At 56.4% G+C, this 110471-nt stretch carries 117 protein-coding genes, 1 pseudogene and 1 other annotated feature (2 of these 119 running past the window's edge); of the genes and pseudogenes, 62 read left to right on the forward strand and 56 right to left on the reverse strand.

Annotated elements, in window-relative coordinates; genetic code table 11:
• Positions 1-1439, forward strand: partial view of an efflux RND transporter permease subunit gene (locus MKleb_RS12805; protein WP_025105741.1) — the final stretch only. It extends 1675 nt beyond the left edge of the window; the window shows 1439 of its 3114 coding nt (coding positions 1676-3114); its start codon lies off the left edge, out of view; its stop codon occupies positions 1437-1439.
• Positions 1440-1474: 35 nt separating this feature from the next.
• Here MKleb_RS12805 and MKleb_RS12810 read toward each other — a convergent pair whose 3' ends face one another.
• Both MKleb_RS12810 and MKleb_RS12815 read right to left on the reverse strand, forming a co-directional pair.
• Positions 1475-1765, reverse strand: a complete 291-nt coding sequence (locus MKleb_RS12810; protein ID WP_025105740.1) for a hypothetical protein — start codon at positions 1763-1765, stop codon at positions 1475-1477.
• Positions 1766-1957: 192 nt separating this feature from the next.
• A complete protein-coding gene (locus MKleb_RS12815; RefSeq protein WP_025105739.1) occupies positions 1958-3148 on the reverse strand; it encodes an MFS transporter in 1191 nt (396 codons plus the stop codon).
• A gap of 195 nt (positions 3149-3343) precedes the next feature.
• On the opposite strand from MKleb_RS12815, the gene MKleb_RS12820 reads away from it, so the two are divergent.
• On the forward strand, positions 3344-3790 hold the full coding sequence (locus MKleb_RS12820) for a VOC family protein (protein WP_009654757.1): 447 nt from the start codon (positions 3344-3346) through the stop codon (positions 3788-3790).
• Positions 3791-3839: 49 nt separating this feature from the next.
• Positions 3840-4058, forward strand: a complete 219-nt coding sequence (locus MKleb_RS12825; RefSeq protein ID WP_025105738.1) for a DUF7661 family protein — start codon at positions 3840-3842, stop codon at positions 4056-4058.
• A gap of 3 nt (positions 4059-4061) precedes the next feature.
• Here the strand turns inward: MKleb_RS12825 and MKleb_RS12830 are convergent, their stop codons facing one another.
• The gene (locus MKleb_RS12830; RefSeq protein ID WP_025105737.1) at positions 4062-4451 is read right to left on the reverse strand and encodes a VOC family protein; all 390 of its coding nucleotides are present in this window, start codon (positions 4449-4451) and stop codon (positions 4062-4064) included.
• 156 nt (positions 4452-4607) lie between these two features.
• Here MKleb_RS12830 and MKleb_RS12835 point away from each other — a divergent pair, with 156 nt between their 5' ends.
• On the forward strand, positions 4608-5228 hold the full coding sequence (locus MKleb_RS12835; RefSeq protein ID WP_025105736.1) for a LysE family translocator: 621 nt from the start codon (positions 4608-4610) through the stop codon (positions 5226-5228).
• A gap of 207 nt (positions 5229-5435) precedes the next feature.
• Positions 5436-6623: a YbfB/YjiJ family MFS transporter gene (locus MKleb_RS12840; protein WP_025105735.1), complete on the forward strand. Its 1188-nt coding sequence runs from the start codon at positions 5436-5438 to the stop codon at positions 6621-6623.
• On the opposite strand, the gene MKleb_RS12845 is transcribed toward MKleb_RS12840, so the two are convergent.
• Complete coding sequence (locus MKleb_RS12845) at positions 6606-7442, reverse strand: LysR family transcriptional regulator (RefSeq protein ID WP_025105734.1); 837 nt, start codon at positions 7440-7442, stop codon at positions 6606-6608. The genes MKleb_RS12840 and MKleb_RS12845 overlap by 18 nt on opposite strands.
• A gap of 92 nt (positions 7443-7534) precedes the next feature.
• Here MKleb_RS12845 and MKleb_RS12850 point away from each other — a divergent pair, with 92 nt between their 5' ends.
• Positions 7535-8581 carry an NAD(P)H-dependent flavin oxidoreductase gene (locus MKleb_RS12850; protein ID WP_217076721.1) on the forward strand — a complete coding sequence of 349 codons (1047 nt, stop codon included), beginning with the start codon at positions 7535-7537 and terminating at the stop codon, positions 8579-8581.
• Between the two features lie 31 nt (positions 8582-8612).
• On the opposite strand, the gene MKleb_RS12855 is transcribed toward MKleb_RS12850, so the two are convergent.
• The 4 genes from MKleb_RS12855 to MKleb_RS12870 form a co-directional block, all read right to left on the reverse strand.
• Positions 8613-9272 (reverse strand): methionine ABC transporter permease, encoded by a 660-nt coding sequence (locus tag MKleb_RS12855; protein WP_014229468.1) that lies wholly within the window; start codon positions 9270-9272, stop codon positions 8613-8615.
• Positions 9269-10060 carry a methionine ABC transporter ATP-binding protein gene (locus tag MKleb_RS12860; RefSeq protein WP_077254590.1) on the reverse strand — a complete coding sequence of 264 codons (792 nt, stop codon included), beginning with the start codon at positions 10058-10060 and terminating at the stop codon, positions 9269-9271. Before MKleb_RS12860 ends, MKleb_RS12855 begins: the two co-directional genes overlap by 4 nt.
• A complete protein-coding gene (locus tag MKleb_RS12865) occupies positions 10057-10863 on the reverse strand; it encodes a MetQ/NlpA family ABC transporter substrate-binding protein (protein WP_025105729.1) in 807 nt (268 codons plus the stop codon). The genes MKleb_RS12860 and MKleb_RS12865 overlap by 4 nt, the downstream gene beginning before the upstream one ends.
• 153 nt (positions 10864-11016) lie before the next feature.
• On the reverse strand, positions 11017-12045 hold the full coding sequence (locus MKleb_RS12870; RefSeq protein WP_004851112.1) for an isopenicillin N synthase family dioxygenase: 1029 nt from the start codon (positions 12043-12045) through the stop codon (positions 11017-11019).
• 271 nt (positions 12046-12316) lie between these two features.
• Between MKleb_RS12870 and MKleb_RS12875 the strand changes: the two genes are divergently transcribed.
• On the forward strand, positions 12317-12592 hold the full coding sequence (locus MKleb_RS12875; RefSeq protein ID WP_025105728.1) for a VF530 family protein: 276 nt from the start codon (positions 12317-12319) through the stop codon (positions 12590-12592).
• Positions 12593-12633: 41 nt separating this feature from the next.
• On the opposite strand, the gene MKleb_RS12880 is transcribed toward MKleb_RS12875, so the two are convergent.
• Positions 12634-12822, reverse strand: a complete 189-nt coding sequence (locus MKleb_RS12880; protein ID WP_004134116.1) for a hypothetical protein — start codon at positions 12820-12822, stop codon at positions 12634-12636.
• A 71-nt stretch (positions 12823-12893) separates the two neighbouring features.
• Positions 12894-13103: a YdgH/BhsA/McbA-like domain containing protein gene (locus MKleb_RS12885; protein WP_004102265.1), complete on the reverse strand. Its 210-nt coding sequence runs from the start codon at positions 13101-13103 to the stop codon at positions 12894-12896.
• 332 nt (positions 13104-13435) lie between these two features.
• Here MKleb_RS12885 and MKleb_RS12890 point away from each other — a divergent pair, with 332 nt between their 5' ends.
• The 7 genes from MKleb_RS12890 to MKleb_RS12920 are packed head-to-tail and all read left to right on the forward strand — an operon-like array spanning position 13436 to position 18565.
• Positions 13436-14176: an amino acid ABC transporter ATP-binding protein gene (locus MKleb_RS12890; protein ID WP_014229462.1), complete on the forward strand. Its 741-nt coding sequence runs from the start codon at positions 13436-13438 to the stop codon at positions 14174-14176.
• Between the two features lie 8 nt (positions 14177-14184).
• Entirely contained in the window at positions 14185-14883 is a 699-nt protein-coding gene (locus MKleb_RS12895; protein ID WP_014229461.1) for an ABC transporter permease subunit, read from the forward strand.
• Positions 14884-14892: 9 nt separating this feature from the next.
• Positions 14893-15645: an amino acid ABC transporter permease gene (locus tag MKleb_RS12900; RefSeq protein WP_025105727.1), complete on the forward strand. Its 753-nt coding sequence runs from the start codon at positions 14893-14895 to the stop codon at positions 15643-15645.
• A complete protein-coding gene (locus tag MKleb_RS12905; RefSeq protein WP_014229459.1) occupies positions 15635-16477 on the forward strand; it encodes a transporter substrate-binding domain-containing protein in 843 nt (280 codons plus the stop codon). The genes MKleb_RS12900 and MKleb_RS12905 overlap by 11 nt, the downstream gene beginning before the upstream one ends.
• A 4-nt stretch (positions 16478-16481) precedes the next feature.
• Positions 16482-17021 carry an L-2-amino-thiazoline-4-carboxylic acid hydrolase gene (locus MKleb_RS12910; protein WP_025105726.1) on the forward strand — a complete coding sequence of 180 codons (540 nt, stop codon included), beginning with the start codon at positions 16482-16484 and terminating at the stop codon, positions 17019-17021.
• Positions 17009-17764, forward strand: a complete 756-nt coding sequence (locus tag MKleb_RS12915) for a VOC family protein (protein WP_025105725.1) — start codon at positions 17009-17011, stop codon at positions 17762-17764. The genes MKleb_RS12910 and MKleb_RS12915 overlap by 13 nt, the downstream gene beginning before the upstream one ends.
• 12 nt (positions 17765-17776) lie before the next feature.
• Positions 17777-18565: a pyrroline-5-carboxylate reductase family protein gene (locus MKleb_RS12920; protein ID WP_025105724.1), complete on the forward strand. Its 789-nt coding sequence runs from the start codon at positions 17777-17779 to the stop codon at positions 18563-18565.
• On the opposite strand, the gene MKleb_RS12925 is transcribed toward MKleb_RS12920, so the two are convergent.
• On the reverse strand, positions 18562-19518 hold the full coding sequence (locus MKleb_RS12925) for an AraC family transcriptional regulator (RefSeq protein ID WP_014229455.1): 957 nt from the start codon (positions 19516-19518) through the stop codon (positions 18562-18564). The genes MKleb_RS12920 and MKleb_RS12925 overlap by 4 nt on opposite strands.
• Before the next feature lie 108 nt (positions 19519-19626).
• On the opposite strand from MKleb_RS12925, the gene MKleb_RS12930 reads away from it, so the two are divergent.
• Entirely contained in the window at positions 19627-20826 is a 1200-nt protein-coding gene (locus MKleb_RS12930; RefSeq protein ID WP_014229454.1) for an MFS transporter, read from the forward strand.
• Between the two features lie 1398 nt (positions 20827-22224).
• Here MKleb_RS12930 and MKleb_RS12935 read toward each other — a convergent pair.
• From MKleb_RS12935 to celB, 4 genes are all read right to left on the reverse strand, one after another.
• Positions 22225-23205 (reverse strand): IS110 family RNA-guided transposase, encoded by a 981-nt coding sequence (locus tag MKleb_RS12935; RefSeq protein WP_108703487.1) that lies wholly within the window; start codon positions 23203-23205, stop codon positions 22225-22227.
• A 233-nt stretch (positions 23206-23438) separates the two neighbouring features.
• The gene (locus MKleb_RS12940) at positions 23439-24896 is read right to left on the reverse strand and encodes a leucyl aminopeptidase family protein (RefSeq protein ID WP_217076723.1); all 1458 of its coding nucleotides are present in this window, start codon (positions 24894-24896) and stop codon (positions 23439-23441) included.
• A gap of 3 nt (positions 24897-24899) precedes the next feature.
• Complete coding sequence (locus MKleb_RS12945) at positions 24900-25853, reverse strand: N(4)-(beta-N-acetylglucosaminyl)-L-asparaginase (RefSeq protein WP_009652191.1); 954 nt, start codon at positions 25851-25853, stop codon at positions 24900-24902.
• A 4-nt stretch (positions 25854-25857) separates the two neighbouring features.
• Entirely contained in the window at positions 25858-27177 is a 1320-nt protein-coding gene (celB, locus tag MKleb_RS12950) for a PTS cellobiose transporter subunit IIC (RefSeq protein ID WP_025106262.1), read from the reverse strand.
• A 153-nt stretch (positions 27178-27330) separates the two neighbouring features.
• On the opposite strand from celB, the gene MKleb_RS12955 reads away from it, so the two are divergent.
• Positions 27331-28152 carry a hypothetical protein gene (locus MKleb_RS12955; protein WP_025106263.1) on the forward strand — a complete coding sequence of 274 codons (822 nt, stop codon included), beginning with the start codon at positions 27331-27333 and terminating at the stop codon, positions 28150-28152.
• Between the two features lie 111 nt (positions 28153-28263).
• Here MKleb_RS12955 and MKleb_RS12960 read toward each other — a convergent pair whose 3' ends face one another.
• Positions 28264-28593 carry an NIPSNAP family protein gene (locus tag MKleb_RS12960; RefSeq protein WP_025106264.1) on the reverse strand — a complete coding sequence of 110 codons (330 nt, stop codon included), beginning with the start codon at positions 28591-28593 and terminating at the stop codon, positions 28264-28266.
• Positions 28594-28882: 289 nt separating this feature from the next.
• On the opposite strand from MKleb_RS12960, the gene MKleb_RS12965 reads away from it, so the two are divergent.
• The 4 genes from MKleb_RS12965 (at position 28883) to MKleb_RS12980 (ending at position 32638) form a co-directional block, all read left to right on the forward strand.
• Positions 28883-29692 (forward strand): ABC transporter ATP-binding protein, encoded by an 810-nt coding sequence (locus MKleb_RS12965; RefSeq protein ID WP_025106265.1) that lies wholly within the window; start codon positions 28883-28885, stop codon positions 29690-29692.
• Positions 29693-29716: 24 nt separating this feature from the next.
• The gene (locus tag MKleb_RS12970; protein WP_025106266.1) at positions 29717-30673 is read left to right on the forward strand and encodes an ABC transporter substrate-binding protein; all 957 of its coding nucleotides are present in this window, start codon (positions 29717-29719) and stop codon (positions 30671-30673) included.
• A complete protein-coding gene (locus MKleb_RS12975; protein ID WP_217076725.1) occupies positions 30670-31677 on the forward strand; it encodes a FecCD family ABC transporter permease in 1008 nt (335 codons plus the stop codon). Before MKleb_RS12970 ends, MKleb_RS12975 begins: the two co-directional genes overlap by 4 nt.
• 430 nt (positions 31678-32107) lie before the next feature.
• On the forward strand, positions 32108-32638 hold the full coding sequence (locus MKleb_RS12980; protein ID WP_228740797.1) for a hypothetical protein: 531 nt from the start codon (positions 32108-32110) through the stop codon (positions 32636-32638).
• Here MKleb_RS12980 and MKleb_RS12985 read toward each other — a convergent pair.
• Positions 32573-33270 (reverse strand): IS1 family transposase gene (locus MKleb_RS12985; RefSeq protein WP_223274117.1). Its coding sequence is split into 2 segments (ribosomal slippage): positions 32573-33021 and positions 33021-33270, totalling 699 coding nucleotides; the frame shifts between segments, so codons are not numbered across the junction. The two genes, MKleb_RS12980 and MKleb_RS12985, sit on opposite strands and share 66 nt — an antisense overlap.
• 450 nt (positions 33271-33720) lie before the next feature.
• Between MKleb_RS12985 and MKleb_RS12990 the strand changes: the two genes are divergently transcribed.
• Together MKleb_RS12990 and ompC are read left to right on the forward strand one after the other, a co-directional pair.
• A complete protein-coding gene (locus MKleb_RS12990) occupies positions 33721-34197 on the forward strand; it encodes a WbuC family cupin fold metalloprotein (RefSeq protein WP_025106267.1) in 477 nt (158 codons plus the stop codon).
• A gap of 698 nt (positions 34198-34895) precedes the next feature.
• Positions 34896-35981, forward strand: a complete 1086-nt coding sequence (gene ompC / locus MKleb_RS12995) for a porin OmpC (protein ID WP_025106268.1) — start codon at positions 34896-34898, stop codon at positions 35979-35981.
• Positions 35982-36112: 131 nt separating this feature from the next.
• On the opposite strand, the gene MKleb_RS13000 is transcribed toward ompC, so the two are convergent.
• The 13 genes from MKleb_RS13000 to MKleb_RS13060 all read right to left on the reverse strand — a co-directional run bounded on the left by MKleb_RS13000 (position 36113) and on the right by MKleb_RS13060 (position 50089).
• Positions 36113-37375 carry a PTS galactitol transporter subunit IIC gene (locus MKleb_RS13000; RefSeq protein ID WP_004851075.1) on the reverse strand — a complete coding sequence of 421 codons (1263 nt, stop codon included), beginning with the start codon at positions 37373-37375 and terminating at the stop codon, positions 36113-36115.
• 89 nt (positions 37376-37464) lie between these two features.
• Positions 37465-38460, reverse strand: coding sequence for a 2-hydroxyacid dehydrogenase (locus MKleb_RS13005; protein WP_025106269.1), 996 nt, complete (start codon positions 38458-38460; stop codon positions 37465-37467).
• A gap of 16 nt (positions 38461-38476) precedes the next feature.
• Entirely contained in the window at positions 38477-39238 is a 762-nt protein-coding gene (locus MKleb_RS13010) for an SDR family NAD(P)-dependent oxidoreductase (RefSeq protein WP_025106270.1), read from the reverse strand.
• 11 nt (positions 39239-39249) lie between these two features.
• Complete coding sequence (locus MKleb_RS13015) at positions 39250-40788, reverse strand: FGGY-family carbohydrate kinase (RefSeq protein ID WP_025106271.1); 1539 nt, start codon at positions 40786-40788, stop codon at positions 39250-39252.
• A gap of 20 nt (positions 40789-40808) precedes the next feature.
• Positions 40809-41360: a glycerol-3-phosphate responsive antiterminator gene (locus MKleb_RS13020; protein WP_004851068.1), complete on the reverse strand. Its 552-nt coding sequence runs from the start codon at positions 41358-41360 to the stop codon at positions 40809-40811.
• Positions 41361-41374: 14 nt separating this feature from the next.
• A complete protein-coding gene (locus tag MKleb_RS13025; protein WP_004851066.1) occupies positions 41375-42166 on the reverse strand; it encodes a class I fructose-bisphosphate aldolase in 792 nt (263 codons plus the stop codon).
• A 314-nt stretch (positions 42167-42480) separates the two neighbouring features.
• Positions 42481-42621: a hypothetical protein gene (locus tag MKleb_RS13030; protein ID WP_004851064.1), complete on the reverse strand. Its 141-nt coding sequence runs from the start codon at positions 42619-42621 to the stop codon at positions 42481-42483.
• Between the two features lie 239 nt (positions 42622-42860).
• Positions 42861-43781, reverse strand: a complete 921-nt coding sequence (locus MKleb_RS13035) for a carbohydrate kinase family protein (protein ID WP_217076726.1) — start codon at positions 43779-43781, stop codon at positions 42861-42863.
• Positions 43778-45148 carry a hypothetical protein gene (locus MKleb_RS13040; RefSeq protein WP_025106273.1) on the reverse strand — a complete coding sequence of 457 codons (1371 nt, stop codon included), beginning with the start codon at positions 45146-45148 and terminating at the stop codon, positions 43778-43780. Before MKleb_RS13040 ends, MKleb_RS13035 begins: the two co-directional genes overlap by 4 nt.
• Positions 45149-45225: 77 nt before the next feature.
• Complete coding sequence (locus MKleb_RS13045) at positions 45226-46245, reverse strand: ABC transporter permease subunit (RefSeq protein WP_025106274.1); 1020 nt, start codon at positions 46243-46245, stop codon at positions 45226-45228.
• Positions 46232-47764 (reverse strand): sugar ABC transporter ATP-binding protein, encoded by a 1533-nt coding sequence (locus MKleb_RS13050; protein WP_025106275.1) that lies wholly within the window; start codon positions 47762-47764, stop codon positions 46232-46234. Before MKleb_RS13050 ends, MKleb_RS13045 begins: the two co-directional genes overlap by 14 nt.
• A gap of 65 nt (positions 47765-47829) precedes the next feature.
• Positions 47830-48783 (reverse strand): ABC transporter substrate-binding protein, encoded by a 954-nt coding sequence (locus tag MKleb_RS13055; protein WP_014229437.1) that lies wholly within the window; start codon positions 48781-48783, stop codon positions 47830-47832.
• A 286-nt stretch (positions 48784-49069) separates the two neighbouring features.
• Entirely contained in the window at positions 49070-50089 is a 1020-nt protein-coding gene (locus tag MKleb_RS13060) for a LacI family DNA-binding transcriptional regulator (protein WP_025106276.1), read from the reverse strand.
• 366 nt (positions 50090-50455) lie between these two features.
• Between MKleb_RS13060 and MKleb_RS13065 the strand changes: the two genes are divergently transcribed.
• The gene (locus tag MKleb_RS13065; RefSeq protein WP_014229435.1) at positions 50456-51082 is read left to right on the forward strand and encodes a DUF1062 domain-containing protein; all 627 of its coding nucleotides are present in this window, start codon (positions 50456-50458) and stop codon (positions 51080-51082) included.
• Positions 51083-51271: 189 nt separating this feature from the next.
• On the forward strand, positions 51272-51880 hold the full coding sequence (locus tag MKleb_RS13070; RefSeq protein ID WP_025106277.1) for a DJ-1/PfpI family protein: 609 nt from the start codon (positions 51272-51274) through the stop codon (positions 51878-51880).
• Between the two features lie 133 nt (positions 51881-52013).
• On the opposite strand, the gene MKleb_RS13075 is transcribed toward MKleb_RS13070, so the two are convergent.
• From MKleb_RS13075 to trpB, 5 genes and pseudogenes are all read right to left on the reverse strand, one after another.
• Positions 52014-52406 carry a VOC family protein gene (locus MKleb_RS13075; RefSeq protein ID WP_025106278.1) on the reverse strand — a complete coding sequence of 131 codons (393 nt, stop codon included), beginning with the start codon at positions 52404-52406 and terminating at the stop codon, positions 52014-52016.
• A gap of 137 nt (positions 52407-52543) precedes the next feature.
• Positions 52544-53116, reverse strand: a complete 573-nt coding sequence (locus tag MKleb_RS13080) for a DUF1349 domain-containing protein (protein WP_004851043.1) — start codon at positions 53114-53116, stop codon at positions 52544-52546.
• Positions 53116-53715: a dienelactone hydrolase family protein gene (locus MKleb_RS13085; protein WP_025106279.1), complete on the reverse strand. Its 600-nt coding sequence runs from the start codon at positions 53713-53715 to the stop codon at positions 53116-53118. Before MKleb_RS13085 ends, MKleb_RS13080 begins: the two co-directional genes overlap by 1 nt.
• Before the next feature lie 201 nt (positions 53716-53916).
• Positions 53917-54729 carry a tryptophan synthase subunit alpha gene (gene trpA, locus MKleb_RS13090; protein WP_217076727.1) on the reverse strand — a complete coding sequence of 271 codons (813 nt, stop codon included), beginning with the start codon at positions 54727-54729 and terminating at the stop codon, positions 53917-53919.
• Positions 54729-55921: pseudogene (gene trpB / locus MKleb_RS13095) on the reverse strand (tryptophan synthase subunit beta). The gene trpA and the pseudogene trpB overlap by 1 nt, the downstream one beginning before the upstream one ends.
• A 149-nt stretch (positions 55922-56070) precedes the next feature.
• Positions 56071-56165 (reverse strand) — a sequence feature (Trp leader region).
• 226 nt (positions 56166-56391) lie between these two features.
• On the opposite strand from trpB, the gene MKleb_RS13100 reads away from it, so the two are divergent.
• From MKleb_RS13100 to MKleb_RS13120, 5 genes are all read left to right on the forward strand, one after another.
• Positions 56392-57300, forward strand: a complete 909-nt coding sequence (locus MKleb_RS13100; RefSeq protein ID WP_025106282.1) for a LysR family transcriptional regulator — start codon at positions 56392-56394, stop codon at positions 57298-57300.
• Between the two features lie 98 nt (positions 57301-57398).
• Positions 57399-57995, forward strand: coding sequence for an NAD(P)H-dependent oxidoreductase (locus tag MKleb_RS13105; RefSeq protein ID WP_025106283.1), 597 nt, complete (start codon positions 57399-57401; stop codon positions 57993-57995).
• A 21-nt stretch (positions 57996-58016) separates the two neighbouring features.
• Positions 58017-58817, forward strand: coding sequence for a carboxymuconolactone decarboxylase family protein (locus tag MKleb_RS13110; protein WP_025106284.1), 801 nt, complete (start codon positions 58017-58019; stop codon positions 58815-58817).
• 4 nt (positions 58818-58821) lie between these two features.
• Positions 58822-59250 carry a cyclophilin-like fold protein gene (locus MKleb_RS13115; RefSeq protein WP_025106285.1) on the forward strand — a complete coding sequence of 143 codons (429 nt, stop codon included), beginning with the start codon at positions 58822-58824 and terminating at the stop codon, positions 59248-59250.
• A gap of 234 nt (positions 59251-59484) precedes the next feature.
• Positions 59485-60321, forward strand: a complete 837-nt coding sequence (locus MKleb_RS13120) for an alpha/beta fold hydrolase (RefSeq protein WP_025106286.1) — start codon at positions 59485-59487, stop codon at positions 60319-60321.
• A gap of 41 nt (positions 60322-60362) precedes the next feature.
• Here MKleb_RS13120 and MKleb_RS13125 read toward each other — a convergent pair whose 3' ends face one another.
• Positions 60363-60581 carry a YdcH family protein gene (locus MKleb_RS13125; protein ID WP_004102179.1) on the reverse strand — a complete coding sequence of 73 codons (219 nt, stop codon included), beginning with the start codon at positions 60579-60581 and terminating at the stop codon, positions 60363-60365.
• Positions 60582-60727: 146 nt separating this feature from the next.
• Between MKleb_RS13125 and MKleb_RS13130 the strand changes: the two genes are divergently transcribed.
• Entirely contained in the window at positions 60728-61621 is an 894-nt protein-coding gene (locus tag MKleb_RS13130; protein WP_025106287.1) for an oxidoreductase, read from the forward strand.
• 36 nt (positions 61622-61657) lie between these two features.
• Here MKleb_RS13130 and MKleb_RS13135 read toward each other — a convergent pair whose 3' ends face one another.
• Complete coding sequence (locus tag MKleb_RS13135; RefSeq protein ID WP_004120166.1) at positions 61658-61906, reverse strand: hypothetical protein; 249 nt, start codon at positions 61904-61906, stop codon at positions 61658-61660.
• 360 nt (positions 61907-62266) lie between these two features.
• On the opposite strand from MKleb_RS13135, the gene MKleb_RS13140 reads away from it, so the two are divergent.
• The 7 genes from MKleb_RS13140 to MKleb_RS13170 are packed head-to-tail and all read left to right on the forward strand — an operon-like array spanning position 62267 to position 67571.
• Positions 62267-63238 (forward strand): phosphotriesterase family protein, encoded by a 972-nt coding sequence (locus MKleb_RS13140; protein ID WP_025106288.1) that lies wholly within the window; start codon positions 62267-62269, stop codon positions 63236-63238.
• A gap of 9 nt (positions 63239-63247) precedes the next feature.
• Entirely contained in the window at positions 63248-63988 is a 741-nt protein-coding gene (locus tag MKleb_RS13145; RefSeq protein ID WP_025106289.1) for a creatininase family protein, read from the forward strand.
• Positions 63981-64424 carry a PTS sugar transporter subunit IIA gene (locus tag MKleb_RS13150; protein ID WP_025106290.1) on the forward strand — a complete coding sequence of 148 codons (444 nt, stop codon included), beginning with the start codon at positions 63981-63983 and terminating at the stop codon, positions 64422-64424. Before MKleb_RS13145 ends, MKleb_RS13150 begins: the two co-directional genes overlap by 8 nt.
• 25 nt (positions 64425-64449) lie before the next feature.
• Entirely contained in the window at positions 64450-64737 is a 288-nt protein-coding gene (locus MKleb_RS13155) for a PTS sugar transporter subunit IIB (protein WP_004851015.1), read from the forward strand.
• Positions 64734-66044 (forward strand): PTS ascorbate transporter subunit IIC, encoded by a 1311-nt coding sequence (locus tag MKleb_RS13160; RefSeq protein ID WP_004851013.1) that lies wholly within the window; start codon positions 64734-64736, stop codon positions 66042-66044. The genes MKleb_RS13155 and MKleb_RS13160 overlap by 4 nt, the downstream gene beginning before the upstream one ends.
• A gap of 16 nt (positions 66045-66060) precedes the next feature.
• On the forward strand, positions 66061-66801 hold the full coding sequence (locus MKleb_RS13165) for a sugar isomerase domain-containing protein (RefSeq protein WP_025106291.1): 741 nt from the start codon (positions 66061-66063) through the stop codon (positions 66799-66801).
• 14 nt (positions 66802-66815) lie between these two features.
• Positions 66816-67571 (forward strand): GntR family transcriptional regulator, encoded by a 756-nt coding sequence (locus tag MKleb_RS13170; RefSeq protein WP_004851009.1) that lies wholly within the window; start codon positions 66816-66818, stop codon positions 67569-67571.
• Here MKleb_RS13170 and MKleb_RS13175 read toward each other — a convergent pair.
• The 5 genes from MKleb_RS13175 to MKleb_RS13195 all read right to left on the reverse strand — a co-directional run bounded on the left by MKleb_RS13175 (position 67568) and on the right by MKleb_RS13195 (position 71239).
• Positions 67568-67774, reverse strand: a complete 207-nt coding sequence (locus MKleb_RS13175; protein WP_004120193.1) for a helix-turn-helix domain-containing protein — start codon at positions 67772-67774, stop codon at positions 67568-67570. The genes MKleb_RS13170 and MKleb_RS13175 overlap by 4 nt on opposite strands.
• A gap of 2 nt (positions 67775-67776) precedes the next feature.
• Entirely contained in the window at positions 67777-68310 is a 534-nt protein-coding gene (locus MKleb_RS13180) for a DUF2975 domain-containing protein (RefSeq protein WP_025106292.1), read from the reverse strand.
• 27 nt (positions 68311-68337) lie between these two features.
• The gene (locus MKleb_RS13185; RefSeq protein WP_217076728.1) at positions 68338-68682 is read right to left on the reverse strand and encodes a hypothetical protein; all 345 of its coding nucleotides are present in this window, start codon (positions 68680-68682) and stop codon (positions 68338-68340) included.
• Complete coding sequence (locus MKleb_RS13190; RefSeq protein ID WP_025106294.1) at positions 68679-69791, reverse strand: serine hydrolase domain-containing protein; 1113 nt, start codon at positions 69789-69791, stop codon at positions 68679-68681. Before MKleb_RS13190 ends, MKleb_RS13185 begins: the two co-directional genes overlap by 4 nt.
• Positions 69792-70183: 392 nt before the next feature.
• On the reverse strand, positions 70184-71239 hold the full coding sequence (locus tag MKleb_RS13195; RefSeq protein ID WP_025106295.1) for an SDR family oxidoreductase: 1056 nt from the start codon (positions 71237-71239) through the stop codon (positions 70184-70186).
• A 97-nt stretch (positions 71240-71336) separates the two neighbouring features.
• On the opposite strand from MKleb_RS13195, the gene MKleb_RS13200 reads away from it, so the two are divergent.
• Together MKleb_RS13200 and MKleb_RS13205 are read left to right on the forward strand one after the other, a co-directional pair.
• Complete coding sequence (locus tag MKleb_RS13200) at positions 71337-72224, forward strand: LysR family transcriptional regulator (protein WP_025106296.1); 888 nt, start codon at positions 71337-71339, stop codon at positions 72222-72224.
• 71 nt (positions 72225-72295) lie between these two features.
• On the forward strand, positions 72296-72964 hold the full coding sequence (locus MKleb_RS13205) for a class I SAM-dependent methyltransferase (protein ID WP_025106297.1): 669 nt from the start codon (positions 72296-72298) through the stop codon (positions 72962-72964).
• Between the two features lie 53 nt (positions 72965-73017).
• Here the strand turns inward: MKleb_RS13205 and MKleb_RS13210 are convergent, their stop codons facing one another.
• Positions 73018-74325, reverse strand: coding sequence for a serine hydrolase domain-containing protein (locus tag MKleb_RS13210; RefSeq protein WP_217076729.1), 1308 nt, complete (start codon positions 74323-74325; stop codon positions 73018-73020).
• Between the two features lie 108 nt (positions 74326-74433).
• Here MKleb_RS13210 and MKleb_RS13215 point away from each other — a divergent pair, with 108 nt between their 5' ends.
• Positions 74434-75312, forward strand: coding sequence for a LysR family transcriptional regulator (locus tag MKleb_RS13215; protein WP_025106299.1), 879 nt, complete (start codon positions 74434-74436; stop codon positions 75310-75312).
• Positions 75313-75384: 72 nt separating this feature from the next.
• Here MKleb_RS13215 and MKleb_RS13220 read toward each other — a convergent pair whose 3' ends face one another.
• Positions 75385-75615, reverse strand: coding sequence for a tautomerase family protein (locus tag MKleb_RS13220; RefSeq protein WP_014229413.1), 231 nt, complete (start codon positions 75613-75615; stop codon positions 75385-75387).
• 61 nt (positions 75616-75676) lie between these two features.
• Between MKleb_RS13220 and MKleb_RS13225 the strand changes: the two genes are divergently transcribed.
• From MKleb_RS13225 to map, 3 genes are all read left to right on the forward strand, one after another.
• Positions 75677-76144 (forward strand): winged helix-turn-helix transcriptional regulator, encoded by a 468-nt coding sequence (locus MKleb_RS13225; RefSeq protein WP_014229412.1) that lies wholly within the window; start codon positions 75677-75679, stop codon positions 76142-76144.
• 113 nt (positions 76145-76257) lie between these two features.
• On the forward strand, positions 76258-76476 hold the full coding sequence (locus tag MKleb_RS13230; RefSeq protein WP_014838522.1) for a ParD-like family protein: 219 nt from the start codon (positions 76258-76260) through the stop codon (positions 76474-76476).
• Positions 76457-77233, forward strand: coding sequence for a type I methionyl aminopeptidase (gene map, locus MKleb_RS13235; protein ID WP_025106300.1), 777 nt, complete (start codon positions 76457-76459; stop codon positions 77231-77233). Before MKleb_RS13230 ends, map begins: the two co-directional genes overlap by 20 nt.
• A gap of 52 nt (positions 77234-77285) precedes the next feature.
• On the opposite strand, the gene MKleb_RS13240 is transcribed toward map, so the two are convergent.
• A complete protein-coding gene (locus MKleb_RS13240; RefSeq protein WP_025106301.1) occupies positions 77286-78608 on the reverse strand; it encodes an NAD(P)/FAD-dependent oxidoreductase in 1323 nt (440 codons plus the stop codon).
• Between the two features lie 892 nt (positions 78609-79500).
• On the opposite strand from MKleb_RS13240, the gene MKleb_RS13245 reads away from it, so the two are divergent.
• From MKleb_RS13245 to MKleb_RS13310, 14 genes are all read left to right on the forward strand, one after another.
• The gene (locus MKleb_RS13245; protein WP_025106302.1) at positions 79501-80046 is read left to right on the forward strand and encodes a fimbrial protein; all 546 of its coding nucleotides are present in this window, start codon (positions 79501-79503) and stop codon (positions 80044-80046) included.
• A 67-nt stretch (positions 80047-80113) separates the two neighbouring features.
• Positions 80114-80647, forward strand: coding sequence for a fimbrial protein (locus tag MKleb_RS13250; protein WP_025106303.1), 534 nt, complete (start codon positions 80114-80116; stop codon positions 80645-80647).
• A gap of 106 nt (positions 80648-80753) precedes the next feature.
• On the forward strand, positions 80754-83255 hold the full coding sequence (locus MKleb_RS13255; protein ID WP_025106304.1) for a fimbria/pilus outer membrane usher protein: 2502 nt from the start codon (positions 80754-80756) through the stop codon (positions 83253-83255).
• 19 nt (positions 83256-83274) lie between these two features.
• Positions 83275-84009, forward strand: coding sequence for a fimbria/pilus periplasmic chaperone (locus MKleb_RS13260; protein WP_025106305.1), 735 nt, complete (start codon positions 83275-83277; stop codon positions 84007-84009).
• Between the two features lie 32 nt (positions 84010-84041).
• Complete coding sequence (locus MKleb_RS13265) at positions 84042-84635, forward strand: fimbrial protein (RefSeq protein WP_025106306.1); 594 nt, start codon at positions 84042-84044, stop codon at positions 84633-84635.
• Positions 84635-85162, forward strand: coding sequence for a fimbrial protein (locus tag MKleb_RS13270; protein WP_025106307.1), 528 nt, complete (start codon positions 84635-84637; stop codon positions 85160-85162). The genes MKleb_RS13265 and MKleb_RS13270 overlap by 1 nt, the downstream gene beginning before the upstream one ends.
• A gap of 184 nt (positions 85163-85346) precedes the next feature.
• Positions 85347-85736 (forward strand): hypothetical protein, encoded by a 390-nt coding sequence (locus tag MKleb_RS13275; RefSeq protein ID WP_025106308.1) that lies wholly within the window; start codon positions 85347-85349, stop codon positions 85734-85736.
• Between the two features lie 32 nt (positions 85737-85768).
• Entirely contained in the window at positions 85769-87091 is a 1323-nt protein-coding gene (locus MKleb_RS13280) for an FKBP-type peptidyl-prolyl cis-trans isomerase N-terminal domain-containing protein (protein ID WP_224226507.1), read from the forward strand.
• A 136-nt stretch (positions 87092-87227) separates the two neighbouring features.
• Positions 87228-88202, forward strand: coding sequence for a LuxR C-terminal-related transcriptional regulator (locus MKleb_RS13285; protein WP_025106310.1), 975 nt, complete (start codon positions 87228-87230; stop codon positions 88200-88202).
• 209 nt (positions 88203-88411) lie between these two features.
• Positions 88412-89167, forward strand: a complete 756-nt coding sequence (locus tag MKleb_RS13290; protein WP_025106311.1) for a fimbrial biogenesis chaperone — start codon at positions 88412-88414, stop codon at positions 89165-89167.
• Position 89168: 1 nt separating this feature from the next.
• Positions 89169-89696, forward strand: coding sequence for a fimbrial protein (locus MKleb_RS13295; protein WP_025106312.1), 528 nt, complete (start codon positions 89169-89171; stop codon positions 89694-89696).
• Between the two features lie 20 nt (positions 89697-89716).
• On the forward strand, positions 89717-90202 hold the full coding sequence (locus MKleb_RS13300) for a fimbrial protein (protein ID WP_025106313.1): 486 nt from the start codon (positions 89717-89719) through the stop codon (positions 90200-90202).
• 18 nt (positions 90203-90220) lie between these two features.
• A complete protein-coding gene (locus tag MKleb_RS13305; protein ID WP_025106314.1) occupies positions 90221-90721 on the forward strand; it encodes a fimbrial protein in 501 nt (166 codons plus the stop codon).
• A 27-nt stretch (positions 90722-90748) separates the two neighbouring features.
• The gene (locus MKleb_RS13310) at positions 90749-91603 is read left to right on the forward strand and encodes a hypothetical protein (protein WP_025106315.1); all 855 of its coding nucleotides are present in this window, start codon (positions 90749-90751) and stop codon (positions 91601-91603) included.
• Between the two features lie 59 nt (positions 91604-91662).
• On the opposite strand, the gene ttrA is transcribed toward MKleb_RS13310, so the two are convergent.
• The 3 genes from ttrA to ttrB are packed head-to-tail and all read right to left on the reverse strand — an operon-like array spanning position 91663 to position 96478.
• Positions 91663-94734, reverse strand: coding sequence for a tetrathionate reductase subunit TtrA (gene ttrA / locus MKleb_RS13315; protein WP_217076730.1), 3072 nt, complete (start codon positions 94732-94734; stop codon positions 91663-91665).
• Positions 94727-95749: a tetrathionate reductase subunit TtrC gene (gene ttrC / locus MKleb_RS13320; RefSeq protein WP_025106317.1), complete on the reverse strand. Its 1023-nt coding sequence runs from the start codon at positions 95747-95749 to the stop codon at positions 94727-94729. Before ttrC ends, ttrA begins: the two co-directional genes overlap by 8 nt.
• Positions 95750-96478: a tetrathionate reductase subunit TtrB gene (ttrB, locus tag MKleb_RS13325; protein ID WP_025106318.1), complete on the reverse strand. Its 729-nt coding sequence runs from the start codon at positions 96476-96478 to the stop codon at positions 95750-95752. It abuts the gene before it with no gap.
• Positions 96479-96655: 177 nt separating this feature from the next.
• Between ttrB and ttrS the strand changes: the two genes are divergently transcribed.
• The 4 genes from ttrS to MKleb_RS13345 all read left to right on the forward strand — a co-directional run bounded on the left by ttrS (position 96656) and on the right by MKleb_RS13345 (position 102226).
• A complete protein-coding gene (ttrS, locus tag MKleb_RS13330; RefSeq protein ID WP_108703464.1) occupies positions 96656-98428 on the forward strand; it encodes a tetrathionate respiration histidine kinase TtrS in 1773 nt (590 codons plus the stop codon).
• A complete protein-coding gene (ttrR, locus tag MKleb_RS13335) occupies positions 98403-98990 on the forward strand; it encodes a tetrathionate respiration response regulator TtrR (protein WP_025106320.1) in 588 nt (195 codons plus the stop codon). The genes ttrS and ttrR overlap by 26 nt, the downstream gene beginning before the upstream one ends.
• A 170-nt stretch (positions 98991-99160) precedes the next feature.
• Positions 99161-100219: a 7-bladed beta-propeller protein YncE gene (locus tag MKleb_RS13340; protein ID WP_025106321.1), complete on the forward strand. Its 1059-nt coding sequence runs from the start codon at positions 99161-99163 to the stop codon at positions 100217-100219.
• Between the two features lie 15 nt (positions 100220-100234).
• Positions 100235-102226, forward strand: a complete 1992-nt coding sequence (locus MKleb_RS13345) for a TonB-dependent receptor domain-containing protein (RefSeq protein WP_029946888.1) — start codon at positions 100235-100237, stop codon at positions 102224-102226.
• A 50-nt stretch (positions 102227-102276) separates the two neighbouring features.
• On the opposite strand, the gene tolA is transcribed toward MKleb_RS13345, so the two are convergent.
• The 7 genes from tolA to MKleb_RS13380 all read right to left on the reverse strand — a co-directional run bounded on the left by tolA (position 102277) and on the right by MKleb_RS13380 (position 108983).
• Complete coding sequence (tolA, locus tag MKleb_RS13350) at positions 102277-102705, reverse strand: cell envelope integrity protein TolA (protein WP_014838514.1); 429 nt, start codon at positions 102703-102705, stop codon at positions 102277-102279.
• Positions 102706-102849: 144 nt separating this feature from the next.
• Positions 102850-103962 carry a M20 family metallopeptidase gene (locus MKleb_RS13355; RefSeq protein ID WP_025106323.1) on the reverse strand — a complete coding sequence of 371 codons (1113 nt, stop codon included), beginning with the start codon at positions 103960-103962 and terminating at the stop codon, positions 102850-102852.
• Positions 103962-104717 (reverse strand): glutamine amidotransferase, encoded by a 756-nt coding sequence (locus tag MKleb_RS13360; RefSeq protein ID WP_014838512.1) that lies wholly within the window; start codon positions 104715-104717, stop codon positions 103962-103964. The genes MKleb_RS13355 and MKleb_RS13360 overlap by 1 nt, the downstream gene beginning before the upstream one ends.
• Before the next feature lie 13 nt (positions 104718-104730).
• Entirely contained in the window at positions 104731-105810 is a 1080-nt protein-coding gene (locus tag MKleb_RS13365) for a phosphotriesterase family protein (protein WP_025106324.1), read from the reverse strand.
• 3 nt (positions 105811-105813) lie between these two features.
• Positions 105814-106815: an ABC transporter permease gene (locus MKleb_RS13370; protein WP_014229399.1), complete on the reverse strand. Its 1002-nt coding sequence runs from the start codon at positions 106813-106815 to the stop codon at positions 105814-105816.
• Positions 106816-106833: 18 nt separating this feature from the next.
• Positions 106834-107580, reverse strand: coding sequence for an ATP-binding cassette domain-containing protein (locus tag MKleb_RS13375; protein ID WP_025106325.1), 747 nt, complete (start codon positions 107578-107580; stop codon positions 106834-106836).
• 380 nt (positions 107581-107960) lie between these two features.
• A complete protein-coding gene (locus MKleb_RS13380; RefSeq protein ID WP_025106326.1) occupies positions 107961-108983 on the reverse strand; it encodes a LacI family DNA-binding transcriptional regulator in 1023 nt (340 codons plus the stop codon).
• 344 nt (positions 108984-109327) lie between these two features.
• On the opposite strand from MKleb_RS13380, the gene MKleb_RS13385 reads away from it, so the two are divergent.
• The gene (locus MKleb_RS13385) at positions 109328-110281 is read left to right on the forward strand and encodes an ABC transporter substrate-binding protein (protein WP_025106327.1); all 954 of its coding nucleotides are present in this window, start codon (positions 109328-109330) and stop codon (positions 110279-110281) included.
• Between the two features lies 1 nt (position 110282).
• Here MKleb_RS13385 and MKleb_RS13390 read toward each other — a convergent pair whose 3' ends face one another.
• Positions 110283-110471, reverse strand: partial view of a PfkB family carbohydrate kinase gene (locus tag MKleb_RS13390; protein ID WP_025106328.1) — the final stretch only. The gene runs 684 nt beyond the window's last position; 189 of the gene's 873 nt are visible here — the last part of the coding sequence; its start codon lies off the right edge, out of view; the stop codon is at positions 110283-110285.

Below are 110471 nucleotides of genomic sequence, written 5' to 3' on the forward strand. Positions count from 1 at the left end.
AATTTCTGCCGCAAATTGACGAGGGCGACCTGTTGTATATGCCCTCCACGCTGCCGGGGATCTCCAGCCGCGAAGCGGGACGCTTGCTGCAGCAGACCGACCGTCTGATCAAGACCATTCCTGAAGTGCAAAGCGTATTCGGCAAGGCCGGGCGGGCGGACAGCGCTACCGACCCGGCGCCGCTGACCATGCTGGAAACCACGATTCAGTTCAAGCCGAAAAGCGAATGGCGGCCCGGCATGACCATGGATAAGCTGATCGAGGAGCTCGACAATACGGTGAAGGTACCGGGGATAGCCAACGTCTGGGTACCGCCGATCCGTAATCGCCTGGACATGCTGGCGACCGGCATCAAAAGCCCGGTCGGCATCAAAGTGAACGGTAACAATCTGGCGGAGATCGAAAAGACCGCCGAAGAGATTGAGCGCATCGTGCGTAGCGTACCGGGGGTGACGTCGGCGCTGGCGGAACGCCTCGACGGCGGCCGCTATATCGATATCGCTATCGACCGGGTGAAAGCCGCCCGCTACGGCGTGTCGGTGAAGGAGCTGCAGTCAATCGTCGCCAGCGTCGTCGGCGGCGATAACATCGGCGAAACCATCGAGGGGCGAGAACGTTACCCGATCGGCGTCCGCTACCCGCGCGAAATGCGCGACTCGCTGCAAAAGCTGCGCGATCTGCCGGTAGTGACCAGCGGCGGGGCGCAGGTAGCGCTCTCGGAACTGGCGGACATCACCATTACCGACGGCCCGCCGATGCTGAAAAGCGAAAACGCCCGCCTGTCGGACTGGATCTACGTGGATATTCGCGGGCGCGACTTAAAATCCGCAGTTGATGAAATGCAGAGCGAGGTCGGCAAACGGGTCAGGCTGCCGGAAGGCATCTCGCTGACCTGGTCCGGGCAGTATGAGTACCTTGAGCGCGCCACCGCGAAGCTGAAAATCGTGCTGCCGTTTACCCTGATGATTATCTTTATCCTGCTTTACGTCACTTTCAGTCGCGTTAAAGACGCTCTGCTGATTATGGGAACTTTGCCGTTTTCGCTGATCGGCGGCGTCTGGCTGCTCTGGCTGCTGGGCTACAACCTGTCGGTAGCCGCCGCCGTGGGCTTTATTGCGCTTGCCGGCGTGGCGGCGGAGTTCGGGGTGATTATGGTGCTCTATTTGAACCAGGCGATCGCGAAACGCCGCCCCGAGCTGAACGATCGCGCGCTCAACGAGGCGATTCATGAAGGGGCCGTGCTGCGCGTGCGCCCGAAAGTGATGACCGTGGCGACAATCATGGCCGGACTGCTGCCGATTATGTGGGGAGGGGGCACCGGATCGGAGGTGATGCAGCGTATCGCCGCGCCGATGATCGGCGGGATGATCACCGCGCCGCTGCTCTCGATGCTGGTGATCCCGGCAGTCTATCTCCTGACGCACCGTAACAAACGCTAAAGTACAACGCCCGGGCCAGGCGGCTCGGGCGTGAATCAGTCGGCGTTCTTAAGATCTTCCGCGCGTTTGGCGGTGGCGTAGACAAAATCGAGCATGGGTTCAAGGTCGGTATCGTAGCCGGCCTGAATGATTTTGCCGCGCAGCCATTCGATCTCGCTGGTAATATCCGGGTGGAATATATTGTTGTCCTGCGCTTTGCGCAGCCACTTGAGCAGGAAATTATTTTTCCCGCGGACACCGCCTGATTTCTTCGATTTTGCGTGTATTTTCAGCGCCACCAGAATGCAGTAATAGAAATGAACGCGCTGATTAAAACTTTGGTGCATGTCTTTGTTCCCGCCAGAATCAGGTTGCGGACGGGCATGGACCTTAAACATGCGGTCTCTGATATTCACCCGTACCACCATCGCGCCGCTTGCCGGACGCTGAGGCGATGGTGGCACGGAAGCCGAATTGCCGTCAATTATTGATTAATTTTTTACCCATATTTGCGCCGGTTATCTTTCGACGATGCCTCCTCAGGTTCGCGGTAAAGCAGCGCGTTGTTGCAGGTAAATGCGCAAAATCAAGATAAATGCCAGCGCGACCACCGCCGCCGCCAACAAATAAATAGTCTCCAGATCGTAATAACCGGCCACCCAGCCGGCGACCGGGCCGGTTAATCCCAACGCCAGATCGAGAAAGGCCGAATAGGTACCCAGCGCGGTGCCCTGATTCTGTTCTTCAACCTGTTTCACCGCTTCCACGCCAAGCGCCGGGAAGACCAGCGAAAAGCCCGAGCCGGTGAGAAAGGCGCCCATTCCGGCCATCCACGCCGAGGAGGCCGACCAGATGATCAGCAGGCCGATACATTCGATCGCAAAACAGATTAACGATACCCGCACGCCGCCGTAGCGGGTAATGGTGTTGCCCAGGATCAGGCGGATGCAGATAAAACCGATGCTGAACAGGGAGAGGGTAAACGCCGCGCCTTGCCAGCTATGGGCGGAGAAGTAGAGGGTAATAAAGGTTGCGATAACCCCAAAACCGACGGTACCCAGCGCCAGCCCCAGCCCGTAGGGCCAGATTTTGCGCGCCACCACATGAAACGGCGCTCTGATCCCCGCCGTCACGCTGACGTCCTGCCGCGTACGGGCATAGAGCAGGCCAACCGCCGCCGCCAGGATCACCACGGCGGCAAATCCGCTGATGCCAAAATAGCCGTTAAGCACGACACCCAGCGGAGCGCCGACCGCCATGGCGACATAGGTCGCCACGCCGTTCCACGAGATCACCCGCGAAGTGTGAATCGCACCGACGGTTTTGATCCCCCAAAGGGTCGCGCCGGTGGCGGTAAAACTTTCCCCGACGCCGAGGAAAATGCGCCCCACCAACAGCGCGGCAACGGCCAGCGGCGGCGAGGATTGCAGCAAGACCGCGAGCAGCGTGAAGAGACCGCTGAGCAGGCAGCAAACAATCCCCCGACTGACGACTTTTTTCGGCCCCCAGATGTCGGTGTAGCGGCCCGCATGCGGGCGGCTGATCAGGGTTGAGATGTACTGAAGGCTGATGACCACGCCGGCGATAAAGGGGCTATAGCCCAGCTGATAGTGGATATAGCCCGGCAGTACGGCGAGCGGCAGGCCAATAGAGAGATAGCAGATACAGGTAAAAACAACGATAGAAATAATACGCAGATTAAGCTGAGTGGTGCAGGCGGAAGTGGTCATAACACGAAGTATTGAAAACCAAAGGGAAGCTAAGCATAGCGCAGCGCCGTCGGGCGCAACGAGCAGAGCATGCGTTTTCTCAATGATTCAGGCAAACGCACTAAAAATAGTCATGAGAAAAGAGGATTCTGGGCAAGTCGTGCGCGGCAGAGTATAAAATCTGTTAACGCATCACGGATAATGACAGGAGAGAGTATGGAATACGATTTAGACGGTATGGATGTGCTTTTTGTCGCCGGCTTTGGGCCGATAACGCAATCGACGCCGGCCAGCAGGGAGTTTTATGTGGCTGCGCTGGGCCTGCCGCTAAAACCGATGCCCGGTAACGAAGAGTATCTGCTGACCGAACATGACGCCATCGGCGGGGTAAAACATTTTGCCCTGTGGCCGCTGGCGCAGGCGGCGCGCTCCTGCTTTGACGCCGATCTCTGGCCTGACTATCTGCCGGTGCCGCAGGCGTGGGTCGAGTTTGAAGTGCGCGATATCAACACCGCCACCGACGCGCTGAAGGCCAGAGGCTATCGTCTGCTGGTGGACAACCGCATTGAGCCGTGGGGGCAAACCGTCACGCGGCTGCTGAGCCCGGAAGGGCTGCTGACAGGGATTACCGTCACCCCGTGGCTGCGCGAGGGCAAAGCCTAATGGCATGCATGAGCCGCCCATCATCCCCTGCGATCGGCAGGGTGATGGAATGCTGATTTATGACGTATTCGGGCGCCATATTGGCGTCCAGCGCCAGGGCGAACGCTGGCTACTTTTCCGCGTCGATCTGAACGAGCAGAAATGTTCGCCGCTGCGTGGGATCATCATCCCGGACGATCTCCCGGAGGCGGAAATTCCCGGCTGGCTGGGCGATATTTTTCACGAAGCGGCAAGCCCGCGCCATCCTGACGTCCGGCTTATGGAGTAGCGTCTATGGCCAGCTTCTGTTTTGCAGCACCACGCGATAACCGTCGCCGTCGACAAAGGTTTTACCGTTCACATTCCAGTACGGATTGAACGCGCTGACCGGCGCAAAACCGGCGGTCAGCATTTTCGCACACTGTTCCCGCCATTCCGCGGCTTCCGGGTAATAAAGCACCAGCAAATCTTCCTCGCCCGGAGAGGGCTTCACCGGATGATGATGGCAGAGGGTGAATTCAAGATGCCAGCCGAGATCGCGGCGTCCGACCATCACGCCGCTAAAGCCGGCATGATCGGCAAACTGCGCGATCTGCTCCAGCCCAAGGCCCGTGCAGTACATGTGGCAACTGAGTGAAAGGTCGGTGACCGGCCTGGCGATGCGGATAGCGTTAAGCGTCATAACAGCCTGTATCGATAAAGGTTTGGTCGATTGACTGTATCCGCTTTTGCGGCGGCCATTTGTCACAAAGAGCTTTTAACGCGCCCGGCAAAGCGAATTTATTCGATTGTCTCTGCGGCGCGTTTTATCTAGAATCTTCGCTTTCGGAGAGAGAAAATGTCCGTTGCTGATTCCCTTCTTGCTTACTCTTTTGCTGCCCTGTTGCTCACCCTTACCCCAGGCCTGGATACCGCTTTAATTCTGCGAACCGCGACCGTTGAAGGCGGAAAAAAAGCCTTTCAGGCGGCGCTGGGCATTGATACGGGATGTTTTATCTGGGGGGCGGCGGTCGCCTTCGGTCTTGGGGCGCTGCTGGCGGCATCGGAGCTGGCGTATGACCTGCTCAAATGGTGCGGGGCCGCCTATTTATGCTGGCTGGGCATTCAGTTAATTCTCAAGCCGCGCGGTCATTTTGTTCATCAGGACAGGGCGGCGGTGCCGGCAAGTAACTGGTTTTTAAAAGGGATGATGGGTAATGTGCTCAATCCGAAAATGGGGATCTTTTACGTCTCTTTCCTGCCGCAGTTTATTCCGGCCGGCCACTCGCCCATCGTCTGGACGTTCCTGCTGGTCGCCATCCATGTGGCGATCGGGACGCTCTGGTCGTTAACGTTAATCCTGACCAGCCGTTCTGCCGCTCGGCTATTAAAGACGCCGCTATTTATTCGGTGGATGGACCGCGCAACCGGCGGCCTCTTTATGTTATTTGCTGCCAAACTGGCTTTTAGCCACCGTTAAATCCCTCTGGACAAGGATGTCCAGCGCCTCACTCCACATTTCGTTACTCGCCGAAGCATCCCCCGGCCGTTGCCGTAAAGTTTCTCCCCGCAGGCCGGGCGCTGCCGCATGGCGCTGCTTGCGCATCGTGGTAAGCGAAATCATAATAAATAGAGAATTATTGTTAGTTATAATTCTTTATTTGAGAATAATAATGGAGGGGAGTGGGTGAACGTTTTTGCAACCAAGCCGGAATGGAAGGCCTTTCTGCTGGCGCTGGCCGGTTCGGTCGTGCTGATCGTTGGCATGGGCTATGGCCGGTTTGCCTATACCGGGATCCTGCCGCTGATGCTCAATGAGCAGCTGCTGACGCTGCGTGAAGGTAATCTTGCCGCTTCGGCGAACTATGCCGGCTATCTGGCCGGCGCGCTGCTGCTGGCGAAAGCCAGGCCCGCGGACGCCAGGTGGCTAAGCCTGCTTTCCGCACTGTTGACGCTGGTGTGCCTGGCCTTACTGGCGTTCCTGGTTTCCCCCCTGGCGATTATTGTGGTGCGCGGAATTGCCGGATTACTCAGCGCGGTGACGCTGATCGCCGCCTCCCTCTGGCTACTGCAGCATATGAAGCACCCTAACGGCGCGCCGGTGCTTTTTTCTGGCGTCGGAATGGGGATATTCTTGTCGGCGGAATTTATCTCCCTGGGGAAGGCGCTGGCGCTCTCCAGCCAGCAGATATGGCTGATATGCGCGATAAGCTCTGGCGTGCTTTTTGTTCTCGCGCTGCGTCTGCTGCTGAGCCCCGCCGACTACCTTATCGCTTATCAACCCGCCGCGACCGCACACCGCGAGGAGGGCGAGGGGCGGGTGCGGGAGGCGTGGAAACTGCTGCTGATTTATGGCCTGGCCGGCTTCGGCTACATTATTACCGCCACCTATCTTCCGCTGTTTCTCAGCGGTTCGCTGAACGTTATCGATCCGGTGCAGATCTGGGCCATTTTCGGCCTCGCCGCCGTACCCTCCTGCTTTATCTGGCACCGGCTGGTCATCAAGCTCGGCTACCGACGCGCGTTTACCCTTAATTTGCTGATTCAGGCAATCGGCGTCATTCTCCCGGCGTGGAGCCATGCGTTACCGTTTTGCATATTGAGCGCGCTGCTGGTGGGTTGCACCTTTTTGGGCACCGTGACCATCGCGCTGTCCGAGGGGCGGCGGCTTAATCATCTGGTTTCGTTCAATATGATTGCCGCCATGACCGCGACCTACGGCATCGGGCAAATCGTCGGCCCGCTGGTTGCCGGAACGCTGTATGACCGCAGCGGGTCGTTTAATCCTTCGCTGAGCGCGGCCGCCATTGCGCTGCTGGCTGCCGCCGCGCTGGTGGCGGCAGGGGCGGGGCGAGCGTCAAAGGTCGGAGGCTGACTCCAGAAGCTGGCGCATTTTCTCGAGAGCGGGGGACGCGTAGCCTTTGCGCCAGATAAGCTGGGTGATCGCCTGGCCAACCGGCCGCAGCTGGCTGGCTTCGGGCAGCGTCAGGGTATCGAGCACGCTCTGCGGCACGATACCGGCATAGCCGCCGGAGGCGACGCAGGCGAGCATCGCGTGATAGGAGCCGACGTCCTGGATCTCGCTCTCCACCTCCTCTGAATGCGCCAGAAACGCTTCGCCCATCGCCCGGTAGGTACAGCCCTCCGCAAAGGCGGCAAAGCGAAAGCGCTGTGGGCTGGCGGGAAGCACCAGCAACAGCTGTTCTTTAAAGATGGATACGTACTCCAGATCATCGGGCGGAGGCGTTCCCTGCGGCAGGCTCACCAGCGCGCAATCCAGCGCGGCGTCCAGCACCTGTTGGGTCAGCTGACGGGTGGGCTGGGTTTTGAGGGTGAGCGTCACCTCCGGGCACAGCGCGCGAAACCGGGGAAGCAGCGGCGGCAGGCGGCTGGCGGCGGTGGCGTCCATCGCCCCCATGCGTAAATTGCCGCCCGGCGTCGCCGGATGCAGCGCCTGTCTGGCCTCTTCGGCCAGGCTGAGGATCTTCAGCGCGTAGCCCAAAAAATGTTCACCGGCGGGGGACAGCAGCATCCTTTTATTGCCGCGGGCAAACAGCTCCACGCCCAGCTCCTCTTCCAGCTGGTGAATGCGGGTGGTGATATTGGACTGGGCGCGCCCCAGCCGCTTTGCCGCGCGGGTGACGCTGCGCTCTTGCGCCACCGTTTTAAAAATCTCTAATGTGGTGTGGTTCATATTTTTATTCTTAATTTGAAAATAATGTTGATCTTATCATCTCTAAAAGAGATTTTAATGGCCCGAACGCACAAATTTCAACAGGGCAAACCATGAGCAACAGGCTTACGCAGCAGCTTGATATTGATTACCCCATTATTCAGGCGCCGATGGCCGGCGTGTCGACGCCGGAACTGGCGGCAGCGGTCAGCGGGGCCGGCGCGCTCGGCTCGCTGGGACTGGGCTCGTCAACCGTAGAGCAGGCTGAAACGCTGATTAACCGGACCCGGCGCTTAACCACCCGTCCGTTTAACGTCAATCTGTTTTGCCACGCCCCGGCGGTAAGGGATCCGCAGCGTGAAGCCCGGTGGCTGGCGCGGTTGCGCCCGGAATTTGCGCGCTTTGGCAGCTTGCCGCCGGAGACGCTGGCGGAAATTTATCTGAGTTTTCAGCAGCAGCCGCGGATGGCTGAGCTGCTGCTCGACCTGACTCCGGCGGCGGTGAGCTTTCATTTTGGCGTGCCGGATCGTGAAACCCTTCGCCGACTGCGGGAAAAGGGGATCGTCACCCTGGCGAGCGCGACCAGCGTGGCAGAGGCGCTGCTGGCCGTAGAGCAGGGAATCGATATGGTGGTGGCGCAGGGCTACGAGGCCGGCGGCCATCGCGGCATCTTTGATCCGCTGGCGCCCGACGGGCAGATGAGCACCTTTACTCTGGTTCAGACGATAAGACGGCATACCGATATTCCGCTTATCGCCGCTGGCGGCGTGATGGACGGCGCGGGAATTAACAGCGTAATGAACCTGGGCGCAGACGGGGCGCAGCTAGGGACGGCGTTTCTGCTGTGCCCGGAATCGTCCACGGATGGCGGATACCGTGAGGCCCTTAAAAGCGCATCTGACGGGCAAACGGTTTTAACCTCAGCCATTTCCGGACGCCCGACGAGATGTCTGGTTAACGGTTGGCGTGAAATAAACGATCCGCCGCTGATTCCGGCTTATCCCGTGGCTTACGACGCCGGGAAGGCGCTGGCATCGGCGGCGAAAGCGCAGGGAGATCGTCAGTACGGTGCGCACTGGGCCGGGCAGGGAGTGAGCCTGATTCGCGAGCTGCCGGCAGCGGAGCTGATACGCACCCTGGTGCGCGAAAGCGGGTTTTAATCGCGGATGGCGCGCGGCCATCCGCTTATTGTTAACGACGGTGGGCGAGGCCGCGGACCAGACGGTCGCCGGCCATCTGCACGCCCTGCACCAGCGCGACCAGAATGAGCACGGTACCGAACATCACCTCGTTATTGAAGCGCTGATAGCCGTAGCGAATGGCCAGATCGCCCAGTCCGCCGCCGCCAATCACGCCCGCCATCGAAGAGAAGCCGATCAGCATAACGATGGTCAGCGTGATGCCTGCCACCAGCGTTGGCAGCGCTTCCGGCAGCAGCGATTTAAAGATCACGTGCCAGATATTACCGCCCATCGATAAAATCGCTTCGATACGCCCGTAATCCACTTCATCCAGCGCGTTCTCCGTCAGCCGCGCAAAGAACGGAAAGGCGCCAATGGTGACCGGAACCACCGCGGCGGTACTGCCGAGGGTGGTGCCAATAATCAGCCGGGTGAATGGGATCAGCGCGATCAGCAGCACGATAAACGGCAGCGAACGACCAAAGTTGATAATCGCGCCCAGCACGGCGTTGAGCTTCGGCATCGGCGCCAGGCCGTTGCGGCGTGAAACAAACAGCAGCACGCCGGTCGGCAGCCCGAGCAGCACGGTAAACAGCGCCGCCAGGCCGACCATATAAACGGTATCTACCGTGCCCTGAAGCAGCAGCGGCCAGAGATCTTCCCAACTCATGCTACTCCGCATAATGGCCTCCCGTGAAAACCGTGGCGAGCGAGGAAATCCTGCTCTGCCTGAGGATCGTGCAGCAGCGACTGCCGTAGCCGCGACCATGGCGCCACCAGCAAATCGGCAATTCTGCCGCTTTCAATAATCTCCCCGTGCTCCAGCAGCGCCGCGTGGTCGCAGAGGGTTTTCACCACTTCCAGCTCATGGGTGATCAGCACGATGGTGAGGTTCAGCTTTTGGTTGATATCCGCCAGCAGGCTGAGCACCGAGGCCGTGGTCTCGGGGTCGAGGGCGCTGGTGGCCTCATCGCACAGCAGCACATCCGGCCGCGCGGCCAGCGCGCGGGCGATCCCCACGCGCTGTTTTTGCCCGCCGGAAAGCTGTGACGGAAAGGCGGCGGCTTTATCCGCCAGCCCGACCAGTTCCAGCAGCTCCGCCACCCGCGCCTGGCGGGCGGCTTTCGGCACTTTGGCTATCTCCAGCGGCACCGCGACATTGTCGGCGACGCTGCGGGCGTGAAGTAAATTAAAGTGCTGGAAGATCATGCCGGTACGCAGCCGGTACTCGCGCAGCGCGGTTTTATCCATCCGGGTAATATCGTTCCCGTTCACAATAATGCGGCCCGACGTGGGCCGCTCCAGCAGATTCAGGCAGCGTATCAGCGTACTTTTGCCTGCACCGCTGCGGCCGAGGATGCCGTAAACGGCTCCTCTCGGCACCTGCAGAGAGACATCGTTTAGCGCCGGTCGGCCTGTTCCGGCATAGGTTTTACTCAGCCCGACAATCTCAATCATGACTGAGGAGCAACCGGGATCACCGAGCCGTTATACTGCTTACGAATAAATTCGGCGACCTGCGGCGAGGTGAGGTCTTTGGCCAGCGCCTTGATGCGCGGATCGTTCGCCAGCGCCGGCGTTGTCACCAGAATGTTGGCGTACGGGTTGTTGGTCGCGCTCTCCAGACCCAGCGCGTCTTTGGCCGGCACCAGCCCGGCTTCCAGCGCGTAGTTGCCGTTTATCACCGCCAGGTCAACGTCATCCAGCGACCGCGGGATCTGCGGTGATTCAATCTCAAGGATTTTCAGGTGCTTCGGGTTTTCCACGATATCTTTCGGCGTCGCCAGGGTGGTCGCCGGGTCGGTAAATTTTGCCGCCAGCTTAATCAAACCCTGATTTTGCAGCAGGAACAGCGCGCGGCTCAGGTTGGTGGTGTTATTCGGTACCGCCACGGTGGCGTTCTCGGGCAGCGATTTAAAATCTTTATGCTTGCGCGAATAGATCCCCAGCGGCTCAATATGGACGGTCGCCGCGACGGCGAAGGTTTTGCCCAGCGCTTTCTCCTGATCTTTCAGATAGGGGACGTGCTGGAAGTAGTTGGCATCGACATCGCCGTTGGCCAGCAGTTCGTTGGCGTTAACGCCGCTGGTGAGTTCGACGATTTTCAGGTCGAGGCTGGGATCGATCTTCTTAATGTAGTTAAGGATCTCGGCGTGCGGCACCGGGTCCGCGGCGACGCGCAGCGCGGCGGCCTGGGCGGAACTCCATGACAGAGAGAGAGACAGTGCAACCCCTGCCAGTTTAAATGCGGCATATTTCATCATCTTATTCCTTGTGTTGTTGTTATGTTTATACCCGTCATACTTCAAATTGCATGTGCGTTGGCTGCGCGCGCTCACCCGAATCACTTACCAGAGTAAGCTCATCAGGATTCACTGACTTGCCGCCTGCCTGCAACCCGAATTATTTAGGGTCTACACGATCAATTGCTCGGCGCGTTCGCGAAAAACATCCTGGTAGTAGCGCTCGGCGACATCAGGATGCGAACGCAGACGCCCTTTCAGGTAATTCCAGCCCACCTCGCGCAGCAGCGGGTTTTGCGGGTCGCTATCCGGTCCGAGGGCTTCGCGGGCCAGCTCGTCGGGCAGCGTGTAGACGGGGACCACGGCATCCAGCTGGGCGCCGAGGAAGAAAGCGATCGACAGCCGCTGCTGGTCGGCAGGCGGCGAAACGACCCGGTGCACCGTTGCCCGCAGATAGCCGTTGGTTGCCAGCTCCAGCAGCTCGCCGATATTCACCACAAAGCTGCCCGCCAGCGGGGTCGCGTCAATCCAGCGGTCAGGGGAGACTTCGACCTGCAATCCTTTCTGCTCATCCTGCAGCAGGAAGCTGAGGAAGCCGGAGTCCTTATGCGCGCCAACGCCCTGGGCGCTCTGGGTCTCCTGCTGGCCGGGATAGCGGATCAGCTTGATATGTTCATTGGGCTTATCGCCATACAGGCCATCGAAGGCATCCAGCGGCAGGCGCAGCGCTTCGGCGAAGGCGCGCAGCAGGGTGATCCCAACCTGGGTCATTTCCCGTTGCCAGGTCAGTAATGTGGGTTTGAGCGAGGGCAACGCCTCTGGCCAGAGATTCGGCCCCTGCAGGCGCTGCCAGCGCGGCGCGCGTTCGCTAAGCTGCAAGGCCGGGCGCTCGGCGCCGATATCGAACTGCTCGCGCCAGTCGGGTTGACCGCGGGTTAACTCAGAAGCGGCGCGGTTGTAGCCGCGAAAATGCGGAGAGTGAATCATTGCCACCCTCTGCTTTTGATCGTCGGGCAGGGCAAAAAAGGCGCGGGATTGCTGCTGCACGGCCTGCTGCAGCGACTCATCGACGCCGTGGTTGATCAGATAAAAGAAACCGATATCGCGGGCGGCATGGCGCAGGTCGGCGAGAAACGCCGCTTTTTCAGCGGGGTCCGCGTAGCGGGCCAGATCCAGTATCGGTAAGGTTGTCGCGTTCATTGTGTTCTCCGAAGGCGGTATTCAGGTGTTTTCGTCGATTCAGATTCAGGGTTCGGGGACAACAACAGCGCATGATCGATTCCTCAGTCGGGTGGTTGAAGCCAGCTTGCCTTAAGCGAAAATAATCAACCAATAACGTTCTTTTCTAATTTATGACCGTGGAGGGTTCTGTGCTTTTGCGAATTTTGGATAAGGGGGAGGCGGGGCTGTTGCGATTGGCGTCGGGAGCCAGTATGGTGAGCGAAATTTTTAATTCAGGTAAAGAGACGCAATGCAGCACCCAAACGATCCTCTGCACGGCATCACGCTGGAAGCGCTGTTAAACGCGCTGGTCGCGCAATATGGCTGGGCCGAACTGGCGAAACGCATCAACATCAACTGCTTTAAAAGCGAGCCGAGTATTAAGTCGAGCCTGAAGTTTTTACGCCGCACGCCGTGGGCGCGTAAAGAAGTGGAAGCGTTGTATATCGATTCGTTGTCCGATACCGATACGGCAAAAGCGGAAGCGCCGGCGGATAATCCGTGGGCACACTGGCAGAAAAAGTAAGGCGCGCAGCGGATAATTCCGCGCGCGCCCTGTGCTGTGTGTTACTGAAGATTGCCTGCAGTCAGGCTCTCTTTATCAAAGGCATGGCTGACATCAATATGATTCTGATGCACGGACGTGTCGATATTTGAACCTGCCTCCGGACGCGCAAAGCTATTCTCTGCGGCCATCGCCCCGGACGAAAGTGTAGCGGCTAACAGCAGTGCGGTGACTACGCCGATATTTTTCATATTCTGTTCCTTATTTCATCGTGTTGTCGCTGTCGCCTGTGTCTTCCGGCGGCCCGGCAATGTTGTCGATTTTATTTAGTCAGCTCAGCGGTCATATGCACGCGGTTATTGAACTGAGCGCTGGTGATTTTGTAAGAGGCGCCTTGCTCTGCGGCCTGAGCGGCAATTTTGGCTTCTGCGCGGTCCAGTGTGGAAGCGCTGGCGCTGATGCTCTGCGCAAAAGTACCGAAAGAGATCATAGAGAGTGCGGCAACTGCAACGAAAGTTTTGATGGATTTCATGGTCGTATTCCTTAAGCGTTTTGTCAGTGTTGGAGCGTTGTTGCCCCGATGTGATAAATAATAGTCCGACGAAGCGATGATTAAAATCGAAACAATTTGCTCTCATTGTTCAATAAATTTGAATGAAAATATCGGTTACCGCAATCCTGTTTTGCAAATAAGGTTTGATTACAATCAAGCCTCATTGTCATAACAAATATATAAAAAGTTATTTTTTGACTTTCGATAGATGATTTTCTTGTTTGCTATCATCTGAACGGCGGCAATATAGTTTTTGTACAGCAATAAATGCCGATGTGCGGCAAATAAACATTATTCACGAATATCTCATTATGATAACGCTCAATAAGATCAGTAAAAGCTTCTCCGGTGAAAGAGTGCTAAAAGAGGTATCTCTCAGCATTCATTCCGGCGAGATTATTTGCATTATTGGCCCCAGCGGCTCGGGGAAAACCACGCTATTACGTACGCTTAATTTCTTAGAGCCTGCCGATAGCGGGCAAATAAGAATAGATGATGTGGCGCTGGATTGCGCAAAAGCGGGAAAAAAGGAGATTGAAAAACTACGGTCAAAAACCGCTATGGTTTTTCAATCGTGGAATCTTTTTCATAACCTCACCGCACTGCAAAATATTACCGAAGGACTGATATACGCTAAAAAACGCCCGCGGCAGGAGGCACTGGCTATTGCTGAACGACTCTTAAAGCAGGTGGGGTTGCTGCATAAAAAAGACCACTATCCGCACAGTCTCTCCGGCGGCCAAAAGCAGCGTATCGGTATTGCGCGTGCGCTGGCCATTGACCCCGCCGTTCTGCTGCTGGATGAGCCGACCTCAGCCCTGGATCCGGAAAAAGTCGGTGAAGTGCTGGAGCTTATTCAGACCATTGCCGCCGCGGGCCAGACGATGATCATCGTGACCCACGAAATGGCGTTCGCCCGTCAGGTCGCTTCCCGGGTGGTATTTATGGAAAACGGCGAAATCGTTGAACAGGGCCCGGCGGAACAGATATTTGGCGCGGCGCAGCAGGGCCGAACCCGGGCGTTTCTTGCGCAACTGCACTATCATGCCTGAGGCTGATGATGAACAATAACCCGCTGTTTAGCTGGCAGGATATCGCCGGAATAGTGCCGAAGCTGCTGGAAAATTTACCCGTGACTCTCGGCATAACGCTGGCATCGCTGCTGCTTGGTTTAACGATCGCGCTGCTGATTGTGCTGCTGCAGTTTAGCCGCTTTACGCCGCTCAGCGCGGCGGCAAATGGGTATACCGACATTCTGCGCGGCGCGCCTCTGGCGCTGCTTATCCTGCTGTTTTTCTTCGGCGGCAAATTAATTTTGACCGCGCTGGCGCTGCCGCCGCTGTGGATTAGCGATACCACCTTTGCGGTGCTGTCTATTTCGGTCAGCATCAGTCCCTACTTTGCAGAAATGATGCGTTCAGCGTGGCGCGCGGTGGATAGCGGCCAGAAAGAGGCCATTATCAGCCTGAATATTCCCTGGCATCATGGAATACGGCGGATTATTTTCCCCCAGGGGCTTATTATTGCTATTCCCGTCTTTGGCAATCTTTTAATTAATCTCGTGAAAATGACCTCGCTGGTCAATATTATTGGTATTGTGGATGTTTTTGGGCGGGCACAAAAGATTTCGCAAAATAGCTACGGGGCTAAACAAGTCGCGGCATTTATTAGCGTTATTATCGTCTACTGGGTGCTGAATAGTATTATTCTCTATTTTACCACTCGTATTGAAAAGAAATATCAGTTCCTGCTGGAGTGATAAATTAACATGTTTAGCCTGGCGTTCATTCGCGACAATTTTACGTTTATTTTAAGCGCGCTGCCGGTCACCCTGACGATAACGTTATTATCCTTACTGTTTTCCACTTTGCTGGGCGCAGCGCTGGCGTGGGCGATTATTCGTCAGGTACCCGGCGTTCAATGGCTGGCGAGGGTATTCCTCTCCTTTGGCCGTTCGGTCCCGGTCCTGGTGATGCTGTATTTCTTTTTTTACGTCTGGCCGTGGATTGCCGCTGGACTGTTCGGCGGCCCGCAGGACACGATGTACCGCTATAAACTCTCGCCGCTGGCGGCGGCGGTCACCGCGCTGTCGCTGATCTTCAGCGCTTATTTCGCCGAAACCTTTCGCGCGGGATGGAATGCGGTTGATAAGGGGCAGCGCGAGGCCGCATGGTCAATCGGGCTAAGCGGATTCACGCAGTTCCGACGCATTATTTTTCCACAGGCGGCGGTATCCGCGCTGCCGAACTTTACCAGCGTGCTGATCGATCTGATTAAAGACACCTCGCTGGTTTACACCATCACCGTTGTTGATCTGATGGCGAAAGCCAATATCGCCGCCGCGCGCGGGTTTCATTTTGTCGAAGCCTACTGCGTCGTGCTGGTGATTTATATCGTGCTGTGCCTGGCGATTGCCAGAGCATTGCGCAGTGCAGAAAGGTTTCTGAGCGCCCGCTGGCAAGGAAACGCAGAAAAGAGTGTTCCACGGTTATCATTTTGGGGAAGGTATTTTGAAAAATAAAATTTTACTGGTGAGTGCGCTGGCGTTGGCAATGGGAATGAACGCCGCGCAGGCGGTTGAAAAAAGCGCAAACGCGAAAACGGTTGAGGTTGTCGTCAATGCTAACGGTTTTCCCTTTAGCTTTGTTGACGATAACAACAATATTACCGGTTACGATGGCGACCTGTTAAAGGTGCTGGACCAGCGTTTAACCGACTATACGTTTCATTTTAATGCGGTCTCGCGCGATGCGATGATCGTCGGCCTATCGACCGGCGCCTATACCCTCGCGGCGGATCACTTTTATCTCACCAAAGAGCGGGCGGAAAAATACGACCACTCCGGCGAGCCGACCGGGATCAGCGATTTGCGCCTGATTGTGCGTAACGATGAGAACGATATACATAATCTCGGCGATCTCGCCAGCGGGAAGAAAAAGCTGGTGCCGATTCATACCTCCGACGCCCGTTATACGGTGATTGAAAACTACAATAAAAAACATCCAGGCCAACAAATTAACCTGCAGCCCAACGGCGAGCAGTCCGCCGCCGATATCTTTAAAGCGGTAGCCTCCGGGGAGTACGATGCGGCGATTTACCCCATTGGCGCGCTGCTGGCGTTAAATAAGGCGCTAAATCTTAATCTGAAAGCGTCGGATTCCGTCGGCCTGTTTCCTAACGTCTATTTGTATAAAAAAAATACCGATCCGCAGCTAATCAAAGCGATTGACGCGCAGCTGGTTGCCCTGAAAAAGGACGGCACGCTCGCTGAGCTCTCGCGGAAATGGTACGCCGAAGATGTGTATGCCCTGCCGGGCGCCAGCGACGTGAAAGTGAATACCGACTGGGAATAAGCGCATGACGCAAATAAGCTCGGAACCGGCGCATAACGCCGCCACCTTAAACGATGAGGTGACCCTGGCGCTGCGCGCCATTACTGAAAAACGCGCGGCAACGATCGGTTACCTGTTGGACGAAAGCCGACAACGCCATATCGCGGATGATTCTGTCCGTGAAGCAATACGCCGCTATGGCCGCGATATCGGACATCAGCTGCGCGCGCAAATGCGCGATCGAAAAGATTTGCAGGAGTTTGCCGGGCTGTTTACCCGCGGTCTGGAATCTCAGGTTTATGAGATGGAGCCCGTTAGCGCCAGCCGGGACGAATTTATCGTCCTGTTTCACTACTGTCCCTATGTCAACTGCTGGCGGCAGCAGGGGCGAGGCGCCAGCGAAATTGAGACGCTGTGCGATATCTGCATGGAAGGCGATCGTGCGCTAACCGACGCGTTTCCGGGGCTGCATTTAGAGGTGCAGACCGCGCTGGCTCGCGGCGATGCCGCCTGTCGGCTGCGTTTTTATCAGGCAGAGGAGCGGGAGGGCGAATGGCAATCTTAACGTGGGACCACGCGGTCCAGTTTGTTAATCAGCCGGAAGCGGCGATTCAGGCGCTGAGCGGGCAACAGCTCAACGCGGTGGCCGGTGGACACCACCCGGGCTGGGGGACCAGGAATGCGCTGAGCTATTTCGGCCTGACCTATATCGAATTTCTGGCGATTGCCGATGATGCAGAGCTGCTTTCCGCCGCGGAGAAGTTTTTACTCTCCCGGGATGCGTCGCGGCTGCTGCCGGATAATGAAGCGCTGTATCGGGTGGCGCTGCGTAGCGACGATATTGAGCGCACGCATGCGGAGTTGCACGAGCAGGGCCTGCGGGTTTCGCCGATCGTCAACGGCCAGCGCGACGATCCGCAGGGCAACGTTATCCGCTGGCGGATCTTCACCATTGACGGCGATTTTGACGGCCTGGTCTATCCCTTCATTCTGCAATGGGGGGAAGAGGATGACGCCCGGTTGAGCCGCCTGCAGGCACAGGGTCTCGCTGCGCCGCATCCGCTGGGAGAGATTGAACTGCAGCGCGCGGTTTTCACGGTACAGCATCCTCAGGCGGTGCGCGACCGCTGGCAGCTGCTGTTTGGCTTTGCCCCGCAAGGCGAGCAGGGGCTGGCGGTGGGCGGTCGAGAGTTTCTTTTCCGTCAGGGCGCGGCGAACCAACTGACTGAACTGGTGCTTCGCGTTGCTGACCCGGCGCTCAAAGGCCGACGCTTTCGCGTTGGCAACGGCGAATATCTTTTTGAATAAGGAGTAAGACTCATGACCAGGGTCCATTTTATTGGCGCCGGACAGATGGCGGAGGCGATTATTCGCGCGTCATTAAGCCACGGTGCGCTGCGGGCGGACGCGATCTCGCTGGAGGATATCGACAGCGCGCGAGTCGAGGCTCTGCGCGCCCGTTATCGGCTGTCGGGCGACGGTGGCGTAAACGAGGCCTCTTTGCTGGTGCTGGGGATCCGTCCGCAGGACGATCTGGCGGGGGTGGCGAACCGCGTGCGCCCGCAGCTAAACGGCTCGACGACGGTGGTTTCTCTGATCGCGGGGGTGACCCTGGAAAAGCTGGCCTCCCTGTTTGGTGCGGCAACGCCGATTGCCAGGGCGATCCCCAATACCCTGACCGATACCGGATTTGGCTATAGCGGCGTAACCTTAAACCCCCACGCCAGCGCGGCTGAGATCGAGCCGTTTCTGCGCGGCTTTGGCAAAGTGCTGTATCTGCCTGAGCGGTTGATCGATATCTTTACCGGCTTTGGCGTCGCGGGCCCTAACTATATTTACTACTTTATTGAGTCCCTTACTGATGCCGGCGTGCTGGCGGGGCTGCCGCGGCCCCAGGCAACGGAGGTGGTGCTGGAAAACCTGCTCGGCGCGGTCGAGATGCTGCGCCAAAGCCAGAAGCATCCGCGCCAGCTTCTGGATATCAACAATTCCCCGGGGGGCGTCGGGATCCACGGTCTGTATGAGCTGAACAACAGCGATTTTGCCGCTGGGCTTCAGCGCAGCGTACTGGCGGCGGTCAGGCGCACCCGTGAACTGGGACAGCGCTAAAATCCTTCTTCCCGCGACAGATCGCGCAGCGCGCCCGGCGCCTTTCCGATAATGCGTTTAAAGGCGCGGCTGAAGGCGGCATGAGAACTGTACCCCAGCCTGAAGGCCACTTTTTCCAGCGCCTGACCCTCATGGGAAATGTACTGCACCGCGAGGCGCATACGCAGCTCGGTGAGATAGCGGGCGGGCGTGGTGCCGGTGGCGGAGAGGAAGCGTTCAGCAAATACCGAACGCGAGATTCCCGCCTCGCGGGCCAGATCCTCGACTTTCCAGTTAATGCCCGGCTGCTGATGCATCACGTAAATGGCTTTAGCCAGCTTAGGATCGCGCAGCACCTGTACCCAGCCGGTGGCGTTGCCGCAGCCGCACTCCACCCAGCCGCGGACAATCAGCGCGGCGACCACATCGGCCAGCCGCGCCAGAATGCCGGCGTAGCCCGCCTGTCGAGTGAGGCTTTCGCGTTCCATGGCCGCCAGCATCGGCGGGATCTCCGGACGGCTGGTCAGCAGGCTGCTGACCAGCATCACTTCGGGCATCGCTTTGACCAGCGGCTGCATACCGCCCAGCTCAAAGTCCATACAGGCGCTGAAGATAATGGCGCTGTCGCTTTTCGCGTCGTCGCAGGCGTTTTTGACGCAGCTTACCGAGCCGCAAACCGGTTCGCTGGGCAGTCTGGACACGTTAACCACCGTTGCCTGGTCATCGGAGAGCAGCACGTGACCATCGCCGTTCGGAATAAACAGCGCATCGCCGCTCTGCAGCATCAGGCGCTGACCGCTGACCATGCGCAGCAGTACCGGTCCCCGGCTGATAAAGTGGAACTGCGCTTTACCAGGTACGAAGCCGAATTCGACGCCAAAAGGACGGGAGGTTTCGATGCGGCGGTAGTTGACGCCGGAAAGGCGCATGCCGCGCAGAAGTTCGCTGGTGAGATCGAGGGCGTGCTGAGTCATAACATCATTCCCGGACGAATTATCAATAATCAAGGAGTATGCATCATAGATCGTCCGAACAGAACCGCCTAACCTTAACGAAATGTTAATTGTTCTGGAGAGATGTTTATGAGTTCCTGCATTGCAGCTGAAGAGAGCCAGACCAACGCCAGGCCCGCGTGGCGCGCCGTCTATGCGCTGGCGCTGGGGGTGTTTGGCCTGATTGTCGCCGAGTTTCTTCCTGCCAGTTTGTTAACGCCGATGGCGGCAAGCCTGGGCGTTAGCGAAGGTATGGCGGGGCAGGCGGTGACCGCGACGGCGCTGGTGGCGTTAGTTACCGGGCTGCTGATCACCACCGCGACGCGAAATATTGACCGCCGCTGGGTGCTGATGTTCTTCTCCGTTTTGCAAATTATCTCCAGCATGATGGTGGCCTTCGCCGGTTCGCTGGAGTTTTTGCTGCTTGGGCGCCTGCTGCTGGGGATCGCCATCGGCGGCTTCTGGTCGATGTCGACCGCGACCACCATGCGTCTGGTTCCGGCGGCGATGGTGCCGAAAGCGCTGGCGATTATCTTTTCCGCCGTTTCCATCGCGACGGTGGTTGCCGCGCCGCTGGGCAGCTATTTCGGCGCGCTGATCGGCTGGCGCAACGTATTTCTTATCTGTGCGCTGCCGAGTGTGGTTGCGCTGCTCTGGCAGCTGTGGGTTCTGCCTTCCATGCGTCCGGAGAGCGTCGGCAGCTTCGCTACCCTGTTTAAGGTGCTGCGTCGGCCAGGTATGATTGGCGGCATGCTCGCGACAATTCTGATTTTCAGCGGCCACTTCGCCTTCTTTACCTATCTGCGTCCGTTCCTCGAAACCGTGGCGCAGGCCAGCGTCGAAGGGGTTTCTCTGATCCTGCTCGGTTTTGGGGTAGCGAACTTTATCGGCACCTCGATTGCCGGACATCTGTTGGCCCGAAGCCTGCGCCTGACGCTGGCGCTGGTGCCGCTGGCAATGAGCGTGCTGGCGCTGATGATGGTAACGTTCGGCCACGTCGCGCTGCTGGACGGTCTGCTGGTGGCGATGTGGGGCTTTGCTTTTGGTCTGGTGCCGGTGGGCTGGTCGACCTGGCTTGCCACTACGGTGCCGGATGAAGCTGAAAGCGCGGGCGGCCTGCTGGTGGCGTCTATTCAGCTGGCGATTAGCGCCGGTGCGGCTGGCGGCGGTGCGGTATTCGATCTCAACGGCGCGAGCGGCGTTTTTGTCGGCAGCGGCGTGCTGCTGGTCAGCGCCATGGTGATAGTGCTGTTTGCGGTAAGAGTCAAGCCAGTCGTGAGCGAGGAGTAGGGCCTTTCAGGGCTACAGCACCGCAGATTGCTGTCAACCCGTAGCCCGGGTAAGGCGTTTACGCCGCAACCCGGGGAATATGCCGTGACGGGGTATTGTTGCGGCTTCTTCCCGGCTTGCGCTGCGCTTAGCCGGGCTACAGGGCCGCAGATTGCTGGTAACCCGTAGCCCGGGTAAGGCGTTTACGCCGCAACCCGGGGAATATGCCGTGACGTGGCATTGCTGCGGCTTCTTCCCGGCTCGCGCTGCGCTTAGCCGGGCTACCGGGCCGCAGATTGCTGGTAACCCGTAGCCCGGGTAAGGCGTTTACGCTGCAACCCGGGGAATATGCCGTGACGTGGTATTGCTGCGGTTTTTTCCCGGCTTGCGCTGCGCTTAGCCGGGCTACAAGGCCGCAGATTGTCGGTAACCCGTAGCCCGGGTAAGGCGTTTACGCCGCAACCCGGGGAATATGCCGTGACGGGGTATTGCTGTGGCTTCTTCCCGGCTTGCGCTGCGCTTAGCCGGGCTACCGGGCCGCAGATTGCTGGTAACCCGTAGCCCGGGTAAGGCGTTTACGCCGCAACCCGGGGAATATGCCGTGACGTGGTATTGCTGTGGCTTCTTCCCGGCTTGCGCTGCGCTTAGCCGGGCTACAAGGCCGCAGATTGCTGGTAACCCGTAGCCCGGGTAAGGCGTTTACGCCGCAACCCGGGGAATATTCCGCGACGTGGCATTGCTGCGGCTTCTTCCCGGCTTGCGCTGCGCCTGCCCGGGCTACAAGGCCGCAGATTGTCGGTAACCCGTAGCCCGGGTAAGGCGTTTACGCCGCAACCCGGGGAATATGCCGTGACGGGGTATTGCTGTGGCTTCTTCCCGGCTTGCGCTGCGCTTAGCCGGGCTACCGGGCCGCAGATTGCTGGTAACCCGTAGCCCGGGTAAGGCGTTTACGCCGCAACCCGGGGAATATGCCGTGACGTGGTATTGCTGTGGCTTCTTCCCGGCTTGCGCTGCGCCTGCCCGGGCTACCGGGCCGCAGATTGTCGGGAACCCGTAGCCCGGGTAAGGCGTTTACGCAGCAACCCGGGGAATATGCCGTGACGGGGTATTGCTGTGGCTTCTTCCCGGCTCGCGCTGCGCTTAGCCGGGCTACAAGGCCGCAGATTGCTGGTAACCCGTAGCCCGGGTAAGGCGTTTACGCCGCAACCCGGGGAATATGCCGTGACGTGGTATTGCTGCGGCTTCTTCCCGGCTTGCGCTGCGCTTAGCCGGGCTACAAGGCCGCAGATTGCTGGTAACCGTAGATACTGTGAACGCCTGCAACCATTTTTAGTTGCCGATACTTTCTCCGGCTCCCGGATGACAGGCACACCAACGACAGCACTCTCTGGTGCTGTCGTTTTTTCTCAGGGAACGTTGTTACGCTATCAACAGCTCATGCTGTGAGGCATCGAACGCCTTTCCTGACTTCAGTACTCCATAAGCCACCTGCGCCAGCTTTCGCATCATCGCCCCTATGATGACTTTTGCCCCCTTTCCGCTCTCTTCCAGCCTTTTCCTGAACGCTTTTCCCCACGCCGTATGGTACAGCGCCGATAACGCTGGCATGTATAACGCCTTGCGCAGTTGAACCGGCCCCGCTTTGCTCATCCGGCTCGCCCGCATCACGCTGCTGCCCGACTCATGCTGCACCGGCGTCAGTCCTGCATACGCCGCGAACTGCCGCGCTGTACCGAACTTCAGCCTCAGGCCCGTATACGCCAGCAGAACAGCCGCTGTTTTCTCCCCGATGCCCGGGATACTGTTCAGCAGCTTCCGCCGTCGTTTCATATCCGGGTCGTTATCCGTCAGGTCTTTTATCTGTTTTTCGATACGCGCCAGCTCCGCGCTCAGACATCCCAGCAGGATGTCAATGCTGGCCAGCTGAACCTCCGGCGCGGTTTCCCGCCGGTTTTTCTCCTGCGTCTGCATCTCTGTCAGCGCCTGATGCCTTAACACCAGGGCTTTCAGTGCCCGCTCTGTCGGATGAGGGGCCTCCCAGGCTGACGGGCGTTTTTCCCGGCAGAAGTGAGCCAGCATACGGGCGTCCACTTTGTCAGTTTTACTGCGCAACCCCTCACTCTGTGCGAAAGCTTTACTGAGGGCGGGGTTGATGATGGACACGGTATACCCGGCATCACTCAGATGCGCGGCCGCGTCTTCCATGTAGGTGCTGGTGGACTCCATGCAGACATGGGCACGGTTCACGTCATGGCCGCGAAGCCAGCGGACCAGCGCTTCGTGTCCGGAGAGGGTATTGTCAAATTTTTTACAGCGATGCCGGCCATCAGGGCGAAGAATATCGACATCCAGTTTAGCTTTGGCGACATCAATACCGATGAAGTGGAGTTCATTTTCCATAGTGAAACCAACCTTGCAAATACGGGTTACCGGTGAAAGCCGGTCCATGATACTGTCCGGTTTATCACATGAGAAAGAACGGCGGTCCGGTGCAAAGGATCTACGGAACAGGCGCGAAAGCCTAAGCCCGGACACGGCATCCGGACCGCCATCAGAGAGAACTGGCCGGTTCTTTCTGACGGAGTAATCATACAAGCCCGGACAGATGCGCAGCATCGCCTCCGGGGAGGGTGTTAACTCTCTTCGATATCGTCGAGCAGATGCTGAATCAGTAGCGGAATCGGCCGGCCGGAAGCGACGCTTTTACCGCCTTCGCGCCACAGCGCCGTGCCGCTGACGTCGAGATGGGCCCAGGGGATCTCCGGCGGGCAAAAATGGTGCAAAAGCCAGGCGGCGGAGGCGCTGATGGCCGCATTATTGCCGGGCGTATTGCACAGGTCGGCGATTGCGCTTTCGGTCTGCTTCTTCAGCCTGCTATCCAGCGGCAGCGACCAGACCTCATCCCCGCTTTTTATTCCTGCCCGGGTTAACCCCGCCCGCAGCGCGTCGCTTTGCGTCATCAAGCCGCTCAAGTCGTAACCCAGCGCCTTAACTACCGCGCCGGTAAGGGTCGCAATATCAATAATATAGTGCGCCTGCGGATGCCGCTGGCTCGCCCAGGCAATGGCATCGGAAAGCACCAGGCGGCCTTCAGCGTCGGTATTATTGATCTCTACCGTCAGGCCATTACAGGCCCGGGCGACGCTGCCCGGCTGCATAGCGGCGGGGCCAATCGCGTTTTCCGCCAGCGCCAGTACGCCCATTACCCGCACCGGTAGCGCCAGCTCGGCGATGCTCAGCATCAGGCCAAGGACGTTGGCCGCGCCGCACATATCGTACTTCATGGTGTACATCCCGGCGCCTTCCTTGAGCCACAGTCCGCCGGTATCAAAGGTGACGCCTTTACCGACGTAGCAGCGAACCGGGCCCTCGCTGACGCCATCATAATGAATCGCCAGCAGGCGCGGCGGGCGTTCAGCGCCTTTACCCACCGCATGCAGCAGGCCGAGCCCTTGTTCGACGATCGCTTTTTCATCCAGAACTTCGCAGCGCAGCGTGGGGATATCCGCGCACAGACGCCGGGCTTCTTCCACCACGTACTGCGGGGTACACTGCTCCGCAGGCAGATCCGCCAGCCGCCGCGCGGCGAGCATGCCGTGCGCCTTGGCCCGTTGACGATGGGCGAGGGTGTCCAGCGCCGACCGCTGTTCGGGTAAGGCATAGAGGGCGAGCTGGCGCAGGCGTGGCCTGGCGGCTTTCACCTGATGCAGGCCCAAATCATCAAGCTGCCAGTCGAGGTTAAACAGTTCGCGCAGCGCTTTGGTTAAAGCGCCGCTGCTCTCTTCCAGCGAAGCGTCGAGGATAAGCGTTTCGCTCACCGGCTTTTTGCATAGCGGCCGCAGCGCCTCGGCCAGGCCATCGTTCAGCATATCCCTCCACAGGGGGAGCGGAATGAGGGTGATGCGGGCGAAGGGGGAGCAGCCGAAGCGGGTATCCGCCACCTCGCCGCGGGCGGCCTGTTCCACCATTTCCGCGAGCAGGGGAACGGCATTGAGCGGGGCCTGGGCCAGCAGCGTACTGCCGGGCCAGGTCACCAGATGCGCGCCGGTGCAGGCGCTATCCAGTTGATTAATCAGACGATAATCTAGCATGGCTTACTCCTCGATGGGGGCGCGAATGCGTGCGGCATAGGCCTGCATCCATTCGTCGTCCACCGGCCGGTAATGGGTTTTCTCCCGAACGCGCTCGGCGCAGAACACGGTCAGCGGCTGCGTCGCGCTGGCGACGACAAAGGAGAAGGTTTTGATATTGGTGGCGGCGCCGAATTCGCCGCGCCGGTTCATGCACACCACCGAAAGGTCGCCCGCGCGGCCAAAGCGCGACATCAGTTTGTCTTCCAGCTCGCAGACCACCGAGTCCGCCGCCTGCTGCGGCGTCATTCCCTGGGCCATTCGCCGGACGATTTCGTAGCTGGTGCAGCCTTTCATCAGATCTTCACCGACGCCGGTCGCCGTGGCGGCGCCGGTCTCGCTATCGCAGTAGAAACCGGAGCCGATAATCGGCGAATCGCCCAGCCGCCCGCGCTTTTTCATAAACAGGCCGCTGGTGGAGGTGGCAACGCTCATGGAACCCTGTTTATCAAGGCCAATAATGCCCACGGTATCGTGGCCGTCGTAAGGACTGAGGCCCTTATCCAGCGTTTCGCGACAGCGCTTCCGGTAATGCTGCATCGCGCGTTCGGTCAGCATCGCTTTGGCGGCGAATCCCTGGCTTATGGCCCACTCTCTGGCGCCCTGGCCGACCAGCAGACTGTTGTAGCGCTGACGGCTCAGGGCGTGGGCGACTTTCACCGGGTTGGCAATATCCACCAGATTACCCACCGCGCCGAAGGCCAGGGTATCGCCATGCATAAAGGCGGCATCCAGTTCGACCTCGCCGTTTTCCGTCGGCAGGCCGCCGTAGCCCACCGATTTGTACAGCGGAAAATCTTCTACCGCCGCCACCGCATTGACCACGGCGCTGGCGGTATCAGCGCCGGATGCCAGCGCCGCCGCGGCTTCGGTTACGCCTTCCAGCGCCATTCGCCAGGTGGCAATCATTCCCCACATTGGTTTACTCCTGTTTTGCAAGCGTGTTGTCCGTTTCAGCACGGGCGGTGACTTCCGCCGCGCGATACTGCTTATCGACGATGCGCATGAAGGGCAGGTACAGCATGGCGCCAATCAGCAAATTGAGGATCTGCATCACGCTGCCGCTAAGATGCCCGGTGACGATAAAACCGCTGATCACCGGCGGCAGCGTCCAGGGGATAAAGACGCCGGTGGTGACGGCCACCGCGCCGATCTTCATCGCCGCGTACTGCACCGTGACCAGCACCAGCGGCACGAGGTTAAACGGAATCAGCATAATCGGGTTCATGATCACCGGCAGGCCGAAGAGGATGGGTTCGTTGATATTAAAAATGGAGGCGCCGGCGCCGAGGCGGGCAACTTCGCGCATATTTTTGCTGCGGGCGAAAATCAGCATCGCTATCACCAGCGACAGCGTTGCGCCCGCGCCGCCCATCCAGATCATATCGAAGAACTGCTCGGTGATAATGTGCGGCGGGGTGACGCCGGCCTGGATAGCGGCGATGTTGTCGGTCTGATTTTCCATCCACAGCGGACGAATGATGCCGTTGATCATCGAACCGGAGTTAATGCCGACCGACCACAGAATGGTAATGCTGAAAACGGTCATCAGCGCGCCGAAGTAGGAGGTACCGTAATGGCGTACCGGCGAGGCGACGACCTCATAAATAAACTGGTGGATGGTGGCGTAGTGCGTGTGCGCAAACCCGATGCGAACCGCCAGGATCAGAATCATCACCAGCAGCGCCGGGATCAGCGCGGCGAAAGACTCCTGCACGGCGGGCGGAACGCCGTCCGGCATCTTAATCACCAGCTTTTTGCGTTTTAGCCAGCAGAAGAGTTCGGTCCACAGCAGCGAACCGATCATCGCGACGAATAAACCTTTGGTGCCGATCCACTCCACGGGGATCACCGTGATGCCGCCGTTTTCTGCGACCTTAATGAACGGCGTGAGGATCAGAAACCCCACCAGCGAGAGGATGCCGCAGGAGATGCGGTCATCGCCGTAGTGCTCCGCCAGACGGTAGGCCACCAGGAAGCTGATAAACAGCGACATTGTGGAAAATACCGCGTTGAACGGGATTTCGATAATTGCGCTCCAGCTCGCGCCGAAGGTGCTGGCCATAAACTGCTGGTAGCTCTGATTGGGGAACGACGAAATCACCAGCAGAATGGAACCGACAATAATAAAAGGCATGAATGAAACGTAGGCGCCGCGAATAGCGCCGAGGTGACGCTGCTGAGCGGTTTTCGCCGCCAGAGGCATCAGTTTGGCTTCAAGAAATCCCAGAACATTGTTCATTGTGAACTCCGTACAAGATCGACAGGGCTGTGTGTGTTATCTATGGCGGATTATGAGAGAAAGCGGTGGGCTGAAAGGTGAAGCGGTTCACATTGTATTCTCTGCAATAATATATATCTCATATGATTAGTTATATTTCCTGTAGAGGATCGTATGGAAATTAAGCTGCACGCTAATGCCACCACCACCCCCAGAACCCGTAAATATCTTCAGGAATCGACGAAAAGCGACCGGGAACTGGCGCAGGAACTGGGGATTTCCATTACTACGGTTCGCCGCTGGCGCAACCGCAGCCAGATTTCCGATAACCACACCACGCCGCATTTGATACACAAAGTACTGAGACAAGAGCAGGAGATCCTCATTAACGCCCTCCGCGATGCGCTGCGCGCCCCGCTGGACGAACTGCTGTTTATGGTGAATGAGGGTCTGGGCATCGCTATTTCCCGCGCCACGCTAAACCGCTATCTGCGTCCGGCCCATGAAGGACGGAAAAATGCCGCGCTGCAGGGGAAAAAAGCGTTAAAGGCGGGAATGCGCGCGGATACCCTGACGCTGCACTATCGCCAGCTGGCGCTGTCGATGGACGACGGCGGTGAACATCATCTGCTCTGGGCGCAGGAGCCGATCAGCGGCTGGTGCTTTGGCCGCATCTATAGCGGGATCTCTCCCGCGCTGGTCGATAGCTGGCTGACCGAGGCGCTGAACGCCTGTCCGGCGCGTATACAATGTCTTGAGATTTATGTTCATAAAGGCTTTCAGCCCGCGCGCGCGGATCTCTCTTGCCGGACGGTGGCGATGGCGGAGCGCGGAGCGGTACAGCTCAGCGAACGATTAGCCGACGTTATTCCGGCGCTGGATGAACCGGACGCGACGCTGCAGCGGCTGTGCGCGCTGTGGAACCGGGGACGGGCGCAAAAAAAGCTGGGCGACACGACGCCCCAGGGCTTTCTTGAGTCGTTGAATCAGAACTAACGGTGGCGTCGGAGGCAGGCACGGCAGCCGCGTTTTGCCCGGGCCCCAGAATCTCTGCGACAGCAAAAGAGAGCGCGTTTTTTGTTGGGCCACGCCAGCGGCCCTGGAGGGTCAACCGTTTCGCAGGCCATCAATCGCGCTGTCGCTCAGCAGCATAACCGTTTTTACGCTGACGCTGATCCTGTCGATAATGGCCTGTCGCGGGCCTTCGCGCCAGGCGGGGCTGCTGTAGAAGCGCGCCTGGGATGCGTTTAAATGCGTCAGGTCCTCATAGGCCCGGATCAGGTAATAAGCGTCGTTGTCATCAACTGAATTGCCGAAGGAGACGATATCCATTCCGGCGGCGCGATGACAGGGGGCGCTTTGTTCCTTCATTATCCGGTGAAACTCGTTCCCGGTCCCCGGTTTAAGGGTGTAAAGCAAAAACTCTACCGTTTTCATCCTGACGTTTCCTGTTCACATTCACTGAGTTTGCTGCAAGAGAGCACTGTCCGGCTATTAGAACAACTCCCCGTGGTTTTGTCGCTTCTCTTTGCCATGACGGCAGCGCGGGTTGCATTTCTTATCTCTTTTTTGATATGTTATATCATAACATTTATGGCATTATAAAATATGTGACTATTTACCTTTCTTTTTAAATGATAATGATTATCATCACTACCTGCCGATCAAAATTCAAAAGAGCGCGTGTTTCGCTCATCCACGCTGAAGAGAGAGGGAGAGGCGGCTAATGGAGGAGAGTTTGACAAAGAGTGGAAAAGCCGATGATCCCGTGCTTAGCGTCAATATCGCATCATTACCGCGGCCCGGCGGCGGGGAAATGCTCTCCGGCATTCATTTCAGCGCCGGTAAAGGAGAGTGTCTGGCCGTCATTGGACCCAACGGCAGCGGGAAAACCACTTTATTACGCGCGATAGATTGCCAACTGCCGTCGCGGGAGGGCGACGTTCGGTTATATGGCCGCTCCATTGCCGCATTAACCCGGCAGCAGCGAGCCCGGCAGATCGCGGTGCTTGCGCAGAATGATACCCCCGACCTGCGTCTGGCGCTTGAGGATTATGTCGCCCTCGGGCGGATTCCCCACGCCCGGGATATGTCGCGTCGCGAACACGACATCATCGTAACCCGCGCGATTAACGATACGGGATTGCAGAGGCTGCGCAAGCGACCGCTCTCCGCGTTATCCGGTGGTGAGAGACAACGGGCGGCGCTGGCGCGGGTACTGGCCCAGGCGCCAAAACTGCTGCTGCTGGATGAGCCCACCAACCACCTTGATCCCCACGGCAGAGTGGAGCTGCTGTCATTAGTGAAAAGCCAGGGAATCACGGTCGTTGCGGTATTGCACGATCTTTCCCTGATTGACGCCTTTGCCGATCGGGTTTTGCTTTTATCGCAAGGGCGCGCCGTGGCCTGGGATGTGCCGGAGCGCGTGCTTGTTTCACAACGGCTTTACCCGGTCTTCGGCTTGACCAGCTTTACCGTACCGCATCCCATGACCGGGAAGGCGCTGCGGATTTTTGAGGTGCCAGGCTATGCCTGATAAATTACCGGAGGATAACGCAGCATGAATAAATGGTTTGCAGGGTCGATAGCGTTTCTTTTTATTTCAGCGGCGAACGCGGCGGATTTTCCCGTCACGATTGACAGCTGCGGAACGCCGGTGACCTTCACTCAGGCGCCGAAAAGGGCGGTCATCCACGACCTTAATATGTCTGAAATGGCTTTTGCTCTCGGGTTGCAGGACCGCATCGTTGGCTTAACCGGCATTACCGGATGGTACAAAATGACCCCGGAATTTAAACATCAGATGGGATCAATTCCCGAGCTGGCGCCGAAATATCCCTCTCTGGAGACGCTGCTGGCGGCAAATCCTGATTTCTTTTTCGCCGGCTGGAATTACGGCATGAAGGTCGGCGGGGAGGTCACGCCTTCCGTGCTCGAAACATACGGCATCAAAACCTTTGTGCTGAGCGAGAGCTGCGTCTTTACCGCCTCTCAGAAACAAAAAGCGAGTATGGACCTGCTGTATAACGATGAGCTGACGCTGGGTAAGATTTTTGGCAAGCAGCCCGAGGCCCGTACGCTGGTCGACGGCTGGAAAAAAACGCTGAATGCGCTGCCTAAGCCGCCTCAGGGCGTGCAGCCATTAAAGGTGTTTGTCTATGATTCCGGCGAAGATAAGCCCTTTACCAGCGGACGGTACGCCATGCCGACCGCGATTATCGAAGCGGCGGGAGGGAAAAACGTGATGGACGACCTGGAGATGAGCTGGGGGACCACCTCCTGGGAGAGCGTGGCGACGGCGGAACCCGATTTTATTATTCTTCTCGATTATCAGAGCGGCAGCGGCGCTGATTCGCTGCGCCGTTTCCTCGAAAATCATCCGTTAATGAAACAGACGCCGGCGGTGAAGCAGCAGCGTTATTTGAAGCTGCAATATGCTGAGTTGACGCCCGGCCCGGCGAATATCAACGCGGCCGAAAAGCTGGCTCATGCGATGTATCCTGCGGCCCACCAATGAGCGGGACTCACTGTCGCTACTACTGGGCCGCGTGGGGGGCGCTGCCGTTATTAGCCGGCTTGATGCTGCTCAGCGTGGCTAAAGGCAGCGTGCCGCTGTCGCTTACCCAGGTTCTCGGCGCCTTGCGGCTGCTGGATGTGCCGGTTTCGGAGATGATCGGACGTATTGTCATTGATTTGCGCGTGCCAAGAACGCTGCTGGCGGTGCTGGCGGGCGCGGTGCTGGCCATCGTGGGCGGTCTACTACAGACCACCACGCGCAACGATCTGGCCGATCCTTTTTTATTCGGGCTTTCCTCCGGCGCATCGGCGGGAGCGGTACTGGTAATCACCCGATTCGGTGAGCGGCTTGGCGCGCTGACGCTGCCGGTGTCGGCATTCGTTGGCGGCATCTGCTCGGCGGTGGCGGTGATGCTGCTGTTTCATTTTAAAAAGCAGCGTGGCGCAGAGCACCTGGTGATCTGCGGGTTGGCGATCTCCTTTTTATTCGGCGCGCTGACCAGCTATCTGATTTTCTCGGGCGACCAGCGGGCCGCCAGCTCGGTGCTGTTCTGGTCGCTGGGTGGGCTCGGTCTGGCGCGCTGGGATAATTTGCTCTACGCCCTGTTCAGTCTGCTGCTTCTCGGCGCATTCATACTCCTGCGCTGGCGCTCCCTGGATGGCTTACTGGCAGGTGAGCAGACCGCGCAGTCGCTGGGCATTAACGTTACCCGCCTGCGAATGGAGGTGTTTTTCTGCTGCGCGTTAGCAACGTCGCTGCTGGTGGCCCTGACCGGGGTGATTGGCTTTATCGGCCTGATGGTGCCGCATATGTGCCGCTATTTTTCTGGCGTAAAACATCTGCTGCTGCTTCCTTTATGCGGCCTGTGGGGCGCGGTGCTACTGTGCGGCGGCGATATCGTCAGCAGGACGCTGCTGGCTCCGCAGGAGCTGCCTATCGGGATCATTACGGCCGGCATCGGCGGACTCTTCATTATTATTCTGCTGGCCAGAAACCGTTCATAAACTGAGTCGCGCCGGGTCGCTGCCTGGCGCAGACTTAAACGAAGGGCAAACAAATGCCCGGAAGTCAGCGCGCGCATGCGCTTCGGTTCATGCGCAATTTCCTCATTGGTAGTTTTATCTTTTGATAAATTAATTTTTTCAATGTTATTCGTTAAGTATCATCTTTGTCGTAGAGTGATATGCTGCTGATTTCTCTTTAACCGATGTCTCGTAAGAAAAATCCTAAAGTAAGCTTGGGGATGAGTGCTGCCTCCGGGCCAGTGAAAACCCCATGGTTTACATTTCGCAGGGATTTTTCTGAAATTCACTCGTCTGGACAATAAATATTAAACAAACTTATAATTCACCCACTTCACTCATGGGTATATCCCCATGGCGCCTATTATACGCATTTCTATAAAGGATGATTGCACTTTCATGAGGGAAAGGAATGTTAACTATTTTCAGCCATAATCATTTTTTTAAGAAAGCCATACGTCTGAAAATAAACGACATAAAAGCGGTCAGAAAGGCGAATCTGGTCGATTTGTGCTTAACAAAGTACGCATCCAGCAGCTGCGCGCAGTTCCATTTTTTGATAAACAGCTTTGAAATGAAAAAGAATTTTGTTTGTTTCCGGGTTGAAGGTAATATTATTTGTTTGATAAACAAAAGGCGCACCGCACATATCGCCAGTATTATCGCCAGAGTGACTGATGGCATCCCCGTGGGAGAGGACATCACGTTAACAGAGAGAGAATTTCAGTATATTTTTATTATGAAATTTACCGTACTGGCAAAAGATTACCCGGAGCTGCTCGGCATTTCGCCCAAGGCCTACAGCAGCTATAAAAGAAGATTAATTGAGAAGTTCGGCTTTAACTCATTTCATGCGCTACTGGGTAATGACTCCAACTTACTGATAGTGTTTTATGTTCAGATAATGCCCGATGACTTTGTCATGCAGCTCCACCGATTTTGAGAACGACAGTGACTTCCTGCCCAGCCTTGCCAGATGCTGCCTCAGATTCAGGTTATGCCGCTCAATGCGCTGCGTATATCGCTTGCTGATAACGTGCAGTTCTCCCTTCAGGCGTGATTCATAAAGCGGCCAGCCATCCGTCATCCATACCACGACCTCAAAGGCCGACAGCAGGCCAAGAAGACGCTCCAGCGTGGCCAACGTGCGTTCACCGAATACGTGCGCCACAACCGTCCTCCGTATCCTGTCATACGCGTAAAACAACCAGCGCTGGCGTGATTTAGCGCCGACGTAACCCCACTGTTCGTCCATTTCCGCGCAAACAATGACGTCACTGCCCGGTTGTATGCGTGAGTTTACCGACTGCGGCCTGAGTTTTTTAAGTGTCGTAAAATCGTGTTGAGGCCAACGCCCATAATGCGTGCACTGGCGCGACATCCGACGCCATTCATGGCCATATCAATAATTTTCTGGTGTGTACCGGGCTGAGAGGCGGTGTAAGTGAACTGTAGCTGCCATGTTTTACGGCAGTGAGAGCAGAGATAGCGCTGATGTCCGGCAGTGCTTTTACCGTTACGCACCACGCCTTCAGTAGCTGAACAGGAGGGACAGCTGATAGAAACAGAAGCCACTGGAGCACCTCAAAAACACCATCATACACTAAATCAGTAAGTTGGCACCATTACCCGCTACTGGCGCTGTCTAATTATTTACACGCTTTTTCGCTGCTCGATAAATTTACGCCGGATTAATTGCTGCACCTGCATGCGTGACTATACCTTTATCTTCGCACTCTCATCTTATTTTTCCGCCTGCCACGACTGTTAAGGAGCGCACTCACAAAGTGTCTCTTTTTCATGTCATCTATCCCATGTCTTGCCTCAAAGGGCGAGCGGGGGACAAAGGAACCCCACCACGATCTGTTCTCGTCATTTCTGGCGCTTTGGGACCGCGGCATCAGCGTCTATAATCCGCACAGCGATGTGTTCCGCGAGCGGCGAAGCTAATCGTCTGTTGAAAATAGCATTAAGCCTTACGACAACCTGATTGCCGTAAGCTGCCCAACTACAATAAAGGCTTATATGAAACAAATGACGTTGAGTGACCTTCGGCAACAAAGCGAACAGGCTGTAGCTTCGCCTCGCTTGCGTGCCCATCGTAATTTCCACCCTGACTTAAGCGATCCGGTGCAACGCCTGGCCGTCGCTATGGAGCCGGGTACCTATGTTCGGCCTCACCGCCACCCGCACACTTTTGAACTGCTGACATCCCTTAGCGGACGTTTTGTGGTGTTGACCTTTGATGATGCTGGCAACGTGACCGAGCGCGTGGTGTTAGGCGAAGAGTGTAAGGTGCTGGAGATGGCGGCGGGTACCTGGCATGCCGTGCTGTCGATGGATAAAGGCGGCGTAATTTTTGAGGTTAAATACGGTGGTTACCAGCCGGTTTCTGAGCAAGACGCGGCCCCGTGGGCGCCAGCTGAAAACGCGCCGGGAACCGCCGAGCTAATGAAGTGGTACGCCCGGGCGCAAGTGGGTGATGGCGGTTTTACCCTGTAATCCAGGCATTGCGCGGGGAGCAGCCCCGCGCCAGCTTCCTTTACCCCCGATACGGATAAGCCGTTCCCGGCGCGTCAGCGGCTTATCAAACTGGTGACAAGCTCCTGGCTCTATTTATTCATAGTATTTATTCATAGTTAAATTTATCCCCTGAAATAGGGCTGGCGATATCCCTTTCACGAAAGTGTTAAACACATCTTAAACCACTATGCTATAATTTTTACGGTCTTTGTAAAGAATCTTCAATAAAGAAATGTGGTCATTTCGGCACTATAATTTATCTGCGGGGAAGGATCGGAATATACTTGTTAATAGCCGATCAGGGGAATCAGTGGCTTTATGAATAAACATTAATGATTGCTTGTATAAATTATAAGCTATTGATTTTTATTGTTTTTAACAAATTGCAATCTTTAATTTATCTAATCATTAGAATTTCCTTATGATAATTTATCTATTTTAGTCAAACCTTCTGCATCTCTGGGTTGCGTAAGGCGTGATTCAGAATATTTGCCAACGCAATCAGTGAATGATTGATGTACATCAATTAACAACCGCTGTTGTCGTCACAGTTATGGTATTTGGTCTAAAAAACTGGAACTTTTAATTTCAAGTCTCTTTGCGAATTATCGCATAATAGCCTCACTCAGAAGGCATCTGAGATTTGATATTTTATTAATAGTTAGGGACGAAATAATATGAAATTAAAATTACTAACAGTGGCCGTCTCTACACTTCTTGCTGCAGGAACCGTGCAGGCAGCTGAAGTGTATAACAAGGACGGAAACAAACTCGACCTCTACGGGAAAGTGACCGGCCTGCATTATTTCTCCAGCGATAAGTCAGAAGATGGCGATCAGACCTATGCCCGTCTGGGCTTCAAGGGTGAAACCCAGATCAACGACCAGCTGATCGGCTACGGCCAGTGGGAATATAACTTCAGCGCCAATAACGTTGAAGGCGACAACTCCGGCGACAAAACGCGTCTCGCGTTTGCAGGCCTCAAGTTTGGCGAATTTGGCTCTCTGGACTACGGCCGTAACTACGGCGTCGCCTATGATATCGGCGCCTGGACCGATATGCTGCCGGAGTTCGGCGGCGATACCTGGACCCAGACCGATGTCTTCGCCACCGCGCGTACCACCGGCGTTGCCACCTACCGTAACAGCGGTTTCTTCGGCCTGGTTGACGGCCTGAACGTCGCCGTACAGTACCAGGGCAAAGAAGAGGGCAACGGTCGCGATCTGGCGAAACAGCATGGCGACGGCTGGGGTCTGGCCTCGACCTATGAGTACGAAGGATTTGGCGTAGGCGCGGCCTACGCGGCATCCGATCGCACCGATGCGCAGGTCAGGGAAGGTCGCGTGAATCCTGACTTCTACGCCCGTGGCGAAAAAGCGGAAGTGTGGGCGGCCGGTCTGAAGTACGATGCTAATAACATCTATCTGGCAACCACCTATGCTGAAACCCGCAACATGACGAAGTTTGGTAAAGGCTATATCGCCAATACCGCGCAGAACTTTGAAGTGGTTGCTCAGTATCAGTTCGATTTCGGCCTGCGTCCGTCCATCGCCTACCTGAAATCAAAAGGCAAAGATCTGGGCCGCTACGGCGACCAGGATCTGGTTGAATACGTTGATGTCGGCGCGACTTACTACTTCAATAAAAACATGTCTACCTATGTGGACTATAAAATCAACCTGCTGGATGACACCAGGTTCACCAAAGATGCCAGCATCAGCACCGATAACATCGTTGCCGTGGGCATAACCTACCAGTTCTAAAACAACGCCTTTTATTGAACCATGCCTGCCAGCTTACCCTCCTGGCAGGCATTTTTTATACTTGAACGCAGGGCGAGACGAAAAAGCCCGACGCCGTTTCCCGCGCCGGGCTGAGTGAGAAAAGAGGGAGTTTACGGCGCGGTACTGAAAAACTCGCCGAATTTCACCGCCAGCCAGCCCACCGGGGTGGTGGCTCCGCCCACGATATTAGTGATTTCCGCCATCCCTTCCGGCACCGGAATGTTAGAGTTGACCGCCGCCTGGGTGTATTCCCGCGAAATATCCGTCCCGACGTACAAAATACAGGTGACCACCAGCGTGCCGGTGATAAACATGCGGAACATATTGCGTTTGCAGAACGGCGTCACCATCGCCAGCAGGAACATCAGCGAGGCCAGATCGACAAACGGCAGCACGCGGTTGCCCGGCAAAATAATCGCCAGCACCACCGCCATGGGGATCAGCAGCAGCCCGGTCGCCAGCACCGAGGGTTCGCCAATAAGCAGCGCGGTATCCATGCCGATATAGAAGTCGCGGTTGGGAAATTTCGCTTTCAGCTTCGCTTCCGCGGCATCGCGCACGATAAGCAGACCCTGCACTAAAATTTCGATCATTTTCGGCAGCAGCAGCATGGCGGCGGAAACTTTAATCGCCAGCGACACCGCGGCTGCAACATCGTATCCGGCAAGGAAGGCCAGCAGCAGCCCCAGCACGAAGCCCAGGGTCAGCGGTTCACCGAAGACGCCGAATTTTTTATTAATACTTTCTGGGTCGAAATTAATTTTATTAATCAGCGGGATCTTATCAATAATATAGTTACAGGCAATACCAAACGGCACGTAGGTTATACAGGTAAGATGGGGGAATGATATCCCTTTAAGATTATAGTTTTTTTGCAAATACGGTGCGGTTAAATCCGCCGCCAGCAGGGTTAAGATAAATATGCCGAAGGTAATGCCAACGGAGAGCCAGTAGTTACCGGTGCCGGCATACACGACCGACCCCATAATCAGGAAAATCCAGTAGTTGAATATATCGATATTTACCGTCTTGGTTAATTTAAGCAGCAGCATGGCGATATTGATAACAATAAATCCCACGACCACTGGCAGCATCAGCGGCGAGCCCCAGCCGATAGTGGAGGCGGTCGGCCAGCCGGTATCGACCACCGTCAGGTGCAGACCGATGCGTTCAACCATGGCCTGCGACGCCGGGCCGAGGTTGGTCAACAGCAGGCCGATCACCAGACCCACCCCTTCAAAACCGATACCGACCAGCATCCCGGCTTTAAATGCGGTGCCAATTTTAACGCCGAAGCACAGGGCGATAATAAAGAATATTACTGGCATCATCACTGATGCCCCCAGACTAATAATGCTGTTGATAATATCCATAATATTTCCTTAAAAGGCGGCCGAATTGGGCGCGAGCGAACCCGTGCCCAATGGGCCGTAGCAAAAACCTTACGCGGCTCTTTTAATATTTAACCGAGTTGCTTCAGCAAGATCTCAGAAAAAATCTTCGGCGAATTGCTGAAGGCATCAATAGTACTGCCGGCAATATGCGGCGTTATCGTGACGTTATTCAGCGAATAAAACGCGCTATCGTCCGGCAGCGGCTCATCATCAAAAGTGTCGAGGGCGGCGCCCATGATTTTACCGTCCTGCAGCGCGGCGATCAGATCGCCTTCATTAATTAAGCCGGAGCGTGCGGTATTGACGATAATGGCGCTCTCCTTCATTAATTCAAAATGATGTGCGTTAATCAGGTTTTCCGTTTCCGGGGTCATGCGGGCATGCAGCGAAATCACATCCGCACGGCGAACCAGCTCATCGAGAGAGTCCACCTTTTCATAGCTGTCATGGCCGGGGACGTACTTATCGTAAAAGATAATCTCGCTGCCGAAACCGCGCAGGAAGCCGGCCACCAGCTGAGCGATATGCCCCAGCCCGACCAGACCCACCACTTTGCCGCCCAGTTCAGGAATGGCCCGGTGGTTAGGACTCTCTTTGCGCCAGAACTTATCGCGCAGCGCATCGTGCGAGCGGGCGATGTTGCGCATTTCCGCCAGAATCATGCCGACGGTAAACTCCGCCACGCTGCGGGCATTACGCCCCGGCGTGTTCATTACCTCAACTCCGCGCGCTTTGGCCTCCGCCTGATTAACGTTTTCAATGCCGCCGCGCAGCACGCCAACGTATTTAAGCTTTGGCAGCTTGTCGAATACCGCCGCGTTAACCGGGGCGAACTGGACGATCAGGATCTCAACCTCCTCAGCGCCCTGAAGCAGGGCGGCAGGCAGCGCCACCGCTTCGGAGCCTTGCTGTTCAACCAGTAAATTATCCTCCTGCAGTTTTTCAATCGACTCGTGCGACCATTCGCGCACTTCCACTGTAATACCTTTATCTTTCAGCGCTTTCAGCCCCGCGTCCATCATCGCTGCATTGATAAACAGATCGGCAATTGCCAGACATTTCATAATGATTCTCCATAAATTAACGCATCAACATACCGCCGGTGACATCCAGAGTCGCTCCCGTCATATAGCTGGTTTTCGGAGAGACCATGAAGACGCCGATGTCGGCAATTTCGTGCGGCTGGGCTACCCGGCCCACCGGAATACGGCTGACGTAATAGTCAGGATTCTGCTCAATGTTTTTACGGATCATCGCGGTATCCATAATGCCGACGGCGATGTTGTTGACATTGATTTTCTGTTTCGCCACCTCGCGCGCCAGCGAGATAGAAAATGCCACCAGGCCCGCTTTACTGGCCGCGTAATGTGCATGACCGGTGGTCGAACCGTGGAAGGCCGCCTGAGAAGTGATATTCAGAATGCTGCCGGCCCGATCTTTCGCCAGGCAGTGGTTGACAAACATCTGGCTCAGGTGGAAAACCGCCTTCAGGTTGACGTTCATCACGCTGTCCCACTCCTGCTGGGTGATTTCAGTGACGTAGCCGCTTAGCCAGATCCCGGCGTTGTTGACCAGAATATCGGCGTTCCCCAGCCGCTCAATGCAGGTCGCGAACAGATTCTCCCGGCTTTGCTCATCGGAAAGATCGGTTTTCACCGCAATAATCTCGACGCTGGCGCTATTTTTTACCGTATCGATCAGCTGCTCCGGGCGCTCCTCATCACGCATATAGGTGAAGCAGATGTTGACTCCTTCTCTAGCGAGGGAAAGGACAAACTCTTTGCCCAGTCCCGTTGCGCCGCCGGTGACGATAGCCGTGCGGTGGTGTAAATTCAGATCCATACTTTCCTCGCTTAATGCGTGATGTAGTTACTGCAGCTTTTCCACGGAGACTGCATTTCCGATAGCAGATTTTTGTAGAGCTGATACTTATCCTGATAGACCTTGTTATTGTCCGGGTTTGGCGTGACCGTTCGCGAAACGTGAACCATCTCATTTGAGGCGGCAAAGACGTCATCAAACCAGCTAACCATGACCGCGGCGGTCATCGCGGTGCCCAGGGTGCCGTGCTCTTTCACGTCGACAATCTCCAGAGTGGACTGGAAAATATCGGCGAATATCTGCAGCCAGACCGCAGAGTTAGTGACACCGCCCGCAATCCGAATGGTGCGGCTTAGATCAGGGTTGATGTTGCGCAGACGTTCGGTGTGATAAAGGTGGCTGAAGGCGACCCCCTCGTAGATAGCGCGCAGAAAATGCGCTTTTTTATGGAAGCTATTCAGGCCGATAAACCCCGCGGAGGCGTCCGGGATGGTGTTGGAGCCGAAGACAAACGGGAAGAACAGCAGGTGGCTCTCGGCGGGCGTTGTCGTGGAGACCAGCTCATTGCACAGATCGTAGACTGACGATCCCTGCGCTGCCGCGGCGGTGCGATCGCCTTCCATAAAGTTATTGATAAACCACTCCAGATTACTGGCGGATGTGGGGCTGGCCTCGGTAATTAACCATTTGCCCTCAATCGGATAAATCGAGGTCATAAAGAGATCCCGGTCGATAACCGGATGGTCGGTCACGTATTCATTGATGCTCCAGGTGCCGGTAATAATCGCCAGCTTATCCAGCGTATTGATGCCGGAAGCGATGGATGACGCCGAGATATCAAACACGCCGCCCGAGACAGGCGTGCCGGCAGACAAACCGGTTAGCTGCGCGACGTCGTCGGTAATGTAGCCGCAGCAATCGGTGGAGCGTTTAATGGGCGGAAGCTTGTCGCGCAGATCGCCGAGCCCCCACCAGGCCAGCAGCGAGGCATCATAGTCACGGTCGCGAACGTTGATCAGGTTAGTCCCTGAGATATCGGTAAGTTCGAGAAAGGCTTCGCCGGTCAGATAAAAACGAATCAGATCTTTGACCATGAATATGTAGCGCGCGTTGTTCAGCGCTTCAGGCTCGTTCTCTTTCAGCCAGGCGAGGAGGGCGACGGGCTGGCCTGCCCAGATGGACTGCATGGTTTTGGGCAAAATGTCGCTGACAAACGTCGGGTCGCGGTACCACTTTTCAACCCAGCCCTTAGCCCGGCTATCGGTGGAAATGATCCCGTTGCGCACCGGGGCGCCCGTTTCATCCACCATATACAGCCCGTTGCCGTGGCCGGTGACCGCCACGCCTTTGATCTGGCTGGCGTCGATCCCCGACTGCGCGAGGGCCGTTTTAATGACTTCAACGTTGGCCGCCCAGAGTTCGTTGATATCTCGCTCGGTGTGAAATTCCTTCGGGGTCAGCATTTGCGTAGACTTCGACGCGCTGGCCACCACGTTGCCGGCGCGATCGTAAATCGCCGCTTTTGTGACGGTGCCGCCGTTATCAATGCCCATGACGTAGTGTTGTTTCATTGACGTGGACTCCTTATGCGTTACCATAAACCGGGTTCGCTGGTAGTAATGCCTTTAAATCCGGCATGGAAAATTTTATCTACAAGGTATTTCCGCTTTACAAAGCCTCCGGCGATGAATATCACGTCAAAGCCTTTTAAATTCCGGCTAATCAATTCCAGACACTGGCAGGCATATTCAGCAGGTAGGATTTCAATAGCATCTGGCGGGTTATGCTTAACAATATCGATGGAGTGATCCAGCGAACGCGAGTCGATGAGCAATACCCGGAAGATAGTTAACAATCCCTCTTTTTTGGCATAGCGTAGGGCCGAGAGATTGGACGAAATAACACCATCAACCTTGTAGTAATTTTTGAGCAGACTGATCCCCGCCTGGTCGGGTTTAAAACCGCCCAGTAGCTCCAGGTGAATAAGCACTTTTTTGCCGCGCTGATGGCATTTGCCAATCAGCGATTGCAGGTTGCCGATATTTGCTTCGGACAGCAGTACGTATTCTGATGCGCAGGCCAACGCCTGTTCAAAATGTTTATATTTTCTGACGGAAGGAATGATGGTGTTATTTAAGAACATATTAATATCCGATGTTATTTAGCCATGTAGAGGCTGTAGGCATCTTCCGCTGTGGCATTTTCATGGATGATGGCGTTCAGACCTGCTACTACTTTTGCCGGCTGTGGGTCCTGAGTAATATTGCGGCCCACCGCCACGCCTTTTGCACCCACCTGCATACAGTGCTGCACAAATTTAAAATAACCGTCGATGCCGGTTTTCGGGCCGCCCAGCGCGAGTACCGGCACGCCGGCCGCTTCGACGATAAGCCGATCATCTTCGGTACCGGTAAAGCGGGTTTTGATCACGTCAGCCCCCAGCTCTACGGCGATGCGGGCCGAGGCGGCGATAACGGCCGGGTTGTTGGAGTCGTCGCTGGTCACGGGATAGCCGTACGGCAGGGATTCCACGATCAGCGGCACGTTCCAGCGATCGGCGGCCTGCGCCAGCTGCATCGCCATGATGTGCGTTTTCTCTTCATTGAACGCGCCGGGGAAGGTCATGCACACCACGCCTTCCGCAGCCACTTTCAGCGCATCCTCAATGGAAAAGACGGGGGTCGTATCGGGAACGGTATTATCAAAAATATTCACTGTGCTATCGACGCGTAATACAACGGGAACGCAATTGAAAACTTCGCGGAAATTTTTCAACATGCCATAAGTGACCAGCGCGCAGTCCAGGCCGCTTTCAACAAGGGCCGGAAGCTGATTTATCGTATTATCAATACCATTTGTTTTGCTTGAAAAATAGTAGCCATCCAGCGCCAGCGTGACGGATTTACCATCTTTTGCGAAAATGCGAGAGAGACGACGTTCTTTAGACATTTTTTGACTCCTGAGATAGAAAAAAACAAAAAAGGCCCTCAGAGACTTTCGTCTCTGAGGGCCTTCGATTCACTTACCCTTTTGATAATCGTTCAGTAATCCAAACCATTATCAATTAATTTTTCAGCCTGACGGGTAGGGTTTAAATGGTGTTTAATTTAAATCCGTTCCCTTGCTTGAATTAATTACTAGCATGCCTGCGTTCTTTCTGTCTAGCCGTTGTTGATAAACTGAGATGCTTATCACGAATTAAACTTGAGTTTAATCTTATCGGCGCTTGCGAATTTGAACACCAACAGCCGATTTTATTGTGCTTATGCTAAGAGTAAAAACTCTATCGTCAACTGCGCCAGCAGCAGCAGCAGGGCAATCAGCGCCAGCCATTTCGCCGGACGCAGCTTATGCTGCGGAATAGAGGTATTACGCAAACGCACGAACCATGGATTGTTTTTCATTATTGACGTCCTGTCCCTGATGTCTGTTAACGGGATCGACAGAAACTGAATGACGATCTAATTAGCTGATATTAATGGATTAGTCGGCAATAACCCATGAATAAATGAAGCTGGTTTAGCTTTCATTCAATAATTGGGACTCAAATCATATACAAAATAAATCAGGATAAGGGTCCGTCAATAAATGCTGTTTCAGACCCTCATCTGGCTATCGCTTGCTGACAGGGCGTCCGCTGTCTTCAGAGTTCATGATCCCAGGGCGGGTTAGCGCCCGGCCTGGAAACCGTCACCGCTGCGGCGCGCATCCCCAGATCCACCGCCTGGCGAACCTGCTCGCGTGACAGTGTCACTAGTTTCTCCTTCTCCAGGAGCCCGGCCTGCGAGAGGCTGGCGAGAATACCGGCATTCACCGTATCGCCCGCGCCGACGGTATCGGCCACCGCTACGCGAATAGCGGGCACATGCAGATGAAAATCAGCGGTCCAGGCATCAGCGCCGTCAGCGCCGCGGGTGACCACGATGAGCTTCGGCCCCCGCGCCAGCCAGCGGCCTATCACCTCATGCTCTTCGCCGGGTTCGGCAAACCACGCGAGGTCCTCATCGGAAAGCTTGACGATATCCGCCAGCGCAATCATGCGCCTCATGCGCGCCAGGTGTTTCTGCCGGTCCGGGATGAAAATTTCACGAATATTAGGGTCGAGGAACATCACCCGACGCGGCGCTTCCCTTACCATCAGCGCTTCATAAACGCTGCCGCACGGTTCGGCGATCAGGCTGATGCAGCCGAACAGAACGGCGGAGACGTCATCCCCGAACGTCGGCAGGTCGTTTTCAGTCAGCATTCGACCGGCGCTATTCTCATCGTAAAAGGTATAGCGGGCCTGACCGCCTACCAGCCTGACGAAGGCGAGGGTGGTGGGCAGCGGCGCGCGGGTTGAGGGCGAATAATCCACGCCGGAGGCGTCAAGCGTGTGGCGCAGCATGTCACCCATAAAATCGTCCGATAAACCGGAAAACAGCGCGACCGCCATCCCCTGGCGACCCAGGGCGACGGCGGTATTGAACGCCGCCCCGCCAACGCAGGGAGTAAAGGCGGGGGCATTCTCGCGGCTCCGACAGGGCAGCATGTCGATGAGGGCTTCACCGCAGCAAAGGATCATGGCTTTTCTCCCTGGCTCACCGCGACCGCCGGCGGGGTTTCCAGCCGATCGGCTACCTGCATCCAGTTTTCGGCAAAACGTCCGCAGGCGGTCTTGATATCGACGCCGACGGGGAGCTCCGGACACTCGTTTTCGCCGTTGCTGCCCCAGTTAACCCATCCGGACTGGCGGCGCTGGACTATCTGAAACGCGCCGGAGGGGCGGGAGGTCCACCAGATCATCGCCCGGCCGCTCGCTGAATCATACTCGACGGTTTTACTGGCCGGCCCGGGAAAGATGGTTTCATCCGCGACGGCGGAAACGTCAACGGGCGAATCGGTCAGCAGCCATTCCCGCTCGGTGAGATCGGCTCTGCGATGCGCCCGGGCGCGAACCTGGCTCAGCCGTTCGCGAATCTCCGCCTCATCGAGCACGTTCTCCCAGCGGCAGAACATCCGCCAGTAGAGATCCCAGTGGGCGGAGGCCATATCGGCGAGCTGTTCGCGGAATTCGGTAAATTTCGGGCTCTGGTTTTCCGAGGTGGTGACGGTATTGGCCACCATGGCGACCAGCTCTTCGGCATAGGGGTCGCCCGCGCGATAGCGGGTGCCGCCGTACGCCGCGAAGCGATCGAACAGCAGTTTTCCCGGGCCGCTCTCAAATTCGTCGCCGACGGTGATCTTGTTGGTCACCGAACGGCCGTTAATCACCGTTGAAAAATCATCTACGCAGTAGCGCCGCTGAAACCAGGGCGTGTTCCAGCTAAATTTCCAGTCGATGGAGAAACGTTTACCGCGCAGCTCCGGTAATAATCCGTCGGGGATCGCGCCGCGCATGCGGTAGTGATGATAGACCGGGCCTTCCTCGAGGATCTCAATATCAACGAGGGTATGCTCCGGCGGGTTTATCAGCCCATTTTCCGGGGTGAAAAACGGGCCGTAAAACCCGCCAATGGCGTTATTTCCGGAAGGAAGCAGCTCGACGTTGTCCTGCAGCGCGCGAAAATGGCGCAGCCCCCACTTGGATGCACCGACGCCCTGGGCGGTTCCCCGACACATTTCCAGATCGAAACAGCCGGTATTGAGACGGACAAAACAGTCCTTTTCCCGGCCAGGCAGCCGGTGGATACCGGCGATTTCACCGACTTCCGCCGCCGTGAGCGGGCGGTCAAGCCGCATCTTGAGGGTCCCGCTGAAGCTGACCGTCGCGATAAAAGCGGTACGGCTTGCCGACGACTCCTGCTCAAGGCGCTGGCACAGGATCCGCGCATCCTCGTCGGTAATCGCCCACCACAGGGGCTCCTGCAGTTTCTCCGGGAGAGTAAACGTAATCGGTTCGCGATCCCGGGTACCGTTCATCGGGTCCGTCAGCGTAATGTGATATGTCATGAGGGTATACTCCATTAAAATTTAAGCGTGCGAAGACCCGCCGCCAGCGCGGCGGATAAACAAAGCGTCAGGGAAAGCTAGCGGGTACGGGCGATCTCTTTTTTCCGCCAGAAGGTAAACAGCTCCGGATGCTGCTTCAGCCCGTCAATCGCCACGGCAAGAATGATGACGATGCCTTTAATCAATAGCTGGGTGAAAAAGGGCACGCTCAGCAGAATCAGGCCGGTGCTGAGTACGCCAAGAATAATCGACCCAATCAGGGTGCCGATAATCCGCCCGCGTCCACCGGCGAGGCTGGTGCCTCCCAGCACCACCGCCGCAATGGCGTCCAGCTCATATCCCGTACCCGCCGTGGGCTGGGCGGAAATCACCCTGGCGGCGAAGATAATTCCCGCCAGACCCGCGCAGACGCCGGCAATCATGTAGACCGCCGCCAGCACGCGTTTGACCCGTACGCCGGCCAGGCGCGCGGCCTGGGCGTTGCCGCCGACGGCATAGATATGACGGCCGAACCGTGTGCGCTCAAGAATGAACCACGCCAGCAGATAAACAATCAGCATAATAATGACCGGCACGGGGATACCGGCAAAATAGCCATTTCCCAGCTCGCGGAAGCTCAGGCTGCTCGACACAATAGGCTGCCCTTCGGTAATGGTGTAGGCCATACCGCGCAGGAAGGTCATCGTGCCGAGAGTGACGATAAAGGGCGCGAGAGCGAGATAGGCGGTGAGCACGCCGTTAAGCAGACCGCACAGTGCGCCCACGCCAACGCCGGCCAGAATCGCCAGCGGCGCAGGGAGCCCGGCCATCGCCGCGACCACTGAGACTACACCGGAAACGGCGACGATTGACCCGACGGATAAATCAATGCCGCTGGTTAAAATGACGAAGGTCATGCCCGCCGCCAGAATAGCGTTGACGGAAATCGAGCGGGCGATATTCAGCAGATTATCGACGCGGTTAAAGTTTGGCGCGAAGGTGGACATCAGGATCAGCAGCACCAGCAGAACGATTAAGATCCCCACCCGATCCCACCATTTCGCAAAATCAAACGGCGCTTTGACCGGCAGTTCCGTCACAGGTTTATTGTTGTCCATGGCATTCTCCGGATTGACTGGTAAAGGTTCCTGTTGCGTGCAGCATCACTTCTTCTTCCGTGGCTGAAAACGAGGGTAACTGATGAACGATTCGCCCGCCGCGCATGACCAGCACGCGGTCGCTAATGCCGATGGCCTCCGGTAAATCGGAGGAGATCACCAGAATGGCTTTCCCGGCGCGGGCGAGCTTGTCGATCAGTTCGTAGATTTCCCTTTTGGCGCCGATATCCACGCCGCGGGTCGGTTCATCGAGAATAAGCAGCCTCGAATCGCGCAGAAGCCAGCGCGCCAGCGCCGCTTTCTGCTGGTTTCCGCCGGACAGGGCGCTGACGGGCAGTTCAACCGCATTTTCCCGCAGCCGCAGCCTGCGCATCTGCTCAAGGACGGCGGCGCGAATCGTCTTGCGTTTCACCACGCCGCCGGCGACAAAGTTATCCAGCGAGCTGATATCAATGTTGTGCTCAACCGAATGCCCCAGAAACAGTCCCTGAGTTTTGCGGTCTTCGGTCACCATCCCGATACCGTCGGCGATAGCGGCGGTGGGGTCTACCGGATTGCTCGTCCGGCCGTCAATGCGCACGCTTCCCCGGGTGCGCGGGTCGGCGCCGAAGAGCAGGCGAGCGACTTCGGTTCGCCCGGAGCCCACCAGACCGGACATGCTGACCACTTCGCCCGCGTTGACCTCAAAGGAGACCGGGCCGGTCGCACTGCCTGCCAGGTCCCTGACTTCCAGCAGTACCTTGCCGGGCGTACGCGGCTCGTGCTGATAAAGATCGACGATTTGCCGGCCGACCATCATGCGGACGATATCGGTGGTTGAGACGTTGCCGAGGATTTCCGTGCCGATCCACGTGCCGTCCCTGAAGACCGTGACCCGGTTTGCCAGCTGCCATACCTCTTCCATGCGGTGCGAGATATAGACCATCCCGACGCCATCCTGACGCATCTGCTCGATCAGCCGGTATAGCTGGAGAGTCTCCGCCCGCGACAGGGCGGCGGTCGGCTCATCAAGCACCAGCACTTTGGCGTTTTCACTGACGGCGCGGGCGATCTCGACCATTTGCTGACGCCCGATACTCAACGAGCCGAGCGGCGCCTGCGGGTCGATGTCCGCGTTAATCCGATCCAGCTTCTCTCTGGCCTCCCGGTGCATCCGTTTGCGATCGAGAATACCGGCGAAAGCGGTCGGTTCCTGGCCGAGAAACAGGTTTTCCGCCACCGTCATATCGGGAACCGTATTCAGCTCCTGGTGGATAATGGCGATGCCATATTTGCGGGCATCCCTGGGCGTGCGAATATCAATCTCCTGCCCGTCGATAAAAATAACGCCGCTATCGCGCTGCTCGTTACCGGAGAGGATCTTCATCAGCGTGGATTTGCCCGCGCCGTTTTCCCCCATCAGGGCATGGACCTCTCCGGCGAATAAATCAAAGCGTACGTTGTTCAGCGCCAGGGTCGCGCCGTAGCGTTTTGAAATCCCTTCCAGCCTGAGCAAGGGAGGTGATGTTGTATCGGCCATTGTCTTTGCCCTCCGGGATGAACCTGAGCGTCATCCCGTTTTTGCCTCTTAAAGTGACGAAGTGATTACCAGCCCGGATAGCTGTCGACGTTATCGCGGGTGACCAGTACGCTGGGGATCAGGACGGTATGGGAGGCGATCGGTTTGCCGTCGACCATATCCTGAGCAAGCGTGATGGCCTGGCGCACCATTTCGCCCGGATTTTGCGTTGCGGTACCGATAAACGGCGAGCCGCTGCGCTTAAGTTCTTCAACCGCTTCCGGGCTACCGTCGACGCCGGTAACTTTGATCGCGCCCGCTTTGCCCGCCTGTTCAACGGCCAGTACCGCACCGAGCGCGGAAGGATCGTTCATGCCGAAAATACCGGCGACGTCCGGATTGGCCGTGAGCATGTCGGTGGTCACCATCAGGCCGGAAGCGCGGTCGTTGCGCGATGCCTGCTGGCCGACGATTTTGATATCCGGGTATTTTTGCGCGACGTTTTTACAGCCTTTGATGCGGTCGATAATGGTCTGAATCGGCGTGCCATCCACCAGCAGCACTTTGCCTTTGCCGCCCATCTGGCTGAACAGGTATTCGCAGGAGGTTTCCCCGGCCTGGATGGCGTTGGTCATGATCGCCGCGTCTGCGCCTTTCGCGGGCGTATCGACCGCGATAACGATAATTCCGGCGGCTTTTGCCCGCTGAATGGCCGGCTCGATCCCGGACTCATCGACGGCGGAAATAATAATGAGATCCACTTTCTGCTGAATAAACGCGTCAATCTGCGTGTTCTGGTTTGCCAGATCGACCTGCGCATCCTGTACGTTAAGGGTTGCGCCGATTTGCGCCGCGGCCTGCTTAGCGTTCCTTTCCATTGCCGAGAAGAAGGGGTTGGACATGTCCTGCACCATTAAGCCGATGCGGGAGATTTTTTTGCCATCCTGCGGCGCGGCGCTGGCTGCGGGAATAAACCCTGTCATGGTGGTGATTACCGCGCTAACCGCGACAGCCAGCCATGCTTTGCGAAGTTTGGTCATATTCTGCTCCTTTCATTATCGTGTGGTATAAGGTACGGCCAGGTGTGGGGAAGCCTCAGAAATAATCCCCTGATGTTGTTTTTCGGTAGCGACTGAAATTCAGCCGTTATTTACATCGCTAAAATGATGAGCGCGTATAGCACGCCGTAGCCCGCTTTTTTGTCGGGTGGCGCCTTACCCGGCCGACGAAAACCGCAAGCGCCGTTTCTGTCGGCCCGTGCAGGGGAAGCGCCGCCGGGCAATGCCGTCCGGGCGGTACGTTGTCAGCAATCTTTTTAATAGTTATTCATTTTCTACAGCCGCAGGACTGGCGAATAACCAGTTCGGCGGGAACTTTACGCTGGGTATTAATTTCTCCTTTTCCTTCCGGATTAATTAACTGGATAAGCATTTCAGCCGACTGCCTGCCAATCTCTTCGCTGTTTTCATTGAGCACCGTTAGCGGCGGATTTAATAGCGGCGCCCAGTCGAATTCATCGTAGGCGATAAGCGCCATATCGTTGGGGATGGCTATCTGGCGCTGCTGAAGCTGTTTAAGTGAACCCAGCAGAATAGGGTTGTTACCGGCAATAAGCGCGTCCGGCAGCGATGTCTGGCGGTCCAGGTATCGGCTCAGGGTGTCCGCAGCCGACTGCGCGTCGTTCTCCGTTTCGACAACTTCAAGCGTTGCGCCGCAGCGCTCTGCGGCCTCGCGAATACCGCGCTCGCGTTCAAAACGCGTGGTCCAGCGGTCCGGGTAGATGAGGAGCAGCCAGCTTTTATAGCCGTGCTGCGCCAGATGGTTCCCCACCAGCAGGCTGGCCTGATAATTGTCGGTCGTGACGCTGGGAAAGTTGTGCTCGCCGCGGGGAGGTGAGTCAACGAAGACGACCGGAATATCCCATTTCGCCAGCAGGCTCAGGCTTTCCGGCTGAAGCGTCACCGTCGAAATGATCCCGGCCATTCGCGACTCGATCAGGCGGTTAATCATGCGATCTTCCTGCGCGCGGTCGTAGGTACCGTTGACCGCGATATCGCCAAGCACTACGGTCCACTGCGACGGCTGCAGCATCTGCTGAATACCGGACATCAGGTTGAGGTAGTAAGAGTTCGAGGCATGGGCGGTAATCACCGCCACCGAGTCTCTGCTTGAGCGGCGTAGCGCCTGGGCCGCGCGGTTAGGTACGTAGCCGAGTTCTCGCGCCACTTTTAAAATCAGCTCCCGGCTGTCGTCAGCAACGCCATCGCCACCGTTTAGCGCGCGTGAAACGGTAAACATAGAAAATCCCGTCGCTTCACTTACATCCCGCATCGTTGCTTTACGCATATTTCGCTCTCTGCATTTATGAAATTACCCGCGATACAGACGGCTATTTCCTTGACCTAAACGTTTATGAGACTAAACATAAACGTTTAGGTTTGTTTGATCAGTGAGCCGCTTCTCGTTTTGTGAACAGAAGGTAAACAACGTCGTTTGTGAATGATTTCTATGTATTTATTGATTTAATGCATATTTAGCCCGCTTGCCGCTTTGCTACTCTTGAACGCATTCATTCACGGTCAGACAGGGTCGTCGCGTTGGAAATCTTTTTTTAACCCACTGAAAAGTATTCTCTAAATATTTTTCACATCGCAAAAATCACGGTCCGTTTTCGACGGATCCGCTTTTGTATGGGTTAAAAAAAGGTTCACCATGAAAATTACATGGAACGTCAGGCCAGTCGGCTATCAGCTGATTAGCAAGCGCTGCCCCGCCTGTCATGGGCAGCAGGATTTCACCCCGTCCGGCGCCTTCCGGGTCAACTCGCAAAAAAAAGTGCTCGATGTCTGGAGTATCTATAAGTGCGTGCGCTGCGCGTATACCTGGAACATCAGCCTGTTCTCGCGTTTGCCCGTCAGCAAAATCAATCCGCAGCTCTACGCGCGACTTATCGCTAACGATAAATCTGCCGTCGAGGCTTACTCTCACGATCCGGTCGTTCTGCGGCGTAATCGCGCGGCGCTATCGGGTACGCCTGACTTTGTGGTTCAGGAACGCTGGCGCATCAACCTTGTTCGCGCTTCTCAGGTGAGGGTGGATGTCAGAGTCACGCGCGCCTTTCAGACCAGCCTGCTGTCGGTCCTGAGACGAGCGCTGCGGCTTAGCGGTAGCGCGATCCGTCAACGTCTTCAATCGGGAGATATCGTCGGTATTACGCTGAAAGAACTGCGGGCGCCCAGGCTGCGGCCGGAGGGATATACGCTGTACATCACGAGGGAGGTTCTCCTGGCGCGCAGGCCTATTTCATTAAACGCGGGCTCAGCGCGCGGGAGACGATAGCCATTGCCCCGGATAGTTTTCTATCCGGGGAGCTGACTCGCAAAAATCGATTCGGGTTGCCGCAAGGGGCAAAATAGCCTTGCCTTTTATACTGTGAATTTATACAGTTTTTGGCGGCAGTACGGCGATAGTGTCCATCGGTACCCCGGATGCTGCGACGGCAAATTCTGTTAATAAAAGGAGAGTGCGATGTCTATGGATACGCGTAAAGAAGTGCTGTTTGTCCTCATCCAGGAGTACGCCGACTGGGAGTTCGCGCTGCTGGCACCGGGGCTGCGCCGCGGGTTTGGCGTATGGGAACCGCGATACGAAGTCAGAACCGTGGCTGCCGATGAGGGGCCGGTGAGGTCAATTGGCGGGGTGCGCTGCCTGCCGGATTATACCTTCGAGACGATACCCGATGATTACGCCGCGCTGGTGCTGGTGGGCGGAATGAACTGGTGGGGAGAGGAGGCCCGGCGGGTTGTACCTTTGGTAGAACAAGCGCAGGCCCGGCAGATTGTGGTAGGCGCGATATGCGACGCTTCGGCCTTTCTTGGCGCGCATGGCTTTCTCAATGATGTCGACCACACCTCGAACGGGCTGGCCTACCTGCAGAGCCGGGCGGGGTCAGCCTACAGCGGCGCCGCGCGGTACAGAAACGTGCCTTCTGTTCGCGACGGTAACCTGGTGACTGCCAACGGCGTTGGCTTTGTGGATTTTACCTGCAATATGCTGTCTGCCTTAAAGGCGGCCCGCCAGCAAGAGATCGAAGCCATGAGGGAGACGTTCAGGTCGGGAATGTTTACGGAAGGCTGATGCAGACAAGGCCGCGATTTGCATGGCCATTTGCCGAAATCGAATCATCTGGCTGAGAGCATCCGTCGCGATATTGAGAGATGCGCAGGGTTTCGCCATGCGCTAACCCTGCCTTAACTTTCCGGCGTGGGGCTTAGTCTGTGTTTGCGTAATAAACAAACGCCAGCTTGTTGCCGTCCGGATCTCTGACGTAGGCGCTGTGGAAACCTTCACCGTACTGCGGGCGGTGTCCTGGGGCGCCTTCATCACTTCCTCCCAGGCGTAGCGCCAGCTGATGCAACTGCTGAATATGCTCAACCGAACGTGCGTTCAGGGCCACCATAGCGCCGTTGCCCGCTGTTGCCTGTTGCTGGTTGAACGGTTTGCCAACGCACAGCCCGATGGTGCGGTTTCCGCTGAATGTCCCCCACGATGCGCCTTGCTCGCTGCGGCCGCTCCGGGGCTGCCCCAGCATCTCCATCAACGGGTCGTAAAAACGAATCGCGCGCGGCAGATCGTTAGTGCCGAGCATGATGTAGGAAAACATGACTCCTCCTCATTTTTCGCCTGAAGGTTGCTGCTGCCAATCTAGCAGCAAGGCGCGAGCACGGGCAGCCCGAGGAGCCAGAAATCATACCTCCGTCGCGATTCTTCAGCGATTTTGCCCGCGCGCGAGCCGACTGCTCAGCTCAGATCGTGCAAATCTTTATCATTCGGCGGCAGCAGTGATATCTGGTCGAAAGTAACCCGCAGGCCGCTGCGCTGCGGCGTGCAGCACATGATGCCGACCTTCGCCGCGCCGCCCGGAAAAGGGCACAGCCGCAGCAGCGGCCACAGTTGGCCATCCGTTGAATACTGCAGGCGCAGCGCTTCTCCGCGGCGGGTCAGACGCAGCCAGAACTCACCGGGGTCGCCCGGGAAAATACCGGTTGCCCAGTCTGATGTTCCCTGCGTCAGTACGCTACCGATAGCGGGCGCGCCGTCGTTGTACTCGATACCGGCCTTAATCCAGCGCCTGGCGTCCTGCATTAACATGATCCCTGCCTGGTCATACAGCGTACTGAAATCTGCTCGCACCCTTACCTGAAAGGTGAAGTCCCCCGCGGCTTCCGTGGCGTAGATATGCCCGGAAAAACGCTCAAACCCGTACCAGGTTTCGCGCCAGAAGTCGGTTTGCGCATCGGTGACGACGCGCAGTTCGCCGTCCTCTTCTGACCATGTCGCGGGTTCGTTAATCCATTGAAATATCTGATGCATCAGGCCTCCTGTCTTTGCTGAATAAGCGTTAAAAACCGCAGCGTGTCTTCGTCCGCCTGCTGCGCAAGGCGCGCATCCCACGCCGGACTGTCGGCATCGCAAAAGCCGTGCTGCGCATTGAACATCCGGCAGGCCACGGAGGGATATTTCTCCAGCTCGTTTTGCAGGGCGCGGGGATCGAACGCCGGCTCATGGCGGGCGAGAATCACCTGCGTTGGGCACGGAGGCGCCGCATCGCAGTACTGGCGGATCCGTGAACCGTAGTGGCAAACCGCACCGTCGCAGAGTCCGCTTCTGGCGGCCAGCCAGGCTAAGGTGGCGCCCACGCTGTAGCCGATAAGGATTAGCGTGCCGTATTTCGCTCTTAGCTCGGCCAGCAGCGACACGATGGCGGCGGTATCAAATCCGACGTTATCGGAAAAGTGGCGCCAGGCCTGCTCCTGCTGCTCATAGGCGAACGGCGCAGAGTGAGGGAAAAGCGCTGGCGTGTACGCATCGAAGCCGCGGCTGCGCCAGGTCGCGGCGGATCGCTGAATATGCGCGTTGATGCCGTAGATTTCATGCAGCAGGACGATGGCTTTATCGCAATCAGGTAACATAAATGCGCCTCGGTCGGATAAAAGAGGATTGCCAGATGGCCGAATGATGGTATCCGGGAAACCTGGCTAAATTTTGCAGCACTTAGGTCAGAGCAGCAAGCTCGCTTTTTACGCCATACCCTGCTCATTCCTCAGCGGTCAGGCGATATTGCCGGTGATTGATATTAATCATCACCGGCATTTTGCCGCATTAACCCCGCGCTATGTTAGCCTGACGGTGGCTGCTTTCAGGCTGCGGGCGAAAGCCTTCAGCCGACTGAGTAACGCCTCCCGATCGTCCTTATGTTGTTCGATGATTTTCACGATTGCTGAGCCGGAAATAGCCCCGGAGGCTCCCGCTTTCATGGCATCCGCCACCTGTTCCGGGGTTGAAATACCAAACCCCTGAATCGCCGGTGGCGCCTGATAGTCACCAAGCTTAGAGACCAGATGCTCCAGCGGCAGCGCGGCGCGGTTTTCCGCGCCGGTTACGCCCGCGCGAGACAGCAGGTAGGTGTAGCCGCGGCCGTGAGCGGCAATGTGTCGCAGCAGCTCATCGTCAGCGTTCGGCGGGCAGATAAAAACGGGCGCAATATTATGGTGCATCGCAGCCTCGCGGAACGGTACCGACTCTCCGAACGGGACGTCTGCTACCAGTACAGAATCGACGCCAGCACGGGCGCAAGCGGCATAAAACGTCTCGATTCCCCGGTTATACACCAGGTTTGCGTACATTAGCAGACCGATGGGCAGCGCCGGATACCTGGCGCGAATGGTGGCCAGCATGTCGAAGCAGCGCGCAGGGGTGACGTTGGCTGCAAACGCGCGCAGGGCGGCGTTTTGTATTGTCGGGCCGTCGGCCAGCGGATCGGAGAACGGTATCCCCAGCTCCAGCGCATCGGCTCCGCCCTCGATCAGCGCATCGATAATCTGCAGCGACAGCTCCGGATTCGGGTCGCCGAGCATCACGAAGGGAATGAACGCGCCTTCTCCCCGAGTTTGCAGTTGCGAAAACATATCGTTATAGCGTTTCATCACATTTCTCCTCGCGCTTGCAGAATGTCGTGCACGGTAAAGATGTCCTTATCGCCGCGGCCGGAGAGATTCACCACCAGCAGCTGCTCTTTATGCGGATTGTCGCGCATCATTCTTAAGGCGTGCGCGAGGGCGTGGGATGACTCAAGCGCCGGAATAATGCCTTCCGCGCGGCTCAGGATTTTAAATGCCGCCAGCGCTTCATCGTCGGTGACCGAAACGTATTCTGCGCGGCCAATACGTTCAGATGGGCATGCTGCGGCCCGACGGCCGGGAAATCGAGGCCGGCGGAAATGGAGCAGGACTCTTTGATCTGGCCGTCATCGGTTTGCATCAGAGGCGTTTTCATACCGAAATAGATGCCGGTACGTCCGTGTTTCAACGGCGCGCCGTGCTCCCCAGTCTCAATCCCCAGGCCAGCGGGTTCAACGCCAATCAGCCCGACCTGGGGCGTATCGATAAAGTCAGCGAACATGCCGATGGCGTTGGAACCTCCACCAACGCAGGCGATAACCGCATCCGGCAGGCGACCCTCTTTTTCGAGGATCTGCGCTTTGGTCTCTTCGCCAATAATGCGTTGAAATTCGCGTACGATAGTCGGGAAAGGATGCGGGCCAGCGGCGGTGCCCAGCATAAAGTGGGCGGTCTCATAGCTTCCGGACCAGTCGCGTAGCGCTTCATTCGAGGCATCTTTCAGAGTGGATGAGCCGCTGTGCACCGGGATCACCTCCGCCCCCATCAGGCGCATACGAAAGACGTTCGGCGACTGACGTTCAATATCTTTCGCCCCCATGTAGATGCGGCATTTCAGGCCCAGCAGCGCGCTGGCCAGAGCCGAGGCCACGCCGTGCTGACCGGCGCCGGTCTCGGCAATAATCTCGGTTTTACCCATACGCTTTGCCAGCAGCGCCTGGCCAAGCACTTGATTAGTTTTATGCGCGCCGCCGTGCAGCAGATCTTCACGTTTGAGATACAGGGTTGTGCGGGTACCCTGTGTTAGATTACGGCATCGGGTCAGCGCCGTCGGACGACCGGCATAGTTTTTCAGCAGCCGGGTTAATTCAGCCTGAAAGCGCGAATCCTCGCGGGCGCTAACAAACGCCTCTTCTAACTGGCGTAGTGCGGGGACGAGGATCTGCGGAACGTACGTACCGCCGAATTCGCCAAAGTAGGGGTTGAGTAAGGTATTCATTATTGCTCCTTGTTGTATGCGCAGTGCCTGATGATTCGGGGTCTATTGATTCCGGAGAGGACGCTGCACGTGAAGTGAAATCAGGTACTGCGCAGCGACTCCTGGCTGCTTTTTCTACGGTAGATGTACCGTAAGCGTAAAATCTGGACGAAAAAAAGCCCGCGCTTTGGCGGGCCGGGTATCGGTGTGCAAACTGCAGACGTAGCGATACTGCCCGTTATCGGGAAGTACGCCACCAGCCGTGCAAATTCATATTGTTTACGTGTTGCATTGTTCACTACCCAGGAATTTATTTTGTACCAGTAAACTAGTTCTGTAGATCAATGTCAACGACATAATAATTGACACGCAGAATGAATCGTTGCCGTTTTTCCGGCCAGGGCAGGCGTAACGCGCCAGATTGCTTTACGCCATCACATCAAAGTAACGTTGTTTTTTCAGCTTAAAGTCTATCCAGTTAGCGAGACCGTATGAATATAACCCGTGCCGACATGGCCGATCTTGTCTATTTTTTCGCCATAGCCCGCCATCAGAGTTTTAGTAAAGCTGCCGTTGAACTTGGGGTGAGCGCATCGACGCTGAGCCACGCGATCAAGGGATTTGAGGCGCGGCTGGGCGTGCGTCTGCTGAACCGTACGACCAAAAGCGTAACCCTGACGGCGGCAGGCGAGAGTCTGGCCAGCGCGGTGAGCGAGCCGGTGGCCGCCATAGATGGCGCGATTGAACAGCTCAACCAGTTTCGCGACTCGCCTGCGGGACATATTCGGCTCAACGTCGCCGTTGAGGCGGCCACGCTGCTGCTGGCCCCGGTCCTGCCTGCTTTTGCTGAACGTTACCCCGATATTGAGCTGGATATCGTAGCCAGCAACCGCATTGTTGATGTAACGGAAGCGCGGTTTGACGCAGGGATCCGCTATGGCGGAACCGTGCCTGAAGATATGGTGGCGCAGCGGCTGTCCGCCGATGTGCGCTGGGTGGTCGCCGCATCCCCGGAATATCTTGCCCGCTTTGGCGAGCCCCGGCATCCTCACGATCTTCAACAGCACCGCTGCGTCAGCAATCGTCTGGGAAACAACCGCATTTATAAATGGGAGTTTGAACGTGGCGAAGAGCAGCTCACCGTCAAAGTACCGCCGCTGTTAACGGTCGATCTGGCCGAGACGGGCGTGGTGGCCATTCTGCAGGGGTTTGGCCTGATGTACCTGCCGGAACCGCTGATAGCAGAGCACGTCAGCGCAGGGAGCCTGCGTCTGGTGCTGACCGACTGGGCCTCATACGGACCGGGATTCTATATCTATTACTCCAGCCGTCATCAGGTTCCCACCGGGCTGCGCCTGTTAATCTCCCTTGTGCGGGAAATGAAGCCGCTCGGTCTGTAGCCCGATTGATGAAAATAACTCACAGCCCCATTCGATAGCGAGGGCTGGCTCCTTCTTATTCCGCGCCTTACCCTGTGGCAAAAGAGAAGGAGAGCTTGATGAACTATTCGCACCGCTGTATTCCCGGTCTGTTCTGGCTTTTGGCCGTCACCGCATTTCTGTTTAGCTTTACCTCTACCAGCCGCGCCGCAGAGGCTAACACGCTGGTTATCGTCTCTCATCCGTATCCCGAGCAATCTGTCATGACCAAAGGTCTTGAGGCCGCAGCGCAAAGCGTACCCGGCGTGACCGTACGCAATCTCGAGGCGCTTTACGGTTTTGACACCCGAAATATCAATGCCGATGAAGAGCGACGGCTCATGCGGGAACACTCGCGCATCGTTTTTATCTTCCCGACCCACTGGTTCAACATCACTCCGATGATGAAGGCCTGGTTGAACGATACCTGGGGCAGCGTAGGGCCGGGAGTATGGCAGGGCAAAGAGATGCTGATTGTCACGACGGCCGCAGGCGGTGACGCGACATACGGCGAGACCGGGCGAACGGGCGTCAGCCTGGCCGACATCTTTACGCCAATGAAGGCCAGCGCGCTGCATGCGGGAATGACCTGGCTGCCTCCGCTGGTTTTTCAGCGCGCCAGCCGCGATCAACTGCCTGAATACCAGCGTCAACTGGTGGAAAGGCTGAAGAATTAACGTGTCGGAAAGGTGTTCAGGATGAAAGCTTTTATTGCCGTAGCTGCAATGTCGTTAATGCTGGGCGCGCCAGCCCTGGCAGAAGAAAAAAGAGGTGAAAAAATGGCTCCACGTAGTCCATCCGTATTGTCCGCTGAGGATATTCAATCTGTCGCGCCGGCGCTTGCCCGTTTCTGCAGCGAGGTGCTGATAGGGGATCTCTGGCAGAGAACAGAACTCTCGCGTCGCGACCGCAGCATCGTGACCGTGGCGATTCTTATCGCCCGTAATCAGCCGGCGGAGCTAAAACATAACGTTGAAGTTGCTCTGGATAACGACGTCACGGCGGCTGAAATCTCAGAGATCGTCACGCATCTGGCTTTTTATTCCGGCTGGCCCAACGCGATGGCCGCCGTTGCGGTGACGAAAGATATTTTTGTCGCGCGCGGCATTGGCCGCGAGCAGCTGGCTGCTGCCTCCCCGGAGCTGCTCCCTCTTAATCAGGCGGCGGAGAACCAGCGTTCAACAACCGTAGAACAGAACTTCGGCGCGATTTCCCCTGGACTGGTGAAGTTTACGACTCAACCGCTGTTTCTTGACCTGTGGCAGCGACCGGGGCTGAAGCCGCGCGACCGCAGCCTGGTCACGGTCAGCGCGTTGATTGCCGCCGGGCAAAGCGCGCAAATTGGCTACCACCTTAACCGGGCGATGGATAACGGCCTCACCGCGCAAGAGGCGGGGGAGATCGTTGCGCATGCTGCTTTCTATGCCGGCTGGCCAAATGCCTTTTCGGCGGTAGCGGTGGTGAGTGAAGTCCTGCGCGCTCGTGGCCTGGCAGGGTGAGCGGATGTTCAACTCTCTTAGCGCCACGTTATTGATTTTTATTGCTACGACGGGGGCGGCATTTGCCGCCGGGCGGGAGAACGCGGTGAAGATTCAGTTTGAGTTCAATGGCGCCACGGTTGTCGGCTCGCTGGATGAGAGCGCAGCGGCTAATGAGTTCCTGGCGCAGCTGCCGATGACGGTGAAGCTCGAGGATTATGGTTCCACGGAAAAAATCGCCTGGCTGCCGACGAAACTGCGCCGCGCGGATTCTGGCGCCTCAATGACCCCACGGCGCGGCGACATCGCCTATTACGCGCCGTGGGGCAATCTGGCCATTTTTCGCGAGGATTTTCGCCACTCCCCCGGGCTGATAAGCCTCGGGCGGATAGAGGAGGGCCTCGCCGCGCTCGACCAGGCGGGAACCGAAACGGTAACCATCCGGCGTTATTAAGTTCGTCCTGCGTTAAATTTTCCTTCCTGCATGCTTAAATGGGCTGTTTACAGCCCATTTATCGGATACAAAGCGAACGCTCAGTATCGGCAAAAATCATCTACACTTTTCCAGCCAGGTCATTTTCACACCTAACGAGACGCTATCGTCCAGACGTAGCATCCCGCCTTAAGACCCGACCCACTGCAGGCGTCAGGCCCGCAGCCTTGTTTTCTCACGAGAGGAGTTTGTAACATGGCATTTGTGACAACCAAAGACGGCGTCAATATCTTCTTTAAAGACTGGGGCCCGAAGGAGGCGCAGCCGATCGTATTTCATCATGGCTGGCCTTTAAGTGCCGATGATTGGGATAACCAGATGCTGTTTTTCCTGGCAGAAGGGTTCCGGGTTATTGCGATTGACCGACGCGGTCATGGTCGTTCAGATCAGGTGAGTGACGGTCACGATATGGATCATTATGCCGCCGATGCCTCAGCGGTGGCGGAGCATCTGGATCTGCATAATGCCGTGCATATCGGGCATTCTACCGGCGGTGGGCAGGTTGCGCGCTACGTTGCGCAGTATGGTCAGCCGCAGGGGCGCGTGGCCAAAGCGGTGCTGATCAGCGCGGTTCCGCCATTGATGGTAAAAACGGAAAACAATCCGGGCGGTACGCCAATCGAGGTCTTCGATGGTTTTCGCAAAGCGCTGGCCGCCAACCGCTCGCAGTTTTATCTCGACGTGGCGTCCGGGCCGTTCTACGGCTTTAACCGTGAAGGCGCGGAGGTGTCCCAGGGCACAATTCAGAACTGGTGGCGGCAGGGCATGACCGGTAGCGCAAAAGCGCACTATGAGGGGATTAAGGCGTTTTCGGAAACCGACCAGACCGAAGATTTAAAAGCCATTACGCTGCCGGTGCTGGTGATGCAGGGCGATGATGATCAGGTTGTGCCTTATCAAAACGCCGCGATACTGCAGGATAAGCTGCTGCCGAACAGCCAGCTAAAAATTTATCCCGGCTTTCCGCACGGTATGCATACCTCGCACGCCGATGTGATTAACGCCGATCTGCTGGCGTTTATTCGCTCGTAGCCTGGTGCTATAAGAAGGCCGCCATCCGGCGGCCTTCTCGTTTACATCAGGCTTTCATGCTGGAGGATTTTGAGCATTTCGTCCTTCAACATAAGTTTTTCTTTCTTCATCTGTACAAGCTCGAGACTGTATCCTTTGCCATCGACTCCTTCTATGCGGGAAATGTCGTGATCGAGTGCATTATGTTTTTCGAATAGCGACTGAAAGCGCGGATGCGTGGTTTTCAATCGAGAAATCAGCTCTCTGTATTCTGGAAACATGTACCTTCCTTGTTGATGGTGAAAAGTGTGTACGCTGACACACACATTCAGATTACCCATATGAATAAAATGGTAATGCGAACGAAGTCGCGTTTATGTTACGTACTAATGAAATCTCAGGGGCCGGAAGCGGCCTGGAGGCATAGATGACAGTTGAAGAACCCACCGTTGCGCTGATCGGTCCGGGCGCAATTGGTACCACCATCGCCGCGGCGCTGCACGAGGTTGGCCGTACGCCTCTGGTATGCGGCCGCCGTGCGCACCCGCAGCTTTCGTTGCGTTTTGATGGTGGAAATATTGTGGTGCCGGGGCCGGTCTTGACGGAACCGGCATCGGTCGCCGCGCCGTACGACCTGGTATTTGTGGCGGTAAAAGCGACACAAATTGCGGCTATTGCACCGTGGCTGCAAGCGCTGTGTCACGATCGAACGGTAGTCTGCGTGCTCCAAAACGGCGTTGAACAAAAAACGCTGTTCGCGCCGTACGTGGCGGAAGCGGCCGTGCTGCCATCGGTCGTCTGGTTCCCCGCGCAGCGTGAGCCTGAAGCGTCAGTCTGGCTGCGGGCGAAACCGCGCCTGACGCTGCCGGATGTTGAGGGGGCCGAGCGGGTGCGACACGCGCTACGGGACACGCGCTGTGAAGTGGATATCAGCGCGGATTTTCTCTCCGTTGCGTGGCGTAAACTGCTGCAGAATGCGGTCGCCGGTCTGATGGTGCTGGCGGGGAGGCGGGCAGGGATGTTTGCCCGCGACGATATCACGGCGCTTGCTTTAGCCTATTTGCAGGAGGGGCTGACGGTGGCGCGCGCCGCAGGCGCCAGCCTGGACGACGGCGTGCCGCAGGAAATTCTCGCCGGTTTTCACCGTGCGCCTCCGGATTTAAGCACTTCAATACTGACGGATCGCGAGGCCGGGCTGCCGCTGGAGTGGGATATTCGCAACGGGGTCGTTCAGCGATATGGCCGTATTCACCATATCCCCACGCCGTTAAGCGATGTGATTGTGCCGCTGCTGGCCGCCGCCAGCGACGGGCCGGGCTAAAGGCGCGGGACGCCGGCGTGATAACGTTCCCCGGGATCAGATTGATTCCGCCAGCCGGTCGACAACCACTTTGCCGCTATTATCAAACTGGGTGATGCGGTAATTCACGCAATAGGAACGGCGGGTGGTAAATTGATTGAATAACGCCACCCGGCCTTTTTTATCACCATTTTTATTCACAATAATCCATTCGGTGACGTCCGTTGAATTCGCTTTACCGCTGCTGGCGTCCTGTTGTTCGACCAGACGATCCTCTTTTTCTACCTTCAAAAAATCACGTAACATTTATTTATCTCCGCTCATCATTGTTTTTAACAATACTCTCTTTATCGATTCATTCAATTAAACATTTTAATCAAAGCTATGAATTATTAGTCAGGAATGCATTGGCTTGGTGAGTGTGTATCCCATTGAATTTAATTAACATAAATTTAATCACCTCACCCGGGATACGTATGTTTTTCCATGAGTAACGGTTTTTTTATCCCGAATCCATTTATGTGACAACGTCACATAAATGTTAATGTCGACCTACCTCACAGATAGAAATTTTATATGACTGATGCGAACTTGATCACTTGACTGGTCAAGTGGGGCGCGCCTATGTTGAAAGCACCTTCTTATCCGTTCCGGGGAGCAAGAAACATGGGCATCATTCGAACGTTAAACGGGGATATTTCCGCTAATCAGCTGGGCGTCACCTACAGCCATGACCATATCTACTGTATTCCGCCCTATTGGGCCGAGCGTCAGGATGACGATCTGTTACTCGACGATCCGCAGGCTTCAGAGCGTGAATTAAGCGACTTCCGCCGGGCGGGTGGTAACGCCATCTACGACGCCACCGCGCCGGATTATGGCCGTCAGGCCGCAGCCGTCGCCGCCATGGCGCAGCGCCAGCAGCTGCACATTATCGCCACTGCGGGTTTTAACAAAGGCTTTCTGTGGAGCAGCAAGCGGCCGGGCTCCGCGCAGACTTTCGCCGAGTGGATTGCACATTCAGACGTTGATGAACTGGTTGAACATGTCTGTCGCGAGGTCACTGAGGGGATAGAGGGCACCGAACATCGGGCCGGCGTGGTGAAGTGCGGTACCGGCTATAACGCCATTTCCCCTCTGGAACAAAAAACCATGGAGGTTATCGTTCGCGCCCAGCAGCGCACCGGGGCGCCGATGCACAGCCATACGGAAATGGGGACGATGGGACTCGAGCAGGCGCAGCTCTTTAAAAAATGGGGGCTGGATCTCTCCCGCTTATGTTTTGCTCATATGGATCGTAACCCCGATCCCTGGCTGCACCGTCAGATCGCCAACACCGGGGCGTTTCTCTCTTTCGACGGTATCAGCCGCATCAAATATCACCCAGAGCACATCCGTACCCAGGCCATCCTGGCGCTCTGCCAGCGCGGTTATCAAAAGCAGATCTTAATCGGCGGCGATTTTGCCCGTAAATCCATGAGCGCGCATTACGGCAAAGGGGGGCTGGGACTGAAATTTATCCTTAGCGACTGGCGGCCAAGATTCATTGACGAGGCCCGGGAAGCCGGGTTTGACGGCGAAGCGCTGCTGCATGATTTCTTCGTCGACAACCCGGCGCATTACCTCGCTTTTGCCTGAGGAGATGTTATGAAGCTGCATCGTTTAAACGAAAGCGAGGCCCGGCGGGCGTTACAAAAGGCGCGGATCGCCTTATTGCCGCTAGGCGCCGTCGAGCCGCACGGCGACCACCTGCCGCTGGATACCGATAACCTGCTGGCCGAGCGGTTTTGCGCGCTGCTTGACGAGCAGCTGGGCGAGTGCGCCCTGAGCCTGCCGGTCGTTTCCTACAGCCAGGTCTGGTCCCTGCGCGGCCACGCGGGCGCGATTGATATCGGTCATGAACGGCTGACGTCGCTGCTGGTGTCGCTGGCGGAAAACATGGCCAGCTACGGTATCACCACCACGGCGGTGATTAACGCGCATTACGGCAATTTTGATGCGATGAAAGCGGCCTCCCGGCAGCTAAAAGAGCAGGGTATTACCTTGCTTAACTATAGCTGGGCGGGGATGGAGGAGGAGGTAAAACGACGGCAAACCACCGCGGTGGCTTACCCCGGCTATATGCATGCTGATGAGGTCGAAACCTCGCTGATGCTGGCGCTGGCGCCAGAGTTCGTCACCATGACCAACGCCCGCGCGCACTATCCGGCTTTCCCGAACAATTTTCGCTATCAGCCGATACCCTGGACCGAGTTTTCTGACTATGCGGTGCTGGGCGATCCAACTGCCGCCAGCGAAGAGAAAGGGCGCGCGTTCGTCCAGCGGGCGCTGGCGACCACGCTTGCCTCTATCCGTCATCACTTAACCCAAGGAGCCTCCGATGATTGAGCGTCAGGCGATACGTGTAGACTGCCCGGCCGCTACCCCTGAGGAGGCCATCCGCGAGGCGGGGAACGCGTTGTGCTGCGCGGGAGCCTGTAGCCCGCAATACGTCCAGGCAATGGTCGATAGCTACCGCGAGCTGGGCCCCTATTTTGTCATTGCCCCCGGGCTGGCGCTGCCGCATGCCCGCCCGGAGCAGGGGGCGATGAAAGCGCAGATCAGCGCGGTCAGGCTGCGTGAACCGCTGGCGTTTGGTCATGCGGAAAACGACCCGGTGCAGGTGGTGCTGGGGCTTTCGGCAACCAGCAGCGATGCCCATATCCACCTTATCCAGCATATCGTGACCGTACTCAGCGATGAAAATAACCTGCATACCCTGATGCATTCGAACGATCCAGAACAACTTTATCGGCTGTTAGCCAGCGGCTCGCAGCGTTTGTAGCGTGATGAACACGGAGTGAATAGCGATGAAAATTCTGACAGTCTGTGGTTTAGGTATGGGCTCCAGCCTGATTTTAAAAATGAACGTTGAGGCGGTGTTGAAACAGCACGGGATTCAGGCCTCCGTGGAACATATGGATGTCTCTTCCGCCGCTTCGGCCAACGCCGATGTGGTGATAACCAACGCGGAGCTGGTGGACAACCTTAAGCATCTGTCCTGTCCGGTGGTGGTGGTGAACAACTATATCGATAACGCCGAAATCACCGCGGCGCTGACCCAGGCGAAAATTCTGCCCGCAGGAGAGCCGTCATGAGCGAGTTTCTTGGCGTGCTGCGCTGGATCACCATCAATATATTTGGTGAAGCGTCGATCTTAATTGGCCTGATTGTGCTGCTGGGGCTAGTGCTGCAAAAGAAATCGCTGGCGGACATTGTGTCCGGCACCCTGAAAGGCATTCTGGGCTTTCTGATCATCGGCGCGGGGGCCGGGATTATCGTCTCCGCGCTGCTGATATTTCAGCCGATCTGGACCGAAGTTTTCGGTCTCAGCTCCATGAACCTGACCAATATTATCGGCCAGGCGCGCTTCAGCGAACGCTACGGAAGCAGCGTGACCATCGCCATTGCCGGCGGATTCGCCATCAATTTGCTGCTGGCCCGGCTGACGCGCTTTAAATACATCTACCTGACAGGACATATGATGTTCTGGACGACGATGATCTTTGCCGGGGTGATGGTGAACACCGAGCCCGCTATTTCAGCGGTGCAGCTGACGCTGATGCTAACGGTGATTATGGGGCTCTACTGGACCCTACAGCCCGCGCTGGTTCAGCCCTGGGTGCGAAAAATCACCGGCAACGACAACGTGGCGCTGGGGCATACTTCCGCCTCCGTCGCGCTGCTGGGGGCGATTTTTGGCCAGATTTTCGCCCGCAACAAAATCAGCTCCGAAGATATCAAAGTCCCTAAAAAGTTGGGTTTCCTGCGCGACTCCAACGTGGTGACGGCGTTGACCATGGCGCTGCTGTTCTTTATTGGCACCTTTATTCTGCAGATTAAAGGTACGCCGAAAGCGGCGGAGATTCTGGCGCAATCCGGCGACCTGAGCTTCTACATCTATGCCCTCAAACAATCGCTGATGTTTACCGGCGGCATTGCCGTCGTGCTGCTCGGCGTACGGATGTTTATTGGCGAAATGGTGCCGGCGTTTAACGGCATCGGATCGCGGCTGGTGCCCGGCGCAAAACCGGCGCTGGACTGCCCGATACTGTTTAACTTTGCGCCAAACGCGGTGGTGCTGGGGTTTGTCGGCGCTTTTGTCGGCTCGCTGCTGTGGCTGACCCTGATCGGCCGCTATACCGGCTACGTTTTTATTCCCAGTATGATTGTGATTTTCTTTCACGCTGGTACGGCGGGGGTCTTCGGCAATATTACCGGAGGCTATAAAGGCGCTCTGCTGGCGGGGTTTATCACCTCGACCGTGGTCGCCTGGGGGCAGTATTTCTGCGTCACCGGCTTTATCGACAATACGATCCCGGATACCGCGCTATGGGCAGGCGACAGCGATATGTTTGTCCTCGCGCCAGTCATTCATCTTTTGACCCGCCTGTTGGCGTTCTGATATCGGGAGGAAGTCTATGAGTCAGGCCCTGAAACAGTACTACAGTCAGATCCGCCAGAAGCTGGCTTTTCTTGAGCAGCGCCCCGATGAACTCACCCGGGCGGCGGAAATCATGTCCCACAGCATTATGGGGCAGCGCAACATCTTCGTCTTTGGCGCCAGCCACGCCGGGATTCTGGCGGAGGAGATGAGCTATCGCGCGGGCGGCCTGGCCATCATCAATCCGCTTTTTACGCCTGCGCTGATGCTTAACGTCAGGCCGTTAACCCTCACCAGCGCGGTGGAAAATGTGGAGCACCTCGGTCGGGTACTGGTGGAGCAGTCGCCGCTAAGGGCTGAAGATACGCTGCTGATCCATTCGGTGTCGGGACGCAACGCGATTACCATTGATGTCGCGCTGGCGGCGAAAGCGTGCGGCGCAACGGTTATCGCGATTACCAGCCTGGCGACGGCGGCGCGCGTCACGTCGCGCCACTCCAGCGGCAAGCTGCTGGTGGATGTGGCCGATATCACCATTGATAACCACTGCGAATATGGCGATGCGGCGGTGAGCCTGCCGGGGATGGCGCAGAAAGCCGCGCCGCTCTCCACCATCATGGGCGCGACCATCGCTAACAGCCTGGTATTACGTATTTGCGAAATCATGCTGGAAAATGCGCGCACGCCGCCCATTCTCGCCAGCGCAAACATAGACGGTAATCAGGAGATAAATCAGGATATACTTAGCGCTTACAGGAGCCAGATACACTACCTCTGAGTTGGAGCACAAGTATGTTTGAGTCGGATGGACTCCCTCTCTATTTAAGGATAAAAGACGTTATCCTGCAGCGGATCCTCTCTTTTACCTATGACGATAAACTCCCGGGCGAACTGCTGCTCGCCGGGGAGTTTAAGGTCGCGCGCGGTACCATTAAACAGGCGATAGATTCGCTGGCCAGTATTGGCATGGTGTACCGCGAACAGGGTAAAGGGACGTTTATTAACCGCGATGCGCTGCAGAAATACTACACCGACCTCCCGGACGTACTGACCACCTTTGCTCCGCCGGGGGAGATAGCCGTGGAAGTGCTGTCGCTGATTTCGACCATGGCCGACCGCCAGGTGGCGGAGCAAATGGGGCTGGATTTAGGCTGCCAGCTGATGCGTCTGGAGCGGCTGTTAGTGCAGGGCGATCGGCCGGTTGGCCATGTGCTGACCTGGCTTAATGGCCGTATCTATAACGATCTGAGCCACGTGGACGGCAGCCGATCGCTGTATAAGCAGCTGCGGGAAACGTTCGGCTACTCGCCGGCCAACGCCACGGAACGCTATACGCCGGTGTGCTGCGATAGCCGCACGGCGGGATTGCTCAATATTGAACCCGGCCAGGCTCTGTTTCGTATTGAGCGCGTCGCCCGCGATCTGGATGATGTGGTGCTTGAATACAGCGTCACGCATACCCTTGACGCCAGCCTGTCGCTGCAAATCGCCACCAGCCAGAGCAGCATGAGCCAGCAGTGGGCCTGCACGATCGAGAAAGGGCGTTAATCCGCCTCCCAGGCGAGAATATCGCCTGGCTGGCACTCCAGCGCCTGGCAGATTTTTGCCAGCGTATCGAAGCGGATGCCTTTCACCTTTCCTGATTTGAGCAAAGACAGGTTTTGCTCGGTAATCCCTACATAGGCCGCCAGCGCTCTGGACGTCATTTTCCTCTCTACCAGCAATTTGTCCAGATTAACCACTACCGCCATAGTCAGATGAACTCCTTATTCTCATTTTCCGCTCTGATCCCTTCGAGCATGGAGTGAAACGTCACAAATAACAAGCCGCCGGTCAGCAACAGGACAAAATCGCTAAGTAAAAGAACGATCTGGGTATAAGGATGCGGCCAGTAAAAAACCAGCGGCACCAGGAAGCGAAACAGCGGCAGCAGGAGCCCCATCCCCAGCATCGCCAGCGCGATTTTTCTTACCCTCAGCGCCAGGTCGAGGCTCAGAATGGTGCGTTTTCTGACGTATTGAGTGACGCGGATCCCCTGCCAGATCGCCCAGGCGAAAAGCCCGGCGGGTAAATAGAGTATCGCCAGCAGCGCCAGCAGTTTAAAAGTCGGTGCCGTCAGACCGCTTTCATTACCGAGCGGAACCTCGGCAAACTCAAGCATATTCGCGAGGAAAAACGACTCGCCGGTAAAATAGATCCACGCTGGCGTAATGACCGCCAGAATAAAAAACAGCGGTAATATTCCAGCCAGTAAGAACAGGCTGAGTTTGTTTCGTGCGTTTTTCACCTTTAACCTTCCTGAATAATGGTGCGATTACAGAACCAGCACGCCTAAGCATGACATAAGGAGCAGAGATAAGACAACGTGTAGTCCGGCCGCCCGGCGCGACGGGCCGCGGAACCACGGGCGCTGCCAGACGCTAAACAGGCCGATGGCAATACACGCCGCCTGTATTGTCCAGGTCAACATTCGCATCAGGTAGCCTGTTTTACTCAGGTTATCGATGGTTTGTAATGACTCGGCAATATAAATAACAATGAAGGTGAAGAGAACATAATTAATAAGGCGTACTTTGTACCGTGCAAACCCGTTTCCGGAAATAAAGACCGCCACTGACAGCAGGGTCAATATCGCCCACAGCATATTAATCCAGTTCATCGTTCTTCCTTAACGTCGGATAGCGTGGAAAGCAGCAATTTGATTGCCGGCACAATTACCGGCCATGCGGTATCTGAGAGGATCACGACGGCGGTTTTACGCTCGGGGTCAAAGGCCATCACGGCGGCATAGCCCGCGGACTGACCATCGTGCCAGATAATATCCCGTCCCTTGATAGCGGTGGTGAACCATGAATAGCCTACCCGTGAATCGGGATCGTCGGTCGCGAACCGCGGCGCCATGCCCTGGCTTCCGGCCAGTTTTCCTGCCATAAGCGCCTGGGCATATTTCGTCATATCGACAATAGTGGAACGTACGCCGGCCGCAGGCGAGAAGGCGTTTAAGATCCACGGCGCTTCGCGTAAACCTGACGCTGACCAGCCCGGCATAAATGCCGCGTCAGGCGGCGTCGTCTCTTGCGCCACAAGCGAACGGGTCATCCCGGCCGGTGCAAAAACGCGCTGTTCCAGCAACGCCGCGAATGTACGGTGAGAGGCGCGTTCCAGCGCTAGCCCCAGCAGGGCAAACCCGGAATTGGAGTAATCAAATATTTTGACCTTCGGTATCCGCGCCCGGTTAATCATTTCCGCCAGCTCCTGGCGATCGTAGCTCCACGGGTTTTCTCGTCTCACAATGGCGGTAAGCATGGCGATTTTCTGCGTGAGCGATGAGGCGAACGGAGGCAGGCCCGAACGATGCGAGACGAGCTCCTCAAGGCTAATATTCCGCGCCGGACCGACGAGCTCTGGCACCAGATCGCCGACCTGCGTCGTGGCTGTGACTTCGCCGCGCCGGATGGCATCAATCAGCAGGCTGGCGGTCAGGGTTTTGCTGAGGCTGCCAATCTCAAACTGCCTGGCATAATCATTGCCCCAGATACCATAGCGCACGCCGCCTGGCGTGATGAGCGCTGCGGCGACGTGACCGTGCGCGCCTTTGAGCAGCGGCGTTAAAAAGGCAACCAGCGCTTTGTCCCCGGATACCTGGGTGGTCAAGGGTCTGAAGCCGGGTTGCAAATAAATGCCTGCCGCCATCACCGCGACAAAAGCCAGGCCTGAGCACAGGATTTGCCAGTCACTGCAGTATCTGCGGTATCGATACCCGATCATGCTTTCTCCTTAAAATGAGTACAACCGCAATGAATACAAGGTGTACTGGACCCTGAATAGCGTGGAGCAACTGACGCGCCCGTCCCGGCAAATCCTGACATCTCGGCTGACATCGCCGGCGCGCGCCGCAGCGCCCCGGAGAGTAACCCCCCGCGCAGCATACTTCTGTTCATGACTTGCCTCTCCTGGCAATCTGGTCGGTGAAAGAGCGCGCAGATTATCCTGGTGTTTATCGTTTTACAATAAACTTTTATCGTTTTATATTTAATTAAAAAGCGGGGAGAGCCAGAGCGCGAAGCGCGAGTCGCGCGCGAAAAACAGAAGCGTGGGTTGATCGCGCGGCGTTAATGGCTCTTTGAGAGTGGCAGAATATCTGTCTGGCGGAGGCGTTATCAGGGGATAATGCGCGCGGCTCTCAGCTGAGCGAACAGGCGGAAAAACATATCGTCGGTGGCCTGCATTTCAGTGAAGCCCGCCCGGCGCAGTTTGCTGCCATCGCCAAACATGTCGTAGTTCCAGCCAAAGACGAAATCAGCAAATTTACCGTCGCTGAGCCTTAAGATGTCCGCTTCCACCAGACTCTGCCCGGCCAGTTCGCGCCAGTGCGAGCGGTAATCCACAAACAGCTGGTTAAATGACAGTCTGACCGGCGGGGCGGATGCCAGTTCAAACCAGCTCGCGATGCGCGGCCACAGCTCGCACCAGCGCCAGATGTCGCCGTTATTGACGTTGAACGCCTGGTTTTGCGCCGTTGGCGAGGTCGCGGCCCAGAGCGTGGCATCAGCCAGCAACCCGGCGTCCGTGTGATCGACAATGCTGTGCCAGGTTTTTTCCGAACCGGGGAAACGCAGCGGTAGATCCTGCGCTTTACATAGCGAAGCATAGATCGCGATGCTGAGTGCGAGATTCATGGCGTTGCCGGGCACCGTACTGCCGACCACGCCCGGCCTGATCGCGTTCCAGCGCCACGTTTTTCCGCGCTGGAAATGGCTGAGCCAGGTGAGCTGAGCGGCGTTAAATTCGGCCCCGGGTACGCCGGGATCGCTTTCACGCGCCGGGGTTTTGAACGGACCAAGATGCGCGCCGTACACTTTGTATCCCTGCATCAGGCTTACCGTCCGTAGCGGTGCGGTTTGCTCGATGTTGCTGACCAGGTTGCGCAGCATGGTGACGTTCGGTTCAACCATTTCCGCCCAGTTCCCGGCGTTGGCCCATGCGCTGTAAAAAATGTGGGTGACGCCGTTGAGCGAATGCAGTTTTTGCGCGCTGTGCTGCGCATCCAGTAAATCGACGTGAATGAAGGGAATGTTTTCCGGGTGGGACGATGCATGGCGGCTGAGGCCGATAACCTCCCAGCGATTGCGTAACAGCGTTTTCACCAGTTCTCTGCCAATAATGCCGCTGGCGCCGGCGACCAGGGCGATTTTGGGTTGCGGTATCTTATTCACGTTGCTTCTCCAGGGTGGGTGACAGAGGCAGTGTGGTATATTATTTTTTTCACGCATATCCCGTAAAACTGATGGCACTTATAAGCAGAATCATTAAATGAATAATAAGCTCAACGCCATTGCCACCTTCCTGCGCGTGGTAGAAGCGGGATCCTTTTCAGCGGCAGCCCGCCAGTGCGGAATGAAACAATCCGCCGTCAGTCAGCAGATCGCGGCGCTTGAGGAGGAGCTTGGGGTGGTGTTGCTGCACCGAACCACGCGTGCGATGGCGCTGACCGAGCAGGGAGAAATTTACCGGCGCGATATGCAGCTTTTGCTGGAAGCGATGCATGAAGCGGAAAGACGCTTACAGCCAACCGATCGCCAGTGGCAAGGCCGGGTGCACGTGCAGCTGCCGAGCGGCCTGGGGCAGCTCTTTTTGCCGCATCTGCTGGCGCTGCAGAAAATGCACCCCGAGCTGCGTCTGACGCTTTCTCTTGATGACCGCATTGCCGATCTGGTTGCTGAAGGAGTGGATGTCGCGCTGCGGTTGAGCAGTGAACCGCCGCCGGGGAGTGCGGCGCGCGTGCTGGCGCGTATTGAAACTGCGCTCTTTGCCGCCCCCGGTTTTAAAACGGTGCATGCCGTCAGCGAGCTGGCCGCCCACCCGCACGTGCGGTTCAGCGGCATCGCGCAGGACGCGCCGCTGCGGCTGGTCTCGGGTGATAAAACGGTTGATATGAAAGTCAATACCGTGTTTCGGGCTAACACCAGCGAAGCGCTGCTGCAGGCGTTAGAGTCCGGCATCGGTATCGGCGGCATGCAGTTACCCCTTGCGGCCCACGCTTTGCAGTCCGGCAGGCTGGTACCGGTATTACCCGCCTGGCGATTACCCGATCGCGTTCTCTATGCGGTCTATCCTGACGCCCGCTTTATCCCACCGCGGGTAAGAAGTATTATCGACGTGATTGAACAATTGCTGCCTGAGATGACGGAGCGTGTCTGACGGTTGGTTTTTCTCCTGCCTCTACCGCGCGTAAAGTGACGAGCGTTGCTGCTGACAAAGGCGTCTTGATTATGAACCGCTATGAAAAAGAGTATCGGCAGTTGCTGGCAAATGGCGCTATCGCCTGGGCTGGCGAAGGTTATTCCCGGGCCAAAGAACAGCAGGAGCGCGTTTTTAGCTGGCTTCACTTACAGCACTATTTCCCCCAACCCGGCGCGCCTGTCCTTGAGCTGGGGTGCGGGAATGGCGCGATGGCCGCGCAGTATTTTGCGGAACGAGGCTACTCGGTGTGGGGGATAGATTGGTCCGAAACCGCGATCCGATGGGCACAAAATCGTTTTCAGCAAGCGGGTCTCCCGGCAAATTTTTTTGTCGGAGATGTCTGCCATATTCATCAGTGTCAGGATGCGACGTTTGAGCTCATTGTTGATGGCAGCTGTGTGCATTGCCTGATTGACGATGCCCGCCACCTCTGCTTTGCCGAAGTCAGAAGATTACTGAAACCCGGAGGACGGCTGGTGATCGGCTCCATGTGCGGAACCCCGCGTCATCCCGAGGATATTCTCGCGTACGATCCTATCCGCCATCATTTACTTAAAGAGGGCAAACCCTGGCGTACGTTGCGACCGCTCCAGGCCCTGCTGGACGAGATTCGTGCGGAGCAATTTACGGTTCTTGAGGTGAATATTAATGAGAACGCATGGTGGGATCATGCCACCGTGGTATGTAGAGTCGATTAACCTTCACGCCTCCCGTCCGCTCGGGCCTGGAGCGGACGGGAGCCAAATCGGCGTTAATGCAGTGCCTTCGCTATCGCGCTAAACATCAGCGAGGCTTCCAGCGGTTGGGCGCTGAAGGCGGGCTCAGCCTGCGGCCAGGTCGACCACTGGACGATGACCAGATTTTCCGCCTGATTAACCATTATCATCTGACCAAAAATGCCCAGCGCCCACAGCGAATGTTGAAGGGATGCCTGCGGCGCAGGTTCAACGTTGGTCGCATTGGCCGGCACTTCATTGTTCCACCACTGGTAGCCGTAAATACCGTATGGATGCGCCGCGGACACCGAGCCTGCCGCCCGAGTCCAGCGTGATGACTCGGCAACCCAGTTTTCCGGCAAGATCTGCTCGCCGTTCGGCAGCACGCCGTTATGCAGAATGAACTCACCGAAGCGCCCCCAATCCTCTAACGTGGCGTTAAAGCCGTGCGCGCCCACATCGTGCTCACCTTTTGTGTAGGCATGCCACACGCCGTCGCTCGCCATACTGTAGGGTTGCCAGATACTTTTTTCCAGATATGCCGCCAGCGTCATGCCGGTGGCGCGTTCCAGCACATCCCCCAGCAGCCATGCGCCGCCGGAGGAGTAAGACCAGTTCTCGCCGGCAGGATGCGCGCGGCGCAGGCCGGACACCAACTGACGTACGCAGTCATAGGCGCCGGGTCTGGCTTCACACTCGGTAAGCCGGGCGAAGTCCGATTGCGGATTAGTGTAGTCCTCATTCCACGCCACCCCGGAGGTGTGGCTAATCAGCTGCTTCAGGGTCACACCGTCCCAGGCGGTGCCTTTCAGGTCGGGTTCATACTGGGTGATGAGATCGTCGAGCGAGTGAATTTTGCCCTGTTTAATCGCCACGCCCACCAGGGTGGCAACCACGGATTTGCCCACCGAGCGCGATGTCCAGAGAGTGGTGTCGGTATTGCCTTCTGCCAGATATTTCCAGGCCACTTTGCCATTTTTCAGCACCAGCATGCCGCTGACGTTCTGGCGCCGCAGGTAATCCTGCAGATTCCAGGTTTGACCGTTCACCCGATAGCTTGCGTCGGTTAAGCGTTTCGCCGCGGCCTGCAACGGCACGGCATTACCGTGATGAAACACATCGCCAGCGTAATTGCGGTAGTCGTTACGAAAGCCGATTACCCGGTCGGTCTGGCTCCAGGTGAGCATGTTGTGGGGATCCGGAAGCGGCGCATCAAAGGGGGCGGGACAGACGCTGAGTTCGGTGCCGGTACAGGCGGCCTGCGCGGCGGGCGCCAGCAGGACGCTGCAGAGACTGATAACAACGCCAGACAGCAGGCCAGGGTTAAACACTTTGCTTTTCATATTTTTACTCGTTCAGCTCAGGAAGGTGTTCAGCTTAAAAAAACGCGGCCTATAATAAAAAACGCATCATGGGGGAAAATCCCCCACAACAACTGAATGGAGGGCCGTATGCCGAGCCTGATATATTCTTTTGCCCAGCTGGAGGCCTTCACCGCCGTGGTTGAGTGCAAAAGCCTGGCGAAAGCGGCGCGCCAGCTGGGCAAGGACCGGACGACGCTGCGCGATTTAATTGAGTTCCTCGAAGATGGCCTGGGGTATGCGCTGTTCCTGCGCGAAGGGCGAAGCCTGCGCCTGACGCCGGAAGGTGAGCAGCTGCAGCGGCAGGCGCACCTGCTGATGCGCCAGGTGAAAGCGTTTGAAGCGTTTGCCAGGGCGGTGCCGAACAGCGCCACGCAGGACATGACCCTGGTCTACGATCCCTTTACCCCCAGAACGCTGCTGCAGGGGCTGATTAGCGCTATGGCCCAGCGCAACGTTCGTCTGAGTCTGATAAACGCGTCGCGCGACGAGGCGGAAAAGCTGCTGGCGAGCGGGCAGGCCGACCTGGGGATCTGCCAGGCGCGCCATCGTAGCGTGGGAGACGCTATGGAGTGGCGCGCCTTAGGGGCAATCGAGATGGATTTTTACGCCGCCGAAGCGCTTTTTCCCGGCGCTAAACAACCGCTATCCCTGCTGGAACTTTCGCTGGCGCCGCAGGTGATTATGCACCCGGATACTGACGAGCCCGTGGCCCGCCGTCTGCAAATTTCAGGACATACCATCTTCACCAACGACCTGGAGATGCTGCGTGGCCTGCTTGAACAGGGCTGCGGCTGGGGATTCTTGCCGACGCACATGAATGCGGCGCGCTGGAAAAACGTCACAACCTTGCGCACCGAAGTCGGCAATCAGGGGATCGGCCAAACGATGGTCACTATCTGGAAGCCAGGCAACGACAGGCGGGCGCTGGTAGCTGACACGCTGGACTTGTTGCCGGCATTGTGGTGAAAGCCGGGCCTCGCTGCTGGCATTTCGGCGACAGGGCGAGGCGTAAATCGATAAATACGCTACCTTGCAGAGCTATTGAGCAGACGAAAATTTTGCCGCGATCGCTTCAGCCGTGGGCTGTATGCCGCCCAGACTCCACTGTTCCGGCTCATGCTCATCAATGCGAACCCAGACTGAACGGCGGAACTCGGGATCGCCTTTCCCTTCAATTTCGACAATCAGATCGGTCATGCGGCGTAAAAGCTCTTTTTTTTGCTCCGGGTTCATTATTCCTTTAATGGTTTGTACATTGACGAAGGGCATTGTATTCTCCTTGGTAAGCTAGGTCTAAAATTCATACTCAGATTAAAGAGCGAAAGCGGACATGTCAAAAAATAATTCAGTTGCCTACCTATTACCGGAGCTTTGCGGGCTTTCTGCGGCAGCGGAAATCCTGGGAGATCGGTGGGTTTTGTTGATTTTAAGAGAGGCTTTCTACGGCGTGACGCGCTTTGAAACGATCCGCTCGCATACAAAAATGCCTAAGCAGACGCTGGCAAACCGGTTAAAGAAAATGACGGAACTGGGTTTACTGAGCAAAACGCCTTATCAGGAAGAAGGCGTGCGCGAACGTTATGAGTATATCCTTACGCCAAAAAGCCGCAGCCTGGCGCCGATCCTGTTTTCCCTGATGGCGTGGGGGCATAAAAATATCCTGCATGATGAACCGCATATTGCGCTGGTGGATAAAGAGAGCGGGGACGTCGTCCACAATGCATTTGTGACGACGAAAGGCACCGTTGTGGAACCTCGTAACATCCAGATAGTGGCTCTGAACCTTAACCAGCCGTAGCGCGGGCGACATAAACCGCAACCCCATTTTCTGCTTTCTGACGGCAAACGTTGTCTGCTTGAGCGGGGAGGCGTAATATACGAAACATATATAAATTGTAACGGTACGTATAAATGGGCATTGTAAAAATTTCCGACCTGCTGCACGACGATATTCGTGACGCCAGCAAGGCGATGTCGCGTTCGGTCAACGCGCAGGCGGAGTACTGGATCCGTCTGGGTATGATGAGCGAGCTCTATCCCGAACTTAACCATCAGCAAATTAAGCTGCTGATGCTCAAGTCCGGCTCTGACCGGTTGCTGGAGGTGATCAATGCTATCAATTCCCATTAAGACCGCGGACGAGCTGGCCAGACAGCGCCGCGCAGGTGAGCTGCTGGCCTCGGTTTTCGACATGCTGGATACCTTTATTCAGCCCGGTATCTCCACCATGGCCATCAACAACCGGGTGGAGGATTTTATCGTCAACGATCTGCATTCGCGCCCGGCCAGCAAAGGGCAGTATGATTTCCCCTACGTGCTGAATACGTCGATCAACGAAGTGGTTTGTCACGGTATGCCAAAGGAGAGCGAGCATCTGAAATCCGGCATGATCGTGAATGTGGATATTACGCTGGAAAAAGAGGGGCTAATTGCCGATTCCAGCAAAATGTATCTGATTGGCGAGGTTTCACCGCTGGCCCGTCGGCTGGTGCAGAAAACCTACGAAGCGATGTGGAAAGGGATCAAGGTCGTCAGGCCGGGTGCGACGCTGGGCGATATCGGCCATGCGATCCAGACTTATGTCGAAGGTAACGGCTACAGCGTGGTCAGGGAGTACTGCGGCCACGGCGTCGGCAGAGAGATGCACGAAGATCCCCAGGTGCTGCATTACGGCATACCCGGAACCGGCGCCGTGCTCAAGGAGGGGATGGTATTTACCATTGAACCGATGGTGAACCAGGGCGATAGCCGGATTAAAACCAAAAAAGATGGCTGGACGGTGGTCACCCGCGATAAAAAACTGTCCGCGCAGTGGGAGCACACCGTCGCCGTCACCGCGGATGGATTCGAGGTCCTGACCCTGCGTAAAGAGGAAGCGATCCCCTAGTAGCCCAAACAACAGGTTTCACGCCCGGGCAGTGAAACCTGTCAGACAGCGACTACGCGGGCATCTCTTTGCGCCCCACATAACGCTCTTTCCATAATGCGCCCGCCACCCCGATATCGAGGAATGGCGAAGGCGGCATAACGTTCGCCTGGCCGAGCGACTGCATCGCGGCGATCAGCGGGTTGTCCTGGCCCATCGCCAGATCGGCAAGCAGCGTCCCGGCGATAGTCTGTTTAGATACGCCGGCGCCGTTACAGCCCCCGGCGGTCCAGATCTGCGGCGCAAGACGCCCCCAGACCGGCGCGCCGTTGCGGGTGACGCTGATGGTCCCGGACCAGGTTCGCTCCAGCGGCACATCCTGCAGCTGCGGATAGGCCGTATGGAACAGCGCCAGATGCTGGCGCGCGGCGCTGGCGGTCTGTCCGGCGGTAATCACTCCCCGCAATGCCGGATCGACATGCTGGCGGACCAGAAAACGATGATCGTGGGTATAGCGTAGCGTGGCGCCGGCGATCGCGTTGACCGGCGTTAATCCCCAGCTTTCCATTGCCGGCAGACGCTGGCGCTGTTCAGGGGTGAGCGGGGCGGTAATGCTGGCGTAGGTCGCCATTGACGCCTGGCGGCTCACGGTGGGCGAGAGTTCGCGCGAGAGCGCGTTGGTCGCCAGCATCGCCTGGTCGGCGCGGATCGTGCCCTGCAGCGTCGTCACCCTGACGCCGCCGTTTTCCTGGCGCATAGCCAGCGCCGGGGTTTGATGGTAAACCGTGACGTTTTCCGGCAGATGACGCGCGAGGCCCGCAATCAGTTTCGCCGGGTTCACCAGAATACAGCCGGGGGTGTAAATACCTTTGCTGTAGAGGCGGGTTCCCAGCTTCTGGTACAGCGCTTCGCCGTCCAGCAGGCTGTAAGGCTCCTGCATCAGCTGCAGGTTATCCACATACTCCTGCATAATGGCTTCGCTGGACGGATCTATCTGGCAGTGGTATTTCCCGACGTTTTCCCATTCGCAGGCAATCTGGTGCTCGGTCACCGTTTCATCGAGCAGGCGGATCCCCTCCTGGAGCAGGGTGCGGTAATCCTGCGCTTTTTTCAGCTCGGCGGTAGAGCTGCCGATATTGTGCGGCAGGCCGATGATAAAGCCGGAATTTCGCGCCGAGGAGCTGGTCGCGGCGCATTCGGCGTCGATGAGCACGATGTTCAGCTGCGGATTGAGGCTGGCCAGCCTGCGGGCAAAGCTTACGCCGGCATAGCCGGAGCCGATAATCACCCAGTCAGCTTTAATGTCTCCGCTCAGCGAGGGCTGTCGATAAAGATCTTCTTCATTAAGCGGCCATCCCACCTGATTTTGATTGAAAGGCACTGATGCAAATCTCACGGTTAATCTCCCTGTGGAAAAAACACCTGCAGGGCAGGTGTGAATGGGGTTGCCGCTCTCCGCGTTTTTGGTCTGGAGTGTGAGTCGGCAAGCGCCAGGGCAGCGTCTGAAAAATCACCACGCTGAATGATAATCACCTGGACAACAATTCAGCAGAATAACAAGGAACAGGCAAAATAACACCTCTTGCTATAGGGGTATGCGGTTTTCTCTGGCCTGCGATATCACCCTGACGGTTCACTACGGCAGCGAGTCGGCTACCTGGTTATTCCTTTCCTCTAACCCTGCAAGATACCGCATAAGATATTGCTGTGGATCATGATCGCATGACCAACATCCCTATAAGGTTATTTCTTCCGCAGAGGGAATTTTGACCAACTGGTAAAATATAGCCTCTCCGCGCTCCTCTCTATAAAGAAACCCTGCCCTTTCATAGGATTTTTCAGCTTTTAAACTTCGCTTCCTACAATATGTATTAGGAATTTTCTTACGGATGAGTCCTAATATTTCACAAGCACATCGATCTTTTGCAATTGTATGAAATACATGGTTTTTTTAATTGCGTGATGCTGTCGATGAAATTTTTTTAAGTTGTGCATATATTTTTTTAAATTATTGGTGATATTTTTACATACATTGTCGTATTAAACTGCTTTTGCGAGATTTTATCCTGCAAATTATTTTTTAATGAAATTATTAGCTCGTAATTACCCATTTGGTAGATGCATATGTTCAATTGTAAGCTTTTTCAAGTTAGTATGATTTCGCTGTCAGGAATACACATAACTCAAGAGGATATAGCGGTATTTTGTCAGCATAAATATGCGTTATTATCTTCTGATGTTATTTTCAGGATGGTTATCCAGTAACTTTTAATATAACGGAATGTATTATGAAAATTAGCAAAATTGCATCTGCTGTTGTTCTCACTATGGGTGTCGCCTCTTTCGCAGCTCAGGCCGATCAGGGAAGCGGCAAGGTGACTTTCTGGGGTTCCATTATTGATGCACCATGCTCAATCAAAAATGGTTACGGCGATCAGCGTATTGAACTGGGTCAGATTTCCAATACTCATTTAGATAACGGCGGTATTTCCACTCCTCGTCCGTTCGACATCGAGCTGGAAAACTGCTCCTTCGAGAAGGATTCAAACGGCGACCCGATGTATAACACCGTTAAAGTGACCTTTGCTGGCGGTAATGTCCCAGGAGATATGACCATGTTGGCTATTTCCGGTCAGGCCGCTGGCGCCGGCGTGCGTATTGAAGATGGTTCTGGTCAACCCGTGACTTTATTGGTACCTACTAGCGGTCGCGGCCTGGGCATTGGCGACAATACCCTAAACTTCAGCGCTTACCTCGAAAAAATCTCTACCGTAACCAACGTCACTCCGGGTGATTTTGAAGCAGTGACCAACTTTACCCTGGCTTATGAATAAGGTGAGTCCTGTTCTCATGTAGCTTTATTCGGGCTGCATTTGCAGCCCGATATTCAGGAGCACAGTCATGGTAAATATATCGCGTTCTCTGATGTTGAGTTTGTTATTAGGCATATCACCGCTGTCTCAGGCATCCGACCAGGGGCGGGGCCTGGTTACAATGAATGGTCAAATTCAGGAGTCGGCCTGTTCTATTCATACCGACGATATCTGGCAGGAGATTCCATTCGGCGTGATCTCGTATAGCGATCTTAATCAGGAAGGCAAAGCGGTCATCAAACCTTTTGCGGTTCGGCTGGTGAATTGCTCACTGGAACGGATTCGCGGCGGTTTATGGCAAAGCGTAAATATTACCTTTAGTGGCGAAACGGAGATATTCCGCCCGGATATTTTTAAAGTCAATGGCGAGGCGCAGGGGCTTGGACTGCGTATCCACAATCAGGCTGGCGATGTGGCGCGTGATGGAATACCGATGCCTGCCGTCATGATCCAAAATGAAAATAATGAATTACGTTATTTATTATCGTTAGTGCGCGGTGGAAAAACGTTGTCAGAAGGCGACTGGTACGGAATTATTCGTTTCATGGTGACCTATCAGTAGCGGGAAATATGAATGATAAAAACAGATGAGCCTCTCATCTAAATTATTTCCGGGATTGACACTTCCCGCCGGTGAATTCTACCAGGCAATAAATGGATTTTAAAAAATGAAAAAAAGCAGACCACCAGCTTTTTACCTGCGACGTCTGGGTATTTACATTGCTATTGCCATTTTGGGTTCTACATCACCGGTAGTGGCGGTAGAATTTAATATTGATATTCTGGACTCGGAAGACCGGGAAAATATCGACTTATCGCGCTTTTCCCGGGCCGGCTATATTATGCCCGGAACCTATACGCTCAGCATGCGTTTAAATGAGCACGGTATTTCTGACCAGGAAATTTCTTTTATTGAAAGAACCCGTGACGATGGGGTGGTTGTAGAAACCTGTCTGACGCCTGCGCAGGTCGAACTTCTCGGTCTGCGGGATGACGCGCTCAACATGATTAAGTGGCTCGACGAGGGGCGTTGCGCTGATTTTTCCGCTCTTGAAGGCGTCGTCCTGCGCGGCGATCTGTCAGAATCTTCCCTGCAAATTGCGGTCCCCCAGGCCTGGCTGGAATATCAGGATGCTTCGTGGCTGCCTGTTTCCCGCTGGGAAGAGGGCATCCCCGGGATGTTGGTTGACTATAACCTGAATACCAACGTCACCTGGCCTCGTCAGGGTAATCAGAGCCAGAGTGCCAGTATCAGCGGTACAACGGGTGTTAACCTGGGTGCCTGGCGCCTGAGGGGGGATTATCAGGGGAGCTATTACAATACGACCGGACGCGCGGATAAAAATTCACGTAATTTTGACTGGAGTCGTTTCTACGCCTATCGCGCGTTACCTGGAATGATGTCGAAACTCACCGTTGGTGAGGATTATCTCTCTTCCGATCTCTTTGACTCCTGGCGCTATACCGGTTTGTCGCTGGCGAGCGATGAAAGCCAGCTGCCGCCTAAACTTCGAGGCTACGCGCCTGAAGTCTCCGGCATTGCCCGTACCAACGCCAAAGTGACGGTCAGCCAACAGGGTCGAGTCATCTATGAAACGACGGTTGCCGCTGGCCCGTTTCGTATTCAGGAACTCAACAGCGCCCTGACCGGACGTCTGGATGTTCGCGTTGAAGAGCAGGATGGCTCCGTGCAGACATTCTCGGTTGAAACGGCTCAGGTTCCTTATCTGACGCGCCCCGGCCAGCTGCGTTATAAAATGACCACCGGTCGTCCGCGCGATTATAACCACAGCACTCAGGGACCATACTTCGCCACAGGTGAGCTCTCGTGGGGGCTTACCAACGCGTGGTCGCTGTACGGAGGTGGCATTTTTTCCCAGGACTACAACAGCCTGGCGGTGGGGGCGGGTCGTGATATGAACGCCTTCGGGACACTTTCTGCTGACGTGACTCATGCCAGCGCGCGTTTCCCGGATGATAAAAACAGGCAAGGGCGATCCTGGCGCCTGAGCTACTCCAAACGTTTTGATGAAATCAATAGTGAAGTGACGTTTGCCGGCTACCGTTTTTCTGAGCGCAACTATCTCACCATGGGTGAATATCTGGATATGCGCTATCGGGAAGGCTACGTCGGGAATAGCAAAGAGCTTTATACCCTCCAGGCGACCAAAAATTTCGCAGACCTGCGCCTGTCGACGCACATCAACTGGTCGCATCAGACTTACTGGAACCGCCCGGCGACCGATCGCTACAGCGTGTCGCTGAATAAATATTTTGACCTCGGCGACTGGCGGCATCTGTCGTTGTCCCTCAACGCCGCCCGCAGTGAATTTAACGGGCGTAAGGACGACAGCGCCTATATCTCACTGACGATGCCGTTTGGATCGGGAACCGTTGGCTATAACGGCAGCATGAGCCGCGACCGCTATACACAAAATGCCAGCTGGAGCCAAAGGCTGGATAACAACGACTATTACAGCATCAACGCCGGCAACAGCGTCGGCGGTGGGGAAGGAACTAGCAGCCAGATGAGCGGGTACTACTCGCACCTGGGCAATATGGCGGATGTCACCACCAACTTTAACTGGGCGCAAAGCCAGTACTCCTCGTTTGGTATTTCCGCCAGCGGCGGTATGACCGCGACCGCTGAAGGCGTGGCGCTGCACCCTGGTGGGGTACAGGGTGGGACTCGTCTGATGGTCAGTACTGATGGGGTAAGCGGTGTTCCGGTGGGCTTTCAGGGCCATACCAATGCTTTTGGCATCGCGGTAATCCCTGGGGTGCCAAATTACTATCGAACCCGCGCTGAGATTGACGTTAATCGTCTGCCAGACGATGTCGAGTCTGGCGGAACGCCGGTTGTTGAACTCGCCCTGACTGAAGGGGCCATCGGGTTCCGTCGTTTTGATGTGCTGAAAGGCTCTAAGGTCGTGGCCATCCTCAGCCAGGAAGATGGGCGCCATCCGCCATTCGGCGCCACGGTACATAACGCAAAAGATCGCGAACTGGGGATGGTCAGCGACAGCGGACTGGCCTGGTTGACCGGCGTGAATCCGGATGAACGCTTAACCGTGCACTGGAGTGGTTCCGCTCAGTGTGAAGTCGTACTGCCACGGGTTATCCCTGCACAGCAGCTATTGCTGCCGTGCAAGCCGGTCACTCGCGGCTGAGAAAGTGAATGGTGATGTAATGAAAAGCAAAAAGATAGCGATGACGATAGTGCTGGCAAGCCTGGCGGCAGGTCTGGTTAACGAAGCCGGGGCAGCGATTGCGCTGGACAGAACGCGGGCGATTTTCCCCGGTTCGGAAAAGAGCATTTCCCTGAGTATTACTAACGACAGTACGTCAATGCCGTACCTGGCGCAGGGATGGATTGAGGATGAACACGGGAAAAAAATCAGCGGTCCTCTGGTGGTTGTTCCGCCGCTGCAGCGTCTTGAAGCGAAAGGGAAGAGCATGATGCGTATCAACGCCATGCCGGATGCCGCGATGTTACCTCAGGACAGAGAGAGCATTTTTTATTTCAACGTGCGCGAGGTGCCGCCAAAAAGCGAGCGACCCAACGTGATGCAGCTGGCGTTACACACCAAAATAAAATTGTTCTATCGCCCCAAAGCCATTCTGCCGGAGAAGTATAGCCGCTGGGATAACCAACTGGTGCTGCATAAAGTGAACGGCGGTTATCGGGTAGAAAACCCGACGCCCTATTACATGACGGTGATCGGGATTACCGCTGCGCCGAAAGTGGCGGTGGCCAGCGGATTTCAAACGGTGATGGTACCGCCGAAGTCCACCTCGATGGTCAATAGCGCGCACTATACCGTGCCGCATGTCACCACGATTAACGACTTCGGCGGTAAGCCAACCCTGCGGTTTAGCTGCAGCGGTAACATCTGCCGGGCTGCGGATACCCCGGCAAGCTGATGGACGCCGAAGCTGAACACAGGAGAAGCCTGATGAAACAAGGATTTGGTCATACCACCCTCATGTTGTGGCTTTTGATGGCTGGAGTCGTTTCCGCGGCGAGCGCCGCTAACTGGGATACCGATGGCCTGAATGGCGGCATTCGCGCAAGCGGAACGCTTGTTGCGTCACCGTGCGCGCTGCTGCCTGAGTCGGCAGAACAAGAGATCGATTTGGGCAGCACCGTTGCCTGGGGACTGGAACGGCCGGGTAGCGTTACGCCATCAGTACTGGTGTACATCAAATTAGATCGTTGCCCGGGAGAATACTCGTTTATGCGCGATCGCCAAATGATGCGCGGCGCCACGATGTTAAACGGACAGTCTGCGGTAAGACTGACTATCTATGGGGAAGCAGAACCGATAGATGACCGCTTTTTCCGGGTGCATGGTGGGGTAGAAGGGGTCGCGTTACGCCTTAGCGACCGACAGGGAGAACTCTTACGACCCGCGATCCAGAGTCGACCGCAGATTCTCTATCCGGGACGCAACGATTTGGTGGTGCAGGCACAGCTATGGCGTCTTCCCGCGCCGCTGATGGCTAATGAATGGCGCAGCGTGGTGAATATCGGCCTGGAGTACGAATAATGAAAAAAAATATCGTGCGCGTACTCAGCCTGGCAAGCTTTCCTCTGCTGCTTTTGCTGGCTGGTGTGTCGGTCACTCATGCCGATACTGACGTTCATTTCTCCGGGAATCTGATTGCCGACCCTTGTGAATTACACGTGGATTCGGAAGATCAGATTGTCGATTTTCGTAACGTGCCTTCTAAGACATTTATGAAATATCCCCGCAGCGAACGCGAGCGTTTTTCAATCTGGTTGACGGAGTGCGATCTCTCGCTGGGCGACACGGTGACCGTAACCTTTATGGGAACTGAGGATAGCGCTCAGCCAGGGCTATTCGCCGTCAGCGGAACGGCGAGTGGTATTGCCATTGCGCTGGAAGATGAGAACGGTACGCCGGTAAAACCCAATGTCCCTATGCGGCCGGCAGCATTGAAGGCGGGAGATACTTTTTTAAATTTTCAGGCCTTTATTTCCGCACCAGTACATCATCTGGTCAGAGAGGGAGATTTTGAATGCGTCACCACTTTTCTTCTGGAATATGATTAAAACCCAGGCTGATGAGTTATTACTGCTTTACGCAAAATGTCAGTTGGTTAACTTTTCTGGGCTGCTATTTATTCATGGATCAAATAACCATTTGAATGTTCTTTATAAGAATCTGCTTGCTACCTGTTGTTTTATTTTCAGGAAAGAAGGCATTAATAAGTCATATACTGGAGTGCATTAAATAATGTTTAAATCAGGATGTATAGCAGCGATCATCGCAGGTACATTTTTAACGGGTTGCGTCGCAAAAAACATTCCGTCACAGGTTACCTCTTCCATGGAATCCGTGGATCCCCCCACGACTTCAGACGGGGAGTTGGATATGGTGCAGTGCGAAAAAGAACTCAGGGCGCTGGAGTCGATTAACCCTATTAAACATGTCGAGCTCAAGTCTCGCTTTGAGCGAGTGATGCTCGGCGCTTCCGGCTATACCAACGTACGAAGTTCCGTTAATCCTGAAACGCGTAATGCCATTGACGCTTTGTATAAGTTTCAGGCGGTAAAATTATGCTCGGAGGTCCGCGCCGAAATGCTCAATAGCCTCGCCGTGAAGCCAACGGGTGAGAATATTTAATGGATCGTAGAGCAGGGAACGTTTTGGTCCTGATGATGGGTATCGTTTTGATTTCATCTTCACGGGCGGATGTGTTGAACTATGCTCGTGAATGGACGTCACGCAATGATGAAAATAAAGCCATTACATCCCCGTCTCAGCCACAAGCGGAGGAAGACAAATCTTCTGCGCCGCGTCAAAAATCTGCTGTACAGCGATCGCTGCCCGGTGAGAAATCTAAAGCTCCGCCTCCGGCGGCAACAAGAAAAAAAAGAGTACCACCGGCTGTTGCCGCCGATAAGCGAATGACATCACCTGCGATTACGCCTTCTAAACCGACGGATAAGCAGGCGCCAACGGTAGCGGAAGACCGGGACAAGTTAGTGGCTGGGGCCAGTAAGAATCCCTCTTTACCCGATCCCCAGATTTTGGGGCGCTGGTTTAAGGCGTTAAGGCAACATGCGTCACTGAGTCCCGCAGAGATTGATTTACGCGAAAATTTCCAGCTATCGCGCAATGAGGTAGAGAGAGTGAAGGCTCAACTCGCTTTGCGACACCGTGAAGTACAGCAGCAGTTCGTTACCCTCCAGGCGGCTTCTGAACAGCTCGCCGCGGCAATGGAGAACAATGGCAAGCAACAACAGGAGCTCCAGGCGCTCACCGTGCGTGCCAATCAGCTGGAAGAGAAAAATGCGCAGTGGCAAGTAGTAACCAGAAAATTGCAATCGAGCCTTAAGCAAGCACAGCATCCCGCACTGCCGGCAACCGACGATGAACTGGCCGATTTTGCCGCAGGGATGGCGATGGGGTTTGACATTTTGGGCGTACTCGAACAGCGGAATGAACAAGATGTTCATGTTGATAAGGCGGCCTTTCTGGCCGGCATTAGCGAAACGATACGCGGCGAACGCCGGTTATCTCAGGAGGAATTTGAGCGCCATCTTAACCGCGCCAATCAGCGAGTCGAGGTTGCGATGCACAAGATCAAGCAGCAAAAGGAAGCGCGGGATAACGCATGGCTGGAGAAATTTCGCCGGGAGGAGGGCATACAAACTGCGGGTGAGCAGGCCTGGTATAAAGTCATCCATGCGGGTGAGCCGCTGTTCGAGGATGAGCACTCTGAAGCGGCGCTAACCATTTCGGTCAATCGCCGTCTGTCAGATGGTACCGTGATTGCGGACACCGATCTGACGGGTCTGGTATTACAGGAAAAGTTGTCCGATCTTCCTGAATGGCTTCAGATTGTGGTGAAGGATATTCGTCTTCATGGTGAAGCAGAGTTAGCCGTTAAGGTTGATGAGTATGGCGATCCTCGAAAATACGGGAATTATATTGAACATTGGCGCATCCGGGTAATTGAATCGCATGCAATGTAAATAATTTCAGTAAAAATTTACGTTACTTTTAAAATATAGCTCGCATGGCCGAGAGAGTGAGTGGGGCATCAATTGTATAATTATTTTAGTGTTTATTTATGTAGAGATATTAATTGTTCGGGAAAGAGGAGAAAATATGATGGATGACACCAGGGGTACCTATTTGCCGGTTTATGTGGCAACTGAGAATAATTATTTTTCTCAGGGGGTGGTCTTTCTCCTTGAGGAGTTATTTGAGGATGAGTTTAGCGGCAATATTACCGTATCCTTAGTCAAAAAATTGCAGGAAGCCGATCTCATTGTGCAAGTGCAATCTCCTGGGGAAAAAGCCTTTGACTGGGTCGATTGTCAACGATTTCGCGCCCACAATGACTATAAATTTAAGCTCCTCAAGAAAAAGTGGTTAAGCGTTTATCCAAGAAGTGAACACTATGATAAAAACTTTCATTGCCCGGTTGTTAGTTCAGTTCTCGCGATGAGGAACTCAGTGGCGACCATCCGGCGCAAACTGTTCATGCTGTTTTTCGCCGATCTCATGTGCGGGCCTCCTGACTTACGTAAACCAAATTGTAATAAATGTCCTGGCCCCTACCAGTTGACATGGCGTGAACAGCTAATGCTAGGCTATTTGAGCCAGGGCTTAGGCCACGATGAAATTTCTCGCAAAATGGGCTGTAGTATTAAGGCGCTCAGTGGCTATCGACGCTCGATTATGCGGAAAGTCAATATCACCAGATACAGTGATTTCGTTTCGTGGCTGGGTACCAAATCGGTTTCTGATAAATATGCTGAGGTTGTTAATAATCACGAACGTGATGCGGATGAAGATCAGCTAATATGGAAAACCACGTTGTCCGGTGATATGGAGAGACAGCTCGATGATAAAGAGCGAGCTTTACAAAGTATAAAACGCTTGACCAAAAAACGGTTACGAAAAAGCGAACTGGATGATGAGGTATGGCTGACAACGCGAGAAATAGCCAATGAGATGGATATCAGTATCTACAGCATGCGTTATTTATTATGCCAGATGGAATCAAACGGTAAAGTGATCAGTATCAAAACCGGAAAAGGGAGAAGTCATACTCTCCGCTGGAAGCTGGCAAGTTAATTCTTGTCCAGGACAACTGTCTCGGCTAATAAGCAGGGACGAAAATGAATATTAATAATGGGTGGGGTGCAAATTTAGGAATGTTCATCATGCCATTTCTGAAAATGGATCTCCCCCTTAAAAACGCATATGTACAGATAGACATAAAATGTAAATTATCTGCTAGATGAAATAACTCTGGTCCTGTAAGTGATACGACAGGTGAAAGTATGAAACTTAAATTAACGTCTTTTCTGGGTATTCTACTGTTTACCGGAAGCCAGCATTCAGCTCAGGCTGCATTATCTGTGGAACGCTCCCGGGTTATTTTCAATGAAGGGGACAAATCTGTCGGATTGAGCGTGAAAAATAATAATACGCAGGATCCCTATCTCGCCCAGGGGTGGATGGAAAACGAGAAAGAAGAAAAAATAAACGGCCCTCTGATGATTTTACCGCCCGTACAGCGTATTGAGCCCGACGGTAGAACGATGATCAGGGTACAGCAGGTTGCGGATGCCTCTTCACTGCCCAACGACAGAGAAAGCGTATTCTGGCTTAACTTACGCGAGATCCCGCCAAAATCCGACAAGCCTAACGTTCTGATGCTGGCTATGCAGACGCGAATGAAAGTGTTCTGGCGACCAAAGGGGATTAAGGTGGATCCCCTGCTTGATGCGGTGCCCGGCGTAGAAACGCTGACCCTCGCTCGTAAGGGGGACCGCTATGAGGTTAATAATCCGACACCGTACCATTTTTCATTTGTTGAAGCGCGTGACAGCCTGAACGGAAAAGCGCTGGACGATTTCGAGCCCGTGATGGTTTCTCCAAAAGATAAAGCGGCGCTGACGCTACCCACCTTGCGGTTGGGAAATAATCCAACGCTGATGTTTATTAATGATTATGGCAGCGCGCGATTATTACCGTTTACCTGCACCGGGACGCTGTGCCGGGCGGGAAAAGTGGCACTACCAAAGGAAGGCTGATATGACGCGCCAACACTCAATAACATCCCGAGCGTATCTGATGATGGCTGGAGCCTTACTGCTTTTTTCCGGCGGACAGGCGAAGGCCGCTGAAGGAGATACCACCACTATCACCGTCAACGGCACCCTGATCGATGGGCCGCAGTGCGTTATTGACGGTAACAACACCGTAGACGTGAAGTTTGGTGATGATCTGATTACTCGTCTGGTAGACGGAGTGAATTATAAGAAAGAGATTCAATATGGCCTCACCTGTACTGGCCTGAACAGTAATGCCCTCAAACTGACGATTCGAGGGTCTCTGGCGAGTTTTGGCAGCGGTCTTTTGTTGACCAGTAAAGGGGGCCTGGGCATACGGCTGTACAGCGGAAGTGCCGGCACCACGCTCATGACTCCCGGCAATTATGTCAACTTCAATGGCACAGCCAATAAACCCAGGCTGTGGGCCGTACCCGTGGCTCAGAATAACGCCACGCTTACCGCAGGTCCGTTTTTCGGCACAGGCACCATGGTCATTGACTACCAGTGACGCGAGAGGAGAGAGACATAGTGACCCCCATAAATCTGCGTGGCCTGGTGCTTCCCCTTACGTTGTGCTTTGGCACCAGCGCGCTGGCCGACGCAACGGTTAACTTTAGCGGCACCTTAATAGAAGCGCCTCCGTGCGTGGTACATAACAATAACGTTATCACCGTCAACTTTGGCAACGAGGTGATGACCACCCGTATCGACGGGACGCAATACCGGAAGCTGATTGATTTCGATTTAGATTGCTCCATGGCGGTATCGTCAAAACAGAAAGTGCGCATAACGGGGACAGCGGCAAGCTTTGACAGCACGGCGCTGGCGGGAGGTCAAAGCGGGCTGGGCATCGCCCTGTACAATGGTGATACCCGCCTTAACGTTGGCACCTGGCTAAATTTCACCGACCCCAATATCCCCAAGCTTTACGCCGCCCCCATCAAACAAAGCGGAGTGACTCTGAGCGGTGGGCCGTTCAGGGTCATGGCTTCGCTTGTCGTGGAGTATCAGTAAATGGCGCAGGGAAACAACATGATGAAATTGAGCGGATATGCCCCCTTGCTGTTGGTCGGCCTGATGATGACGTCATCTCTTCAGGCGGCAGACCCGGAAAACCTCGAGTTTATCGGCACTCTGGTGACGCCACCGGCTTGCTCAATAAGCGAAGGCGGCCCTGTGTATGTGGATTTCGGTGATGTCCGAATAAAAAAAATCGTGGAGGGAAAATACCGTGAAACCGTTCCACTAACCCTGAAATGTGAAGACAGCACCCTTGCATGGCAGCTGCGGCTTAGCGTACGCGGTAACGCGGCCGGGTTTGATGCCGACAATGCCACCGTGGTGACCCCTGAGCAGGCCAATCTTGGCGTGAAAATCTACCAGAACGGCCAGCCGTTTAAGCTGGGCGAGGCCATCAACATCAATAGCGTGACGCTGCCGAGTATTGAAGCTCTCCTTGTTCAGCGCAACGGGGTGGAGTTGGTGGAAGGATTATTTAGCGCCACCGCAACCCTGCGGGCCGAATACCAGTAACGCTATTTTATGCACAGGAGAGTGCAGGTGAAGAAAAAGCTATTTCAGGCAGTCTTAGCGGCAGCCATGATCGTGCCGGTTTCTGTACCCGTGTACGGTGAAAACTATCGGTGGAAAACGGTCACCGCAGTAAGGTTGGTCCCTTTCGGTACGGGTACTGAGTGGATTATCACCACAGGTGATATTACCGTGAGTTCAGGTAGCGTCAGCCTGGATACACCAGCGAACTTAGGCAGTAATGGCGGGCTTTTGGTTGCAAACGCGCTGACTGCGAATGGCGACTTTTGGGGGACATCGGATGTTGCCACGAGTTATCCTCCGCCCGGCGTCCCGTATAAGGGAACCTGGCGAGAAGTGCTTAACGCGAGCGTCGATAGCGTCAGAAATCAAATTTCCATCCGAAATTACAGTGTCGTGGGAGGCTCTTCCACCGTCTGCTTTGGATACACGCTTCGTGAAGCTAATGGTAACTTTAATTTTTCCGACCTTGTTTATCCGCCGGGAGCCGGTAGCGGTATAAACTGCATGACGGCGCCACCGCTAAACGAGTGGTGCGCCATGTCTGTGCCTCAGGTAACGCTAAGTTTCGGTACGCTAATGCTTGACCAGGCGGCGGGCAAAACGGCTGATAGTACGGTGGGCGTTTCCTGCACGTCTTCCTCGGTTAGCTATGTGTTAAAGCTACAAACAGGCAATACCTATATCCCGCTCAGCAACGGCATGCGTGCCAATCTGGGACTTGGGGCAGCTAACTCAGCGCCGGGTAATACCACCTACTCCGGCTCTCAGTCCTCGCTACGGTTAAGAGGAACGCTGGCTGGGACGCCCACCTCGACCGGCGCCTTCAACGGAACCGGCGTGATGATGGTGGTTTATAACTAATCATGGCCGCCTCGATACCGGTACGCTAAGGAGCACAACCCTGTACGTACCGAAGCGGTCTACACCCGCTCAATCCTTGCCGGCAGCCCCTGACGCACCGCCGCGCCGGAGACCCAGTCCAGCCAGGTATTGCTCACCTCGCGGGTTGGGTCGGCAAATCCCAAATCGTTAAGGTTAATGCCGGCTTTAATCTGCGCCGCGAACGGCATGGGCTCACCGTCGAGGATGTGCCGCGCCGCGCCCATTTCGCGATGCCCGTAGCCGTGTTCAATCGCGATGACGCCGGGCATCACGCCACTTAACAGGCTAATGACGGCTTCAGCCTGGCCGCCGGGCGTGGAAATTCGTACGCGGTCGCCGTGCGCCAGGCCGTAGCGCTGGCCGTCCAGCGGATTCAGCGCCACCAGATTGGTCGGCTTAAGGTGATGCAGGCGCGGGATCACCGTCGAGGCGCTGGCCATGGTATTGGATTTAAACGAGATCAGCTTCAGCGGCCACTGCTGTCGCGGGAAAAGCGCTTCGACAGCGCGTCCGTCGGACAATCTGGCCGGATACCATGCCGGGCAGCCGCTGTAGCGCTCGCCGGTGATGGCGTGGCGGTGGGCGGCAACCTCCGCGTTCCATATTTGCAGCGGTTTTTCCCACAATTGACCGACGCGATTCTCCGCTCGACCGCTTGTGTCCGGCGCGAAGCGCCCGCCGCGGGAGTAGACAAAGGCTACCCGGCTCACTTCGTCCGCTTTCAGGGTCTGGTTGATAACCGGCAGAATACGCTGCACCCCGGTCAGCGTCAGATCCTCGCTAATGGCTTCGGCAACCGGCGCGTTACCCAGAAACGCAATGTTCGCGGCCATGCGCAGGTAATAGTCCTCAGCCCGGTGGAGTGGATAGCGGTTACCCTGAGCATCGGTAATGGCGTTTTCGCCAAATCCGGGCAGATTAAGACGCTTCGCCACCGCAATGCAAAATGCTTCCATTGACGCTGGCTCACCGTCAGCGGTTTTTGCGGTGGCGGCAGGGACGACCGGCCAGCGGGCGGTGGTGGCCTTACTGGCGACGCCGGCCCACGGCGCGCTGAATCCCCAGCTTTCGAAATTATGCGTATCCGGAACGATATAGTCGGCCAGAGCGGTGGTTTCATTCATAAAGGCGTCAATGGCGATAAACAGCGGCAGCCGCTGCGGATCCTTTAGTTTCTCTTCCGCAACCGCGCGTAGCCCGGGCACGCCATACAGCGGGTTGGTCATATTGGAAATCCACGCTTTCAGCGGATAGGGGTAGCCTTCGAGCGCCGAGGTCAGCAGCTCGGTCAGCTGTCCGGCGACGAACGGATACCACGGGGCTCTGGCCGGATAGGGGGAGACGCCCGCCGCCGCCTTGCTGCGATACTCTTCGGAGGATTCATACGCGGTTTTGCTGCGCGCGATGCTGAGCCCTTTCGGCTTCACTTTACCGGCAAAGCTCTCCAGGTTGTAACGCGGGCCGTCTGTCGCGCCGTTGAATTTGCCGCCGCCGACAAACACGCCGCCTTCCAGGCTGAGATTACCGATTAGCGCATTAAGCATCATGACCGCCCAGGCGCTGTAAAATCCGTTGCCGGCCATCATGCCGCCATGGGTAATGACCGCGGCTTTACGACCATGACGGGCAAAGGCATCCGCCAGCGCCGCGATCTTATCTTCCGCGACGCCGCACTGCTGGCTGTACTGTGCCAGGGTGAGCTTTTCAGCGGACTCTTTCAGCAGCTGGAAGCCGCTTTTGACCGTCACGCTGAGCCCGTCCGGCAGGGTTAGCGTTAGCTGGCGCGTTACAAAGAGCGCGCCGCGCGGGCAGCCGCTGGCGGCGACAACGTCACCGCTTTCGTTAACCACCACCGGTTCACTGGCGCCCTCCGCATTCAGGTGAGCAAGGGTTAAATGCTGTCCGGCCAGCTCCGGCTGGTCATCGGTGATGACCAGGTGTGTCGCATTGGTCCAGCTCTTTTCAGCGGCCTGCCGCATCGCCTGCGCGCCCGGTAGCGCCAGGTAATCGGCGTTGTAGCGCCGGTTTTCGATAATCCAGCGAATCATCGCCATTGCCAGCGCCGAATCGCTCCCGGGGATCACCGGCAGCCAGTGCCCGCGATCGTCTGCCATCACCGTGGTGAGCGGCAGCGCCGGCGCGACCACCACATACTGAAAGTCATTGCGCAGGCGGGCGCTGGCGAGCTTCCTGGCCTGGCGTTTAAAGGGGTTGCCTGACTGGGCGGGCGACGTTCCCATAAACAGGGCGAACTCAACGTTATCCCAGTCGGGCTTCACGTGCGGGTTTTTATCCAGATCGCCCATTAAGGCGCCGGAGCCCGCGCGATAGGCCAGCCCGCAGTAGGAACCATGTGCGCCGAAGTTTTTACTGCCGAAGCTGTTCAGCGCAAAACGGCGTAAAAAGGTATCGCGCCCGTCGTCGCTGGTGTTGGTGACCAGTAGCTGGTTGGTTTTTGGGCCGAATCCCGGATGCCGCGGGTCAACGGGGGCGATCGGATCGTGAATCGCGCGCAGACCATCAACGTGCCCCTCGCCAAACAGATCGCCGCCTTCAACCACCTCTTTCACCAGTTGTTCAAAGCTGATGCGCTGCCATTTCCCTTCGCCGCGTTTACCCGCGCGCTTCATCGGCTCAAGGAGCCGCAGCGGGCTATAGAGTCCCTCGAGCTGCGTGGCGCCGCGCGCGCAGGCGGTAGAGCGGGCATCAAGTCCGCTTTCACCCGCCAGCTGCGCCATGGCGGTTGAAAAAGGAATGGAAGAGTCGAGGTGGTGCTCATGAGAAAGCGGGTGATAAGGGTTGCCGGCAATGCGCAGTACCTCGCCTTTCTCGCTATCCACCCGCACCCGAACGCCGCACTGCGTCCAGCAGCCAAAACATTGGGTCATCGAGATAACCTGCCGAGAATTTTGTTGCCAGCCGGTATTTGCATTGGCTTCCGGGATCAGCGCATTAGCGAAAATACGATCGCGGGTCACTTTACCGGATGTACCGCTGAGCAGGCCGTCAAGGGCGCGCTTTGCCACCTCGCGATAGCTCAGGGCGAAAGACGCCAGACCGCCTGCGGCGAGGCCGACTTTGAGCCACTGACGACGGGTTAAATTAGCCATGTTGCCTTCTCCTTGCGAGTCCGTTTACGGTTTCACGGACAATAATGAGCAGCGCAATCCACAGGCCGAAGGTGCCAAGGATAGCGAGCCAGCCGTCGGTACCGACCGGCAGGGTATAGGGATTAAACTGGGCATTAAATTTGGGGATGGTTTGCCCCTGAATCAGCAGCGTCCAGCGCATCAGCCAGCTCAGCGCCATGGCGCTGACGGCCAGCAGGGCGCGAACGGGCAGCGTCAGTGGATAACGCAGGGCAAGCGCGCAAAAGATCAATGAAATAAGCCAGCATGCCAGCCAGCCGATCGCGTAATGACGAGCTGAAGGCGAAATGACCAGCCACTGACGAATAGCCGAGCCGGAAAGGGTATCACCGCTGACCCAGATCGCCACGATGACGGCCAGCAGCATAAGCGCTGAGAGCTGCCATATCGCCAACTGCCTTTGGCATTGAAAATCATTGCGTACCGCGACAATCAGCAGGGCGAAAAAGGTTTGCAGCGCGCTAAAGAACATCGCCAGCACAAAGGCGTAGCTGAACCAGACCGGGCGGGCCTGAACCACGGAGACTTCGCGTCCGGTGTAAAGCAGCAGCCCCGTCGCGGTAAGCGCGCTGGCCAGCGCCAGCCATTTTGTGACGCTGTCACTTCTATTGCGCAGCAGACCTAACTGCCGTACCGCAAACCACAGGCCCAGAAAGAGGGTGAATAGCGGCAGAAACAGCGCCCCCCAGGGCATCCACGACCAGGGCGTGGGATAGGCGTAAAAGTGCCAGAAGCGGGCGGTTTGATGCAGGTCCGCCGTCAGCGCCAGCGGCGCGGTAATCGCGCAGGTCAGAGCAATCAGCAGCGTCAGCCGTTCCAGCTTCGCATCGTGTCTTTTGCGCCAGTGAAGCAGGCAGCCAAACAGCGCCGCGCAGGCGGCAATGCCGATGAAAAAGAAATACTGCACCGCCCACGGTAGCCAGCTCACCTCCTGCGGACGGGCCAGCACTTCCTCAATGATCATGGTTTGGCTCATTCATACCTCCTGCCAGAGCGCGGGTTGGGCATGTCCCATCAGCGGGGTAACAAATGCCTCGTCCAGTCCGAGATAGAAAACGTGGGGGACGGTACCGTTTTCCGGCTTCAGCACCTTGATGGCGTCATGGTGCAGGGCGAGCGTCTGCGAGATACGGCTTTGACGGTCCTGGATATCGCCGACGATCCGCGCGCCGCCGACGCAGGACTCGACGCAGGCGGGGAGCAGCCCGGCTTCCAGGCGATGAACGCAGAAGGTGCACTTATCGGCGGTTTGTGTCTCATGGTTGATAAAACGCGCGTCATAGGGGCAGGCCTGGACGCAGTAGGCGCAGCCGACGCAGCGGGTGTTATCCACCACCACAATGCCATCCTGGCGCTGAAAGGTGGCCTGCACCGGGCAGACCGGCACGCAGGGCGGGTTATCACAATGGTTGCACAGCCGCGGTAGCAGGACGTTGGTGACCCGATCGCCCAACTGCACCTGATACTGATTGACGTGAGTACGAAACGCCCCCTGCGGCGTCTGATTTTCGATTGCGCAACTGACGGTGCAGGCCTGGCAGCCGATGCAGCGTCGCAGGTCAACCAGCATGGCATAGCGATGACCGGAGGCGCCTTCGCGGCGGGCCGGCGAAAAGGGAAATTTCGCCTCCGCCAGCGGCACCAGAGACGCGCCGGCGGTGAGAACGCCCAGCTGCGCCAGAAACTGTCGTTTACTGCTGTCCATATTTTTCCCTCGCGCAGCAATAACTAAACATTTGTCACGTCATTGTTTTGCATGTGATGAATAAGCAATGTTGATGATTTACAGTGTAAAAATCGCGGCGGGGTCAGCTCTATTGTGGTTAACCACATACCCGGCGGGTTGTTGATCTAAAACAACATAATGAACAGGGATAATCGGGTGAGAGCGAAAAATGTGCAGCGTCTGGCGCTGCTGGTGACGGCGTTCCTGCTGAACAGCAGCGGGTGGGCGGCGTCGTGGAATATCGGCGTTCTGGCCATGCGCGGCGAGGTCTTAACCCGCAGCCACTGGCAGCCGCTGGAGGTGATGCTCAATCAGCAGCTTACGGCTCAGCAGTTCCATATTCAGCCGCTCGATCTGCAGCAGATGCAGGAGGCGGTCAATAACGGCTCGGTGCAGTTTGTGGTGACCAATCCGGCGCAGTTTGTCCAGCTGAATAGTCATTCTTCGCTGCGCTGGCTGGCCTCTTTGCGCTCTTCACTCGGGACAAGCAACGTTATCGGCAGCGTCATTTTGACTCGTCGCGACAGCGGTATTTCGTCGCCGGCCGACCTGATCGGCAAAACGGTAGGGGCCATCGATCCTCAGGCCTTCGGCGGCTATTTATTGGGATACAAGGTGCTGAGCGATGCCGGGCTGCGGCCGGAACGCGATCTGCATCTGCGTTTTAGCGGATTCCCCGCGGATGCGCTGATCTATCTGCTGCGTGAACGGGCAGTGCAGGCGGCGATTGTTCCGGTGTGCCTGCTGGAAAAAATGGCTGATGAGGGACTGGTAAATAAAGCCGATTTTACCGCGGTCATCGAGGGGCCGGCGGCGATACCTTGTTTAACCAGTACCCCGCTGTATCCCGACTGGTCGTTTGCCGCGCTGCCGGCGGTGAGCGACGCGCTGGCGGATCGCGTGACCCGCGCCTTGCTCAATGCCCCGGATAACGCCGTCTTTCACTGGGGCGCGCCCGCTTCGACCCGTCAGGTGGAAGCGTTGCTGAGCGAAGTTCAACAGCACCCTCAGCAGCGACGGCTGTGGCTGGAGGTGAAAAACTGGCTTATCCAGCACCGGTTAATCATGGGCGGCATCGGGCTGGCGCTGCTGTTGCTGACGCTGAATTATATCTGGGTGATGCTGCTGGTGCGGCGGCGCGGCAGGCAGCTTGAACGCAACGCTATCCGGCTGCGTGAGCAGGAGCTGGCGCTGCAAACGGCAAGACAGATGAGCGTATTGGGTGAGATGACCTCAGGCTTTGCCCACGAGTTAAATCAGCCGCTGTCGGCCATCCGCCACTATGCGCAGGGTTGTACGATCCGTTTGCAGAAACAGGATTCGCAGCATCCCTTACTGCCCGCGCTGGGCCACATCGATCAACAGGCTCAGCGCGGGGCGGAAACGCTGCGCAATCTGCGCCATTGGGTCAGCCAGGCGCACGGGGAGCCAGGACGAGCGGAGAACTGGGAACGTATCAGCGTTCGTCAGGCTATTGACCATGTCTGGCAGTGGCTGCGAATGCCGCAGCAGTTTCCCGGGCTGTTGCTCAACAGCGATGTCGATCGCCCGTTAACGCTCGTCTTACCGCCGGTTCTGCTTGAACAGGTGCTGGCGAATCTGATCCTCAATGCGGCGCAGGCCGGGGCGAAGATGCTGTGGATTGATGCCGTTCGCGATGCCGGAGGCGTGAAGATCGTCCTGCAGGATAACGGCGGTGGTATCGCCGGGGCGCAGCTTGCTCAGGCATTCCAGCCGTTTGTGACCAGTCGACAAGAGGGGATGGGGCTTGGGCTGGTTATCTGTCAGCGGCTGGTCCGCTATGTCCGGGGGGAAATAAGCCTGGCAAATCAAACGGCGCCCGATGGACGACCCGGTGTCACCGTGGAACTGACATTCATGCAACAAGGAGCGCGGAGCGGCAATGGCGATAATTCATCTACTGGATGACGACCTGGCGGTGACCCAGGCATGTGCTTTTTTACTGGAAAGCCTGGGTTACGAGATAATGTGCTGGGCAGAGGGGGACGTCTTCCTCGCGCAGGCCGATCTCTTCCGGACCGGCGTTGTCCTGCTGGATATGCGGATGCCGGCGCTGGACGGTCAGGCAGTACATGAGGCGCTGCGTCAGCTCGGCAGCACCCTGGCGGTGGTTTTTCTGACCGGACATGGCGACGTACCTATGGCGGTAGAACAGATGAAACGCGGCGCGGTGGATTTTCTGCAAAAGCCGGTGTCGGTGAAGCCGCTACAAACGGCGCTGGAACACGGCCTGGCGGCCTCAGGCGAGCGGTTTGCGCGGCAAAAGAACGTGGACTGCTATCAGCAGCTAACGCCCAAAGAGCGGGAGCTTGCGCTGCTGGTGGTGAAAGGGCTGATGAATCGGGAGATTGCGGAGATAATGAACATTGCCGTACGCACGGTGGAGGTCCATCGGGCGAGGGTGATGGAAAAGATGCAGGCGGGGAGTCTGGCGGAGTTAGTCAGCATCTTACAGCCGGTTATCGCGTGATTTTAATGATTCCGATGAATGAAGCGTGGCGAACTCCCGGCGGGAACAAAAAACGGCGGTTAATATCAGAACACAAAAATTGGTAGGGAAGATGGAGATGAATGCAATTGCAAATGATATTTATTTTCATTAGTGTTTGCATTCCGTAAGCTACTGTAAAGAAAAATTACATGTCTACCGCATCCCTGAAGCAGGCCGCGCGCCTCGCGCTGGTCATTTCGTTTTCCCTGCATGCTCTCTCCGCCTCGGCTAAGGATTTCACCGAGCGGGACTTCCGCGCTCAGGCTCTCGGCCACGGCGTTTACGAGCTGGCCTATGATAACGGCCAGAAGACGCTCTACGCTGCCTCCGCGCCCTCGTTTGATAAAGATAAAACCGCGGGACTGGTCTTTCGACTGGCGGCGGATTCTCTGCGGATTGATGAGAAAATCGTTACCGAACGCCGCGCCTTCGCGCTCTCCCTGGATGAAGAAAATCACATCCTGTATTTGGGTAACGCGCTGGATGGCTCGCTAACGCTTCTGGATACGCTGACCAATAAGGTGATTAACACTATTCAGCTCAGCGATGATTCAGATCCTGCGAAACAGGCCCACGTCCGCGAAGTGGTGCTGGATAAGCTAAACCAGCGTTTGTATGTGTCAGGGATCGGGCGCAAAGGCCAGGGCCTGCTCTGGGTGGTCGATACCCGCAAGCAGCAGCTGATTGACACGCTGAACAACATCGACCCCGTAGGGTTTGCCGTTGATGCATCGGGCGAAAAAGTCTATGCGGTCACCGGCAACGGGGAGTTGGCTACCCTTGACGGCAAAACGTCGACGTTAATTTCCCGCGTGAAGGTCGATCCGGCTGACGCTGAGCACTATTTCCTCAATATCGCCCTGAACAGCGCCGCCGGAGTCGGATATATCGCCGATACCAACACCCGTGATGTGCTGGTGGTGCGGCTGGACTCCGGCAAGCTGGTCGATCGTATCGCTTCGCCAAACTCGGTCGCTGTGCTCTATAACGCCAAGCGTGAAGAAATCTACGTGACCCATCGCAACGATCGCTCGATTAGCGTCATCGATGCGCGAACCCATCGTCTCAAGCACACCCTCAAAACGGCGGCGATGCCCAACAGCCTGGTCCTTTCTGCGGATGGCGGAACGCTTTACGCCAGCGTCAAACAGGACGAAAAAAGCGATCGGCCTGACTACGTTCTCAAGATCGATCTCACTCAATTCTAAGGACTTTTTGTGGCGATGAAGACACGCATAGACGTGGCGATGGCGCTCGCCTTCGTCAATCTGCCCGCGGCAGCCTACGCCGCTGATGGCGCAGGGATAAATGAAGAACAGATGGTAGTGACCGCCACGGGATTCAGCCAGGAGAGGCGCGAGGCGCCGGCGACGATCTCGGTGCTCGATGAGAAGGCGCTGAATACCCGTTCCAATCAGAACGTCACGGAAGCGTTGCGCGAGATGCCGGGCGTGCTGGTGGGCAACGGCCACGGCAGCCTGGCGACCGGCGATGTACAGATGCGCGGTATGGATTCGACCTATACCTCGTTTATGGTGAACGGTATCAAGCAGTCTACCCGCGAATCGCGACCTTATGGGCATCACATTGGGTCTGAAGCCGCTTTTATGCCGCCGCTGGCCGCCATTGAGCGGGTGGAGGTGATTCGCGGGCCTATGTCATCGCTGTACGGCTCTGACGCTATCGGCGGTGTGGTCAACGTCATCACCAAAAAGGCGTATAACCTCGAAAAATGGACGGGGGTGCTGGAGGATAATTACTTCCTGCAGGAGAAAAGCGAATACGGCAATACTAACCAGACAAACGCCTTCTTTATGGGGCCCGTCGTACCGGGCAAACTCGGCGTCAGCGTGGGGGCTGACTATCTTGACCGTCGCGATGATGACAGCCCGACCCAAGAACGTTTTGTTAAGCATCAGGCGGGGAATCTGGACGCCACAATTTCTCTTTCGCCAACCGATACCCAGCTCTGGGATCTGAACGCCGCCAAAGGCAATCAGGAGAAAACCCATAACGATAAAGCGTGGTACTGGGGCTTTGACCGCGATGCGGTCTCGCTGTCACAGCATGCCTGGTACGGTGATGACCTGGTGGAGGTGAAGAACTTTATCAGCTACGAAAAGGCCCGCACGGAGTACCGCGTGCCCGGCATGGACTCGCAGTTTATCAAGCAGAATAATTTTGAGGCCAATAGCGCGAACACCTTTACGCTGGCCGATCACAAGCTGACGCTAGGCGTAAACTTCACGCGCAATGAGCTGAATGACACCTTTGGTATTGCGGACAAGCAGGCGCCCGGCGTCACCCCGGTGAGTAAAATCACCCGTCACGGCTGGGCGGTTTTTGCTGAAGACGCGTGGATGATTGTACCGGACTTCACGTTGACCACCTCTGCGCGCCTGGATCATGACAGCTATTTTGGCTATCACGTTACGCCTAAGCTCTACGGCAACTGGACCATTGACGAAAGCTGGGCGCTGAAAGGTGGCGTATCCGCCGGCTATAAAAAACCGGACCTGCGCCAGAACAACGCCGGCTTTACCAGCGTCTACGGCGCTTATCCCTATTCTGAGATTGGTATCGGCAACGACGATCTCAAACCGGAGCAGAGCATCAACACCGAGCTGGGCGTGTACTGGCAGCAGGATGCGCTGGCGCTCGACGCCACGCTTTTTCATACCAAATTTAAAGACAAAATCAGCGACCATACCATCTGTACCGCCTCGGCTACCCGGCAATGCCAATACAACGGCTATACCGCGGATAGCGTGTCGCAATACATTAACGTCGGGGATGCGGAGATCTACGGACTGGAGCTGAACGGCGACTGGCAGGTGACCGCAGCGCTGAAAGCGAACGCCAACTATACCTATACCCACAGTGAACAAAAAAGCGGTGAGTATAAGGGTTATGCGCTAAGCGATTTCCCCAGCAGTATGGCCAACATTTCGCTGACGTGGAACACCGCTTCCGATCTTGAACTGTGGACCAAGGCGAGCTGGCGCAGCAGATCGCCGGATATCGGCAAGTCCAGCTCAACGGATGCCTATGCGCTGGTAGATCTAGGCGTGCGTTATCGCCTGAGTAAGCACGTCACGCTGATGAGCGGTATTTACAATCTGTTTGATGTGAACCCGGTTTACACTACCGCTTACCGGCAGAAGGCGATGCTGGAAGGGCGACGCTATAATTTCGGCGGCCGCGTGGAGTTCTGAAAATCGTGCAGGGGCCGAATAGCCCCTGCGATAAAATGCAAAAAAAGCTCTCAGGGCCTGAAGTCCAGAACCACATGACTGAATGTCTGATAGGTTTTTTCATCTGGCGCGGGCGGAATTTTGGCTTCTTTCAGCGCGGACATTACCGCCGCGCATAACGCCGGATCGCCGCTCTCGACCGCTGGATTATGCACCGTCCCGTCACGCTGTAGCGTTAAGCGCACCGAGCATTTTTGCCCCTGCCAGGACGCCGGCTGGTCTATTTTCGCGAAGATAGCCCTCTGAACCTGCGTCAGATAGCGTGAGACGTTGGCCTGCGGTGATTGATCTGAACCCGTTTGATAATCGCGAAACATCTTATCCACTTCTGCCGATACTTTCGCGTCTTCGGCGCTATCCGGCGCAGAAGCACTACCCGAGCAGGCGGAAAGAAGTAAAGAGAGAGTGCAAATGAGCACCGGGCGGATTTTCACGGACATGGTAATGCCTCCTTGCTGGTGATGATGCGTTTCTGACGCGAGACGGTTATCCTCTGTTATTCCGCGATATTATTCAAACGCCGATCGCCTGGTATGCGCTTTAAAGTGACACTGTCACTCATTCTTTGCCTTCGCCGCGGGCGGCTACGCCATCCAGTCGCGGATAATGTCTCCGTATAGCTGCTCAGCCTCCTCCAGCCGGCTGAGCAGGCAGTACTCGTCGGTCTGATGGGCCATAGACGGCTCGCCGGGACCGAGAATAATACAGGGTGGATCGGCCAATGCAGGCAGCAGCAGCGAGGCGTCGGTAAAGTAGGGCACCACGCGCGGTTCAATCGGCTTAGCGTGCAGCGGCTGGCAGCGCTGATAAACCTGTTTAATCCACGCATGATCCTCCCGGCTCAGTACGGCGGGCAGGTCGACCAGCGTGGATACCGTGACGCTTTCGCCAAGCAGCGTGGTCAAGCGCTGCCGGATAGTGGCGTGCTGTAAATTGGGCGCGCTGCGGATATCGACATCAAAACGCGTGCGGTCCGGCACGGAATTAATATTGAGTCCACCTTCGATGCGTCCGACGTTGAGGGTGGGCTGCTTCATCAGCGGGTGCGCCGCGCCAGGGGAAAAATGCTGAATCTTACCCAGCGCATCCGCCGCAAGATAGATAGCATTTATCCCCAGCTCCGGCATCGCGCCGTGGGCGGTTTTTCCCCGCGTTTCGCAGCGTAGCCAGAGCGCGCCTTTATGGCCGATCGCCGGATAGTTGGCGGTGGGCTCACCGACGATCAGCGCGCCCACGTCCGGCAACGTCGCGGAGGCGATCAGCGCCCGTGCGCCGTCGCAGCCGGTCTCTTCTCCGCCGGTAATCAGCAATACCGCGCCGCGTCCGGCGAGGATCGTTTCCCGCTGATGAACGCAGGCGACGGCAAACGCCGCTATCGCCGCTTTCATATCGCTGGACCCGCGGCCATAAAGACGCCCGTCTTCTATCTGCGAGCCGAAAGGATCGTACTGCCACCGGGCATTTCCCAGCGGCACGGTATCCAGATGACCGGTAAAGGCCAGCGGTTTACCGGTCTTCGCCCCGGGCAGCCTGGCGATAAGATTGCAGCGTCCCTCGCCGAACGACGACAGCGAAACCGCAAAACCGCGATCGTTAAGCCAGTCGGCGAAGAACCGCATGCAGTCTGCTTCGCTGCCCGGCGGGTTGATGGTGTTAAAGCCCAGCAGCTGCCGGGCGAGCTCAAGGGTGGCGGCCATCAGCGACGTTCCGTCAGCCAGTCAAGGCAGTTAATCCACAGCTGGCGATAGCCGGGCCATTGAGCAAACTCTTCCGGCAGCCAGTGTGCCGACATATCGCTGGTCCACACCAGCGAGCGACCCTGCTGATACTCGCGAATGGCCAGCAGCGGATGACCGGTACCGGCGACCGTCGCCAGCAGTTTGCCTTCCGGATGCATTTCTACTTCGTTATAGCCCAGCAGCCACGGCCATTCGCCCGGAATATCGTTGAACAGGGCGTGGGATTCCGTCACTTCGGCATAGCAACCCTCCGGGGTTTCAATGCGATCGTCCCACGCCAGACAGCGGACCGGCAGAACTTTCTCCACCGCGGTATGGCGATAGCGCGCGCCGCCGTTAATCCCCTGGAAGCTGTAATAGCCGCCAATCATCATCAGCGAGCCGCCGCCGGCCACGTAGTCATGCAGCAGCGTCAGACGGTTGGCGGTTCGGCGGCTTTTCAGCCAGGTGTCCGGATGCAGCAGCAGCGTATTGGCGCCAATATCCGAAAGAATAATCGCATCCCACTGCTGCAGCGCTTCCAGCGTCAGCGGAAAGTCTGTCGCCGCCGCGTGGGCGGGCATATAGGTAATGGCGTAGGCACTGTCCGCGAGCGCGGCCAGAAAATCCGTTGCGCCGGTGTGCCAGGTGGCGGTGGCAAACTGGTCGAAGCCTTTAACGTGCGTTGAGGTGCTGGTCCAGGATTCACCGACCAGTAAGATTTTTTTCTGCATTATGACTTTCCTTTTATCCGCCAAAGACCCGTTGGGGATTTCCAATCATCAAGGTTTCAAGCTGTTCGCCGCTGACGCCGTGGCGCCGCAGGCGGGGAACAAAATGCTTGAGTATGTAGCCGTAACCGTGGCCGCCGTAGCGGGTGAGCATGGTTTTCAGGAAGACGTCCTGCGACAGCAGTATTTGCTGGATATAGCCGTCGTCAATCAGTTCGCGAATCGCGCGGACGTTCTCCTCGTCGGAGGGCGACTGCGCCGACTCGTCGGCGTAGTAATAGCTCATGCCGATCATGTCGTATTCGAGAAACGCCCCGCGCTGCGCCAGCTCCCGCTGGTAGCGCTTATCGGCAAAGCTGGGATTCATATGGCACAGGACGGTATGGCGTAAATCGGCGCCTTCCTGTTCGAGAATATCCAGCACCCGATGACCCAGCCGCTCCCAGCCGGGCAGATGGACCTCGATCGGCACGCCGGTCGCGGCGCTGGCCCGGCCCGCAGCGCGCAGCGATTTCTCCTCATCCGGCGTAAAGCGGCTCGAGATCCCGATTTCGCCGATGAGCCCGGCGAGCACCTCCGGTTTCTCCTCTGCGCCGCCCAGATCGTAAATCAGCCGTTCGGTCAGCTGTTCGACGCTGCTGGTTCTTACCCACTCGGGGTGCGAAGGTTCCAGATAGAGGCCGGTGCCCATAATAATGTTCAGACCGGTCAGACGGGCGATGCGCGCCAGCGCTTTGGGATCGCGGCCGATACCGATATTGGTCGGGTCGACTACCGTTTCTCCGCCAAGGGCGCGATATTTCGTCAGCTCTTCAATCGCGACGTCGACGTCAAACAGCTGGCAGTTATCGCGACTCATTAGCGGGTTCAGCGACAGTTCGCCGAGGTTTTCCATTTTCACCGGCATTTCGGCAAGATGGCGATCGCTACAGCAGCAGGGCGGTACCCATTTGCCGGAGGCATCCAGCAGAATATGCTCATGCATCAGGGTAACCCCCATTTCGCTAATCGGCAGCGGGCCAAGCACCGTCATCACGTAACCGCTGCTGACGCCAAGCGGCAGCGGAGTGGGGTGGCGAAAAATTGATCCTTTCATCAGCTATCCTTTTGCCGCGGAGCGCGTGGGGTTGAGAATGCGGGTGTTCAGCCAGATCGCCAGCAGGATAATGGTGCCGGTGGCTATCTGGGTGTAAAACGGAGAAATATGCGACAGGATCAGCCCGTTCTGAATGACCGCAATCGACAGCGCGCCCAGCAGCGTACCGATAATGGTACCGAAGCCGCCAAACAGGCTGGTACTGCCAAGCACAACGGCAGCAATAACCTGCAGTTCAAAGCCTTCGCCCTGGTTGGAGGAGCCGCTGCCGAGGCGCGCGGTAATGATCATCCCCGCCAGCGCGGCGGCCATCCCGCTGATGATATAGACCTTCATGGTGACCGCTTTGGTATTAATGCCGCTGCGTCGCGCGCCTTCGGCGTTAGCGCCGATAGCGGTCACGTAGCGGCCAAAGCGCATATGATTGAGAACAATATGCCCGATAACCAGAATCATAATGCCGATCAGCGCGGGCATGGGGATACCGACTACCCACGCGCGTCCTATAAAGGTAAACAGGCTGTCAGCCGGAACTGGAATCGAGTAGCCCTGGGTGACCAGCAGCGCGATGCCGCGAACCACGGCCAGGGTGGCGAGCGTGACGATAAACGCCGGAATGCCTTCATAGGCGATAAAGAAGCCGTTGATGGCGCCCACCAATCCGCCGAGCAGCAGGCCGCCGAGCAGAACCACCGGCCACGGCAGCCCCCAGTTATTCAGGGCGATAGCGGAAAGCGCGCCGACCAGCGCGAGGGTGGAGCCCACCGACAGATCGATACCGCCGGTGGTAATGACCAGGGTCATCGCCGTCGCGACAATCAGCAGCGGGGCGCTCTGACGGATGATGTTGAGCCAGTTGGTGCCGGTGAGAAAGTTGCTGGTGATCAGCGAAAACACCACGCAGCAGAAGACGAAAAAGAGCGCGATGCTGACCACGCCGGAGTGGTTATGCAGCAGGCGGCGCGGCAGCGAATGCTGGATCATGCGGGAGCTGCTTAAGTTCATGATACTCATCCTGTTACCTCAATGTGCAGCCGCAGAGCGGGCGGTGAATTTTTCGCCCACAATCAGGTTAACGATATCGCTCAGGCTGGTGTCGGCCACCCGTCTGTCGGCGACGTTGGTACCTTCATACATCACCATGATTCGGTCACAGACCAGGAACAGGTCCTGCAGGCGGTGGGTAATCAGAATCACGCTCACCCCGCGAGCGGAAACGCGGCGAATAAGCTCCAGCACCGCTTCGACTTCCGCGACGGCCAGCGCGGCGGTGGGTTCATCCATAATCAGCACCTTCGGGTCAAAGGCCGCCGCGCGGGCGATGGCAATGGCCTGGCGCTGGCCGCCGGAGAGATTTCGCACCAGCAGCCGGGTATCGGGAATGGAGATCCCGAGCCCTTTTAGCATCTCCCTGGCATCGGCGTGCATTCTCGCCTCATCGAGGAAGGGGATACCGAGGCGTGATTTCATCGGCTCGCGGCCCATAAACAGATTGCCCGCGACGTCGACCGTGTCGCAGAGCGACAGATCCTGATACACCATCTCGATATGGCAGCGGCGCGAATCGGCCGGATTCGTAAAATGCTGCTGTTCACCGTCGATACGAATCGTGCCGCTGGAGGGGATCACCGCGCCAGAGAGCACTTTGGTCAGGGTCGATTTCCCCGCGCCGTTATCGCCCACTAAGCCCAGCACCTCGCCCGGAGCCAGCTCAAGGTTGACTCCGCGCAATGAACGTATCGACCCGTAGGTCTTGGTGATATTGATCATCTCCACCCTTGGCGGGGTAGTTTGTGGCTGCTGCATCTGATAACTCCCATCGCTGTTGCCGGGAAAATGTTCGCCATCCTGCGGGAGAGATGCTATCCGACACGGTTTACATGCTAGTAAACCGGTTTACCTGCGGAATAGAGCACTCGCCAGCACAGTCAGGACAAACGCTATGTAAGATATTTGTTCGCCAGTAAGCACATTGCAGCATCCGTGCCAGGGCAGGAACAACACAGCAGCCCTGTGATTTAACCTTATGTAATAAATAGAGTGTATTCATTACGCTCCGGTAAACCGGTTTACTGATTATAGTGAATAAAATGTTAATTGATCGTTTTTTGTGCCAAAAGTGGGCGCTTTTGCGCCATTTTGGGACGTGCTTAACAGATCTTGATCGAGTCGCGGCCAATCCACTCTACCGGCAGGCGGGTTTCCGCCGGGATATCCCGATCGTCGTTCAGCAGACGCATCATGATGTTCACCGCGGTGCGGCCCAGTTCCCGGGCGGGCTGGCGGATAGTGGAAATCCGCGGCTGGGTAAAATCGGCATAGTTGGCGTCATCGAAGCCGACTAACGATAGCGCCTCCGGCGCCTGGAGCCCGCTGGCGCGCAGACCGTCGAGCAGGCCGAGCACCAGATAGTCGCTGGCGGCGAAGACGGCGGTCGGGCGAACCGACTGGCTGAACAGGGTCCGCAGCGCTTGCTGGCCAAACTCGCGCTGGTAGTCACCGTACATCACCCATTCGGGCGGCCAGCTCAGGCCGGCCTGCTCCATCGCGGTGCAGAAGCCCTGATAGCGCTCGCGTACGCTCATCAGCTTGTCCGGGCCGCCGACGAAAGCGATATGGCGATGCCCGGCGGCGATCAGTTTTTCGGTGGCGATCCGCCCGCCCTGGACGTTATCGGCAAACACTTTCGGCACCTTACTGCCGGGAATATCTTCATCCAGCAGGACAATGCGTTCGTGACGCTGGACTTCTTTGCGCAGCAGGCCGTTATCGGGGCGGTTGGTGGTGAACAGCAGGCCGTCGACCTGGCAGGTATCCAGCCAGCGGATAAACTGGCACTCTTTTTCCGGGTTGTTGCGGGTGATACACAGCACCAGGCTGTAACCGCTGGCAGAAGCGGCCTCTTCGGCGGCATCGGCCAGTTCGGCAAAGAAGGGGTTGGTAATATCGGGGAGCACCAGGCCGAGCGTTTCGCTGCCGCCTTTGCTAAGACGGCGTGCAAGGCTATTGCCGCGATAGTCCAGTTCGCGAATGGCGGTTTCGATGCGATCGATGGTGTCCTGCGGTAGCACAATACTGTTGTTCATATAGCGCGACAGGGTTGCCTTCGACAGCCCCGCCAGCTTTGCCACATCGGATAACAATACGCGTTTTATACTCATTTCCTGCGCCATTTCTGCCAGAATCGGCTATCTGTAACATAGTTAAGCGCGGTGGATACAGCAATTTCTCTGCTAACAATAACCGGAAATAAATGCTTGACAAAATTTAATCTGCGGAGAATTGTATAGGCAGTTTACCGCATCATCCGGGAAGTCATTCCCAAACCCGTTTAACTCATTCCAGTCGCGCACCGACACGGACCGGTTGCCGGAATGAAATTAAGCAGGTATCCGCCGAACGGTCGATGATTGTTCTGGCCATATAGACGATATTTGCCCGCCAAAAAATAATCCTTCTGCGTTCGCATGCGGCGCGGAACTCTGCTGGCTATCAACTATTCCCGACGAGGATACTGATGATGTTATTTCACACCGGAAAACTGCGTTTACTTGCTGTTGCCACCACGATGCTGGCATCCATGAGTTTTATTTCTGCCGCCGGCGCCGCCGGTCCGACTTATGCGCTGGTACAAATCAATCAGCAGGCCCTGTTCTTTAATCTGATGAATAAAGGCGCGCAGGATGCAGCCAAAGCCAGCGGCAAGGATTTAGTTATTTTTAACTCTAACGATAATCCCGTGGCGCAAAACGACGCGATAGAAAACTATATTCAGCAAGGCGTTAAAGGCATTCTGGTTGCCGCTATCGACGTTAACGGAATTATGCCCGCGGTAAAAGAAGCGGCCGCCGCTAACATTCCAGTGATTGCGATTGATGCCGTATTACCGGCCGGGCCGCAGGCGGCTCAGGTCGGCGTTGATAATATCGAAGGTGGCAGAATTATTGGTCAATACTTCGTGGACTACGTGCAGAAAGAGATGGGCGGCCAGGCGCGGCTGGGTATTGTCGGCGCGCTGAACTCGGCCATTCAGAACCAGCGGCAGAAAGGGTTTGAAGAGACGCTGAAAAGCAATCCGAAAATTACCATCGCTAACGTCGTCGACGGCCAGAACGTACAGGATAAAGCAATGACCGCGGCGGAGAACCTGATTACCGGCAACCCCGATCTGACGGCGATCTATGCCACTGGCGAACCCGCTCTGCTGGGTGCTATCGCCGCCGTGGAAAACCAGGGGCGCCAGAAAGATATTAAAGTCTTTGGCTGGGATCTGACGGCGAAGGCGATTTCCGGTATTGACGGCGGCTACGTCACCGCCGTTCTGCAGCAGGACCCGGAAAAGATGGGGGCCGAAGCCCTGAATGCGCTGAACACTATCACTGCAGGTAAAACCGTGCCGAAAACCATTCTGGTTCCGGCCACGGTGGTAACCAAAGCGAACGTCGATACCTATCGTTCGCTGTTCAAGTAGGTCAGCGCGCGCCGTTCACGGCTAACAGAGCGGTGAGTTCGTGGCCGTCGGGAAACGCGCTGAGCGTCCCCCGACGGCTGACGGTAATGGCGGCAGCGCGGCTGGCGTGCGCCAGCGCCAGCGCATCCGGCGCGATGCCGCGCAGAATCGCGGACGCCAGCATCACCGCGAGGAACGTGTCGCCAGCGCC

Source organism: Klebsiella sp. PL-2018 (assembly GCF_019048985.1).
Taxonomy (GTDB): domain Bacteria; phylum Pseudomonadota; class Gammaproteobacteria; order Enterobacterales; family Enterobacteriaceae; genus Klebsiella; species Klebsiella michiganensis.

What these genes read in the sequence shown, in the direction of transcription:
- MKleb_RS12890 (WP_014229462.1), top strand. Translation starts at nt 13,436, where the DNA reads ATGATAACGCTCAATAAGATCAGTAAAAGCTTCTCCGGTGAAAGAGTG.
- MKleb_RS13115 (WP_025106285.1), top strand. Translation starts at nt 58,822, where the DNA reads ATGTTCAACTCTCTTAGCGCCACGTTATTGATTTTTATTGCTACGACG.
- MKleb_RS13100 (WP_025106282.1), top strand. Translation starts at nt 56,392, where the DNA reads ATGAATATAACCCGTGCCGACATGGCCGATCTTGTCTATTTTTTCGCC.
- MKleb_RS12850 (WP_217076721.1), top strand. Translation starts at nt 7,535, where the DNA reads ATGAGCAACAGGCTTACGCAGCAGCTTGATATTGATTACCCCATTATT.
- MKleb_RS13245 (WP_025106302.1), top strand. Translation starts at nt 79,501, where the DNA reads ATGAAAATTAGCAAAATTGCATCTGCTGTTGTTCTCACTATGGGTGTC.
- map (WP_025106300.1), top strand. Translation starts at nt 76,457, where the DNA reads ATGCTATCAATTCCCATTAAGACCGCGGACGAGCTGGCCAGACAGCGC.
- MKleb_RS12845 (WP_025105734.1), bottom strand. Translation starts at nt 7,442, where the DNA reads ATGAACCACACCACATTAGAGATTTTTAAAACGGTGGCGCAAGAGCGC.
- MKleb_RS12920 (WP_025105724.1), top strand. Translation starts at nt 17,777, where the DNA reads ATGACCAGGGTCCATTTTATTGGCGCCGGACAGATGGCGGAGGCGATT.
- MKleb_RS12900 (WP_025105727.1), top strand. Translation starts at nt 14,893, where the DNA reads ATGTTTAGCCTGGCGTTCATTCGCGACAATTTTACGTTTATTTTAAGC.
- MKleb_RS12835 (WP_025105736.1), top strand. Translation starts at nt 4,608, where the DNA reads ATGTCCGTTGCTGATTCCCTTCTTGCTTACTCTTTTGCTGCCCTGTTG.
- MKleb_RS13380 (WP_025106326.1), bottom strand. Translation starts at nt 108,983, where the DNA reads ATGGCGCAGGAAATGAGTATAAAACGCGTATTGTTATCCGATGTGGCA.
- MKleb_RS13120 (WP_025106286.1), top strand. Translation starts at nt 59,485, where the DNA reads ATGGCATTTGTGACAACCAAAGACGGCGTCAATATCTTCTTTAAAGAC.
- MKleb_RS12860 (WP_077254590.1), bottom strand. Translation starts at nt 10,060, where the DNA reads ATGATTGAGATTGTCGGGCTGAGTAAAACCTATGCCGGAACAGGCCGA.
- MKleb_RS12885 (WP_004102265.1), bottom strand. Translation starts at nt 13,103, where the DNA reads ATGAAATCCATCAAAACTTTCGTTGCAGTTGCCGCACTCTCTATGATC.
- MKleb_RS13190 (WP_025106294.1), bottom strand. Translation starts at nt 69,791, where the DNA reads ATGATCGGGTATCGATACCGCAGATACTGCAGTGACTGGCAAATCCTG.
- ttrR (WP_025106320.1), top strand. Translation starts at nt 98,403, where the DNA reads ATGGCGATAATTCATCTACTGGATGACGACCTGGCGGTGACCCAGGCA.
- ttrC (WP_025106317.1), bottom strand. Translation starts at nt 95,749, where the DNA reads ATGAGCCAAACCATGATCATTGAGGAAGTGCTGGCCCGTCCGCAGGAG.
- MKleb_RS12820 (WP_009654757.1), top strand. Translation starts at nt 3,344, where the DNA reads ATGGAATACGATTTAGACGGTATGGATGTGCTTTTTGTCGCCGGCTTT.
- MKleb_RS13110 (WP_025106284.1), top strand. Translation starts at nt 58,017, where the DNA reads ATGAAAGCTTTTATTGCCGTAGCTGCAATGTCGTTAATGCTGGGCGCG.
- MKleb_RS12960 (WP_025106264.1), bottom strand. Translation starts at nt 28,593, where the DNA reads ATGAAAACGGTAGAGTTTTTGCTTTACACCCTTAAACCGGGGACCGGG.
- MKleb_RS12980 (WP_228740797.1), top strand. Translation starts at nt 32,108, where the DNA reads ATGTTAACTATTTTCAGCCATAATCATTTTTTTAAGAAAGCCATACGT.
- MKleb_RS12865 (WP_025105729.1), bottom strand. Translation starts at nt 10,863, where the DNA reads ATGAAATATGCCGCATTTAAACTGGCAGGGGTTGCACTGTCTCTCTCT.
- MKleb_RS13065 (WP_014229435.1), top strand. Translation starts at nt 50,456, where the DNA reads ATGAAAATTACATGGAACGTCAGGCCAGTCGGCTATCAGCTGATTAGC.
- MKleb_RS12830 (WP_025105737.1), bottom strand. Translation starts at nt 4,451, where the DNA reads ATGACGCTTAACGCTATCCGCATCGCCAGGCCGGTCACCGACCTTTCA.
- MKleb_RS13270 (WP_025106307.1), top strand. Translation starts at nt 84,635, where the DNA reads ATGAAAAAAAATATCGTGCGCGTACTCAGCCTGGCAAGCTTTCCTCTG.
- MKleb_RS13250 (WP_025106303.1), top strand. Translation starts at nt 80,114, where the DNA reads ATGGTAAATATATCGCGTTCTCTGATGTTGAGTTTGTTATTAGGCATA.
- MKleb_RS13280 (WP_224226507.1), top strand. Translation starts at nt 85,769, where the DNA reads ATGATGGGTATCGTTTTGATTTCATCTTCACGGGCGGATGTGTTGAAC.
- MKleb_RS13220 (WP_014229413.1), bottom strand. Translation starts at nt 75,615, where the DNA reads ATGCCCTTCGTCAATGTACAAACCATTAAAGGAATAATGAACCCGGAG.
- MKleb_RS13170 (WP_004851009.1), top strand. Translation starts at nt 66,816, where the DNA reads ATGTTTGAGTCGGATGGACTCCCTCTCTATTTAAGGATAAAAGACGTT.
- tolA (WP_014838514.1), bottom strand. Translation starts at nt 102,705, where the DNA reads ATGTCCGTGAAAATCCGCCCGGTGCTCATTTGCACTCTCTCTTTACTT.
- MKleb_RS13290 (WP_025106311.1), top strand. Translation starts at nt 88,412, where the DNA reads ATGAAACTTAAATTAACGTCTTTTCTGGGTATTCTACTGTTTACCGGA.
- MKleb_RS13045 (WP_025106274.1), bottom strand. Translation starts at nt 46,245, where the DNA reads ATGGACAACAATAAACCTGTGACGGAACTGCCGGTCAAAGCGCCGTTT.
- MKleb_RS13005 (WP_025106269.1), bottom strand. Translation starts at nt 38,460, where the DNA reads ATGAAATGTCTGGCAATTGCCGATCTGTTTATCAATGCAGCGATGATG.
- MKleb_RS12810 (WP_025105740.1), bottom strand. Translation starts at nt 1,765, where the DNA reads ATGCACCAAAGTTTTAATCAGCGCGTTCATTTCTATTACTGCATTCTG.
- MKleb_RS13080 (WP_004851043.1), bottom strand. Translation starts at nt 53,116, where the DNA reads ATGCATCAGATATTTCAATGGATTAACGAACCCGCGACATGGTCAGAA.
- MKleb_RS13135 (WP_004120166.1), bottom strand. Translation starts at nt 61,906, where the DNA reads ATGTTACGTGATTTTTTGAAGGTAGAAAAAGAGGATCGTCTGGTCGAA.
- MKleb_RS13040 (WP_025106273.1), bottom strand. Translation starts at nt 45,148, where the DNA reads ATGACATATCACATTACGCTGACGGACCCGATGAACGGTACCCGGGAT.
- MKleb_RS13355 (WP_025106323.1), bottom strand. Translation starts at nt 103,962, where the DNA reads ATGGCCGCCACCCTTGAGCTCGCCCGGCAGCTGCTGGGCTTTAACACC.
- MKleb_RS12910 (WP_025105726.1), top strand. Translation starts at nt 16,482, where the DNA reads ATGACGCAAATAAGCTCGGAACCGGCGCATAACGCCGCCACCTTAAAC.
- MKleb_RS13175 (WP_004120193.1), bottom strand. Translation starts at nt 67,774, where the DNA reads ATGGCGGTAGTGGTTAATCTGGACAAATTGCTGGTAGAGAGGAAAATG.
- MKleb_RS12815 (WP_025105739.1), bottom strand. Translation starts at nt 3,148, where the DNA reads ATGACCACTTCCGCCTGCACCACTCAGCTTAATCTGCGTATTATTTCT.
- MKleb_RS13035 (WP_217076726.1), bottom strand. Translation starts at nt 43,781, where the DNA reads ATGATCCTTTGCTGCGGTGAAGCCCTCATCGACATGCTGCCCTGTCGG.
- MKleb_RS13345 (WP_029946888.1), top strand. Translation starts at nt 100,235, where the DNA reads ATGAAGACACGCATAGACGTGGCGATGGCGCTCGCCTTCGTCAATCTG.
- MKleb_RS13370 (WP_014229399.1), bottom strand. Translation starts at nt 106,815, where the DNA reads ATGAACTTAAGCAGCTCCCGCATGATCCAGCATTCGCTGCCGCGCCGC.
- MKleb_RS13160 (WP_004851013.1), top strand. Translation starts at nt 64,734, where the DNA reads ATGAGCGAGTTTCTTGGCGTGCTGCGCTGGATCACCATCAATATATTT.
- MKleb_RS12990 (WP_025106267.1), top strand. Translation starts at nt 33,721, where the DNA reads ATGAAACAAATGACGTTGAGTGACCTTCGGCAACAAAGCGAACAGGCT.
- MKleb_RS13305 (WP_025106314.1), top strand. Translation starts at nt 90,221, where the DNA reads ATGATGAAATTGAGCGGATATGCCCCCTTGCTGTTGGTCGGCCTGATG.
- MKleb_RS13030 (WP_004851064.1), bottom strand. Translation starts at nt 42,621, where the DNA reads ATGAAAAACAATCCATGGTTCGTGCGTTTGCGTAATACCTCTATTCCG.
- MKleb_RS13140 (WP_025106288.1), top strand. Translation starts at nt 62,267, where the DNA reads ATGGGCATCATTCGAACGTTAAACGGGGATATTTCCGCTAATCAGCTG.
- MKleb_RS13130 (WP_025106287.1), top strand. Translation starts at nt 60,728, where the DNA reads ATGACAGTTGAAGAACCCACCGTTGCGCTGATCGGTCCGGGCGCAATT.
- MKleb_RS13295 (WP_025106312.1), top strand. Translation starts at nt 89,169, where the DNA reads ATGACGCGCCAACACTCAATAACATCCCGAGCGTATCTGATGATGGCT.
- MKleb_RS13125 (WP_004102179.1), bottom strand. Translation starts at nt 60,581, where the DNA reads ATGTTTCCAGAATACAGAGAGCTGATTTCTCGATTGAAAACCACGCAT.
- MKleb_RS13000 (WP_004851075.1), bottom strand. Translation starts at nt 37,375, where the DNA reads ATGGATATTATCAACAGCATTATTAGTCTGGGGGCATCAGTGATGATG.
- MKleb_RS13145 (WP_025106289.1), top strand. Translation starts at nt 63,248, where the DNA reads ATGAAGCTGCATCGTTTAAACGAAAGCGAGGCCCGGCGGGCGTTACAA.
- MKleb_RS12895 (WP_014229461.1), top strand. Translation starts at nt 14,185, where the DNA reads ATGAACAATAACCCGCTGTTTAGCTGGCAGGATATCGCCGGAATAGTG.
- MKleb_RS13375 (WP_025106325.1), bottom strand. Translation starts at nt 107,580, where the DNA reads ATGATCAATATCACCAAGACCTACGGGTCGATACGTTCATTGCGCGGA.
- MKleb_RS13075 (WP_025106278.1), bottom strand. Translation starts at nt 52,406, where the DNA reads ATGTTTTCCTACATCATGCTCGGCACTAACGATCTGCCGCGCGCGATT.
- MKleb_RS13215 (WP_025106299.1), top strand. Translation starts at nt 74,434, where the DNA reads ATGCCGAGCCTGATATATTCTTTTGCCCAGCTGGAGGCCTTCACCGCC.
- MKleb_RS13360 (WP_014838512.1), bottom strand. Translation starts at nt 104,717, where the DNA reads ATGCAGAAAAAAATCTTACTGGTCGGTGAATCCTGGACCAGCACCTCA.
- MKleb_RS13275 (WP_025106308.1), top strand. Translation starts at nt 85,347, where the DNA reads ATGTTTAAATCAGGATGTATAGCAGCGATCATCGCAGGTACATTTTTA.
- MKleb_RS12880 (WP_004134116.1), bottom strand. Translation starts at nt 12,822, where the DNA reads ATGAAAAATATCGGCGTAGTCACCGCACTGCTGTTAGCCGCTACACTT.
- MKleb_RS13185 (WP_217076728.1), bottom strand. Translation starts at nt 68,682, where the DNA reads ATGAACTGGATTAATATGCTGTGGGCGATATTGACCCTGCTGTCAGTG.
- MKleb_RS13070 (WP_025106277.1), top strand. Translation starts at nt 51,272, where the DNA reads ATGTCTATGGATACGCGTAAAGAAGTGCTGTTTGTCCTCATCCAGGAG.
- trpA (WP_217076727.1), bottom strand. Translation starts at nt 54,729, where the DNA reads ATGAAACGCTATAACGATATGTTTTCGCAACTGCAAACTCGGGGAGAA.
- MKleb_RS13210 (WP_217076729.1), bottom strand. Translation starts at nt 74,325, where the DNA reads ATGAAAAGCAAAGTGTTTAACCCTGGCCTGCTGTCTGGCGTTGTTATC.
- MKleb_RS13165 (WP_025106291.1), top strand. Translation starts at nt 66,061, where the DNA reads ATGAGTCAGGCCCTGAAACAGTACTACAGTCAGATCCGCCAGAAGCTG.
- MKleb_RS13055 (WP_014229437.1), bottom strand. Translation starts at nt 48,783, where the DNA reads ATGACCAAACTTCGCAAAGCATGGCTGGCTGTCGCGGTTAGCGCGGTA.
- MKleb_RS13340 (WP_025106321.1), top strand. Translation starts at nt 99,161, where the DNA reads ATGTCTACCGCATCCCTGAAGCAGGCCGCGCGCCTCGCGCTGGTCATT.
- MKleb_RS12975 (WP_217076725.1), top strand. Translation starts at nt 30,670, where the DNA reads ATGAGCGGGACTCACTGTCGCTACTACTGGGCCGCGTGGGGGGCGCTG.
- MKleb_RS13155 (WP_004851015.1), top strand. Translation starts at nt 64,450, where the DNA reads ATGAAAATTCTGACAGTCTGTGGTTTAGGTATGGGCTCCAGCCTGATT.
- MKleb_RS13260 (WP_025106305.1), top strand. Translation starts at nt 83,275, where the DNA reads ATGAAAAGCAAAAAGATAGCGATGACGATAGTGCTGGCAAGCCTGGCG.
- MKleb_RS12855 (WP_014229468.1), bottom strand. Translation starts at nt 9,272, where the DNA reads ATGAGTTGGGAAGATCTCTGGCCGCTGCTGCTTCAGGGCACGGTAGAT.
- MKleb_RS12970 (WP_025106266.1), top strand. Translation starts at nt 29,717, where the DNA reads ATGAATAAATGGTTTGCAGGGTCGATAGCGTTTCTTTTTATTTCAGCG.
- celB (WP_025106262.1), bottom strand. Translation starts at nt 27,177, where the DNA reads ATGAACAATGTTCTGGGATTTCTTGAAGCCAAACTGATGCCTCTGGCG.
- MKleb_RS12870 (WP_004851112.1), bottom strand. Translation starts at nt 12,045, where the DNA reads ATGAACGCGACAACCTTACCGATACTGGATCTGGCCCGCTACGCGGAC.
- ttrB (WP_025106318.1), bottom strand. Translation starts at nt 96,478, where the DNA reads ATGGACAGCAGTAAACGACAGTTTCTGGCGCAGCTGGGCGTTCTCACC.
- MKleb_RS13150 (WP_025106290.1), top strand. Translation starts at nt 63,981, where the DNA reads ATGATTGAGCGTCAGGCGATACGTGTAGACTGCCCGGCCGCTACCCCT.
- MKleb_RS13200 (WP_025106296.1), top strand. Translation starts at nt 71,337, where the DNA reads ATGAATAATAAGCTCAACGCCATTGCCACCTTCCTGCGCGTGGTAGAA.
- MKleb_RS13230 (WP_014838522.1), top strand. Translation starts at nt 76,258, where the DNA reads ATGGGCATTGTAAAAATTTCCGACCTGCTGCACGACGATATTCGTGAC.
- MKleb_RS13015 (WP_025106271.1), bottom strand. Translation starts at nt 40,788, where the DNA reads ATGAAACAACACTACGTCATGGGCATTGATAACGGCGGCACCGTCACA.
- MKleb_RS13025 (WP_004851066.1), bottom strand. Translation starts at nt 42,166, where the DNA reads ATGTCTAAAGAACGTCGTCTCTCTCGCATTTTCGCAAAAGATGGTAAA.
- MKleb_RS13010 (WP_025106270.1), bottom strand. Translation starts at nt 39,238, where the DNA reads ATGGATCTGAATTTACACCACCGCACGGCTATCGTCACCGGCGGCGCA.
- MKleb_RS12925 (WP_014229455.1), bottom strand. Translation starts at nt 19,518, where the DNA reads ATGACTCAGCACGCCCTCGATCTCACCAGCGAACTTCTGCGCGGCATG.
- ttrA (WP_217076730.1), bottom strand. Translation starts at nt 94,734, where the DNA reads ATGGCTAATTTAACCCGTCGTCAGTGGCTCAAAGTCGGCCTCGCCGCA.
- ompC (WP_025106268.1), top strand. Translation starts at nt 34,896, where the DNA reads ATGAAATTAAAATTACTAACAGTGGCCGTCTCTACACTTCTTGCTGCA.
- MKleb_RS13255 (WP_025106304.1), top strand. Translation starts at nt 80,754, where the DNA reads ATGAAAAAAAGCAGACCACCAGCTTTTTACCTGCGACGTCTGGGTATT.
- MKleb_RS13365 (WP_025106324.1), bottom strand. Translation starts at nt 105,810, where the DNA reads ATGAAAGGATCAATTTTTCGCCACCCCACTCCGCTGCCGCTTGGCGTC.
- MKleb_RS12825 (WP_025105738.1), top strand. Translation starts at nt 3,840, where the DNA reads ATGCTGATTTATGACGTATTCGGGCGCCATATTGGCGTCCAGCGCCAG.
- MKleb_RS12965 (WP_025106265.1), top strand. Translation starts at nt 28,883, where the DNA reads ATGGAGGAGAGTTTGACAAAGAGTGGAAAAGCCGATGATCCCGTGCTT.
- MKleb_RS13105 (WP_025106283.1), top strand. Translation starts at nt 57,399, where the DNA reads ATGAACTATTCGCACCGCTGTATTCCCGGTCTGTTCTGGCTTTTGGCC.
- MKleb_RS13205 (WP_025106297.1), top strand. Translation starts at nt 72,296, where the DNA reads ATGAACCGCTATGAAAAAGAGTATCGGCAGTTGCTGGCAAATGGCGCT.
- MKleb_RS12955 (WP_025106263.1), top strand. Translation starts at nt 27,331, where the DNA reads ATGGAAATTAAGCTGCACGCTAATGCCACCACCACCCCCAGAACCCGT.
- MKleb_RS13225 (WP_014229412.1), top strand. Translation starts at nt 75,677, where the DNA reads ATGTCAAAAAATAATTCAGTTGCCTACCTATTACCGGAGCTTTGCGGG.
- MKleb_RS12945 (WP_009652191.1), bottom strand. Translation starts at nt 25,853, where the DNA reads ATGTGGGGAATGATTGCCACCTGGCGAATGGCGCTGGAAGGCGTAACC.
- MKleb_RS13020 (WP_004851068.1), bottom strand. Translation starts at nt 41,360, where the DNA reads ATGTTCTTAAATAACACCATCATTCCTTCCGTCAGAAAATATAAACAT.
- MKleb_RS13085 (WP_025106279.1), bottom strand. Translation starts at nt 53,715, where the DNA reads ATGTTACCTGATTGCGATAAAGCCATCGTCCTGCTGCATGAAATCTAC.
- MKleb_RS12875 (WP_025105728.1), top strand. Translation starts at nt 12,317, where the DNA reads ATGCAGCACCCAAACGATCCTCTGCACGGCATCACGCTGGAAGCGCTG.
- MKleb_RS12930 (WP_014229454.1), top strand. Translation starts at nt 19,627, where the DNA reads ATGAGTTCCTGCATTGCAGCTGAAGAGAGCCAGACCAACGCCAGGCCC.
- MKleb_RS13265 (WP_025106306.1), top strand. Translation starts at nt 84,042, where the DNA reads ATGAAACAAGGATTTGGTCATACCACCCTCATGTTGTGGCTTTTGATG.
- MKleb_RS12935 (WP_108703487.1), bottom strand. Translation starts at nt 23,205, where the DNA reads ATGGAAAATGAACTCCACTTCATCGGTATTGATGTCGCCAAAGCTAAA.
- MKleb_RS12915 (WP_025105725.1), top strand. Translation starts at nt 17,009, where the DNA reads ATGGCAATCTTAACGTGGGACCACGCGGTCCAGTTTGTTAATCAGCCG.
- MKleb_RS12940 (WP_217076723.1), bottom strand. Translation starts at nt 24,896, where the DNA reads ATGCTAGATTATCGTCTGATTAATCAACTGGATAGCGCCTGCACCGGC.
- MKleb_RS13050 (WP_025106275.1), bottom strand. Translation starts at nt 47,764, where the DNA reads ATGGCCGATACAACATCACCTCCCTTGCTCAGGCTGGAAGGGATTTCA.
- MKleb_RS13385 (WP_025106327.1), top strand. Translation starts at nt 109,328, where the DNA reads ATGATGTTATTTCACACCGGAAAACTGCGTTTACTTGCTGTTGCCACC.
- MKleb_RS13285 (WP_025106310.1), top strand. Translation starts at nt 87,228, where the DNA reads ATGATGGATGACACCAGGGGTACCTATTTGCCGGTTTATGTGGCAACT.
- MKleb_RS13060 (WP_025106276.1), bottom strand. Translation starts at nt 50,089, where the DNA reads ATGCGTAAAGCAACGATGCGGGATGTAAGTGAAGCGACGGGATTTTCT.